Source organism: Nonomuraea sp. CA-218870 (genome assembly GCF_050936535.1).
Taxonomy (GTDB): domain Bacteria; phylum Actinomycetota; class Actinomycetes; order Streptosporangiales; family Streptosporangiaceae; genus Nonomuraea; species Nonomuraea corallina.
Window position 1 is genome coordinate 5,144,565 of the sequence record NZ_JBNJMN010000001.1, and the last position, 113,059, is coordinate 5,257,623.

Genomic DNA, 113,059 nt, shown 5'->3' on the forward strand with positions numbered 1-113,059 from the left:
CGGTCCCGGCGGTCCGGCGGACCTCTCCCGCGGTGATCGCCTCGCAGCGGCAGAGCGTGGCGGCGTCCGGCAGCGCGGGGCGCAGCAGCCCGGCCAGGTCGGCCGGGGTCGGGTAGAGCGCGTCGGTCAGGCTCTTGAACCGTTCCAGACGCCGGCCCTCGGCCGCCAGCCCGCGCAGCTCGCCGGGGCGCGGGCGGTGTCCCTCGCGGCCGAGGATGTCGAGCGCGGCGGACAGGCCCCTGACCGCCGCGGTGGGCGCGCCGCCGATGCCCGCCGCCTCGCCGATGACGTACACGTCGGCGCGCGAGGAACGGCCGGAGGCGGTGAGCACCGGTGTCGCGTCCCCGGTCGCGGGGTCGGTGCGCACCGCGCAGCCGAGCATCCTGGCCAGGTCGGCCTGGGGGCGGAAGCCGTACCCGACGCAGAGCGCGTCCACGGCGACCGTGCGCACCGGGCGCGTCGGGGCGGTGGCGGCGGCCAGCGTCACGGAGGTGACACGGTCCCGCCCGTCGGCGCGCACGACCACCGTGTCCTGCCAGATCGGCACCCGTGCCCGCGCCAGGCGCGCGGCGTACCCGGCCAGCTCACGCAGCCGGGCGGGATGCCGTACGGCGCCGAGCGCGCGCAGGCTGGGCCGGTACGGCCGACCGGCCTCGGCGATCCCGGCGACCGTGACACCGAGGGCCAGCAGCGAGCAGGCGACCGGCAGCAGGAACGGTCCAGAGCCGGCCAGCACGACGCGCTCGCCGACCGGCGTGTGGTCGGCGGCGGCCAGGTGCTGGGCGAAGCCGGGGGTGGTCACGCCGGGCAGCTGCCAGCCGGGGAAGGGGAAGGGCCGCTCGTACGCGCCGGTGGCGACGATCAGATAGCGGCCGCGCAGGCGCACGGGGCGCTCGGCGGGGTCGGAGACGAGCAGCGTGCGCCCGTCGTCGTCGACGCCCCAGACCAGGTGGCCGGTCCGGCACTCGACGCCCGCCGCCCGCACGGCGTCGATCAGGCGCCGGCCCTCCGGGCGGTGGTCGCCCCAGACGCGGGCGACCTCGGGGGCCGGGCGCCGGAAGTACTGGCCGCCCAGCTCCGGCTGCTCGTCGACGACGGTGACGCTCAGTCCGGCCGTCGCCAGCCGGCGCGCGGCGGCGAGGCCGGCGGGGCCGCCGCCGACGATCACGACGTCCCGCTCCTCCGGAAGGCTCATGGCCCCTCCCCCGCGCCGGCCGTGCGGACGCGCATGCCGGGACGGACGGGGGTCAGGCAGGCCCGCACGCCGGGGCGTCCGTCGACCGTGACCTCGCATTCGAGGCAGACCCCCATGCCGCAGAACGGGCCGCGCGGCTCTTCGCTGACCGGGTTGCGGCGGAAGGTCCAGGTACGGTCGCCGACGAGCGCGGCCGCCAGGCTGACGCCCTCGACGACGCTCACCTGCCGGCCGTTCACCTCGATCGTGACCGTGCGCGGCCGGCTCGCCGCGGTGACCGGGGCGCTCATCCCCGGGCTCCCTCTGCCTCGGGAGCTGCCTCGGGAGCTGCCTCGGGAGCCGCCTCGAGAGCCGCCTCGAGAGCCGCCTTGAGGCCGGACTCCGTCAGGACGGCGTCGATCGCCCGCAGCGTCGCCTCGTCCTCGATCGGCAGGAGCGGCGGCCGCACGTGCCCGCCTGGCTGGCCGAGCAGGCGCATGGCGGCCTTGAGCTGGGCGATGGGGGTGCCGAACACGCCGCTGTAGTCGGGGTTGATCAGCCGGGAGGACAGCGCGGTGTAGCGGTCGGCCCACGCGCGGGCGGTGTCGCTGTCGCGCCTGGCGACCGCCTCGTAGTAGGGGACGGCGAACGGGGCGCCCATGCCGCCGCCGTCGATGTTGCCGTCGCCGCCGATCTCCATGAGCACGGCCAGGCCGCGCCGGTGCAGGAAGCTGCCGAAGACCCGCACCCGGTCGCAGACGGCCTCGACGGTGCCGAGCATGCGCAGCCAGTCGCCGGTGCTGTCCTTGATGGCGACGACGTTGTCCAGCGCCGCCAGCCGTTCGGCAAGGCCCTGGTGGACGGAGATGTCCACGGCGACCCCGCGCGGCCAGTTGTAGACCATGAAGGGCAGCGGGGTGGCGGAGCTGATGCGGTCGTAGTAGTCGACGATCTCGTCCGGTCCCGGGTGCACGTACGGCGGGGGCGTGGCGAGCACTCCGTCGGCGCCGGCCGCGGCGGCGTGGCGGGCCAGGCCGATCGCCTCGCCGGGGGTGTAGGCGGTGATGCCGGCGATCACGGGGTAGCGCCCGGCCACCTCGTCCACCGCGATCTCGACGACCCGGCGGCGCTCGTCCGGGGTCTGGCTGAACCACTCGCCGGTGCTCCCGTTGACCAGGACCCCGTGCACCCCCTGCTCGGCGTAGAGGCGCAAGAGCGCGCGCCAGGCCTCCTCGTCGAGGAGCCCGTCTGCGGTGAACGGAGTGGGGGCGGCCGGCCAGTAGCCGTGCCAGGTGACGTCGTCGCGGTCCATGCGGTTCTCGACCTCTAGTGGGTTGGATTGGGATCGATTGCACAAGGTTGTAGCATTCCCACGATTCCGGTCAAGGGAAAAATCGGGTTTTTACCCATTTAATCTCCCTGTTACATCGACTGATCGGCGATCATCTGAGATGATCCCAGTGCATAATGGGATCGATCCCATAGATCCATGTCAGGCAGGGAGGACGATGCGGATCGGACTGAAGGAGGTCGCCGCGGAGGCCGGAGTGTCCCGCAGCACCGCCTCACGCGCCCTCAGCGGCTCCCCGCTGATCTCCGCCGAGACCCGAGCGGCCGTCGAGCAGGCGGCGGCCCGGCTCAACTACCAGCCCAACCGGCTGGCCGGCGCGCTGCGCTCGCGGCACTCCCACCTGGTGGGCCTGGTGCTCAACAACCTCATCAACGCGTCCTTCCACACCATCGCCGAGGTGGTCCAGCGCCGCGCCGCCGACGAGGGCTACCAGGTGCTGCTGGGCATCACCGGCGCAGATCCGGCGCGGGAGAAGACGTTCCTGCGCACCCTGGCCGAGCACGGCGTGGACGGCCTCATCGTGATCGGCACCGGCAAGAACGGCGCGACCACCAACGCCCTGCTCGCCGAAGGCACGGGCGTGGTCAACGTGATACGACGGCCGGCCGACAGCGCCGCCCCCTCCGTGCTCGCCGCCGACCGGGAGGGCGCCCACGCCGCCACCGCCCACCTGCTCGACCTCGGCCACCAGCGCATCGGCTTCATCGGCGGCGAGCTGACGGCCGACTCGGGCCGCGAACGCTTCGCCGGGTACGAGCAGGCGCTGCGCGAGCGCGGCCTGGAGGCGGACGAGTCGCTGATCGAGCGCGGCCCCTTCGCCCCCGACTTCGGCACCGAGGCCATCGCCCGGCTGCTGCGGCGCGAGCCGCGCATGACGGCGCTGTTCGCCGCCAACCACGAGGCCGTGTTCGGCATCCTGCCCACGCTGGCGAGCACGGGGGTCTCCGTCCCCGGCGACCTGTCGCTGGTGTGCCACGAGGACATCTCGTGGCTGCGCCACTGGTCCCCCGCGATCACGGTGGTCGACAACGGCGCCAGAGAGCTGGGCGAGCTGGCCATGAACCTCCTGCTGCAGCAGATGAAGCACGCCGGCGGGTCCCAGGACGGCGCGCAAGAGACGCGCAACGGCCGGGCCTACCGGGTGGGCGCCCAGCTCGTCATCCGCGACTCCACCGCTCCCCCGCGCGGGCGGTGACCGCCTCGGTGATCACGACGCGTCCTCGGTGATCCATCGCCACAGCTCGTCGGGTCCGCGCTCGATGAAGGCGCGGCCCAGCCGCCCGGCCCACCAGCGGGCGGTGCCGAACTCGTCGCGCCACGCCCACAGCCGCCGGGTGGCCAGGTGCAGGGGGTGCTCGCGGGTGATCCCCATCGCCGCGTGCGCCTGGTGGGCCACGCGCGCGCCCTCGGTGGCGGCCCGGCCGGTGACGACGCGCGCCGCGGCGACCCTGGCCCAGGCGTCGGCGTGCCCTGCGGCCAGCGCCCCGGTGGCGCGCCGCACGGCGACGCGGGCGGACTCCGCCTCGGAGGCCAGGGCCGCCACCAGGCTCGCCACGGCCTGGAACGCGATCAGCGGCCTGCCGAACTGCTCGCGCACCGTCACGTGCGCGACGGTCCGGTCGAGGGCGGTGAGCAGGGCGCCGGTCACGGCGGCGGCCCGCAGCAGCGCGGCCTCGGCGAGCAGGTCGCCCGGCCCGCCGAGCGGGGTGGCGGGGGTCCCGTCCAGGCGCAGGGTGTCACGCGGCTCGCCCGCCAGGTTCGTTCCCCCGTCCCAGCTCAGCCCCGCCGCGCCGGCGCGGACCTCGGCGAGCTCCTGAACGCCCGAGTCCAGGATGGCCGGCACCACCACCCGCCCGGCGTGCCTGCCCCAGGGCACCTTCGTGACGGTCCCGTACAGCCGGCCGTCGGCTGAGAGACGGACGCTCTCGCCGCGCCGGGGCAGAGCCACGGTGACGACCCCGCTCCCCGCGTCGTGTCCGGTGTCGTGTCCGGTGTCGTGTCCGGTGTCGTGTCCGGTGTCGTGTCCGGCCGCGGCCATGGCGCGCCGGGCCAGGACGGTCTCGGCGACCGGGACGGACACGTGATGCCGGCCGAGCCCTGCGACGATCGTCACCACGTCGCGCAGGTCGCCGCCCTCGCCGCCGTGCGCCTCGTCGACGCCGACGGCCGTCCAGCCGAGCTCCCGCACGGTGTCCCAGATCCCGGGCAGGTCGTCGCCCGGCTCGCCGCCGTGGCCGGCGAGGACCTGGTCGACCACCGCGCCCAGGTCGGACTCGTCCTGCCGTCCGCCCCCGGCGACGGCGCCGCGCGAGATGACGGTGCGCAGCACCTCGGTGGTGCCGCCGCGGACGGTGAACCCGGGCGCGGCCAGGATGCCCTCGGCCAGGAGTCCTTCGGCGCCCGCCGCGCCGGGGTCGACCTCGGTGTCGAGCAGGGTCCTGGCCAGCTCGTTGACGTCGCGTTCGAGCGTGGTGCCGAGGTCCTTCAGCATGGCCGCCTCGTGGACCGGTGCCCGGCCCGCGTCCATCGCGCCGGCCACGTCGAACGCCATCGCGCGCAGCGTCGCCAGCCTGGCCAGCACCTCGCCGGTCCGTTCAGCCGCCCCGTCGTCGGCCCCGCCGCCCGCCGCCACCGCCTCGATCGTGGCGGTGAGCAGCGGGTAGGTGCTCAGCACCCGCTCGATGCCGCCGCGCTCCAGCGCGAGCTGCTCGGTGACCTGCTTCCACCCGTCGCCGACGGCTCCGAGCACGTGCTCGTCGGGGACGAAGACGGCGTCGAAGGTGACCTCGTTGAAGTGGTGCTCACCGGCCAGGTCGTGGATCGGCCGCACGTCGACGCCGGGGGCGGCCATGTCGACGATGAACTCGGTGAGCCCTTCGTGCTTCCTGTCCCCCCTGCCGGTGCGGGCGAGCACGTAGGCGTGCGTCGACCGGTGCGCGTGGCTGGTCCAGATCTTCCTGCCGGTGACGAGCCAGCCGCCCTCGGCCCGGGTCGCCGCGGTGCGGACCGAGGCCAGGTCGGAGCCCGAGTCCGGTTCGCTCATGCCGAGGCAGAAGGTGACCTCGCCGGACGCGATGGCGGGCAGGAACCTCGCCTTGGCGGCGGCGCTGCCGTGCCGCACGATGGACGGCCCGATCTGGCGGTCCGCGATCCAGTGGGCGGCGACGGGCGCGCCCGCCCGCAGCAGTTCCTCCGTCACGACGAGCCGGGTCAGCGCCGAGCCGCCGCCACCGCCGTACTCGGCCGGCCAGGAGATCCCGATCAGGCCGCGCGCGGCCATGGCCCGGGTGAAGTCCAGGTCGTAGCCGCGCAGCCAGGCGTCACAGGAGGGCGAGAACCTGCCCTCCCGCGCCCACGCGCCGACGAGCTCACGGGTGGTCCTTCGCGCTTCGGCGAGTTCCCTGCTGTCCATGTCGGTAACCCCCACGTCTCGGCGAGCACTCGGCCCGCCACCTGATGCGGCCCGGCCGGGCCGCGGTCAGTCCTCGGCCGAAGTGGTCACCTTGTCGGCGGGCGGCGCCTTGATGGACACCTTGGCGCCCCACCCGGTGAAGCGGCTGTCGATCGTGATGGTCTTGCCTTCGTGCTGGTTGGTGTCGAACACGCCCGTGGCCGCGTACGACGACGTCACCCTGCTCACCAGCCCGGCGGAGTTCAGGGTGAGCGTGTAGGAGACCTTCGTGTCGTCGTGCATGCGCAGCGGGATCGAGGCGTCGAACCAGGGTGACACCTTCTCCAGCTCCTTGAAGGTGATCTTCCCGGTGAGCTTGCCGCTCCGTAGCTTGCCCTTCTTCACCAGCGCCGCCAGGGTTTTCGGCTCGACCGGGTTGATGACCTGGCCGTAGAAGCCGCCGCCGCCGAACAGGCCCCTGCTCTTGAGCCAGGACTTGCCCGCCGGCAGGCGTTCCGCCAACATGCCGCCCGAGGTGTAGCCGACCTTGCCGATGCTGATCGTGCGCTCGGAGGGGCGGTGCCTGGCCGTTGCGGTGATGTCGGAGGCCGCCACACCCTTGGCGTTGAACTGGAACGTGCCCTTGCGGCTCTGGATCTTCGTCTTCCCGTCGCCCACCAGCGTGGTCGTCTCGGTGAACCGCACGCCGTGGCCGGGGGTGAGCTTGCTCTTGAGCGCTCGTACGGGGTCCTTGAGCGCGGCCTGGGCGGGCACGGCTCCCGCCAGCAGGCAACCGCAGGCCACCAGCGCCGTGATCATGACTTTCCTCATGGACCGCGAGCCTGCAGCATCGTGATCACGATCAGGGCACGGCCGGGGATCGGGTCGGGTCAGCAGGTGGCGCGTCCGTCAGCTCACCGCCTGCTTCACCAGCGCCCCGATCCTGGCCTCCACCTCGGGCGTCACCTCGGTCAGGGCGAACGCGGCCGGCCACCTCGCCCCCTCGTCCAGGTTCGCCCGGTCGCTGAACCCGAGGGTCGCGTGACGCGTCTTGAACTTCTCCGCGGGCTGGAAGTGACAGACGCGCCCACGCCCGCCCGGGGATAGCCACCGGTCCGGCTCACGGGTTCACGCCGCCTCCCGGGCCATGCTCGCCACCGGGCGGGGACCGGCGGTGCGCATGCGCAGGCGCAGCCGGGCGGCGCCGCGGACCCGTTCCACGCTGACCTCGTCACACAGGGTGCGGACCAGGAGCAACCCGGCGCCGCCCCCGTGCTCGAGGTCCGGCACGGTGGCCAGGTGCGCCTCGGTCAGGGCCCCGGCCGCGTCGACGACCTCCAGGCTCACCCCGGAGGCGTCGCGTGAGGCGATCAGGGTGCCCCGGCCGCCGCCGTGACGCAGCACGTTGGTGGCCGCCTCATGGGCGGCGATCGCCAGGTCCTGGAGCCTCTGCCCGCGCAGGCCGGCTCCGGCGCCGAAGGCGTGGACCCGCGCCCGCAGCACGGCGAGATCTGTGGTGATCGGCCACTGCGACCGGAACCCGGGAAACATGAGCTTCACTGCCTTCCGCCACCGGCTGGATCAGCCGTCCAACGCGAACCTTCCAGGGACCGACCGGCTGAGGATCAACCGGCTGGGGATAAGAGGTACTGCCCGGAATACGCGGCTCTACGCCCCCGCCCGCCGCGCGGACCAACGGCGGTGCGGCTCAGGGACTTCCGGCCCTATGGCGCGCCTTCTCCACGAGGTCCGATGAAGGTAACCGATAAGGAGAACCGCTGATGCGTATGACCGTCGCGGACGTGATGACGACCGAGGTCGTCTCCGTCACCGCACCTACCCCGTTCAAGGACATCGCCGAGGCGCTCATCACCGGCGGCATCAGCGCCGTCCCCGTCGTGGACGACGACAGGCGCGTGATCGGCATGGTGTCCGAGGCCGATCTCCTCCGCAAGGAGGAGTTCCGTGAGCAGTTCTACCGCGAGGGCTACCGCCCGCCGCTGCGCGCCCGGTTGCGGCACCCCAAGAGCAGGCAGAAGGCCGAGGGCGACACCGCCGCCGAGCTCATGACCAGCCCCGCCGTCGTCGTGTCCCCCCAGGCGTCGGCGGTCGAGGCCGCCCGACTGATGGACGCCCACGACGTCAAGCGGCTGGCCGTCGTCGACCCCGAAGGCCGGCTGGTGGGCATCGTCAGCCGCCGCGACCTGGTCAAGCTGTTCCTGCGCGGCGACGCGGAGATCACCGCCGAGGTCCGCGACGACATCCTCGACCGCGCGCTGTGGGTGGAGACCTCCGGCGTGCGGGTGGAGGTCGACCAGGGCGTCGTGACCCTGTCCGGCTGGATGGAGCGCCGCTCCGAGGCCGCCATCGCCGTCCGCATGACGCGCCGGGTCAACGGCGTGGTCGACGTGGTCGACAAGCTCACCTGGAAGACCGACGACTCGACCTGGGAAGGCGCCTAGCCATGCTCGTGCGCGAGGTCATGAGCAGTCCGGCGGTCACCGTCCGCCGCACCGATCCGGTGCGGCGGGCCGTCCGGATCCTGCACGGCCACGACATCACCGCCGCCCCCGTCGTCGACGAGGCGGGCCGCCTCGTCGGCGTCGTCAGCGAACTCGACCTGCTGCGCGGGGAGTTCGGGCCGGACCCCCGCGCCACCGTGACCCCCGTCCCGGAACCGGGCGGGCCGCCGCCGCACCGGGTGATGGAGGTCATGAGCGGTGACGTCGTCACCGTCACCGAGACCACCGACGTCACCACCGCCATCGACCTCATGGTCGGCAAGCGGGTCAAGAGCCTGCCCGTGCTGCGCGGCGCCGAGATCGTCGGCATGGTGAGCCGCCGCGACCTCATGGCCATGCTCGCCCGTCCCGACGACGAACTGCGCGCGGCGGTGCTGGACGCCCTGCGCGAGCAGTATCCCTCCGGCCCGAGCTGGGACGTCGCCGTCCACGACGGCGTGGCCGAGCTCAGCGGGCCGCCCCAGGAGCACGCCGACCACATCGCCGGCCTGCTCGCCCGTACCGTGCCCGGCGTCGTCCGGGTCAAGCACACCAGGAGAGCGCCATGACCATCCTCGTCGAGAACGTCATGACCACCGACGTGGCCGCCGTCAACCAGAAGGCCTCCTTCCACACGGTGGCCGAGCTGCTCATCAGCAGGGGCGTCAGCGGCGTGCCGGTCGTGGACGACGACGACCATGTGCTGGGCGTCGTCTCCGAGGCCGACCTGCTGGCCAAGGAGGAGTTCAAGCAGCGCTACTACGGCGACGCCTACCGGCCGCCGCTGCGCGCCCGCATCCGGCACAGCGCCGGCAGCGAGGGCAGCGGCTACCGCAAGTCACTCGGCGAGACCGCCGGGGACCTGATGACTGGCCCCGCCCACGTCACCACCCCGGAGACGCCGGTGGTGTCCGCCGCACGCCTGATGGACCGTCACGGCGTCAAGCGCCTGCCGGTGACCGACTCCGCCGGACGCCTGGTGGGCATCGTCAGCCGCCGCGACCTGATCAAGGTGTTCCTGCGCGCGGACCAGGACATCGAGCAGCACGTACGCGAGACCATCCGGGCCGAGGCCCGCGGCGTGGACGTCGCCGTCGCCGACGGCGTGGTCACCCTGACCGGCACCGTGCCCGAGCACAGCCAGGCCATCATCGCCGTCCGCCTGGCCGAGAACCTCGACGGCGTCGTCGCCGTGCACGACGAGCTCGAATGGAAGCGCGACGACATCGCCGACGTGCCCATCTGGGGCGGCGCGTGACCGCGCACAGCGGGCCTTCGGGGCTCACCTGCCGCCGGAGCCGTCCGGCGGAGCCAGGTGGTCCTGCAGCTCCCGGTGCCGGAACTGGTACGTGGCGCCGCTGACGCGCAGCAGCCGCGCCTCGCAGGCCCAGTCGAGGAAGGCCCACAACCGCAGCGGCAGCAGCCCGCGCGCCGCCGCGACGCCCAGGCCGATCATGGTACGGGCCCAGGCGGTCGCGCCGAAGGCCAGGCCGAAGGTCACCCCGCCGACCAGCGCGCACAGCAGCGACCTGACGACGCCGTGGTGCAGGACGAACACCAGGAAGGCGGCGACCGCGCCGATGAGGCCGAAGGCCAGCCCGATCACGGCGTTGCGGTGCAGGGCCTCCCGCGGGTGGGCCAGCTCCGCGTCCTTGCTCCAGCCCCCGGTGGCGATCGTGAAGGCCACCCCCAGCGCGAAGGCGAGGGCGAACGCCCCGGCGAACCCCACGGCCAGCGGCAGCGGCCCGGCGCCGGCCAGCCGCAGCGGCGGCAGCCCGGTGAGCGCGCCGCACAGGCCGAAGCCCAGCAGGGAGAGCGGTTCGGTGCGGATCGCCTCGGCCACGGTCATCCGCTCGGCGCCGTACCGGCCGGCCGCCGTCAGCCCGATGACCGCGCCCAGCACCAGCCCGCCGGTGCCCCCGGCGGCGACCGCGAAGCCGGGGCCGAAGACCCGCCCCCCGGTCAGCGCCAGCCCTGCCAGGCCGCCCAGCACGCCGACGGGCGCCCCCGCCAGCGCGCCCAGCAGGCCTCCGGCGACCCGCCGCCGGCGAGGCACCCGGGTCCGCCCACCGGCGGCGGCCGGCCAGCGCGCCAGCGACAACGTGGTGGCCAGGGCCACCCAGCCCGCCACGAGCACCAGGGCGAGCGGTTCTTCCGGGCCGCCGGTCGCCGACCCCGTACGGAAGGCCAGCATCGCGACGACCGCGAAGAGCACACCGCCGAGGCCGTGCAGGGCCCGGACCCGGCGCCGGCCGCCGATCGGCCACAGCAGGTGGGGGACGAGGTCGATCGCCGTCAGGCCGGGCGGCCGGTCCGTCCCGCCGCCGGTCTGCTCCCGCAGGTAGGCCGCCAGGCACACGAGCCACGCCCGCACCTGAGCCGGTTCGTACGGCGTGCCGTGGGAGCGGTCGGCGCTGGACCGGGGGGCGAGGTCCGTCGCCGCCGGCACGTACGCCTCCAGCAACCTCCCCGCGATCAGCGCCGCCCCCGCACCGGCACCGTCCTCCGCCTCCACCCCGGACGCCCCGGCCGAACCACCCCCGGACCGCCCCCCGCCGAACGCCCCGGCCGAACCACCCCCGGACCGGTCCTCACCGTGCGACGCGGCCGGGTCGCCGCCGGGTCGATCCACGTGGAGCAGTTCGGCCGGGTCGCCGCCGGACTCCACCGCGGTCACCAGCAGCAGCAGCCGCCACGGTGTGCCGAGCGCGGCGTGCACGGCCCTGCCTGACGGGCCGGACAGCGCCGCGTGGACGGCGTCGCGGCACGCGGCGCGGGGATGGCCGTCCGGCCAGCGGGCGCGCAGGTAGGCGGCGATCTGCTGGGCGTCCAGGTTGTGCAGCCGGATGAGGGCGGCTTCGTCCAGCCCCGCGGCGGCCTCGCGCAGCTCGGCGTGGCGGTCGGCGCGGCAGGTCACGACGACCGCCCCGGGCCGCCGCCCGGTGTGGTCGCTGTAACGGTTGAGCTCGGTCAGCAGTCCGATCGCCCGGCGCGGCGGGCCCGTCGACGGCTCGGGGTCCAGCTCGTCCAGCCCGTCCACCACCGGCAGCACCCGGCGGTCGCGCACCAGCCGCTGCGCGTCCCCGGCCGTGAGCCCGAACTCCCGGGTGAGCTGCTCGGCCAGCCAGGGTTCGAACGGCCTGCCGAGGGTCCATCGGGCCGCGTTGAGGCGTACCGGCACCGGCTGGTCACGGCCGGACGCTCCACCGGCGGCCAGGACCGGCTCCAGCAGTTGCAGCACCAGCTCGATCGCGAGCACGGTCTTGCCCGCCCCCGACTCCCCCACGACCAGCAGGCGGCGCGGGCGCAGGCCGCCGAAGAACCTGCCGATCTCGTGCAGGTCGTGCTCGGCCCGGCCGGCACCGTACGGGCCGAAACTCACGGGCGCGAGGGTGTAGCCGCCGAGCAGCCCCTTGCGCGACCTGTCCTCCTCCCGGAGCACACGGCGGGCGAGCAGCGCGGCGGCCGGATCGGGCGGCGGAGCGCCGGCCGACGCCTCCCCCGAGGCCCGCTCCCCGAAGCGCTGATCCCCGGGAGTCTGCTCCCCTAAGGCCTGCTCCCCGGCGATCTGACCCTGGGCGGCCTGACCTCCGGTGGTCTGACTCCCGGTGGTCTGACTCCCGGTGGTCTGACTCCCGGTGGTCTGACTCCCGGTGGTCTGACTCCCGGTGGCCTGACCCCCGGGGGGCGCCGGTGGCTCGGGGGCGGTGCGCTCGGCCAGGGCGGCTCGGGCGGCCCGCCAGCGTTCGAGCTCGCCCGCGACCAACTCGGGCGGATGGTCGCAGTAGTGGAAGCACGCGGTGACGAAGGCCCGGACGAAATCCCACCGGGGCAGCCTGTCGGCCTGGCGCAGCACGTGCGAGGTGGTGCTTCGGGGCAGCGCGTCGACCTTGGCCCCGTCCGGGGTCGCCGTCTGGCCGCCGAGGGCGCGCAGCCTGCTCAGCGACGGCTCGCCCGCCCACTGCCGGAGCCGGACGAGCGCGCGCACGAAGTCCGCCGCGTCCGCGGCTTCGGCGGGGTCGGGCGGACGGGGACGGTCACCGGTCATCCGGGCCCCACCGTCGACCAGGTGAAGCGCGCGTCGCCACGCCGGGGCCACCGGCGGTCCACGTGGCGGCCCTCCAAGGTCTGGACGTGGCGCGACTCCATCAGGAAGTTGCGCGCCTCGTCGGCCTCGACGAGGTCGCGGCCGACCGCGATGGGCACGAACCCGTGCCGCGGGATGTAGACCCAACGGCCGCGGTCCCAGTCGTAGGGGTCGAACCAGCGGTGCCGTACGGTGCCGGACATCCGCACGCTCGCTCCGTCCCTGGTCAGGACGAACGACCCGTGTGAGCGCAGCAGGCTCATCCTGCTGACGTAGAACAGCTCCGTGCCGACGAACGCGTTGATGCGCGCGTCCCAGTGGTCGCGCAGCCAGCTCGACCCGCCGTCGCGCAGGTCCTTCGCCTCCCGGATAAGCCGGCGTTCGAACCGGCGCTGGTTCCTGCGCTCGGCTTTCTCGATCACCTTGAACGAGCGCAGCCAGCGCAGGGACATCTTCCTGGAGGCGCCCGCGCCGTCCATGAAGTGCTCCAGGAAGTCGGACGCGATCGGGTGGACGTCGCGCCCGCCGTCGATGATCGACCGGAAAAGCGCGACCAGGTCGGGGACGGGCTCCCCCGTCCTGCGGCGCAGACCTCGCAGGAACATGCGCGCTCTCCCGCTCTTGAGGGACGACCGCGTGCCCGGGGTCATGGGCACGTCCGGCGGTATTCTTCCTCCTGCACGTGGATCTCCCATTCGTCGCGGGTCAGGCCGCGGCCCGCGTTGGCGCACGCCGCGGCGACCAGGTCGGCGGGGGTGCGGACGTCCCAGAGCCGGGCGGTCCCGTCGGCGCCCACCGTGGCGACGGACTTCCCGTCGGGGCTGAAGGCGACGTCGGTGACGCCGCCGGTGTGGCCGGTCATCGGACCTCCGAGCCCTCGGTGGACGCGCAGGTCCCACAGCTGTACGGCGCCGCCCGAGTAGCCGATGGCGAGGACCTGGCCGTCCGGGCTGAACGTGAGCGCGCCGGGCGCCCCCTCCTCGCTGATCAAGGCGACGCCCGCCGGGCGGCGGCGGCGTACGTCCCACAGCCGGACGGCGTCGTCGGCGGCCGTGTGGGCGAGCGTCGCGCCGTCCGGGCTGAACGCCAGGTCGTTGACGAGCCCGCCTGAGGACGCGGGCGGCGAGCCGGGGATCTCGCGGCGGGTGGCGACGTCGAAGAGCCGCACCCGGTTGTCGAAGCCCGCGAGGGCCAGCGTCGTGCCGTCGGCGCTGATCGCGATCGCGGTGACGACGTCGGTGTGGCCGGGGACGCGCAGCCGCGGCCCGGTCTCCGCGCGCCGCGCGACGTCCCAGAACGCGATGGCCGTGTCCACCTGGACGGCGGCGAACCCGCCGCCGGGGCTGAGCCTGGCCACGCCGTCGAGGCCGGGCTCGTGGGCGAGCTCGCGGCGGCCCGCGACGTCCCAGAGCCGCAGCCCGTCCGGCCCGCTCGTCAGGATCGTCCGCCCGTCCGGGGTGAGCTCGGCCGTGGCCACGGGGCCGCGGGCTCCCCGGGGTCTCAGCGGCGGCCCGGCGGGCCGCTGGGTGGCCGGGTCCCACAGCTGGACCCCCGGCTCCCGCTCGCCGGCCGCGCCGGTGACCAGCGTCCGCCCGCCGGGGCCGAGCGCGACGGCCGAGCGCGCGGGCATGTGGGTGCCGATCTGCAGTCGGACCTGGGTGTCTGCCAAGCGCACCACTCCGTCGTAGCCGGCCGCGGCGAGCAGCTTGCCGTCCGGGCTGAACGCCACGCACTCGACCATACCGACGCCGTCCGACAACGCGAGGAGCCGACGGCGGCCGGCGGCGTCCCACAGGACGGTACGGCCGCCGGCTCCCGCCGTGGCGAGCCGGGTGCCGTCAGGGCTGAAGGCGATGGCGGTGAACCCGGCGCCGCGGTCGCTCAGCGCGCCCTTCCGCTCGCCGGTGGCCACGTCCCACAGCAGGGCCGTCCTGCCGTGGCCGACGGTCGCCACGGTGCCGCCGTCCGGGCTGAACGCGACGTCGAGGACGGGTCCGGCCTGCCGGGTGACGGGCGCGCCGCGCGGCCGGGCGGTGGCGGGGTCCCACAGCCGTACGGTCCCGCCCCGGGCGACCGCCATGGCCGTGCCGTCCCGGTTGAACGTCACCCGGTGGACGATGCTCGCCCGTTCGCGCCCGTGGTCGGGGCGGCCCATGGCGGGACCGCGCGGCCGGTGGGTGACCGCGTCCCACTGCCGCACGACCCCTCTGAAGTCACCGGTGACGAGCGTGCGCCCGTCGGGGCGGTACGCGAGCGCCGACACGACCGCCTCGTGCTCCAGCGCGGGGCCGAGCTCGCGGCGGGTCCGCACGTCGTAGAAGCGGACGACGCCGGCGCACGCCGTGGCCAGCGTCCGGCCGTCCGGGCTGAAGGCCGGCCGGACGTCCGGGCAGTCGTACGCGCGACGGCTGATCGGCGCGCCGAGTTGCCGTCGCGACGCCGTGTCCCACAGCCGCGCCGTGCCGTCGTCGCTGCCCGTCACGATCGTCGAGCCGTCGGGGCTGAACGCGAGCGCCATGACGCCGCGCGTGTGCCCGGTGAGCGTGCCCCTGCCGGTGCGGGTCGCCGCGTGCAGGACCCGGTTGCGGGCCTCGGCGGTCTCGGCGATGTTCCACGCGGCCACGGCCAGCATCGAGGACAGCGCGGAGTCTCCGGTGACCTCGCTCCGCACGGCGAGTTCGCGCGAGACGGCCAGGGCGCGCTGCCGTACGGCCTCGTCGGCCGCGGCGACGGCGGCGCCGGCCGCGCAGAGGGCGAGCACCGTCAGCGCCGACAGCCCTCCACGCACGAGACGGCGGCGGCGGAGCACGCGCCGGGCCTCCCGTTCGGAGGCGGCGACGAAGCTCCGCGCGGTGGGGCCGGGCGGGGGGAAGCTGCCGGGGTCGCGTTCCCAGCGGGGCCGGCTGTCCTGGACGGCCAGGAGCCTGGCGCCACGGTAGAGGAAGGCGGGGTCGCGGTGGTTGCCGGCCCACTGCTCGGCGGCGTCCAGGAGCCGGTCGTACACCGCCTGGGCGGCGAGGTCGGGTTCGAACCACTGCCGCAGGGTGGGCCAGGCCGTCAGGAGCGCGTCGTGGGCGATCTCGACGGTGTCCTCGTGCAGGGTGAGCAGGCGGCGGCCGGCGAACGCGGACAGCAGCGCCTCGGTCCGCTCCCTGCCCTCCCTCTCGTGCGCGGACGCCGCCGCGTGCAGTTCGGCCAGCGTCGCCCCGCGCCGCGCCAGTGCGCCTCCCTGCGTGATCACCGTCATCCGGCGGAAGATCCTGAGCGCGGCCTTGCGGTCCTGCGCGGGCAGCTCCGCCAGCGCCTCGTCGGCCGTGCGCCGTACGGAGTCGCGGACCCGGCCGGACTCCTCGTAGCCCCGGACGGTGAGAGTGCCGCCCTCGCGCCTCTCCCAGGTGTTGCGCAGCGCCTGGGAGAGCAGGGGCAGGGCCGCGGCCCCGTAGCGGTCGGCGGCGGCCCGGCCGGCGCGCAGCTCGGCCAGGATGATCTCCACCAGGCCGGGTTCGAGCGTCAGGCCCGCCGCGGCGGCGGGGCCGGTGATGGCCAGCCGGAGGTCCGGCTCCGTCATCGGCTCGACGATGACCTGGCCGTCCTGGATGGCCTCGGCGAAGCGCGGGTAGGCGGCGCAGCGGTCCCAGTGGTCGGCGCGCACCCCGATGACCACGACGGCGCCCCGGGGGCCGGCCGCCAGGCCGTGCAGGGTCTCGACGAACGCCTGGCGCTCCCGTTCGTCGGCCACCAGCGTGAACAGCTCCTCGAACTGGTCGACCACCAGGACCAGCCGGCCGGCCGGCGGGGTGATCGCCCCGGAGGCGTCGCGTAACCGTTCCTCGAACTTCCGGGCGTCCCCGCCGAAGACCCGCGCCCAGGCGTCGGCGAGCGCGCGGAACGGCTCCGCCGTCGGGGTGACGAGCAGGCGCGGCCAGTCCCGCGATCCGGGGAGCGGCGGCGTCCCGTCGGCGAGCGCCGGCAGCAGCCCCGCCCTCAGCAGCGACGACTTGCCCACGCCGGAGGCGCCCGTGACCAGCAGGATGGTGCCGTGACCGGTCAGCCGCCGTGACAGCCGCTCCAGGAGGTCGCGGGTCGCCCGGGAACGCCCGAAGAACAGCTCGGCCCTCCCGCTCTCGAAGGGCGCGAGCCCTTGATAGGGGCACGCCCCGTGGACCACGCCGTCCTCCCGCTCGCCCATGGCGCTCATTCTGGCCACCCGTCAGCGAGCACTTCAATCGCATAAAGCGGTGGGGGCCGGCGCGTCCGATTCCGTCCGATGTCGTCCCACCGGTGGCTTGGACAGTGTGGACGCGGTTTCGATGGTCCTGTCCGTCCGGACCGACCAGGAGGACGAGATCGAACGGGGGTGTCGGGATCGTGGGGGATCCCTGTGCCGGGCCTTCCTTGGGGGCGTTGCTGAGGGGATGGCGCACGCGTGCGCTGCTGACCCAGGAGCAGCTCGCCGAACGGTCCGGGCTCAACGTCAGAACCGTGCGCCGGATGGAGGGCGACGCGCTCTCGCGGCCGCGGGCCGCGTCCGTCGTGCTTCTGGCGGAGGCGCTGGAGCTGAGCGACGCGGAGCGGGCGAGGCTGAGCTCCGCCGCCCGCGGCCTGCCCGCGCCCGCCGGGGCCGGCGACCCGGCGGCGGGCGACGTGCCCCGCCGGCCGCCCGCCGGGGCCGGCGGCCTGGAGGCGGTGACCGTGCCCCGGCAACTGCCCGCCGACGTCGCCGCGCTGGTGGGCCGGGATCGCGAGCTGGGGATCCTGGCGGACCGGCCAGCGTCGCCCTCCGCGCCGGTCGCCTGCGTCAGCGGCATGGCCGGGGTCGGCAAGACGGCGCTGGCCGTGCACGCCGCCCACCGGCTGGCGCCGCTGTTCCCCGACGGCCAGCTCTTCGTGGACCTGCACGGCCACGCGCGGGCGACGGCGCCGGTCGAGCCGGGCACGGCCCTCGCCCGCATGTTGCGCGCGCTGGGCGTCCCCGGCGAGCGCATCCCGTGGCATCCCGACGACCGCGCCGCGCTCTACCGCAGCGTGCTGGCCGGACGCCGGGTCCTGATCGTCCTCGACGACGCCGCCGACGAACGCCGCCTCCATCCTCTGCTGCCCGCCGGCCCCGGATGCCACGTGATCGTCACCAGCCGTCGCCGCCTGACCTGGGACGGCGACGCCCGCGGCGTGCCGCTGGACGTCCTGCCGGTCCCCGACGCGGTCGCCCTGTTCTCCCGGCTGGCCCAGCTGGACGCCGGCGCTCCGGAGGGCGACCTGGCGGAGGTCGTACGGCGTTGCGGGCTGCTCCCCCTCGCCATCCGGATCGCCGCCGCCCGGCTCCTGGCCAGGCCCGCGTGGGATGTGCGGCACCTGCTCGACCGGCTGGCCTGGGACCGGCTGACCGAACTGGCCGACGGGCAGCACAGCGTCGCCGCCGCCCTGGACCGCTCGTACGAGCGGCTGCCCGCCGACCAGCGGCGGGCGTACCGGCTGCTGGGCACGGGCTGCCACGCGGACTTCGGTCCCGGCGCCGCGGCCGCCCTGCTGGACACGAGCACGCCGCTGGCGGGACGGCTGCTGGACCAGCTGCTGGACGCCCATCTCCTGCAGGAGACGGCCCCCTGCCGGTACCGGATGCACGACCTGGTGCACGAGCACGCGGCGGCGCTGCGGCCCGCGGACGCCGGTCCCGGCGGCCACGCCCGCCGGCCGGGGCTCAGGAGCAGAACTCCGCGATGGCAGCGGTGAGCACGGCGGTGAGGCGGTCCAGCGAGTCCAGGTCGGCGTACTCGGAGGCGGCGTGCGCGCCCTCACCGCCGGCGCCGAACAGCAGGCAGGGGATGCCCGCACGGTCCAGGAGCGCGGCGTCCGTCCAGAAGGGCTCGCCGCGCACCACCGGCGGACGCCCGAGTGCCGCCTCCGCGTGCCGGATCACCGTACGGACGATCTCCGCCTCCGGGTCGGCCTGGAACGGATCGCGGTGCAGGCCCGGCGTCAGGCGGTAGCGGAAATCGGGAACGGCGCCGGCCAGGCGGTCCAGCACGGCGGTCAGCTCCTCCTCGACCGTGACGGCGTCCTCTCCCGGGACGGTGCGGCGCTCGAGGGTGACGTGGCAGCGCGCCGGGTAGGTGGAGGCCTCCTGACCGCCCCGGATGACGGAGGCGTGCACGGACCCGGCGCCGAGCAGCGGATGGGCCTGGCCCCGCGCGAGGCGGGCGCCCAGCTCCTCCAGCGCTACCAGGAAGTGGCCGGCCTTGGCGATGGCGTCGACGCCCAGCTCGGGGCGCGAGCCGTGCGCCGCCCGGCCCTCGACCTCCACGTCGAACCAGGCGAAGCCCTTGTGGGCGAGGGTGACGTCGAGGTGGGACGGCTCGGTGACGATCGCCGCGTCGGCGGTGAAGGACTCCAGCACCTCCTCGGTGCCGGAGCTGCCGTGCTCCTCGTCGGCGACCAGGGCCAGGATGACGTCGCCGCGCGGCGGCCCGGCGGCGGTGGCGCGGACGGCGGCGACCATCATGGCCGCGAGACCGCCCTTCATGTCGAAGGCTCCGCGCCCGTACATCCTGCCCTCGTGGACACGCGGCTCCAGCGGGTCCCCGTCGTACCCGGCCAGGCCCACGGTGTCGAGGTGGCCGTTGAGCATCAGCGACCGGCCGCCGCCGGAGCCGCGGGCGACCGCGACGACCGAGGGCCGGCCGCCGCGCCGGTCCAGCACGTGGACCTCGAAACCGCGACCGGCCAGCCATCCGGTGCAGAACCGGGCGATGGCGGTCTCTCCGGCGCCGCCTGCCACGAGGTCGGGGTTGACGGAGTCGATGGCGATCAGCCGGGCCAGCAGGCGGGCGGGATCGGTGCCGGGGTCCGCCGGGATGAGGGGATCTTCAGGATGCATAGCGACATTCCACCGGTTCCACGTCCCGCTCGAACAGGTGAGGCGTGCCGCCGCCGAGTCGGGCGTGCCACAGGCGTCAACGTGGGCGGCGCGAGTCCGTCGTGCCGGCGCGCCAGGCGTCGTGCGGAACCGGCGGCGGTGTGAGTGCGACGGCGAGGTCGGCGAAGGCGGCGGCCGAAGGGCGGGGGTCCGCGGGCAGGGCCAGGAGGACGGCGCGCTCGGCGGCCGGGTCCAGCGGGACCACGTGCACGCCCTCCCGGTGGACGGGCAGGGACAGCTCGGGGACGACGCTCACGCCCAGCCCTTCGGCGACCATGGCGAGGATGCTGTTGACGTCGCGTACCCGGTAGTGGCATCGCAGGCTCGCTCCGGCCGCCTGCGCGAGCGCGGTGATCAGCGGCTCGCAGCCGCCGGTGGACATGATGAACGGCTGCTTGGCCAGCTCGGTCACCGGCGCCGAGAGGCGCAGGCCCAGCTCGTGCCCGCCGGGCAGGACGGCCAGCATGCGGTCGACGGCCAGCGTCCTGACCACCGACCCCGCGGGCAGCCCCGCGACCGCGGGCGTGCCCCCAGGCACGGCCGGGGATGCCGGGGCCGACACGGTCACGAGGTCGGCCGCGCCCGTTTCGAGCCACTCCAGCACCTCGTCGTCCGAGCCCTCCATCACCGTGAGCCGCACCTTCGGATGGGCGTCCGCGAACCGCCGCAGGATCGGCGGGAGCAGCCTGGCGTTGGCGCTGGGGATGACGCCGACGCGCAGGCTGCCGCGCTCGTGCTCACGGGCCGCGGCCGCCTCCCGCTCCAGCGCCTCCACCTGGGCGAGGACGAGCGCGGCGCGGCGGGAGACGGCACGCCCCGCCGCCGTCAGGCTGACCCCGTGGTTGCCCCGGATCAGCAGCGCGACGCCGAGTTCGCGTTCCAGGGCGCGCAGCGCGTGGCTCACGGCGGACTGCGTGGTGCCCAGGTCCTCGGCGGCCCGGGTCATGGTGCCGGCCCGCGCGACCGCCCGCAGGATCCTCAGCTGGGTCAGGGTCACAGCGCCGCCCGCAACAGGCCGACGACCAGCGGGTGCGGCGCCTCGGGACGCGAGCGGGCCTGCGGCACGAACAGCGTCGCCACATAGTACGGATGCCCGGGGATCTCCAGCACCCGGGCCTCGCCGTCGCCGTCCACGCCGGTGACCGCGAAGCCGCCTTCGTGCAGGGTCGCCTGCCGGCCGGGGTCGATGCCGAAGTTGCAGTAGTACTCCTCCTCCACCTCGGTCCGCCCGTACCAGGCCGCCACCCGGGAACCGCCGGTGAGGGTGACGGGCATCGTCCTGCCCGCCAGGGAGCAGGTCAGCTCCGACACGAACAGCGTGGAGGCGTACGGGTCGTACTCGGCGTGCTGGGCGTCCTCATAGCCGAGGACGTGCCGGGCGTACTCGATGACCATGTGCTGGCAGCCGCCGCACGTGCCGAGGGTGGGCACGTGCCGCTCACGGCCGTGCCGGAGCGCCGCGAGGGCGCCGCGCAGGCTGCGGTACGGGCTGCCGGGCGCGCACCACAGCACGTCGGCGGCCCTGACCTCGGTCAGGTCGGATTCGAGCGGTTCGGTGGCCAGCCAGCGCACGACGACCTCGACGCCGAGGTGGGCCGCGGCGTGCCGCAGGGCGTCGTCGGTGGCCGGGTGCGGGGGGAATGCCGGGTCGCGGTCGCCGATGACCGCGACGCGCAGAGATCGTTCCATGGGGCCTCACTATGCGGCGGTCCGGGCAGGGGCGCCATGCCGGATCCCGCGTACGGCATGAGTGATCGCTCAGGTCGGCTCACTCCCCGTACGAGGCCGTACGGCGCGGCGCCCGGCGAAGGCGGGTCTCACGCGCCGGCCCAGCGGCGGTAGGCGTCCATGTCGACGTTGCCGCCGCAGATGACGGTGGCCACGTGGCGTCCGGCGAACCGGTCGCGGTCCTCCAGGACGGCGGCGACGCCGAGGGCGGCCGAGGGCTCCGCGACGAGCCCCGCGTGCTCCAGGAGCAGCCGCATGCCCGCGACGATCGACTCCTCCCGGACCAGGACGGCGTCGTCGGCGACCTGCAGGAGGTCGTCCAGGACCGCGGCGATGGGATACCGGCCGGCCACGCCGTCGGCGATGGTGTCGGCGGTCTCGGTGGTGACGACCCGGCGCTCGTGCCAGGAGCGGGTCATCGCGGGCGCGCCGAGGGGCTGCACGCAGATCACCTCGGCCTCGGGCAGCAGGCTCTTCACGACATAGCCGACGCCGGTGGCCATCGCGCCGCCGCCCAGGGCGATCAGGACGGCGTCGAACGCGGGCGACCCGCTCGCCAGCTCCAGGCCGATGGTCGCCGCGCCCTCGCAGGTCTCGATGTCCAGGCTGTCCTCGACCAGCCGGACGTCGCGCCGGCGCGCGAGGCTCACCGCCCGCTCCCTGGCCGTCTCGAAGTCGCCCTCCACCAGCTCCAGCTCGGCGCCCAGCGCGCGGATCCGCTCCAGCTTGGCGGCGGGCGCCCGGCGCGGGGCCACCACCGTCACGTCGAGGCCTCGGCGGCGGCCCGACCAGGCGAGCGCCTGGCCGAGGTTGCCGGCGCTGGCGCACACCACCTCCGCCCGGCCCTCGCCGGCCAGCAGGCTCGTGACGAGCTCGGTCCCCCTGCCCTTGAAGCTGCGGACCGGGTTCGCCGTCTCCAGCTTGACGGTGACCGGGCAGCCCAGCCGACGTCCCAGCGCGTCGCACTCGTACTGAGGCGTGTCCAGGAACCGCCGATCGATCACGGCGCGAGCGGCGCGGATCCGGTCGAGGTCGAGGCGGGTGTCGGGGATGACCGGACGCATGGTCCCCATTCCACCACCGCCCCGCGCAGTCCCACCACCCGGGACGCGCCACCTGTTTCCGGGATGACGTCTTCCTGCGATGACGTCGCCGGCCGCGCCTCGCCCGGCCGTGGAGCAACGAAACGTTGATCCACGGCGATGTCGAGCTGTCAGGTTCTCACCCTTTCGACGTGCGGGAGCGCAGCGATGGTGGATCTCGGTTTCGTCGGCCCCAGCCGCCCGGCCAATGACTACCGCTTCTTCGAGGTGATCGACGGCGACACCCCGAAGATCGAGATGTCGATCCGGATGGTGTCGATCGACACCCCGGAGAGCGAGTTCGGCGGCGGCCCGGTCACCGCCCAGGCCACGCTGGACCGGACCAGGGAGCGGCTGCGCGACGGGACCTACGACGCGCTCCCTGCCGAACTGCGCGAGCACCTCGTCGCGCGCCTCACCCCGGACGCCGCGCGGCGGCACCTGAGCGCCGGCAAGCTGGCCGCGGAAGCGCACCGGAGCATGGTGAACACCCGGCTGAGGCGGCCGGACGGCTCGCAGCGCAAGCTGGCCGTCATCGCCACCGGCGAGCTCGTCGAGCAGAACGGCCGGCTGCTGGCCTACACCGCTCCCTGGTTCGCGGGCACGGCCTCCGACCCGCTGCCGCCGCGCGACCACCCCGACCGGCGCACCTTCAACCTCGACCTGGTGGCCCTCGGCTGGGCCGCCACCTTCGTCATCTACCCGTCCATCCCACGGCCCTCCGACCTGAACCTGCTGCTGTCGGAGGCCGACGACGCCTGGCGCGAGCGGCGCGGGGCCTGGGCCGAGTTCGGCGCGGACCTGCTGCTGGGGTACGAGTACCGGGCCTGCGTCAAACTCGGCGTCGCCGACCTGGAGGACCCGGCCGCCGCGATCGCGGGCGCGTACCAGCGGGTCTGCGTCGACCTGCGCACGCTCACCGAGGTGGGCCTGTTCGGTTATCACCGGGTGCCGCCCGCCCATCGGCTCTGGATCTGGGCCACAGACCTGGAGCGCGCCCGTACGGATCTGCCGCTCGTGAGCTGATCCCGGCATTTCCCTTTCTCGGCCGCTGGACATTCACCGTAAGGCAAAAGCCTCATAGGCGGAGGGGCCCGCGTTTCAAGCCCGTCGGGCTCCGGCACCATACCAGCGGAAATCCCTGCATCGCGGCCTCACGGCGCCACTTCACCGCAATGTCCACTTTGACCACTTTTAGACAAATATGAGGAGACTGTCGGGGCGCTCGCCGGGCGGGAGGAATAGAGTGGCTAGCTAGATGCATCCGAATCGGCCCGACCGCTGGTTTCCCGGAAGACAGCACACGAACTCAGCGCACAGGCGGAAAGGCGACCGCGGACCACCGCGGGCTCATGCCGCGAGACAACCGCCACGCGGAGGGAGACGGCCATGAATCAGCCACGTTCCGCACGACCGCAGGAGGCGTCGCGAGACCAGATTCCTCCTCAAGCCCGAACGGAATCGCCATCGTCGCAACCCCGGCCGGTGGCCGAGCGAGCCGAGCCGACCGGCTGGGTCGGATGGGTGATGCTCGCCGGCGTCGGGATGATCATCGTCGGCTGCTTCCAGGCGTTCATGGGCCTGGTGGGGATCTTCAACACCGACTTCTACGTCGTCACCGCCTCCGGCCTGGCGGTTCCCGTCAACTACACGATCTGGGGATGGTTCCACCTGATCATGGGTGTGATCGTCCTGCTCGCCGGGGCCGCCATCATGTCGGGCAAGACCTGGGGACGGGTGGTCGGCATCGTCCTCGCCTCCATCCAGGCGCTCGTCAACTTCGCGTGGCTGCCCGCCTATCCGTTCTGGTCGACGATCGTCATCGCGATCGACGTCCTCATCATCTACGCCCTGGCCGTCCACGGCAGGGAGATGAAAACGTTCGACAGGAGCGGGGCCATGTAGGCGCCGGACAGGCTCAGAACGAGCCTGAGGGCCGCGCGCGGCCGCTCGGGGAGACCGGCGCTACGGCGCCGGTCTCTTCCCGTCCTCGGGCGGGGGCGGCGCGGCGGCCGTGGCCGCCGCCGGCTCCCGCCGGGTGAGGAACGTGTCCACCAGCGAGAGCAGCATGGCGACCATGGGCACGGCCAGGAACGCGCCCATCGCGCCGAACAGCGACGCCCCGAGGATCACGGCCGCGAAGGAGACCCCGGGATGGATGTCCACGGCCCGCGCGCTGATCCTCGGCTCCAGGGTGAGGTTCTCCACCTGCTGGTAGAGCACCCCCCAGGCCAGCGCCACCAGGCCGATCCAGGGCCGGGCCGAGACCAGCCCCACCACCACCGGCAGCGCGATGGAGATGTAGGTGCCGATGGTCGGCACGAGCTGGGCGACCAGCCCCGTCCAGGCCCCGAGCGCGAGCCAGGACGGCATGCCGATGGCCAGGAACACCAGGGCCGAGGCGGTGCCGTTGATCGCGGCCAGGACGAGCCGGGAGGACACGTACCCGCCGGTCTTGACCGTCGACACGTCCCAGATGCTGATGAACACCTCGCGGGACCGGTCGGGCAGCAACTGGGCGACCCACCTGCGCAGCCTCGGCCCGTCGGCCGAGAGGTAGAACGTCAGCAGCAGCAGGGTGAACAGGTTGAACACCACCCCCGTCACCGTCCCCAGCAGGCCCAGCACGCCGCTGAGCGCCCCTTGCGCGTACTCGGCCGCCTGCTGCGGGGTCAGGTTGATCGAGGCGAGGATGTCGGCGATCTCGTACCGGGTGCCGAGCAGGGCGTTGACCCGGTCGACGGCGCCGGTGATGACGTCCGGCAACGCCCTGAGCAGCAGCGCGACCTGCTGCAGGAACAGCCCGCCGAACAGGGCGAGGAAGATCACCACGGCCACGATGGACACCGTCATCACCAGCAGCGCCGCCCTGCCGCGGCGCGTCCGCCGCGACAGGCGGCGCACGGCGGGCTCCATGGCCAGGGAGAGGAACCACGCCGCGACGAGCATGGTGATCAGCGACCCCGCGTCGATGAGGACGAAGCGTACGAAGAGCACCAGGGCCACGACGGCCGCCACGACGAGCCCGGCACGCCAGATGTTCGCGGGCGCGAGCAGCACCCGCACCGCGGGCGGCTCCTCCGGGCGCTGCATGCCCCTCCCAGGAACGTCTCGGCAGGCTGAGGGGACGCGCCCAAGATACAAGGGCAGCCGGGTTGAGCTGGGCATTCACCGGACGGTCGGCGGGTTCGCGCGGGCGAGGTCGGCCTCGATGGCGCCCGCCGCGCGGGAAAGGGTCTCGACCAGCGACGGCAGCCGGTGCCGGCGGTATCTCGCGCTCGGCATCGACACCGACAGGCCGGCCAGGGCGGCCCCGTCCGGGGCGCGGAGCGGCACGCCGAGCGCCACCACGCCGCGCTCCGAGCGGCCCTGGTTCAGCACGAAACCGTTGTGCCGCACCCGGGCCAGCTCGGCCCGCAGCCGGTCCAGGTCGGGCCGGTCGGCGGGGCGGTCGGCGTACCGGTCGGCCGGATAGACCGCCTCCAGCTCCTCGTCGGTGAGCCGGGCCAGCAGGAGCAGCCCTGCCGTGGTCCGGTGGGCCGGGAAGACCATGCCCTCACGGGAGCTCACCCGCAGGCTCTGGGAGCACTCGACGCTGGCGATGAACCGGACCGTGTCCCCGGTGCGCACCGCCAGGTTGACGGACTCGCCGAGCACGTCGACGAGCCGGTGCAGGTGCGGCAGGGTCGCCGCGCGCAGCCGGGAGGCGAGCGAGGGCGAGTGGGCGGCGAGCTCCAGGACCGGGCCGGCCCGGTAGAGGCGCCGGTCGTCCTGGACGGCGAAGTCGCGGTAGACCAGCATCGCGAGCAGCCGGTGGGCGGTGGAGCGGGCCACGCCCAGCCGCTCGGCGACCTCCGAGACGGACAGCTCGCCCTCCAGTTGCAGCATCGTGGCGATCCGCAACGCGTGGTCGACACTGTTGATCATGTAGGTCGGAGGATTCTTGAGCGGCTTGTCCATGGACCTCACGATTCCGCAGGGCAGAATTTGCGTTTCTGAAGAGTGCGGCAGCAGCAAGAATAGCTGTATGAGCAGCCCTGTGACCACGCGAAAGTCCCCGGTCCGGCTCCGCGCGAGCGACGCGCCGGGCCAGCCCGACGTCACTCCCGCGCTGGAGGACCTCTACCGCGGCTTCGAGCAGGAGCTGCTGGTGCCGCTGTGGACGGAGATCGGCGACCTGATGCCGGCCCATCCCCGCTCGCGCGCGGTGCCGCACCTGTGGCACTGGGAGAACCTGCGCAAGCTCGCCGAGCAGGCCGGAACCCTCGTCCCGGTCGGCCGCGGCGGGGAACGGCGGGCGATCGCGCTGGCCAATCCGGGCCTGGGCGGCCGCCCCTTCGCCACCCCCACGCTGTGGGCCGCGATCCAGTACCTGATGCCCGGCGAGGACGCCCCCGAGCACCGCCACACCCAGCACGCCTTCCGCTTCGTCGTCGAGGGCGAGGGCGTGTGGACGGTCGTGAACGGCGACGCCGTCCCGATGCGCCGCGGCGACTTCCTGCCGCAGGCCGGCTGGAACTGGCACGCCCACCACAACGCGACCAGCGAGCCGATGGCCTGGATCGACGGCCTCGACATCCCGTTCCAGTACGCCTCCGACGCCCAGTTCTTCGAGTTCGGCCGCGACGAGATCGGCGAGGCCGAGCGGATCACGCCGGAGCGCTCCCGGTCCGAGCGGCTGTGGGCCCACCCAGGGCTGCGCCCGCTGTCCGCCGGTCAGCTCGCCCCGGGCAGCCCGCTGCTGTCCTACAAGTGGGAGTTCACCGACCGGGCCCTGACCGACCAGCTCGCGCTGGAGTCCGAGGGCTCCGGCGGCACGGTCGAGCCCGGCCACGCCGCCGTCCGCTACACGAACCCGGCCTCCGGCGCCGACGTCCTGCCCACCATCCGGGTCGAGATGCACCGCGTCGTCCGCGGCGCGGAGACCGCCCCGGTCCGCGAGACCGGGTCGTCGGTCTACCAGGTGTTCGACGGCTCCGGCAGCGTCACCGTCGGCGACCGGACCTGGTCGGTGACCCGCGGCGACCTGTTCGTCGTGCCGTCCTGGGAGCCCTTCTCCGCCCGGTCCGAGGCCGGCTCCACCGACTCCGACTCGGGCGCGCTCGACCTGTTCCGGTTCAGCGACTCTCCGATCTTCGAGGCGCTCCGGCTCGACCGCGCCCAGCGCGGCACCCGTACCGAAGGGACCACCCGATGAAGCTCGCCACCCTCCGCGTCGACGGCTCGACCCGCGCCGTGCGGGCCGACGGCGACCGGCTGGTCGACCTGGGCGCCGCCGACCTCGGCGCGTTCCTCGCCCGGGACGACTGGGCCGCCGCGGCCGCGGCCGTCGACGCGGACGCCGCGACGACGTACCCCGCGCTGGGCGCGGACTTCGCGCCGGTCGTGCCGCGCCCCTCGAAGGTCGTCTGCGTGGGGCTCAACTACCGCACCCACATCCAGGAGATGGGGCGCGACCTGCCGCGGCACCCCACGCTGTTCGCGAAGTTCGCCGACAGCCTCATCGGCGCCGCCGACGACATCGTGCTGCCGCCGGAGACCGCCGAGTTCGACTGGGAGGTCGAGCTCGCCGTGGTGATCGGCGCGCCGGTCCGCCGCGCCAGGGGCGCCGCGGCCGAGGCCGCGATCGCCGGGTTCACCGTGCTCAACGACATCACCTGCCGTGACTGGCAGTTCCGCACCCGCGAGTGGCTGCAGGGCAAGACGTGGGACTCCTCCACCCCGGTCGGCCCGTACGTGGTCACTCCTGACGAGCTGCCCGGCGGCGTCCGCCCCCGGGTGGAGGTGAAGCTCACCGTCGACGGCGAGGTCATGCAGCACGACAACACCGCCGACCTGCTCTTCGACCCGGTCGCCCTGGTGGAGTACGTCTCGACGGTGGTGCGTCTCAACCCCGGCGACCTCATCGCCACCGGCACCCCCGGCGGGGTCGGCCACGCCCGCGACCCCAAGCGCTACCTGACCGGCGGCGAGCGCGTCGTCACCGAGATCCAGGGCATCGGCCGGCTGGAGAACACCGTGGCCGAGGAGGAGGCGTCCTGATGCGCCGCACCTTCGAGGACGCCCGGAGCTGGAGCGCGGCCGGCACCGAGCTGTTCCTCGGCGCCGTCGCCGGCTGGGACGAGGAGCAGTACCTCGCCCCCTGCGCTCTTCCCGGCTGGACCCGCAAGCACCTGGTGGCGCACGTGGCGGCGAACGCCGACGCGCTGGGCAACCTGGTGCGCTGGGCCGCCACCGGCGAGAGGACCCCGATGTACTCCTCCAAGGAGCGGCGCGACGCCGACATCGAGGCCGGCTCCGCCAGGCCGGCCGGTGAGCTGTCGGCCTGGCTGCGGGAGTCCGCGGCCCGGCTCGCCGCCGGCGCCGCAGCCCTGAGCGCCGAACAGTGGAACGCCGGCGTGGTCACCGCGCAGGGCCGCACGGTCCCGGCGACCGAGATCCCGTGGATGCGCGCGCGCGAGGTCTACGTGCACGCCGTCGACCTGGCCGCCGGCGTCGCCTTCGCCGACCTGCCCACCGGGTTCCTGACCGCGCTGGCCGACGACGTCGCCGGCAAACGGGGCAACGCGCCCGGGCCCGCGGTCGTCCTCACCGCCACCGACACCGGCGACCACTGGGAACTGCCCGGCGACGGCGCCCCCGCCGCGGTCTCCGGCCCGCTCGCCGAGGTCGTGGCGTACCTCGCGGGCCGCCCGCATCACCTGACCGCGACCGACGGCTCCCCCGCTCCGACCCTGCCGGCGTGGCTGTGAGCGTTCCCGGCACCGAGGAGAGCATGAGATGACACCCCCGCCCGCGAACCCCGCCGACGTCCTGATCGTCGGAGGCGGCATCGGCGGCCTGAGCGCCGCCTACGCCCTGGCCCGCGAGGGCCTGCGGGTGCGCGTGCTGGAGCGGGCCGGCGCGTTCGGCGAGGTCGGCGCCGGCCTCCAGATCGCGCCCAACTGCACCCGGATCCTGCACGACTACGGCCTGCTCGACGAGGCCAAGAGCCTCGGCGTGCTGCCGAGGAGCATGGTGATGCGCGACGCCGTGGACGGCGGCGAGCTGACCCGCCTGGACCTGACCGACCTGGAACGCGTGTACGGCTTCCCGTACCTGGTCATCCACCGCAGCGACCTGCACGGCGTCTTCCTGCGCGCCTGCCGTCGCGAGGGAGTGGACCTGGTCACCGACGCCCGCGTCACCGGCTACGAGAACACCCCGTCCGGGGCCCGGGTGCTGCTGGCGGACGGCCGCGCCGACGAGGGGCGGATCGTCATCGCCGCCGACGGCCTGCACTCCGTCGCCCGCCGGCTCCTGACCGACGACGAGCCGGTCAGCTCCTCCTACGTCGCCTACCGCGCCGCCCTGCCCATCGGGCAGGCCGGGCGCGACGTCGACCTCAGCGAGGTCTCGGTCCACGTCGGACCGCGCTGCCACTTCGTGCGGTACGGGCTGCGCGGCGGCGAGATGCTCAACCAGGTCGCGGTCTTCCAGTCGCCCAAGGCCGTCGCCGGCGAGGAGGACTGGGGCACCCCCGACGAGCTCGACAGCGCCTTCGCCGCGACCTGCCCGGACGTGCGGGCCGGCATCCCGCTGATGTGGCGCGACCGCTGGTGGCGGATGTACGACCGCGATCCCCTCATGACCTGGGTCCACGGCAACGTCGCGCTGCTCGGCGACGCCGCGCATCCGCCGCTGCAGTACATGGCGCAGGGCGCGATCATGGCCATCGAGGACGGCTGGGTGCTCGCCAGGCACGTCGCCGCCCGCCGCGCCGAGGACGGCGCGATCGACTGGCAGGGCGCGCTCGCGGCCTACGAGGCCGTCCGCCCCGAGCACTGCCGGCGCGTGCTGACCACGGCCCGAGCCTGGGGCGAGCTGTGGCACCTGGACGGCCTGCCCCGCCTCCAGCGCAACGCGCTGCTGCGGGCCCGCGACCCCTACGACTACTCGTTCACCGACTGGATCTACGGCCCCACGGCGCTGACGCCGGAGGAGGAGCCGCCCATGTTCACGCCGATCCCGCTGGACACGGCGAACCCGGCGGGGAGGCTCCGGTCATCGCAACCGGTACGTTGATGACGTGGTACGTCGGCAAGACCTACGCCATGCTCAGCGAAGGCCGCCGCGCCGCGAACGCGTCGCCGTCGCCCTGACCGAGGCCATGGGCGGCGCTCGAGGAGACCCCGGGAGGCGGCCTCACCATGATCGTCAGCATGTCCGTCCACACCGCCGCCACGACGCCATGACCAAGATCCTCATCGTCGACGACGAACCGCAGATCCTGCGCGCCCTGCGCATCAACCTGACCGCCCGCCACTACGACGTCGCCCTCGCCGCCGACGGCGCCTCCGCCCTGCGCCAGGCCGCCGAATGGCACCCCGACCTGATCGTGCTCGACCTCGGCCTGCCCGACCTCGACGGCGTGGACGTCATCCACGGCCTGCGCGGCTGGACCCGCACCCCCATCGTCGTGCTGTCCGGCCGCGCCGACAGCCACGACAAGATCGAAGCCCTGGACGCCGGCGCCGACGACTACGTGACGAAACCGTTCGCCATCGACGAGTTCCTGGCCCGGGTCCGCGCCGTCGCCCGCCGCGCCACCACCCCCGAGACCGAACTCGCGAGCATCGAGATCGGCGGGCACACCATCGACCTGACCCGCAAGACCGTCTCCGGCGGGCCCCGGCTCACCCCCACCGAATGGCACATCCTGGAGATCCTGCTGCGCAACCCGGGCAAGCTCGTCCCCCAGCGCCACCTGCTGACGGAAGTGTGGGGCAGCCAGTACGTCAAGGAGACCCACTACCTGCGCCAGTACATGGCCCAGCTGCGCAAGAAGCTCGAACGCGACCCCGCCCACCCCCGGCACCTGATCACCGAACCCGGCATGGGCTACCGCTACACCCCCTGACGCCGGCCGCCGTCCCGGCGGGGTCAGCGGACCGCGTGGTGGTCGTGGTGCGCGACGGTCATCCGGTGCCGTGCCAGTTCGTCGAGGAACGGTCCGGCGGGCAGGAGCCGGTCGAGGTGCACCACCCCGGGCGGAGCCGGCTCGGTGAACAGGAGGCGGGCCACCTCCGCCGTCACGACAGCGGTGGCCTGGCAGGTGTCGCGGCCCGTGACGGTGCTCGACACCGTTTCTCCCACGGCGCCGGACGCGGCCACGTGCACGACGAACCGGTCGGAGCCGAGGTGGACGCGGGTGAGAGCGGAGACGAGCAGCGGTTCGGCACGCAGCCGGTGCGCCAGGTCGAAGAACCGGGCCGCCCGCAGGCCGAAGAGCGCCGAGGTGACGAAGGCCGAGTCGAAACAGATCCGCGTCGTGGCCGGCACCCGCAACGTCTCGCTGATCACGTACTGGTCGGAGAAGGGGAACGGGTGGACGGTGCGGAGCTCGCGCTCCCCCAGCCGCACCCGCGCGCGCCGCCCGGCGGGACCGCGCGGCCGGTCCGGGGCCGTGAGCTGCTCGACGATCCAGCGCACCGAATCCGGTCCGTGGTCGCCGCCCATCCCGAGCAGCAGGCTGATGTCCACCGCCTCGGCCGAGGGCAGGCGTTCGGCGCAGTGACGGGCCAGCAGGTTGGTGAGTCCCGGAGCCACGCCGACGCTGAGCACGGCTGTAGCGCCCGTGCGCAGCGCGAGCGGGTCCAGCGCGGTGATCGCCCGGATCAGCCGGGCGGACGCGGTGATGTCGACGTAGTGCACCCCGCGGCTGAGACATGCCCGGGCCACCGCCGCGTTGGCGCGCTCCACGCACATCACCACGACCGCCGCGTCGTCGAGCAGCCGGTCCACCTCCACCGGATCGCGGACGTCGACCCGGGCCGCCCGGACCGCGCCCCCGGTGGACGCGGTCAGGTCCGCCGCCTTCGCCGGGTCACGTCCCGCGGCCACGACGCGGCCGGGGAACCACGTCCCGAGCGCGGTGGCGGTCGGACCGCCGACGGCGCCGTAGCCGCCGATGACGACGATGGACGTGCCGGTGCCGTGCGCGCCGTCGCTCCTGTGCATGGTCCGCCTCCGGGGTTCCGCTGAGAGAAGTGCCGTCGTCAGCAGTCTCAGGCCGAAGTTGTTATGTGCACAAATATGGATATTTCATGGCAGCCATGCATTGGGCGCATAGCGTCGCGGGCTGATCGTCTCTTTGACGGATAAATGCGCATTTTCTCGTCAAAGCGGCTATATGACCATGACGCATATCTGAGGGATATTCCTATGATGGAGGCGTGATAGATCCGTGGACCTTACAGGTCACGGCCGAAGTGGCGGAGCGCGGGTCGTTCTCAGCCGCGGCCGAGGCGCTGTCCATGACCCAGCCCGCCGTGTCCCGGCAGGTCAGCGGCCTGGAGCGCCGGCTCCGCGTGAGCCTGTTCCGGCGTACGTCCCGGGGCGTCAGACCGACCGCCGCCGGCGAGATCGTCGTGCGGCAGGCGAAGGACATCCTGGCCCGGCTGCGCGACCTGGAACTGCGGCTCGGGGCCTTCACCGACATGGAGACCGGGGACCTGCGGATGTCGGCGTTCTCCAGCGCCAACACCTTTTTCACGCCCGAGGTCATCCGGCGTTTCGACCTGGCCCATCCCGGGATCACCCTCAGCCTCATGCGCGACGATCCCGCCGGGCCGCTGACCGCGCTCAAGGAAGGGAAGGTCGACCTCGCGCTGATCACCGCCTGGAGCCTGTACGCCGACCCGGCCGAGGCCAAGAACGATCCGGCGGCCAAATCGCTCGGCCCGGAGGCCCTCACCGCGCTCGACCTGGTGCCGCTGCTGGACGAGGAGTTCGAGGTCGCCCTGCCTGCGGACCATCCGCTGGCCCGGCACCGCCGGGTGCGGCTGTCCGACCTGCACGGCGAGCGATGGGTCGAAGGCGGCCATCCCGACTGTCTCGGCCCGATCCCCCAGCTGGCCAAGGCCCTGGGCGCGGCCCCCAGGACGGCGTTCTTCTGCGAGGACTGGAACGGCAAGCAGGCCCTGGTCGCGGGCGGCTCCGCCATCATGCTGGTGCCGACGCTCGCGCGGCGGGCCGTGCGCCCCGACGTGGCCCTGCGCCCGACCGTCCCCGCGCTGCCCGCCCGGCGGCTGTACGCGGCGTCGATGGCGCCGCCCTTCCGCCTGCCGTCCGTGACGGCCCTGCTGGCCGTCCTCGCCGGCGTGGGCCGGGAGCAGGCGCCGGGCGCCTGACCCGCCCGGCCGGTCCGGGTGCGTCGCCGGTCTTTCCGGGCAGTCGCCGGGGACCGTACGACGACGGCCCGCACGACAACCGGACACGACCACGCGAAGGCGGCAGCACGATGACCACGATCCACGTCGAGGTGGTGGAGACCTCCTCCCTGGGCGACCGCAGCTACCTTGCCCATGACGGCCGGGTGGCGCTGGTGGTCGACCCGCAGCGCGACGTCGACCGCGTCCTGGCTCTGGCCGGCCGGCTCGGCGTGCGCGTCACCCACGTGGCCGAGACGCACCTGCACAACGACTACGTCTCCGGCGGGCTGGCGCTGGCCCGGCTGACCGGCGCGGCCTATCTGGTGGCGGGCGCCGACACCGTCGCCTTCGAGCGGCTGCCGGTCGCCGACGGCGACGAGATAGCCGTCTCCGACGCCATGCGCGTCGCGGTGGTGGCCACCCCTGGCCACACCTTCCACCACCTGTCGTACGTCCTGTACGGCTCCCGGGGCGCGGAGAGCGTCTTCACCGGCGGGTCGCTGCTGTTCGGCACCACCGGCCGCACCGACCTGCTGGGCGAGCGGCACGCCCGCGCGCTGGCCCACCGCCAGCACGCCTCGGTGCGCCGCCTGGCCGACCTGCTGCCCGACGGCGCGCAGGTCTGGCCCACCCACGGCTTCGGCAGCTTCTGCGCCGCGACGCAGTCCGACGCCGCGTCCTCCACCATCGGCCGCGAGCGGCGGGTGAACGCGGCGCTGCGGCTGGAGGCCGACGACTTCGTCGCCCGTACCTTGGCGGGCCTGGACGCCTTCCCGGCCTACTACGCCCATCTGGGCGCGCGCAACAGCGCGGGCCCGGAGCCGATCGACCTGACCCCGGTCGAGACGGCCGACCCCGGACGGCTGCGCGAGCGGATCGAGGCCGGCGAGTGGGTGGTGGACCTGCGCTCCCGCAAGGCCTTCGCCACCCGGCACCTGGCCGGCACCCTGAGCTTCGGCCTGGACGGCCCGATGGCGACCTGGCTGGGCTGGCTGGTCCCGTGGGGTGCGCCCATCACCCTGCTGGGCGAGAGCGCCGATCAGGTCGCCGCCGCCCAGCGCGAGCTGGCCCGCATCGGCGTCGACCGCCCGGCCGCCGCCGCCGCCGGCGCCCCGGAGGGGTGGGCGGGCGGCGACGAGACCCGGCTGGCCGGGCTGCCGGTCGCCACGTTCGCCGACCTGGCCGCGGCCCGCGCCGGACGGGTCCCGCCCGGCCTGCCCGCCCCCGACCTGGTGCTCGATGTGCGGCTGGGCGGGGAGTGGCGTGCCGGTCACGTCGAGGGCGCCGTCCACCTCCCGCTGCCCGAACTGCCCGAACGGCTGGCCGAGGTGCCGGAGGGGACGGTGTGGGTGCACTGCGGCACGGGCTACCGGGCCGCGGTGGCGGCCGCCCTGCTGGCCCGCGCCGGGCGGCAGGCGGTGCACGTCGACGACGCCTTCGACGACGCCGCCGGGGCGGGGCTGGTCGTCACCGCCCCCGAAGACTGAGCGCCGGAAGGGCCCTCGGGCCGCCCGCTCAGGGACGGGTCGTACGGCCTTCGTCAGGGTTGAGGTGAGATACCGACTACAACCGTCATATGTCCTTTTTCCTGCTTATTGCCTGGGAAAGTGCCTCCCTTTGACGGTTGATGCCGGGCGATCGGCTAGCGTTCTGGCGGCGTATGCGGGCGGGGCCTGCTCGCATACGCCGTTCCACCGGCGGCATGTCGGGTGAGCCTGGAAGGAAGGGAAAAGATGGTGGTGCCGGTGCCGGCGGACCTGGACAGGCGAGCGCGCCGAGGTGCGTTCCCGGGCCCGGGGGTCGCGCGATGAGCGTGGCGCTGGGCCTGGTGGCCATCTTCGTGCTCACCCTCGCCACCGGTTACTTCGTCGCCCAGGAGTTCGCCTACGTCAGCGCCGACCGGCTCGCGCTCACGCAGCAGGCGGCGGCGGGCGACAAGAAGGCGGCCAAGGCCGTCAAGGTGATGGAGCGGCTGTCGTTCATGCTGTCGGGCGCGCAGCTCGGCATCACCGTCACCGCGCTCGTGGTCGGCTTCATCGCCCGCCCGGCACTCGCCGAGCTGATCGCGCCCGCGCTGACCGGGCTCGGCATGCCCCCCGCCGCTGTGGGGGCGGTGGCGCTGGCGATCGGGTTCGCGCTGGCGACGATCATCCAGATGATCCTCGGCGAGCTCGCCCCGAAGAACCTGGCGCTGGCCAGGCCGGAGCCGCTGGCCCGCGCGCTGGCCACGTCCACGCTGGTCTACCTGGCCGTGGCCGGGCCGATCATCAGGCTGTTCGACTCGGCCGCCAACCGGCTGCTGCGCGCGGTGGGGATCGAGCCGGTCGAGGAGCTGCACCACGGCGCCACCCTGGAGGAGCTGGGCCACATCATCGGCGAGTCCGAGGCGCACGGCCATCTGCCCGGGAGCCACGCCGACGTGCTGGAGCGGGCGCTGGCGTTCTCCGACCACACGGCCGGAGAGGTCATGATCCCGCGGGCCGACGTGGTGGCCGTGCCCGTGTCGGCGACCGTCGCGGAGCTGGACGAGCTCATCGCCGCCAACGGCCACACGCACTACCCGGTGCTCACCGCCACGATGGACGACGTGGTGGGGCTGGTCAGCCTGCGTGACGTCGCCGCGGTGCCGGTCGGCGCCTCGGCCACCACCCGGGTGGGCGAGCTGGCCCGGGACGTGCTGGTCGTGCCGTTCTCGCAGCCGCTGCCCGACCTCGCCGCCGCACTGCACGCGCGGGGCGAGGAGGTGGCCTGCGTGGTGGACGAGCACGGCGGCCTGGCCGGGCTGGTGACCTGGGAGGACGTAGCCGAGGAGCTGGTCGGTGAGATCGCCGACGAGAACGACGCCGCGGCGCCGTCCGCGGTGCGGCGCGGCGACGGCTGGGAGCTGGACGCGGGCCTGCGCATCGACGAGATCGCCCTGGCCACGGATCTGAACCTGCCGGACAAGGACGACTACGACACCCTGGCCGGGCTGATCCTGCACCGGCTGGGCCGTTTCGCCGTCCCCGGCGACGTCATCACCGCCGACCTGCCGGCCACCCTCGACCAGGACGCGCCCACACACGTCCGCGTCGAGGTGCTGACCCTCCACCGGCACGTCCCCGGACGCGTCCGCATGACCCCGTACCGGCACGAAGGCGAGCAGCAGCAGTGAACCTGACCCTGGGCCTGGCCCTCACCCTGTTCCTGCTGGTCGGCAACGGCTTCTTCGTCGCCGCCGAGTTCGCCCTGGTCGCCGCCAAGCGCCACCGTCTGGAGAAGGCGGCCGCGCAGGGCAGCCGGGCCGCCGCGGCCGCCGTGGCCGGGATCAAGGAGCTCTCGCTCATGCTCGCCGGCGCGCAGCTCGGCATCACGCTGTGCTCGCTCGGCCTCGGCGTGGTCTCCGAGCCGCTCATCGCCGGCACGCTCACCCCGCTGTTCCACGCCATGGGGCTGCCGGAGGCCGCCGCGCACGCGGTCGCCTTCGTCATCGCGCTGGCCATCGTGACCTTCCTGCACATGGTGCTCGGCGAGATGGCGCCCAAGTCCTGGGCGATCGCCCATCCCGAGCGCTCGGCCACCGCCCTGGCGCTGCCGTTCCGCGCCTTCACGCTGGTGGTTCGCCCTCTGATCAGCGTGCTGAACACGATCAGCGACGGCCTGCTGCGGCTGTTCAAGGTGCGGCCGCGGGAGGGGGACGCCAACCCGCGCACCCCCGAGCAGCTCAGGCACCTGGTGGAGGAGTCGCGCAGGCTCGGCCTCATCGAGGCCGAGGACCACGCGGTGCTCAGCCAGGCCCTGCACGCCCCGAACGCGGGCATCGCCGAGCTGATCACCCCGATGGACCGGGTGGTCGGCGTGCCCGCCGCCGCCTCGGCCCAGGAGGTGATCGACGCCTGCCTGGCCGCCCGGCGCTCGCGCCTGCTCGTCGGCCCCGCCTCGGCGCCGCTGGGCGTGGTCCACCTCCGCGACGCCTACCTGGCCCGCCGCAGCGGCCGCGAGGTCACGGCGGAGCAGCTCGCCTACCGCGTCCCGGCCCTGCCGGCCGGCTCGTCGGTGGCGGAGGCGGTGGCGACGCTCCGGGCCGGCCACAGCCAGCTCGCGCTGGTCCGCGACGACGACGGCGGCGACGGCGGCGCGGCGGGCATCGTCAGCCTCGACGACCTGCTCACCACCTTGCTGGTGCGGGCCTGACCGGGGCAAGCGGTCCCGCCAGTCCGGAACTATGGCGATATTTCGTCCGTTATTCGCCGTAACGACCGCTGTCAGGCGAAGAGCGGAGAGCTGTGGAGGAGTGCAGTACCGAGCCGGGTCCCGGCCCGGCGCACTACCTTGACCGGCAGCTCCGCAAGCCGCCGGCGCGCTCGCGCAGGTCGCCCCGTGGCGGGCGGAGGCTGCCTCGTCAGCCCCGGCCCGCGCGCGGCCGGCTGACGCACATCCCCTCACCGGCCGCCGTGCCGGATCTCGTCAAGGAGTTCTTCTGCCGTGGACGGCTATTGGTTTCAGCTCGCCCTCGTCGTGGTCCTGATCGTCATCAACGCGATCTTCGCGGGCAGCGAGCTCGCGCTGATCTCGCTGCGTGAGGGCCAGCTGCGACGGCTGGAGCAGCGTGGCTCCGGCGGGCGGGCCCTGGTCCGCCTGGCTCGCGACCCCAACCAGTTCCTGGCCACCATCCAGCTGGTCATCACCCTGGCGGGCTTCCTGGCCTCGGCCACCGCCGCCGTGACGCTGTCCGAACCCCTGGTGCCGCTGCTCGGCTTCCTCGGCGGCGCGGCCGGCCCGGTGGCGATCGTGCTGGTGACGATCGTCCTGACGTTCCTCACCCTGGTCTTCGGCGAGCTCGCGCCCAAGCGGGTCGCCATGCAGCGCGCCGAGACCTGGGCCATGCTCGTCGCCCGGCCGCTGAGCTTCATCGCCGCGCTGTCCCGCCCCATCGTGTGGGCGCTGGCCAAGTCCACCGACATGGCGGTCCGCGTCATGGGCGGCGACCCCCGCATGCACCGCGAGGAGATCAGCCCGGAGGAGATCCGCGACCTCGTCGCCACCCACCGCGGCTTCACCCCCGAGCAGCGCCTGATCATCTCCGGCGCCGTCGAGATCAGCGAGCGCGTCCTGCGCGAGGTCCTCGTCTCCCGCCGCGAGGTCTTCACCCTGTACGCCGACACCGCCGTCGCCGAGGCACGCGGCCTGCTGGCCGCCTCCGGCCACTCGCGCGCTCCCGTGGTCCGCAACCGGGGCCTGGACGACACCGTCGGCATCGCCAACCTGCGCGACCTGCTGACCGACGAGAGCGCCGTCACCGCCGCCGACGTGGCCCGTCCCCCGCTGCTGCTGCCCGACAGCCTGGCCGTCTCCGACGCCCTGCGCCGCTTCAAGGCCGAACGCCAGCAGTTCGCCCTCGTCATCGACGAGCGCGGCTCCGTCGACGGCATCGTCACCCTGGAGGACCTCCTGGAGGAGGTCGTCGGCGAGATCTACGACGAGACCGACCGCGACGTGATCGAGATCCGCCGCGAGGCCGACGGCAGCATGCTGGTGCCCGGCACCTTCCCTGTCCACGACCTGCCCGATCTCGGCGTCCACCTGGAGGACCGCCCCGACGGCGACTACACCACCGTGGCCGGGCTCGTCCTGGCCCTGCTCGGCCACGTGCCCACCGCCCCCGGCGGCACCGTCGCCACCGGCGGCTGGCGGCTGCGCGTGCAGGACGTCGACGGCCACGCCATCACGCGGGTCCGCCTGAGCCCCGCCCCGGTCGCCGAGGCGGCTGAGCCGACCGCCTGACGCCCGTCGGCGAGAGGCGCGGACCGGCCAGGTGTGCACGCCTCCGCGGAGCCGGCGCGGAGGCCCGGTCTGTTCACCGACATAGGATCGTTTGACCGATTGTTTGCCAGAATTTCGGAAGGCGGCCATGACTCACCCCCTCAGCCGGCGATCCGCCCTGCTGGGCGCCGGAGCCGTGGCCGGCCTCGCCCTCTGGGACGGGCCGGCGGAGGCGGCCGGCCGCGCCGCGTTCGACGCCGCGCGCGAGCGGTGGGTGAGCCTGTTGTCCGGTGGGTCGTCCACCGTCGTCCACACCGCCAAGACGCAGGCGGTCGAGGGCTCGGCCCACGCGGTGCTGCGCAAGCTGCGGCCCGCCCCCGACCGCCCCGGCCTGTGGCCCGACCTGCCGCTGGACGACCCCCGGACGGGCAACTTCAACCGCTCCTACAACCGCATGCGCACCCTGGCGCTGGGCTGGGCCACGCCCGGCACCGCGATGCACCGCGACGAGCAGGTGGCCGAGACCGCGGCCAGGGCGCTGGACTTCCTGTACGAGCACGCCTACCACGAGGACCTGGACCCGCGGGGCAGCAACTGGTTCTGGTGGGAGATCAGCGTCCCCCGCGCGCTGACCGACACCTGCGCGCTGCTGTACGACGGCCTGCCCCAGGACCGGCTCAGGCGCTGGCTTCGCCCGTTACGCCGGTGGTGCCCCGACCCGGAGCGCCGCGTCAGTCACCCCGGCGTCGTCGAGACCGGCGCCAACCGGGCGGGCAAGGCCACGGCGGTGGCGATGCGCGGGCTGCTCACCCACGACGCCCGGCTCGTCGAACGGGCCAAGGACGCGATCTCCGACCTGCTGCGGACCACCAAGGGCCCGGGTGACGGCTTCTACCGCGACGGGTCGTTCATCCAGCACGACGTGTACCCCTACACCGGCAGCTACGGCGTCGACTACCTGGAGAACGTGGCGAAGCTGATCGCCATGCTGTCGGACTCGCCCTGGGAGATCCGCGACAGCGGGAAGGTCTACGACATCGTGGACCGCTCCTTCGTGCCCTTCGTCTACGACGGGCTGATGATGGACTGCGTGCGCGGCCGGGCCATCTCCCGTCAGGGCCACCGCGACCTCCACGCCGGGCAGAAGACGGTCGAGGCCGTCCTCACCCTGCTGGAGGCGGCGCCGGAGCGCCACGCCCGGCGCTGGCGGCCCCTGGTGAAGGGCTGGCTCACCCGCAACCAGTCCATCCCGTACGACACGCTCGCGCCGCTGGCGACCATCGCGCGGGCCAGGGCCCTGCTGGAGGACCCGTCGGTGCCGGTGGGGCCGCGCACGACCGGCACGTACGTCTTCGCCGACATGGACCGGGTCGTCCACCGCCGCCCCACCTGGGCCTTCGCGATCGCGATGAGCTCGGAGCGGATCGGCGCGGCCGAGGCCATGAACCGCGAGAACCTGCACGGCTGGTACACCGGCGACGGCATGACCTACCTCTACACCGGCGACCTCTCCCACTGGAACGACGACCTGTGGCCCACGATCGACCCGTACCGGCTGCCGGGCACGACGGTGGACACCCGCAGGCGCGCCGACCTCCGGCACGGCGAGCCGCGCCTGCCCCCCACCCCGTGGGCGGGCGGCGTGACGCTCGACGGCGAGTACGGGGCGGCGGCGATGAGGCTGGTCGCCGGCGGCTCCTCGCTGCGGGCCAAGAAGGTGTGGTTCCTGCTCGACGACGCGGTGGTCGCGCTGGGTGCCGGCATCACCGCCTCCGACGGCCGCCGCGTCGAGACCGTCGTGGAGAACCGCAACACCCACGACGAGCATCCGCCGCTGTCCCGGGGCGACGGCTGGATCCACCTGGCCGGGGTGGCCGGCTACGCGCTGCTCGACGGGGCCGAGGCGAAGGTGATCCGCGAGAGGCGCACCGGCCGCTGGCGCGACATCGACAAGGGCGCGACCACGGGCGGCGACGGGACCCCGGTCACCCGGCACTACACGACGATCGTCGTCGACCACGGGGTCGATCCGCGCAGGGCGCGTTACGCCTACGCCGTGCTGCCCGGCGTCTCCCCCGCGCGGACGGCGGCCTACGGCGAGCGGATCGAGATCCTGGCCAACTCCGCGGCGGTGCAGGCCATCGCCCGCGACGACCTGCTCGCCGCCGTGTTCTGGCGGGCGGGGAGCGTCGAGACCGCACACGGCCGGCTCGCCGCCTCCGGCCCGTGCGCGCTGCTGCTGCGCCGCGACGGCGAGCGGGTACGGGTCGCGGTCTCGGACCCGTCCAGGACCTCCGGCGAGGTGCGGCTAACGCTGCCGTGGGCGGTGAGGTCGATCGAGAAGGGTGACCGCGGCGTGCGCAGGGCCAAGCGGGCGGTCGAGGTGGATCTGGGCGGCAGCCGTGGCCGGACGCGTACCGCGGTGGCGCGGATCTGACCTCCGGCAGTCCCCGGACGCGGTGCGGCCCACCCCCGTGGTGGGGGTGGGCCGCGTCGGGGCCGGCTACTGGAGCCAGGGGGTGCGCCGGACGATGGGCAGGTTGCCCAGTCCGAGGGTGGTGCCGGCGCCCGCCAGGGCGAGGCCGATCAGGACGATCGAGTAGATCAGGTGGTCGTCCATGAACGGGTTGGTGGTCAGGGGCAGCGCGGCCGCCCACATCAGCACCAGCATCACGGTGCCCGCCGCGGCGGCGATCCGCAGGCCCACCCCCAAGATCAGCGCGGCGCCCACACCCAGCAGACCGGCCATGAACAACCAGTCCACCCACGCCTGACCGGCCAGGGCCGCGAAGAAGCCGCCCAGCGCGTTCTCGCCCGTGCCCTTGAGGAACCCGGTCGTCGGGCTGCCGCCCGCCACCCAGGCCCGCTCGGCCGGAGTGGCGAACCCCAAGCCGAAGGTCTTGTCCAGGAACGCCCAGAGGAAGATCCACCCGAGCGAGATCCGGGCGATCGCCCACACGTAGTCCACAGGACGACGGGGGCGGGTCGCGGTGTCCTGGGCGGTCGGGTGTGTGGTGATCATGATGTCCCTCCAGGGGATCTGACAAATTCTTAGCTGACTTCATGACATCCGATCTCATCGGATGTATGCAGAGCCGTACGTCCCCTGATCATCGGACCTTATGCCGTACGCGCGACGGTGACCGGAAGGACTTCCGGCCCTACCGGCGCGGCCCGCCCCACAGAGCCGGCCCGCGTTCCCTGACGGCCAGGACCGCCGCGACGGCGAGCGTCCAGCCGGCCACCACGGCGAGGTCCGCCCAGGGCCACCTCCCGCCCGCCGGTCCCAGCACGGCGAGGAACGCGTGGGCCAGGTGCTTCAGCGGGAACGCGTCGCCGACCGCGCGCAGCACGCCGGGGAGCTCGCCGCCGATGACGAAGACGTCGGAGACGAACGCGAGCGGCAGGAACGTCCCGAGGGTGATCGCGTTCACCGTCTGCTGCCTGCTCGCGAACGCCACCACGAGGGCGCCGAGGAGCGTGAAGCACGCGCTGCCGACGACGATCGCCGCGAGCAGCCCGGGGACCATGGCCGGTTCGATCCCGACCCCGTACCCGAGCGCGGCCACCGCCGCCAGCACGCCGGTGGTCGCCACGATGACCAGCAGCGCCGTGGTCAGGTTGCCGGCGTGATAGGCCCAGCGGGGCAGCGGGGTGCCGGCCAGCCGCTTGAGCACGCCGCGCTCGCGGTCGCCGCTGATCGTCTCGGCGAGGTTGACGTACGAGGCCACGCCCACCGTGTACGTGATCATCGCGGCGAGCATGAACACCGGCAGCCGCACGCCCGAGGCCCGCGCCTCGCCGAAGATCAGCGAGACCAGCGCGAGGAGCAGCACCGGCAGGACCACGGTGAAGAACGCCGTGGACAGGTCACGGCGTAACCGGGTCGCCGCGTGCGCCGCCTGCGCGGTGATCAGCCGCCACGGGGTGGGGAGGCCCGGCCGCCGCGCCGCCCGCCGGCGCGTCACGGCACCGGCCCCGGCCTGGGCCGGTTCCCAGCGGAAGCGCCGGACGGCCACCGCCGCCCCGCCGATCCCCCAGGCCGCCACCACCGCGAGATGGCCGGCGGCGAAGCCGGAGCCGGTCAGGAACGGGTTCATGGCGTCCCTGACGGCGTTGGCCAGGTGCCGCAGCGGGAAGACCCAGCCCAGCGCGTCCAGCCAGGCGGGCAGCCGGGCGCCGACGAGGATGACGTCGGAGATGAACGCCAGCGCCAGCACCAGCCCGGTGCCGGCCAGTTGCACCGCCGCCGCGCCGCGCACCAGCGCGACCACGGCGAAGCCGAGCGCGGTGAAGCAGACCGTCCCCGCCAGCAGGGTGACCAGCAGCGCGGGCAGGGTCCGCCAGACGATCCGCACGTCGTAGAAGACCACCCCGGCCGTGAGCAGCAGCGTGACCGTCACCGCGGCGATCACCAGCGACGCGCCGGCCAGCCCGGCCAGGACCGCCGGAGCGGGCACCGGGGCGCCGCGCAGCCGCTTGAGCCAGCCGCGATCGCGCAGGTCGGCCAGCCGCATGGCGAGCACGCCGAAACAGCCCTGGGCGACGCCGAACACGGCCATGGCCGGCGCCACGAACTGCATCACCCGTACGCCGGAGCCGGGCACGACGACCGCGTTGCCCACCGCCGCGCCGACGATCACCATCATCAGCAGCGGTATCGCCAGGGTGAGGACGGCCGCCATCGGGGTGCGGAAGAAGGAGACGGTCTCGTGCCGGACCAGCCGGATGATCATGACGACACCTCGTTCACCAGATCGAGATAGACGTCCTCCAGCGACGGTCTGGCCAGGGTCAGCGAGGTCAGCTCGGTGCCGCGGTCCAGCGCCCAGCCGGTCAGCGTGTGCAGGTCGCGAGCGGGCTCGGCGGTCTCCAGCGACACGGCGGACCCGTGCGACTCCGGGCGGCCGGTGAGGGCCGGCAGGTCGGCCGGGAGCGTCCCCTCGGGCAAGCGGAAGGACAGCACGCTCGTACGCTCGGCGCCGATGAGGGCATCAGGGGCGCCGATGGCCACCAGGCGGCCCTCGCGCAGCACCGCCACCCGGTCGGCCAACTGCTGGGCCTCGTCCATGTAGTGGGTGGTGAGCAGGATCGTCGTGCCCGATGAGCGCAGGCCGTCTATCAGGTCCCAGGCGTGGTGCCGGGCCGACGGGTCGAACCCGGTGGTCGGCTCGTCCAGGAACAGCAGCTCCGGCCCGCCGACCAGCCCGAGGGCCAGGTCCAGGCGGCGCCGCTGCCCGCCGGACAACGTCCGGACGCGGGCGTCGCGCTTGTCCTTGAGCCCGACCTGCTCGACCACCTCGTCCGGGTCGCGGGACTCCGGGTAGAAGCCGGCGTACAGCCGGACCAGTTCGGAGACGGAGAACTCCTCCTCGAACCCGGCCTCCTGCAGCACGATCCCGATGCGCTCGCGGTAGCGGCGGCCGCCGGTGGCCGGGTCGAAGCCGAGCACCGACACCTCGCCGCCGTCCCGGTCCCGATGGCCCTCCAGGATCTCCACCGTCGTGGTCTTGCCCGCGCCGTTCGGGCCGAGCAGGGCGAACACCTCGCCGCGCTCGACGGTGAAGCTCACGTCGTCGACGGCCTTCACCGTCCCGTAGGTCTTGCGCAGTCCTCGTACGTTCACCGCTGACATGACCGGCTCCTTCCACCGACCACTTCACGCTCGCCCCCGCCCGCCGCGCGGGAACAGAGGCTTACGGCACCGCGAAAGACCCTGAAAGCTCAGGCCCGCTCGTCGCGGGGGCGGACCACCGCGATCGGGCAGGTCACGTGATGCAGCACCGCGTGGCTGACCGAGCCGAGCAGGGCGGAGGCGAGGCCGCCCCGGCCGCGCGAGCCCACGACCAGCAGGTCGGCCGTCGTGCCCGCCTGGATCAGGACGCTCGCGGGGTGGCCGATCTCCTGCTCGTCGACGATCCGCACGTCGGGGTTCTTCTCCCGCCAGGGCGCCACCCGCTCGGCCGCCGCCCGCATCTCCTGCTCGTGGACGTCCTCCGCCAGACCGCCGTAGGCGGCGGCGTACGGGGAGACGGCCGGCGTCTGCCAGGCGTAGACGACGCGCAGCGTGCCTCCCCGGGCGCGGGCCTGCTCGATGGCGTAGCGCAGCGCGGCCTCGGAGTGCGCCGAACCGTCGTACCCGGCGACCACCTCACCGGGACCGGCCACCGAGGGCCCGCGGACGATCACCACCGGCCCGGCGGCGTGTCCGGCCACGCCCAGCCCGACGGAGCCGAGGAGCATCCCGGCGAACCCGCCGCGGCCTCGGCTGCCGAGCACCACGCTGTCGGCGTCCGCCGACTCCTCGATGAAGGTCTCGGCCACTTTCCCGGCCCGCAGCAGCGTGCTCGCCCCGACGCCCGGGGCCAGCTCCCGCGCCCGGTCGGCGGCGGCGGCGAGCGTCCCCTCGCAGTACTTGCGCACGTCGATGCCGTGGGGCGCGTGCTCGCACACGTGCACGAGCCGAAGGCCCAGCCCTCTGCGCCGGGCGTCGGCCGCGGCCCACTCCACCGCCGCCGCCGCGGGTGCGGATCCGTCCACGCCCACCACGATGTGCCTGTTCATCGTCCCCTCCACTCCGCCAGGCGCGGAGCGGGGATGCCTCCGCCCCACGCCGGGCCGGACGTCAGCGCTCGACGGTGATCCGCCGGCCCTCTTCCTTCTCTTCGGCCAGGCCCACGCTCACACCGTCCTTGTGGACGGCCTTGACGTCGTCGGTCCGCGCCGTCGCGGGCAGTGTCACGGTTCTGGACAGCCACCCGCAGGCGAACGGGAAGGGGAGCTTGCTCTCCCTCCGCTCAGGCAGGTTCATGACGGCCTCCTCCCACGAGCCGGGCCATGGGTCGGGATCGCACACCTCCAGCACACGCCCCGCGCCGGGACGCGGACAGAGCAGGAGGTCCCCCAACGGCAGGGACCATCGGCGTTCGCCGGGCCCCTCTCCCTGCCGTCCCCCACGCCTTGGCCCCTGCCCGGAATCCGGCGGCGCTATCGGGGCCCATCGGCCGCTCAAGCAGGACCTTCGCCCGCAGGCGGCAAGCGTGAGGCGGTGGTGCGCTGGACCCATGAGTGCATATCCCGTACGGGTGGAGGCCCGGCTCGAGGAGCCGCTGAACCGGGGCCTGTGGCTCGTCAAGTGGTTCCTGGCGATCCCCCACTACCTCGCGCTCGGCTTCCTGTGGATCGCCTTCGGCGTCCTCACCGTCATCGCGTTCTTCGCCATCCTGTTCACCGGCCGCTACCCGCGCACGATCTTCGCCTTCAACCTGGGCGTGCTGCGCTGGACCTGGCGGGTGGCCTACTACACCTACGGCGGGCTCGGCACCGACCGCTATCCGCCGTTCACCCTCGGGCCCGCCCCCGGCTACCCGGCCACGCTGGAGATCGACTACCCCGAACGGCTCTCGCGCGGCCTGGTGCTGGTCAAATGGTGGCTGCTGGCCCTTCCGCACTATCTCGTCGTGGGCCTGTTCACCAGCGGCAGCCTCCTCGCCTGGAGCGACGGGCTGCCCGACGGCGGCGGCGGCGTCCTCTACACGCTGGACCGGGGCGGCCTCATCGGCCTCCTGGTCCTCGTCGCCGCGGTCAGCCTGCTGTTCACCGGCCGCTACCCGTACGGCGTGCACGACCTGGTCGTCGGCATGAACCGCTGGGCGTTGCGGCTGGCCGCGTACGCCACCCTCATGACCGACGCCTACCCGCCGTTCCGTCTGGAGCAGGGCGGTCACGAGGTGCCGCGGCTGGAAGCCCCGCCCGACTCGGCCCGCACCCCGGTACGGCACCGCCCCGGCTCCGCCGTGGCCCTGGCCGCGGGCTCCCTGCTGGTCTTCGGCGGGATCGCCGCCGCGGTCACCGGCACCGGCACGGCCCTGCTCGGCCAGGCGCGCGACGACGGCGGGTTCGTCGGCGCCGGCGCGCGGCAGCTGACCACCTCCACCTACGCGCTCACCAGCGAGGAGATCTCCATCGCCGGGCAGGGTGTGGCGTACCTGCGCGAGAGCGTGGGCCGCGTCCGCGTCCAGGCGTCCGGCAGCCACACCCCGCTCTTCCTCGGCATCGCCCGCCAGGACGACGTGGCCGCCTACCTGAGGGGCGTCGCCCGCGAGCGGGCCGCCCACCTCGTCTTCCCGCCCGCGTCCGCCGACGCCGGCTACACCCGGTATCCGGGCGCGGCCCCCGCCTCACCGCCCGCCACCCAGACCTTCTGGGCGGCCACCGGCAGCCGGAGCCTGACCTGGGACGTCCGGCCCGGCGACTGGGCCGTCGTCGTCATGAACGCGAACGGCACGCCGGGGGTGACGGCCGACCTCCAGCCGGCCGCCACGCTCCCCTGGCTGGAACGGGCGACCACCGGGCTCCTCGTGGCCACGGCGGTTCTGCTGCTCGGCGGCGGCGCTCTCATCCTGTTCGGCGTCCGCCTGGCGGCCGCCCCGGCCCCGGCTCCCGCGCCCACCGCGCCCGCACGATGACCCGCCGGCCGGACCGGAGCCGAAGAGCGGGACGTTCGCCCCTACATACCCCCGCCCACCAGCGGGAACGTGGATAGAAAGGCACTAGGAGGTCGCCATGAAAGCGATGGTCTACAACGGACCCGGCAAGCGCGTCTGGGAAGAGGTCCCGGACCCGCGGCTCACCGCCCCGGCGGACGCGGTCGTGCGCGTGGACGCCGTCACGATCTGCGGCACCGACCTGCACATCCTCAAGGGAGACGTGCCCGCCGTGGAACCCGGCAGAATCCTCGGCCACGAAGCCGTCGGCACCGTCATGGCGACCGGCGACGCCGTCACCACCGTCAAGGAGGGCGACCGCGTCCTGGTCTCCTGCATCACCGCGTGCGGCCGGTGCCGTTACTGCCGCACCAGCGCGTACGGGCAGTGCCTGGGCGGCGGCGGCTGGATCCTCGGCCACCGCATCGACGGCACCCAGGCCGAGTACGTCCGCGTGCCGTTCGCCGACACCTCCACCCATCAGCTGCCCGAGGCGGTGAGCGACGAGGCGGCGCTCATGCTCGCCGACATCCTGCCCACCTCCTACGAGGTCGGCGTGCTCAACGGCCGGGTCCAGCCCGGCGACACCGTCGTCGTGGTCGGCGCGGGACCGATCGGCCTGGCCGCCATCACGACCGCGCGGCTGTTCACGCCCAGCCACATCGTCGCCGTCGACCCGGCCGCGACCCGGCTCGAGGCCGCCAAGAGACTCGGCGCGGACGTCCTCGTCGGCGCCGGCGACGACCCCGCCGCCGCGGTCGCCGAACTGACCGGCGGCCTCGGCGCCGACGTGACGATCGAAGCGGTCGGCATCCCGGAGACCTTCGAGCTCTGCACCCGGCTGGTCCGCCCCGGCGGTCACCTGGCCAACGTGGGCGTCCACGGCGCCCCGGCCACGCTGCACCTCGAAGACCTGTGGATCCGCAACCTGACCATCACCACCGGCCTGGTCGACACCTACTCGACCCCGGCCCTGCTGGACATGGTGGCGGCGGGCCGGCTCGATCCCACGACGTTCATCACCCACCGTTACGGCCTGATGGACATGGAGGCCGCCTACCGGACGTTCTCCGACGCGGCGGAGACCGGAGCCCTGAAGGTGGTGCTGTCCCGCACCGGAACCTGACGGCGCCCCCGCCACCCGGCCCCGCGCATCACCGGTTCGCGGTGCCGCCGATGGCTGTGTGTCCACGTACGGGCCCGCCCTCGGGGCGCGTCAGGCGAAGATCGCGTTCACCGCCTCGCTCACCTCTGCCAGGGGCAGCTTCTCGCGTTGGCGTTCGAAGGCGATCCACTCCTTGCCCTCCGCTGCGACGCCCTCCAGCACGTGCAGGGCGTTGCCGAGGCCGGCCGTGCCGAGAGTCACGAGTGACGCGCTTCGCGGATCCTCATCCTCGACTTCGGTGACCTCGGTGGGAGGGTCGGTCACCTTGACCTTGATCGGATCGCCGTTGGTCAGCGTCAGCTCGAAGACGTTCTCTCCGGTGTCGGTCTCGGCGACCTGGACCGAGGTGAAGGCGTCGTAGCGGTAGTTGGTGCGGGCCCGTCTGCTGGTGGTGGCCTTCTTGAAGTCGAGGTGAACGGTCAGTTGCCGTACGCCGTCCTTGGTGAGGAGAAAGAGCAAGATCTTGTACTTCGAATAGCGCCATGGCCCCTTTTCGACGCGCGCCCTGTCGTAGGAGGGCGTGGCGGGCGCCTCGATGAAGGCGTGGGCCAGCACGTCCTGCCGCTTCAAGCGGTAGAGGCCCATCGCCTCCTCCATCAGCGCCTTACGGTCGCACTCCAGCCAGCGGGCGATCTCGAGATCGCCCGGCCGGTCGGCGAGTTTGCGCTTCCACCGCTCCAGGGCCTCCCGGCGGCCGGCCAGCAGGCTCTCCCTCTCCGCCTCGTCGGCGGAGTGCCGCCTGTATTCCGCGTCGATGCCCAGCCAGAAACGGGCCGCGCCCCAGACCGAGATCACGGCGACGAGCGCGGCCGGCGTCACGAAGAGGAGGCTGACGTTCGCGCCGCTCCAGGTCAGGAAGGCACCCGCCGTGGCCGCCACCACCGCACCGAGCACGCACATCGCCTTCACGGCTAGGGGAACGCGCAGTTCCTTGCGGTAATCCCACAGCGTGCCCGCGCGCCAGCGCCGGGCGACCTCGGCGACCAGGTATCTGGTGAGCCAGGCGACTCGTTTGTCGTTGACGGTGCCTTCCCGGTAGATGGTGACGACCTCATCACGTAAGGCCCGGCGGACGCCCGCCGTCTCCGACAGCCAGCGGGCCCGGTCAGCGCCCCGCGGGGTATAGCGCGCGGAATAGTGGTCGAACTGCCGGTCGATCTTCCTCGCGAAGCCGTCGCCGCGTGCGGTGGCCGCCTGCCCGCGCAGATACTCGCGGTCCTTGGCCTGGCGGCGCTCCTTCCTGCACCGCCACTCCGCGCCGCTGCGCACGCCGGTGTAGCAGCCGACCGCTAGAGCCAGCAGGGCGGCCGCCGTCCCCGTGCCGGTGTGCTGCCATGCCACGGTGCCGATGAAGCCGACAGTGACCAGGGCCAGCACGGTGGCCGCCGTGGCTCCGGCCCAGGAGCCGAACCCGACCAGAACGGGATCAGCCGGCCGCACTCGCGCGCCGGCAGGCTCCGGCTGAAAGAACTTCCAGGCCCGCTTCAGCCGGTCGTTGGCGTGACGGTCGCTCCTGGCCGCGTCGAAGGCGCGCGCCCAGAGGGCGTCCTCCGCGGAGCTGTCCAGGAACATCTCCATGTGCTGGAGGAGGTCGTTGCGCTGCTCGTCGGTCAGCTTCCTGAGCTCCTCCGCCAGGTCGGCGGCACCGTTCTCAGCAGGACGGGGCGTCAGGAGGTGGTCGACCAGTCTGATCGCGTCGGCCCACGCGTCGTCGTCCTTGACGGCGCCGCGCACGCAGCGCAGCAAGGCGATCTCCGCCGGCGGCACCTGCTGCAGAGTGCGTCCGCTGAACAGGGCCAGCAGCAGGTAGAAGCACGAGCGGCCGTTGACGTAGTCGCCCAGCACCACGGCGTCGCGGATGTACTCGCGCGCCTTGGGAGCCATCCCGCCGCGCAGGAAGTTGAGCCCCACCTTGAAGAGTTCCTGCGGCGAGGGGGCGGCCTCGACTTGGTAGACGCTCACAGGTCCGTGAATGGCCTCCGCCTGGACGGCGACGTTCGCCGAGTCCGCGGCGAGGTTGACCGCACTGTACGGAGACCCGTTCACAGGACGCCCCGGACGGCTGCGATGACGGCCGACACGTGCGCCGCCAGCTCCGCCACCTCCGCCAGGAGCCCGCGGAGTTTCCTGAGCGCGATCATCGCCTTGCTCCTGCCCCTCTGGGTGCTCTCGGCCAGCGACTCGGCGGCGACGGCGATCTCCTCCTCCGCCGCGGTGAAGGTGTCCTCGTCCACCTCCTGAGCCTGGCGCGCCCTGACGAGCCGGTCGCGCAGCTCGGCGAGTTGGGCGGCCGGATCGGCCGTCCGGCCCAGGGGCGGGTGTCCGATGACGACGTCGCCCTGGATGTGCCCGGCCTGCACGCCTACCCGGGCGTTGTCACGGGCGACGTTCCGCACGCTCTGGCTCATGTCTCTCGCCTCTCTCCCCGGATGGTGCTCGTGCTCCACGGCCAGTTCTTGAGCCAGGGCCGCGGCGAAGGCGGCGGCGCTGGCCGCCGCCTTCGGCTGCCAGTTCAGGCCGTCGGTCACGGTCTTGGTGCCGTCGGCGCGGTCGCTGATGCCGCGCACCACGGCCATGGGCAGCGACCTGTTGTGGTGGGCGGCTTGTGCGACGCCGGCCGATTCCATCTCGATCGCGAGCGCGTCGTTGTAGGTCCGGCGCACCCACTGCGCGTGCGCCGAGATCGCGGAGTCCTGCACGACCTCTCCGGCCGCGATCGGGCCGAAGCGCACCACGGGCACGGCCGCGTCCACGGGCAGGTGACGGGTCCAGGACTGGGTGCGGCACAGGTGGCGAGCGAGCTGGTCGGTCTCATGGGTGACCTCCCAGACCCGCGGACGGGCCTTGAGCCCGTCGTCCTGGCTGGTGCCGCCGTGGTAGGCGTACACATGCGTGGCCACCACCACGTCACCGAGGCCGATGCCAGGCCACAGGGCTCCGGCGACCCCCACGAACAGCAGTGCCGTCGGCGAGAACTCCGCGATCGCCCGTTCGGTGATCACTGCCGCTGGGTGGTTGCCCTTGCCGACCAGGCCTAGCGCCACCCGGTGCCCGTCGCCTGCGAGGCGGCCGAGTTCGAAGAGGGTGCCGGCGGCGTGGCGGTGCACGCGCGGGTCGGTCAGGTGTCCGCGGACGGCCTGGTACTCCAGATCGAGCGCGGTGAGGATCACGATCATGACCATCGACCTCCTAAGGCCGAGTCATCGGGGGGTTGAGGACGTGGACCGGACCGGCCTTGAAGAGCCGCGCCGGTCGCCCGTTCTGGGCTTTGCGCATCGGGCCGTCGGCGACGATGAAGCCCTTGGCGCCCTGGACTTTGCGGTAGAAGTTGCGGGGGTCGAGGCGCACGCCCCAGACAGCCTCGTACACCTGCTGGAGTTCCGAGATGGTGAAGGTCTCGGCGCAGAACGCGGTGGCCAGAGCGGTGTGTTCCAGCTTGGCACGCGCGCGCTCGACCCCCTCGGCGAGGATGCGGTGATGGTCGAACGCCAGCCTCGCGCCCGGGGCCAGCGCGTCGTCCACCGGCGTCCAGGAGGCGTTGGCTGCGTCGGTGCCCGCGACGGGCTCCGGCAGGCGCGGGGCGACGGCCAGGTAGGCGACGGACACGACGCGCCCGCGTGGGTCGCGGCCCGGCTCCCCGTACACGGCCAGGGGTTCCAGGTGCACCTCCGACAGGCCGGCCTCCTCCGTCAACTCCCGGCGCGCCGCCGCCTCGATGTCCTCCCGCTCGTCGTGCAGGAAGCCGCCCGGCAGGGCGAGGGCTCCGCGGAACGGGTCGACGCCGCGCTCGACGAGCAGGACGTGCAGGCGCGTGTCGCGCAGGGTCAGGATCACCAGATCGACCGCGAGCAGGATGCGCGGCGGCTGCCAGAGGTCGTCGGCCATGACCACACTCTAGCTTTTTGTCAGATCGACAGGAATACCATCCCCGGAGCCCCGCTCCGCTCTCCGTAAGAGAGCAAAGGCGGTCAGGCCACAAAGGGGTGCGGGGCCGGAGAATTCCGGTCATGGACAACGTTCGGCCCGATCGCCTGCGGGCCCTGCTCGACCCGGTGCTGGACGCGCTCGACGAGCGTCTCGACGGCTGGCAGCTCGCCGGCCGGGCCCATCTCAGCCGGTTCCACTTCGATCGGCTGCTGTCGGCGGGGCTCGGTGAGGCGCCGGCAGCCTTCCGCCGCCGGCTGCTGCTGGAGCGGGCCGCGTGGCGGCTGTCGCGGGGGACGTCCGTCACGGAGGCGGGGTTCGAGGCCGCGTACGACTCGACCGAGGCGTTCTCGCGCGCCTTCCGCCGCGCCTACGGCACCGCCCCGAGCGGGTTCGCCGCCTCGGCCGGGGACTTCCGGCTGCCCGCGCCGAACGGCGTCCACTTCCACCCGCCCGCGGGACTGCTCGTCACCGGAGAAGCATCGGAGACCCCTATGGACCTGACCGACCGGCTGATAGACCACGACCACTGGCTGACCGGGCGGCTGCTCGACGACGCCGGGCGCCTCACCGACGGGCAGCTCGACCGGGAGGTGCGGCCGGGCCACGTCGTGCTCGCCTTCGACGGCTCCGAGCCGACCGCCCGCCACATGCTCGACCGGCTGATCTGGACCAAGGAGGTCTGGAGTGCGGCGATCGCGGGCCGTGACATGCCCGCCGAGGGCGAGCGCTCGCTCGACGGGCTGCGCACGCGCTGGGAGCGGTCGGGCGCGGAGTTCCGCGCGCTCGCGTACGACATCCGCAGGCGGGACGCCTGGGACGACGTCTTCGTCGACGCGCTGTGTCATCCACCGCAGAGCTTCACCCTGGGCGGCGTGATCGCGCACGTGCTCACGTTCGCCGCCCACCGGCGGCAGGTGCTCGCCGGGGTGCTGTCCGAGCTGGGCGTCGAGGACGTGGCGCCCACGTGCCCGATGGAGTGGGAGCGGGCCCGCCTCGCGGACCGGCCGCACCCGCCCACGCGGCTCCGGGGCGCGGAGGAGGCTCGATGACGGGCACGCCGCAGGACGCCGTCGCCGCGTGGTGGCTGGCGATGCGGGACCGGGACCCGGAGGCTCTCGCCGGGCTCGCGGTGCCGGACCTGCTGTCTTCCGGCGGCCCCTCCGGCCGCACCGTCGGGCTCGCCGGGCTGCTCGCCGAGGCGGCCGCGTTCTTCGCCGAGGCCAGGATCGACACGTGGTCGGTGGACGACCTCGTGGTGCGCCCGTACGGCTCCACCGCCGTCTGCTCCTACCGCTGGAGCGAGAGCGGCAGCCATCTCGGCGTGCCGTTCGCGATGCGGGGCCTGGCCACGGACGTGCTGGTCCACCGCGACGGCAGGTGGTGGCACGTGGCCCATCACGTCAGCGCCCTGCCCGGGCCCGCGGACGACGGCGTCGGCCGGTGAGCGGGCAGGTCGTCGTGCTGGGGAGCTGCGGCGCGTTCCCCGAGCCCGGCCGGGCGTCCAGCGGCTTCCTGGTGGAGCAGGACGGCTTCCGGCTCGTCCTCGACCTCGGCTACGCCACGTTCCCCCGCCTGCTCGCCCGCCGGCCGGACGCGGACGTGGACGCGGTCGTCATCACCCACGAGCATCCGGACCACTGCGTCGACCTGCACGCCCTGTTCCGCATGCGGCTCTACGGCGGGTCCGGCGGAGCGCGGCTGCCGCTGTACTGCCCGCCCGGCGTCCTGGACCGCCTCGGCGGGCTGGAACCCGACGTGGACCTGCGGGCCGTCTTCGACCCGCACCCGCTGCCCGGCGCTTACCGGGTGGGGCCGTTCGAGCTGACCGGGACGCTGCTGCCGCACCACGTCCCGAACGCCGGGGTCCGGCTCACGGCCGCGGACGCCGTCCTGGCCTACACCGGGGACACCGGCCCGACCCCGCTCCTGGCGGAACTGGGCCGCGACGCGGACCTGTTCATCGTCGAGGCCACCGACAGGGCCGGGGAGGCGGAACGCCCCGCGCGCAACCTGATGACCTCCGCCGAGGCCGGGCTCTGGGCCCGGAGGGCCGGCGCGCGCAGGCTCATGCTGACGCACTTCTGGCCCGGCGGCGACCGGCCGGCGGCGGTGGCGGCCGCCCGGTCGGCCTTCACCGGCGAGGTCCTGGCCGCGGAGGAGGACCTCGTCGTCGGGTTGAGCCGCCGCTGACGGCCCCGGTGAGGGGAAGCCGCCTGGCAGTGGGTAAGGTGGCGGGTGGTGCGCCGGGAAGTCTGGTCGGCAATGTCCGGTCTCGTACCCGAAAGCCTGGAGCGCCGTCATGACCAGCCCCGCGCCGTCCCGTCGTCCTGCCCTGCTCGGCCGCGGTTCCTGGAGCGAGACGCTCAGGATCGGCGCCATCCTCCGCAAGGAAACCGTCGGCGGAGCGTTGCTGCTGGTCGGAGCGGTAGTGGCGCTGATCTGGGCCAACTCCCCCTGGGCCGGCTTCTACGAGACGCTGCGCGACATCCGGTTCGGGCCCGAGGCTCTCCATCTGAACCTGAGCCTGGCGAGCTGGGCCGCTGACGGCCTGCTGGCGATCTTCTTCTTCGTCGCCGGGCTGGAGCTCAAGCGCGAGTTCGTCGCAGGTGACCTGCGCACCGTCCGGCGGGCCGCGGTGCCGATCGCGGCCGCGCTGGGCGGGGTGATCGTCCCGGCGCTGCTGTACCTGCTGCTCTCCCGGGGCGTGGAGGGCGCGGCCCGCGGGTGGGCGATCCCCACCGCCACCGACATCGCCTTCGCCCTGGCGGTGCTGGCGGTCATCGGCCGTTTCCTGCCCACGGCGCTGCGCACCTTCCTGCTCACGCTCGCCGTGGTCGACGACCTGGTGGCCATCGTCATCATCGCGCTGTTCTACACCGCGGACCTGTCGCCGCTCCCGCTGCTGGCGGCTCTGGTGCCGCTGGCGATCTTCACCGTGCTGGTGCAGCGCCGGGTGCGCTCATGGTGGCTGCTGCTCCCGCTGGCCGCCGCCACGTGGACGCTGGTGCATGCCTCCGGGGTGCACGCCACCGTCGCCGGCGTGCTGCTGGCCTTCGCCGTGCCCGTCCTGCGGAACGAGCGGAACGACGGCCCGGACACCGGGCCCGGCCTGGCCGAGCACTTCGAGCACCGTTTCCGTCCCATCTCGGCCGGAGTGGCGGTGCCGGTGTTCGCGTTCTTCTCGGCGGGAGTGGCCCTCGGCGGGCTGGACGGCCTGACGAGCGCCCTGCGTGATCCGATCGTGCTGGGCGTCGTGGCGGGCCTGGTGGTGGGCAAGCCGCTCGGGATCATGGCGGCGACCTGGCTCATGGCCCGTTTCACCCACGCCGACCTGGACGAGGACCTGGCCTGGGTGGACATGCTGGGACTGTCGATGCTGGCCGGGATCGGGTTCACCGTCTCGCTGCTGATCGGCGAGCTGGCCTTCCCGGGCGCCGACGACCACGTCAAGGTGGCGGTGCTCACGGGCTCGGTGACCGCGGCGCTCCTGGCGGCGGTGATCCTGCGCCTGCGCAACCGCGCCTACCGGCGCATCCACGAGCTGGAGACCGCCGACCTCGACCGGGACGGCGTGCCGGACGTCTATGAGCACCCCCGGACGGAACCGGCCGGCGGATGAGACCGCCGGTGGGCGGCGGCGCGTCTTCTCAGCGGCGCCGTCGTGGACACCGCTGAGAGGACTGTCACCTAAGCGCCGGTCAGGAGGGCACCGGATCCTCCTGCCTCGACCGGCCGGGCGTCACCAGGGCTGCGACGGCGACGCCGGCCGCCGCCGCCGCGGCGGCCACGGTGAACCCGCCGGCGAACCCGCTCAGCGTGTTCCCGGTCAGGCTCGCGGCGGCGACGCTGGAGACGACCGCGGCGCCCAGGGAGGCGCCGAACTCGTGGAAGGTGCTCACGATCCCGGAGGCGATGCCGGCCTCCTGCGGCGCCACCTGGCCCAGCGCGGTCGCCGAGGCGACGACGAACAGCGCACCGGTGCCCGCCGCCGCGATGGACACGCCGACCACGACGACGGCGGGACGCATCGACACGGCGGGCACGGCCAGGCCGAGCGCCGCCACCGCCAGGCCGGCGACGGCCGGAGCCCGGCCGCCCCAGCGGCCGATGACGCGGCCGGTCAGGTTGGCCCCGAGCATCGTTGCCACCGCCACGGGGAGGAACAGCAGGCCGGTGTGCAACGCGCCGTATCCCTGGGCCTGCTGGAAGTAGAAGGTGCCGAGGAAGAACACCGCGATCATCAGAGCCGTCGCCATCAGGATCAGGAACGCGCCCGTCGCCACGGGCCGCCGCACGAGCAGCCGGACGTCCATCAGAGGAGACCGCGCCCGCCGCTGCCACCCCACGAACAGGACGTAACCCACCACGGCGGCCAGGACGAGCCAGCCGGTGCGTGAGGTGAGCCAGCCTCCCTCTCCGGCGGCGATCAGGGCGTAGATCAACGACGCGGTGGAGGCCGTCACCAGGAACGCGCCGAGGAGGTCGACCCGCGGCCGTCCGGCCGCCCAGGGCAGCGGCTTCGGCACGATCACGGCGAGCACCGCGGCGATCGCCACCCCGATGGGCACGTTGACGTAGAAGACCCACGACCATCCGGGTCCCGCGGTCAGCAGGCCGCCGAGCAGCACGCCGAGAGCGGCTCCGCCGCCGCCGAGAGCGGACCAGACGCCCAGGGCCTTGTTCCGTTCCTCGCCGTCGAACAGGGCCACCACCAGCGAGAGCGCCGACGGTGACAGCAGGGCGGCGCCGACACCCTGCGCGATGCGGGCGCCCACGAGCATGGCCGCGGTCTCCGCCAGCCCGGCGGCCAGGGACGCCCCGGTGAAGACGAGGAGTCCGGTGAGCATGACGGGCTTGGCGCCCGCCAGGTCGGCGATCCGCCCGCCGAGCAGCATGAGCCCGCCGAAGGTGAGCGTGTAGGCGCTGACGGTCCAGGTCAGCGCTTCGCGGCTGAGCCCGAGGTCCGTCTCGATGTGGGGCAGGGCGATGGCGACGACGGTGACGTCGAGGATCAGCATGAGCTGCGCCACCCCGAGGAGGCCGAGGACGCGCCAGCGCGCGGGGTGGGCGGGTGGTGGGTTCATGAGGTCTCCATGCCGGTAACTCGTACGTCTATATACGAGCTTTGCCCTGACTATAACTCGTATACAGGCGTACGCGTTAGAGTTTCCGGCATGGTTGAGCCGCGCCCCAGGCGCCGGGCCGATGCCGAGCGCAGCATCGCCCGCATCGTGTCCGCCGCCCGCACCCTGCTGAGCTCCGATCCGCACGCCAAGACGGACGACATCGCCAAGGCCGCCGGCGTGGGACGGATGACGCTGTACGGGCACTTCGGCACCCGGGCCGAGCTCGTCGACGCGGCGCTCGTCGACGCGCTGAGAGCCGGTGACGAGACCCTGGCGGCCATCGACCTGGCCGGGGACGCGGACGAGGCGATGACGCGCCTGCTGGCGTCGAGCTGGCAGATCGTGGCCGAGTCCGCGGCCCTGCTCGCCGCGGCCGAGGAAGTGCTCCCGCCCGGCCGGATCCGGGACCTGCACGACAAGCCGGTGCGGCGCATGACCGAACTCGTCCGGCGCGGTCAGGACCAGGGCGTCTTCCGCGCCGACCTGCCCACCGGGTGGCTGGTCAGCGTGGTCCAGTACATCCTGCACGGCGCGGCGGCCGAGCTACGGGCCGGACGCCTGGCCCCGCACGAGGCCGCGGACGTGGTGACCAGGTCAGTGCGCTCGGTGCTGACCGGCTGAAGCGCACGCCGGCCGGGAGCGGGGGGAGGTCACCCCGCGCGGACGACGGCGACCGTGCAGCGCGCGCGGTGCAGCACGCCCCTGCTGACCGAGCCCAGCAGCGCCGAGCTCATCGCGCCGCGCCCGTGGGAGCCCACCACCAGCAGGTCGGTCTCCTCCGACACCGCGACGAGCGCCTCGACCGCTTCCTTGCGCGGGAAGTCCCGGATCACGGTCACGTCCGGATGCTTCTGGACGAAGGGCTTCAGCAGCGCCTGCACCATCTCCTCCCGGGCGGCCCGGTCCTCCTCCAGGTCCAGCGGGAACCCCGCCCCCAGCGCCTGGACGGGCGGCCGGCAGGCGTGCACCACCCGCAGCGTGCCGCCGCGCAGGGCCGCCTGCTCGAAGGCGTAGGCCAGCGCGGGCCGGCACTCTGCCGAGTCGTCCACGCCGACCACGACCTGCCCGTACGTGGGCCGCCGGGTTTCCTGCACCACCACGACCGGGGCCTCGGCGTGACCGGCGACCTGGTCGCTGACCGAGCCGAGGAGGGCGCCGCCGACGCTGCCCAGACCACGGCTGCCCACCACCACCTCCGCGGCCGTCCTGGCCTGCTCGCGAAGGACCACCGCGGGCGTCCCCTCCGCCAGCCTGGCCTTCACCTCGACCTCGGGCTGCCGTTCGTGGACCAGGGCCACCGCCTCGTCAAGAGCCTTCTGCCCGGCCCGCCGGAGCTGGTCCGGCCGATCCGGGTCGGGGAATCTCGCGATCTGGTACGGCTGCCGGTCCACCGCGTAGACCAGCGTCATGGGCTGGTGCGTACGAAAAGCGTCATTTGCGGCCCAGGCCACGGCGGCACGCGCCGGCAGGGAACCGTCGACCCCCACAACGATCATGGCGTCCTCCTTCGTTCCCTTCCATCACACCGGAGGCGCGGGGACATGTGCAGGGCCGGAAGTCCCGGCCGCCGGGAGCCGAACGGCCGTGAACTGCGGGTTCTCCAGCCGTCCCCCTGAGGACTTCCGTCGGTGCCGCCTGACCCGGATGCGGGAGAAGGACATGGCGAAAAAGACGACGGGCCGCCCGAGGCGGCCTCGGGCCCGTCGTCGCGGCACGGCGGGGACGGCTAGCGGTTCCCGCCCCGCCGGCCCCACAGCAGGTAGGCGACGGGGCCGACAGGCTGGACCAGGATGCCCAGCCACCACAGCCCCTTGCGCCCGCGAACCTCCCGCTCCGGCCGGTGGTAGAGGTCCACCGCGGCGGTCGCGGTCAGCGCGAGCTCCACCGACGCCAGCGCCATCACCATGCCCTGCTGCCTGCTCGTCATCTCGTTCCAGCGCATGTGCCGGCCCCTTTCCCCGCTCCCGGCCCGCACGGGCCTGCGCCCATCCCCGCTGGCGGGATGGGCGCTGTTCCTTCGTCCTACTTGAGCCAGCCGTTGCGCTGGACGATGGGCAGGTTGCCCAATCCGAGGGTGGTGCCGGCGCCCGCCAGGGCGAGGCCGATCAGGACGATCGAGTAGATCAGGTGGTCGTCCATGAACGGGTTGGTGGTCAGGGGCAGCGCGGCCGCCCACATCAGCACCAGCATCACGGTGCCCGCCGCGGCGGCGATCCGCAGGCCCACCCCCAAGATCAGCGCGGCGCCCACACCCAGCAGACCGGCCATGAACAACCAGTCCACCCACGCCTGACCGGCCAGGGCCGCGAAGAAGCCACCCAGCGCGTTCTCGCCCGTACCCTTGAGGAACCCGGTCGTCGGGCTGCCGCCCGCCACCCAGGCCCGCTCGGCCGGAGTGGCGAACCCCAAGCCGAAGGTCTTGTCCAGGAACGCCCAGAGGAAGATCCACCCGAGCGAGATGCGGGCGATCGCCCACACGTAGTCGACGGGGCGGCGCGGGTGCGCGGCAGCGGTCCCCGTGACGGCCTGGCTGGTGGTGGCGGCCATGTCGGCCCCCTTTCAGAAGGATTCGCCTTCTCTGTGTCGCCTCAAGCACATCGTGTCGGCGGTTCTGGCGGCAGTGCCGTACGGCCTCCGGCAGCGGGACCTTGGTCCCCGTGGACCACGGCGACGGGGCAGGGCGCGCGGTGCGCCATGGCCTGGCCGACGGAGCCGAGAAGCAGGCCGCGGACCTCGCCCAGCCCGCGCGCCCCGGACCACCAGCAGGCGGGCCTCGCGGGCGCCGCGTTCCTCGGCGTCTCCGCGCATCACGATCACCGGGCAGCGGGCGTGGGCGGCGACCTGGCCGCTCACCGAGCCGGCCGCCATGCCGCGCAGCGTGCCGTACCCCCTGGCGCCCACCACGATCGACGCCGCGGTCCCGGACAGCTCGACCAGGAGATCGGACGCAGAGCCGCGGTCGGTCAGCGAGTTCACGGGCAGATGGGGATGGCGGCGTGCGACCCAGGCGGCCGCGGCCTTGACCAGCCGCTGGGCGGGACGTTGGACGAGGCCGAGCGGCACCGGCTCGCCGGGCCACTCCTGGTGCGGCCACTCCCACGCATGGCACACGGTCAGCGGCAGCCCTCTGCTCTCCGCCTCGTCGGCGGCCCAGCGCAGGGCCTCCCGCGCCGACGGCGAACCGTCGTAACCGACCACCACGCCGAGCTCGTCCTCGTTCATCATCGCCTCCGGTTCCCGATCTCCTTTCACGTTCTCCCGGCGGGCCGAGGCCGTTCAGGGGCGTTCTCCTCGCGCTGCCGGGACTTTGGTCCGTTCAGGAGTCGAGGCCCGGACCTAACACGTCCGGTTTGGGGATATTTAGGTGCATAACGCCGCTCTGTGGGGAGTAGACCAGCCTGCGTGATTCTGATGAGCCGGAGGTGATGGCCGTGGAAGGGGACGGGGATGCGACCCGGTGGCGGCGTGCCGGAGCCGCGGCGCCCGCCACCCGGCCTCCCGCCGGCCCGGCCCGTTTCCTGAGGAGACCGTGATGTGTGGACTGAGCGGAGAGATGCGCTTCGACGGGGCCGAGGCGGACCTGGGAGCCGTCGGCCGGATGACCGACACGATGCACGAACGCGGCCCTGACGGGTCGGGGCTGTGGTCATCGGGGCCGGTCGCGCTGGGCCATCGCCGTCTGAAGATCATCGACCTGTCGGAGAAGGCCGCCCAGCCGATGGTGGACGACGAGCTGGGCCTGACGGTGGTGTTCAACGGCTGCCTGTACAACTACGGCGAGCTGCGGGAGGAACTGCGCGCCGCGGGCTACCGCTTCACCTCCACCTCTGACACCGAGGTCCTGGTGAAGGCCTTCCACCGGTGGGGTCCCGAGTGCGTCACCCGGTTCAAGGGCATGTTCGCCTTCGCCGTGTGCGAACACGACACGGGCCGGCTCGTCCTGGGACGCGACCGGCTCGGCATCAAGCCGCTGTACGTGGCCGAGGACGGCCGGCGGCTGCGGTTCGCCTCCACGCTCCCGGCCCTGCTGGCCGCGGGCGAGGTCGACACCGGCATCGACCCGGTGGCGCTGCACCACTACATGACCTTCCACTCGCTGGTCCCCGGTGAGCGCACGATCCTGGCGGGCGTGCGCAAGCTTCCCGCCGCCACGGTACGGGTGATCGAACCGGACGGCACGAGCACCGGGCACCGCTACTGGGATCCGCCGTACACCCGCGGCGCGCTGCCCGAGCACGCCGGCCTGAGCGCCGGGGAGTGGCGCGAGGCCGTCCTGGACGGGCTGCGCGCGGCGGTGCGCAGGAGGATGGTGGCCGACGTGCCGGTGGGCGTGCTGCTGTCCGGCGGCCTGGACTCCAGCCTCATCGTGGCGCTGCTGGCCGAGCAGGGGCAGGACGGGCTGGCCACGTTCAGCATCGGCTTCGAGCCGGCCGGCGGCGAGAAGGGCGACGAGTTCGTCTACTCCGACCGGATCGCCCAGCGGTTCGGCACCGACCACCACCGCATCCGCATCCCGGACGCGCGGCTGCTGGACGGGCTGGAGGACGCGGTGCGGGCCATGAGCGAGCCGATGGTCAGCCACGACTGCGTCGCCTTCTACCTGCTCTCGCAGGAGGTCGCCCGGCACGTCAAGGTCGTGCAGTCGGGTCAGGGGGCCGACGAGGTGTTCGCCGGCTATGGCTGGTTCCCGCCGCTGGCCGGGGTGGCGCGGGAGCGGGCCGCCGACGTCTACGCCCGCGAGTTCTTCGACCGGCCGCACGAGGAGCTGGCCGCGATCCTGCCGCCCGGCCGCGTGCCGGAGCACGACGTCAGCGGCGCGTTCGTGCGCGACCACCTGGCCAGGCCCGGCGCCGACACGGCGCTGGACGCCGTGCTGCGCCTGGAGACGACCGCCATGCTGGTGGACGATCCGGTCAAGCGGGTGGACAACATGACGATGGCTCACGGACTGGAGGCGCGCACCCCGTTCCTGGACCACGAACTGGTCGAGCTGGCCGCGGCCTGCCCCGCCGAGCTCAAGCTGGCCCACGGCGGCAAGGGCGTGCTCAAGGACGCCGCCCGGCGGCTGCTGCCGGCCGACGTCATCGACCGGCCCAAGGGCTACTTCCCCGTGCCGGCCATCCGCCACGTCGACGGGGCCCTGCTGGACCTCGTACGCGACGCGCTGACCAGCCGGGCGGCCCGTGAGCGCGCCCTGTTCCGGCAGGACTACGTGGACCGGCTGCTCGCCGACCCCGAGCGCGACCGGGCGACGACCGGGGTGAACACCCTGTGGCAGCTCGGGCTGCTGGAGCTGTGGCTGCAGACTCATCACCTGTGATGCCGCCGATCGCCGCCGACCCGCCGGGCCCGCCCGTGGCCGGACGCCTGCTGGGCGGTCCGTCGCACCTGCCGGCGACGGCGAGCCTGACCGCCTGGACGTGCCGGTCCCCCGCCCTGGCGCCCGACGACAGCGCGGTGGCCTTCGTCAGCGACCAGGACGGCTCGCCCCGGGTGTGGATCCAGCCGCTGCGGGGCGGCGGCGAGGCGTGGGCCGTCGACACCGGGCCGCAGCCGGTCGTGGACGTCAGCTGGGCGCCGACCGGGACGCACCTGGCCGTGCTCGTGGCGCCGGGCGGCGGCGAGCACACCCAGGTGTGGACCGTCCAGCCGCACGGCGGCGACCTGCGCCTGCTCGCCGCGCCCGCCAGCGGCTCGGCGTCACTGGTCCGCTGGACGGGCCGGGGTGAGACGCTCCTGGTCACCGAGACGTCGTCCGACGGCATGGCCAGGGCCGTGCTCATCGACGAGGCCACCGGCGCTCGGCAGGTCATCGCAGCCGGCCCGCTGCTGCGGCCGGTGGCCATCAGCCGCGACCACGCGCGGATGCTGCTGCGGCGGGGACCGCGGGGCCGGCGCCGCATGTACGCGGTCGACCTGGTCTCCGAGGCGCTCGGCGCGCACGAGCCCAGCGGCGAACGGCCGCTCCTGCCCGGACTGCCCGGATCCACCGAGGACGGGGCCCTGTCCCCCGACGGCTCCACCGCGTACCTGGTGTCGGACGCTGGCCGTAACCGGGCCGCGCTGCTGGCCGTACGGGGCGGCGCCGAGGCCGTCGTCCTGGCCGAGCGGCCGGACGCCGAGCTGGACCGGTTCGCGCTGAGCGCGGACGGACGCCGCGCGCTGCTGGTGTGGAACGCGCACGGCCGCTCCGAGCTGGACCTCCTGGAGACGCGGAACGGGGAGCTCCGCCCGCTGCCGCCGCCGCCCGCCGACGTGGTCACCTCGGCCCGGATCAGCTGGGACGGCACCCTGGCCGCGCTCGCCGCGGAGAGCCCGCAGGAGCCCTCGCACGTGCTGCTGTGCGAGCTGGACCAGGGCGGCTACCGGCGGGCCGCGGGCGCGGGCCGGCTGCCCACCGCGGCCGGGGCCGAACTGGTGCGCTTTCCCGCCCGCGACGGCCTGGAGCTGGCGGCCTGGCTCTACCGGCCGCCGCACGCGCAGGGCCCCGCGCCGTACGCGCTGTTCCTGCACGGCGGCCCTGAGGACCAGGAGCGGCCCGCCTTCAACCCGCTCTACCAGAACCTGCTCGCGGCCGGGATCGGCGTGCTGGCCCCGAACGTGCGCGGCTCCGGCGGGTACGGACGCGCCTTCCGCCAGGCCGACGACCGCGAGAACCGCTTCCTGGCGGTGGACGACGTGGCCGACTGCGCGGCCGAGCTGGTGCGCCTGGGCGCCGCGCACCCGTCCAGGCTGGCCTGCATGGGCTGGTCGTACGGCGGCTACCTCACCCTGGCCGCGCTCGTCACCTACCCGCTTCTCTTCCGCGCCGGCGTGGTCGTGAGCGGCATCGCCGACTTCGAGACCTTCTACGAGCGCACCGAGCCCTGGATCGCGGCGGCGGCGGTCAGCGAGTACGGCCACCCCGAGAGCGACCGTCAGCTGCTCCGCGCCCTGTCACCGCTGCGCGCCCTGGACCGGCTGGCCGCTCCCCTGCTGGTGGTGCACGGTGCGCGGGACACCAACGTGCCGCTGTACGAGGCCGAGCAGCTGATCAGCGCGGCCACGGCCCGCGGCCTGCCCTGTGACCACCTGCTCTTCGAGGACGAGGGTCACGAGTTCCGGCAGGTCGCCAACAGGATCACCTTCGTCACCAGGGTGGCGGGCTGGCTCGCGGACCGTCTCCACGCCTGAGCGCCCCCGGCTCACATGGTGCCGGGGAAGTGGGCGTAGTAGCCGCCCACCTCGTCGCGGCGCTCCTCGTCCAGGGGACCGGACGGGTGGAACCTCGGCGCGTCCTTGATCTCCTGCTTGGTACGGTTGATGAAGATCTTGTGCTGGTCGGAGTCGATGCGGGAGACCGTGCCGGCGGGCAGCAGGACCTCCTTGCCGAAGATCCACGGTCCGGTGTCGACGACGAGGTAGTTGTTGCCGACGTCGTTGTTCTCCGCGCTCACCGAGCCGACATGGCCGTCGGTCGCCTCCACCTTGTAGCCGACGAGTTCGATCGACTCGCTCACTCCGGCCTCTTCGCGGTACTCCCATACGTTCTCGATCGACATGGGTGGTCCCTCCTCCGGACGGGTACCCGCTTCCCGTACCCCGGCATCCGCGCAGGTCACACAGGTGGCCGGCGAGATGCGGGCGGGCCCGCCTTGCGGGCGGCTCGCCGGGCGTGCCTATGATCACCCATGCCTCCCCTCTCACTCCCCCGCCAGCATGCCCGTACGGCCCGGTTCAAGCTCGGCGTCCCCAGGGACTTCACGGTCTCCCCGGACGGCGCCCGGGTGGTGTTCCTGCGGTCCCCGGCCGGCGACGACCCGGTCAACCGGCTGTGGACGCTGTGCGTGGACACCGGCCGCGAGCGGCTGCTCGTGGACCCCGGCGCCCCGTCGGGCGGGACGCTGCCGCAGGCGGAGCGGGCGCGCAGGGAGCGCACCCGCGAACGGGCGGGCGGCATCGTCGCCTACGCCACAGACGCCGCCGTCACCAGGGCCGTCTACGCGCTCGACGGCGCGATCCACACCGTCGACCTGCTGACCGGCGAGGTCACCCCGCTCGGCACGACCGGCTCGGACCCTCGGCTCGACCCGGCCGGGGAGCACGTCGCCCACCTGTCCGGCGGCGCCCTGCACCTCGACGGCGAGCCGTTGCTGACGCCCGACGGCCCCGGCGTGACGTGGGGGCTGCCCGAACACGTGGCGGCCGAGTCGATGGGCCGGCACCGGGGCTACTGGTGGGCGCCCGACGGGACCCGCCTGCTGGTGGCGCGGGTGGACGACTCGCGGGTGAGCACCTGGCACCTGGCCGATCCCGCCGACCCGGGGAGGCCGCCCGCGACCATGGCCTATCCGGCGGCCGGCACCGACAACGCCGACGTGACGCTCTGGCTCGTCACCCCCGCGGGCGAGCGTACCGAGGTGATCTGGGACCGGGCGGCGTTCGAGTACGTCGCGGCGGTGTCGTGGACCGGGCCCCGGCCGCTGATCCTGGTGCAGAGCCGCGACCAGCGCACCACCCGCGTCCTGGAGGCCGACCCCGGCACGGGCGCGACCACGCCGCTGCGCGAGGACACTGACGACGCCTGGCTGGAGCTGGTGCCGGGCGTCCCCGCCCGCACGGCGGGCGGCGAGCTGGTCTGGACGGTGGACCGCGACGACACCCGCCGGCTGATGGTCGGCGACGACCTGGTCACGCCGCCGGGGCTGCAGGTGCTGCGGATCCTGGCGGTGGACGGCGACACCGTGCTCGCCCAGTGCTGCGCCGAGCCCACCGAACGCCACCTGTTCAGCTACTCCAGGGCCGAAGGGCTGGTCGAGGTCACCTCCGAGCCGGGGGTGCACACCGGGACGCGGGGCGGCGGCGTGACCGTGGTCGTCACCCGCACGCTGGACGAGCACGGGGTCCGCGTCACGGCCGGCGACGGGCGGGCCGCCGTCCCGATCGCCTCCAACGGCGCGACCCCGGTGGTGCGCCCCCGGGTGGAGCTGATGTCGCTGGGCGAACGGGAGCTGCGCGGCGCGATCATGTTCCCCTCCGGGCATGTGCCGGGCTCGCGGCGGCTGCCGGTCCTGCTCAGCCCGTACGCCGGGCCGGGCGGCGCGCTGGTGCTGCGCGGGCTCGACGACTACGCGGTGCACCAGTGGTTCGCCGACCAGGGCTTCGCCGTGCTGGTCGTCGACGGGCGCGGCACCCCGGGCCGCGGACCGGCCTGGGAACGCGCCATCCACCTCGACAAGCTGAGCGCGGCGCTGCGGGACCAGGCCGACGCGCTGCGCGCCGCCGCCGGCCGCTTCCCCGACCTGGACCTGGACCGGGTGGCGATCCGCGGCTGGTCGTACGGCGGCTATCTGGCGGCCGCGGCCGTCCTGCGCCACCCCGAGGTCTTCCACGCCGCCGTCGCGGGCGCGCCGGTCACCGACGCCCGCCTGTACGACACCCACTGGCAGGAAAGGTACCTCGGCCACCCCGGCGAGCACCCCGAGGCCTACGACCGCAGCTCCATCGTGGCCGACGCCCCGAACCTGCGCCGGCCGCTCATGCTCGTGCACGGCCTGGCGGACGACAACGTCTTCGCCGCCCACACGCTGAGGCTGTCCGCGGCACTGCTGGCCGCGGGCCGTGCCCACACCGTGCTGCCCCTGTCCGGCGTCACGCACATGACCTCGCGGGAGGAGGACGCCGAGAACCTGCTCCTGCTCGAACTGGACTTCCTGCGCCGCGCCCTCCTGTGATCAGGCCGGCCGGTCCCCGGACGCCGGCGCGGCGTCCGGGGACCGGCGGACGCTCAGGTACGGGCGGCGGGCAGCAGCTCCTCCAGCGGGACGTAGGGGTCGGTCAGGCCGAAGCCGGCGGGGCCGAAGCAGGCCAGCGCGTCCGGGGTGCGCATGATCGGCGGGGTGGAGATGGCGTACACGGTCAGGCGCTGGCCGTAGGCGAGCGACTCGGTGGGAACGGGCGCGCCCGTATCGGTGGCGAGGGTGCAGATGAGGTCGGGGACGATGGCGACCACCCGGCTGTCGCGGCGGGCGACGAGGTGCTCGTTCTGGAAGGTGAGCTCCAGGACGTCGTCGGAGTCGATCGCCCGCAGCAGGGCCCTGCCCCGGGCGAAGCCGTCGACGGTGCGGCGCTCGACGTCGGCGACCTTGCCGCGGAACAGCACCACGCCCAGGCTGTAGGGGGTGCCGGCGAGCATGGCGGTGAGCGCGTCGAAGGGGTCGGCGTGGGCGGCGCGGGCCTCGCGCAGGGTGCGGCCGATGTCGCGGCAGAGCGACAGCGTGCCGTGCACGGAGGTGCGCCGGACCTCGGCGGTGTCCATCGGGTAGTCGCTGATGTAGGAGGCGCCGCCCATCTGGATGGTCAGCGCGCGGGCGAGCTGTTCCATGCGTTTGTTGTCGCCGGCGGTGATGACGCAGACGTCGCCGTGGTCGGAGGCGATGGCCATGGGCGAGCCGGACACGCCGAGCACGCCGAAGGTCTGCATCTGCAGTTCGGGGAAGGCGCGGCCCATGCCGTCGGCGTCGACGACGGGCAGGCCGAGCTGGGCGCCGAGCATCAGCGGGATCATGCTGTTGAGCCCGCCGCACTCGGTCGGCATGACGGCGTGCGCCCGGCGGCCCAGGTGCTCCTCCAGGGCGCGGAAGGCGGCCACGTTGCCGCCGCCTGAGGGCAGCTTCTCCACGAACACCGTCGGGGCCCCCATCATCGAGGAGGGCAGCACGAGCGCGCCGCCGGGCAGCTCGCTCGCGCCGATGATGTGCACGCGGCGGCCGGCGGCCAGCTCCCGTTCGACCAGGAGCCGGCCGATGTACGGGTCGCCGCCGCCGCCGGTGCCCAGCACCGCGGCGCCCTCGGCCAGGTCGTGCAGGTCGCGCAGGGTCAGGTCGTAGCCCATTGCGGAGCCTCCTCCGGGGTGCGGGCGCGGCCGAGGTCCAGGTCGCCGACGGCGCGCACGATGACGCGGACGGCGTTGCCCGGCAGGTAGTTGACGTGGATCTCGTCGACGTGGACGATCTCGACGCTGGACGGCACCGCCCCCGCCGAGACGGCCAGGTCGGTCGCCTCGGCGCGGGCCTGGTCCAGGACGTCGTCGCGGCTCTGCTGGGAGCCGATGAGGAACAACCGGTCCACCTCGCCGCCGATCTGCCCGATGGCGGCGCCGATGGCGTTGGCGACGCCGTGGTGGCCGGGGATGCGGACCTCGGGCACGCCGGGCAGCTCGGCGGGCATGAGGATGCCGCCGCCGCCGACGATGACGACGGGCAGCGGGTCGGCGGTCAGCCGCATCTGGTCGACCAGGCCGGCCACCCGCTCGGCCATCCACTCCGTGCCCCTCCTGACGAGGTCGCGGTCGAGATGGCGGACCAGCGAGCGGTCGCCGAGGTCGGCCAGCCCGGCGGCGACGGCCAGGTCGGTGGCGGTCAGGGTCCGGCCGCCGAAGACCAGTGCCTCCTCGGTCAGCCGGTAGCCGACCGAGGACGGGCCGACCCGCACGTCCGGCCCCGGGGTGACGCGGCTGCCGCCGCCCAGGCCGATGGAGATCACGTCCGGCATGCGGAAGTTGGTGCGCACGCCCGCGAGGTCCACGTCGGTGCCGGCCTGGCGAGGGTAGCCGCCGGTCAGCACGCCGACGTCGGTGGTGGTGCCGCCGATGTCGACCACCGCGGCGTCGGCCAGCCCCGCCAGGAACGCCGCCCCGCGCATGCTGTTGGTGGGGCCGCTGGCGAACGTCCTGACGGGGTACCTGCGGGTGTACTCGGCGTCCATGAGGGTGCCGTCGTTCTGCGACAGGAACAGCGGGGCGCGGACCCCGACGGTGCGCAGCGCGGCGGCGAAGGCGTCGACGATCTCGTCTGCCAGGTCCAGCAGGCAGGCGTTGACGATGGTGGCGTTCTCCCGTTCCAGCATGCGGATGCGGCCGATCTGGTGGGAGAGGCTGACGCGCAGGTGGGGCAGTTCGGCGCGCAGGATGTCGGCGGCGGCCAGCTCGGCCTCGGCGGTGACCGGGGAGAAGACGGAGCTGATCGCCACGGTGGTGATGTCGTGGGCGGCCAGGTCGGCGGCGACCCGTCTGAGCTCGCCGGGGTCGAGCGGGGAGATGGGCCGGCCGTCGAACTCGTGGCCGCCGTGGCACATCCGCACCAGCGGGCGGACGGCGTCGACCAGCTCGGCGGGCCAGGCGGTGGTGGGCGGCAGCGCGGCGGCGGCGGGCAGGGCGAGCCGCACGACCCCGGTGCGGGCCAGGCGGCTGCGGGTGACGAGGGCGTTGGTGAAGTGGGTGGTGCCGATCATGACGGCCGACACCCGGCCGCGGTCGAGGCGGCTGCGCTCCAGCAGCGTCGACAGCGCGGTCACGATGCCGCCGGTGACGTCGGCCGTCGTCGCCGTCTTGATCTCGGCCACCACGTTCATGCCCTGGTCGAGGAGGACGGCGTCGGTGTGGGTGCCGCCCACGTCGATCCCGATGCGCACGGTCTGGTGCTCCTGTCCGGGGGTACGGGTCATGGCGTCGAGGGCCGGGCCGTACCGGTCAGGCCGAGCCTGCCGGCGACCGCGTACAGGACGAAGGCCGCCATCAGGGCGTTGAGCGCCGGGATGCCCCAGGTGACGAAGTGGCCGATGAGGGCGGCGGCGACCCAGACGACCAGCGCGGCCGGGATCCACGCGGGCGCGTGGGCGGGCAGTTCGCCGCGTTCGCGGGAGGCGTCGAGGTCGGCGCGCCAGGTGCGCACGACGTAGTACTCGGCGACCATGATGCCCGCGATGGGCGGGATGGCCACCCCGAGCAGGACCAGGAAGTCCACCAGGTGGTCGGCCATGCCGAGGGCGGCCAGCGCGGTGCCGACGACGCCGAGGACCACGGTCACGGCGGCGCGGCCGGCCCGCAGGCCGAAGGCGGTGTGCAGGGTGTTGGTGACGCCCAGGCTGGCGGCGTAGAGGTTCCAGTCGTTGACCTTCGCGGTGGCGGTGATCAGGACGAGCACGCCGAGGGTGCCGGAGGTGGTGGTGACGATGGTGACGACGTCGCCGGTGCGCAGGGCGTGCGCGAGCAGGACGCCGACCAGGGCCAGGACGTACTCGCCGAGGGAGATGCCGAGGACGGTCTGCTTGACCACGTCGGCGGCGTTGCGGTTGAACCGGCACATGTCGGGCGAGATCACGGCGCCGACGATGAACCCGCCGGCGACCAGGGTGGCGCCCTGGGCCAGGCTCATCGCCGGACCCGCCGGCTGGGAGGCGATCAGCTCGCCGAGCGGCCGCTGCGCCAGCTCCACGCCGATGGCCCAGCCCGCCAGCGCCAGGAAGGCCGGGACGGTGATCCAGGCGGTCCAGGCCATGCCGGCGAAGCCGTGCACGACGATCGCGGTGATCGCCAGGCCGCCGGCGATGGCCCAGATCCACGCCGGCGAGCCGCCGAGCAGGGAGGAGACGCCCTGGGCGAGCACGGCGGTCTGCACGCCGAACCAGCCCAGCAGGCAGATCGCGATCACCAGGCCGACCAGGCCGGAGCCGTACCGCCCGAACCCGGCCCAGCGGGCCAGCAGGCTGGTGGACAGGCCCTCGCGCATGCCGGCGATGCCCAGCGCGATGGCGACGACCTCGAGGATGGCGGCGCCCAGGGTGACGGCGAGGACTGCCTGCCAGAAGGTCATGCCCATGCCGAGGGTGGCGCCGAGCAGGAACTGCGACAGCGCCGACAGCAGGCCGAACCGCTGGACGGCGATGGTGGTCCAGCCGTAGCGGGCGGAGGTCGGGACGCGTTCGAGCGCGTAGTCGTCGCGAGCGAGTCCGGTGTCATCAGGTAAGCCGACGGAAGCGGGGGGTTGCGCCATCGTTCGTCCTTTTTCGCTGGTGATGATCTACCTGCGGACAAACGCGACGTTAAAGAACGGAAGGGCCCACATCAAGGTCATCCGGGGGGTTCCTGCGACGCCGTGACCCGCGGGCCGGATGCCGGCGGGTCACGGCCGGGGCCGTCAGCCGAGCGGGACGACCTCCTCCGAGGTGAGGGTGGCGTAGAAGCAGCCCGTGGTGGGCAGGCTGGTCGCCGCCGGCGGCGTCACGCCGTCATAGAGGGCCAGCAGGAAGTTCTGCGGGCACCTGCGGGTGCTGCCGGTGCGGATGCCGAAGTGCAGGTGCGGGCCGGTCGAGTTGCCGGTGTTGCCGGTCATCCCGATCAGCTGCCCGGCGCCGACCGCCGCGCCGTTGCCGACCGACCACGACGAGAAGTGGCAGTACGTGTAGACGGCCCCGTCGGTCCCCGTCAGGTTGATGCCGCGCCCGCACGAGCTGTCGTCGATGACCGTCACCGTGCCTGCGCGCACCGCGTACGCCGGGGTGCCGGTGCCGACCGGCAGGTCGATCGCGGGATAGTCGTGGTGCGGGTCGTCGTACTCGCTGCGCGGCAGCGCGGTCCGCGGCAGGGGCAGCGCGTACGAGACCGCCCCGGTCGAGGAGGTGATCCGGACCGCGTCGGCGACGACGTAGCCCGGCCGGCTGGTCCAGCGGCTGACGCCGACCACGTTGTAGTCGCCGGCGGCCAGGGTGAAGGTGCCGATGCCGACCCAGCGGCCCCCGTTGGCGCGCTGGTCGACGGCCACGCCGCGGACGCCTTCCGTGGTCGCCACCATGAACGGGGTGGCGCTGTTGTAGCCGGCGTCGGCCGGGTACCAGACCTCGACCAGGTGGGCACCGGCCTCGGCGATGGACGCCTTGAACCAGGCGGCGTCGCTCACGCTGGTGTTCGGGGTGGCGAACCGGTAGTCCGCGCCGTGCCGCTGCGTGGACCAGGCCGACGTGCCCCAGTCGGCGCTGGCGGTGAAGCGGCCGGCGGTCGCGTTGTCGACGGTGGTGGTCGCGGCCGCGGCGGGCTGCGCGGGCCCGGTCAGGACCAGGGAGGCCGCCACGACGGCGGATAACCAACGGTTGATGATCTTCACGGCTGTTCCCTTGGGGGGTTGAGGGAATGACGAGTGAAGGTATTCAACCAACAAGTAGCTGTCAATGAAAGATATCTACATCGATCGGTTCTCGCCGCCCAGGTCACCGGCGAGCCGGCGGACCGGGACCCGCTAGACGACGGCCGGGACGCGCCGCCGGGCCCGCGCCCGCCAGATCGGGTACGCGATCGCCGTCACCACGAAGAACAGCGGCGCCGGGTGGCCGAACACGAGCACGGCGAGCAGGACGTCGGCCACGGGCACCAGCAGCACGAAGACGGGCAGCCAGCCGGGAGGCGCGACCGTCCGGGGCCGCGCCTCCGCCCAGGGCGTGCGTTTCCAGGGTTTGGCCACCGACAGCCACGCCTGGAAGGCGACGGCCGAGGCCATCAGCAGCGTGGCGCCGAGCAGGACCGGGTCGGCGTGGCGGGTGCCGTCGGCCAGCGCCGACAGCCTGGGGCCGAGCAGGAAGATCCCCGCGTACAGCTGGGCCAGCGTGACGACCAGCTTGATCAGCACCCACCAGTAGCGGAAGTAGCCCCACTTGGTCATCGCGGACAGCATGAGCCCGGTGAAGGCCGAGGCGTTGGCGAAGTGCAGCAGCACCTGGTTGTCGAGCAGGTGCGCCATGCGATAGCCGGCGCCGTCCCCGGTGACGGCGCTGTAGGCGCCCAGGGCGAACAGGGCCAGCGCCTGGCTCATCCAGGACACGGAGGTCACCACATGCATCCACACGAGAAGGTGACGCGACCACGGCTTCACATGCACTCCTTACGTGTAGATCACCTACATGTAGGAAGTCTACTGATAAGTCGGCCATAAGTGATCACCTCGACCTGGACAGCACGTCCCCGATGAGCAGGAGTACCGCGCGCTGGTCGCCCGCGTCATGGGGCCGGCCGTGAGCCATCCGCAGCTGATGGCCGTCCACTGGAAGCACTACATCCTGCCCCGGCGTGAACTGGCGGCAGCGATGCTCCGGCGCGCCCAGCGGGACGGCGCCGTGGCCGCCGACGCCGACCTGGACGTGCCGATCGACATGATGGCGGGGGCGGTGACGTGCCGGGCCCTGCAGCCGGACCCGCCGGACGCCGCCGGGGATGCTGCGCTGCCTCACCGCCGTCCACCGGCTGGCCGGCCTGTACCCGTCCGAGCCGGACGGCTGACCCCGCAGCCCGTCCAACGGGAGACGGGGGTCCCCTTCACGTGCCGTCGACACGCTTTGCTACATTGAGTGATGAATCATGTACTCAGTGTCACGAACGTCGAGATGGCCACGCGCGCACGCGTGGTTCGTCGTGCTGCTCGGCTTCCTCACGATCGCACACCTGTGGTCCCACTCCGTGTACCCGCCCGGTGATCCGCACGCGATCGTGGAGGCGGTCGCCGACGGCGGACATCACGAGCACGAGGGGGACCACGGCGGGCAGGCCCACTCGCACCTCTTCGTGACCGCCTCCGTGACCACCGTCGCCGACGACCCGGCCGAGTGGCCCGCGGCCGTCGTCCCGCCCGCCGGCTCCGCGCACGGCCGCGTCCAGGCTCCGCGCGGACGCGCGCCCCCGGACGACTATCGCGGGCGCGCCGCGCTCACCCAGACACTCGAAGTGTGCCGCTGCTGAGGAGGACGTGTCCCCACGTCATCCACCGTCAGCGACCTGGCGCCGCGTGCGCCGAAATGAGTGATCAGCATGTCTTCGTCCATCAACACCATGACCCCCTCGGTGGGTCAGACCCCTCTGTGCCGGATAGGGGCGCCCTTCGCGCCGTCGGGCCGGGGCTTCTGGGCCAAGCTCGAAGGCGCCAACCCCGGCGGGCTCAAGGACCGGGCGGCCCTGCACATCGTGGAACGGGCCCGCGCGCGCGGCGACCTGCTCCCCGGCGCGACGATCGTCGAGTCCACCTCCGGCACCTTCGGGCTGGGCCTGGCCCTGGCCGGGATCACCTACGGCCACCCGGTCACCGTGGTCACCGACCCCGGCATGGAAGCGATCATCCAGACCCTGCTCGGCTCGTACGGCGTACGGGTCGAGATGGTCACCCGGGCCCACCCGAGCGGCGGCTGGCAGCAGGCGCGCCTGGACCGGGTGGCGCAGCTCCTGGCCGCCGAGCCCGGCTCGTACTGCCCCGGCCAGTACGACAACCCCGACAACGTCGAGGCCTACTCGGGCCTGGCCGACGAGCTGCACCGGCATCTCGGCCGCGTCGACGTGCTGGTGTGCAGCGTCGGCACCGGCGGCCATTCGGCCGGGGTCTCCCGGCGGCTGCGGCGGCGCAACCCGGCGCTGCGCCTGGTCGGCGTGGACGCGGTCGGTTCGGCCATCTTCGGCCAGCCGGCCCGGTCCCGGCTGATGCGCGGGCTGGGCAGCAGCATCCACCCGCGCAACGTCGACCACGACGCCTTCGACGAGGTGCACTGGGTGGCGCCGCACGAGGCGGTGTGGGCCAGCCGGATCCTGGCGCAGACGCACTACGCGACCGGTGGATGGAGCGTCGGCGCGGTCAGCGTCGTCGCGGCCTGGTGCGCCAGGACCACCCCGCCCGGCACCCGCGTCGTCGCGATCTTCCCGGACGGCCCCGCCCGCTACTACACGACCGTGTTCGACGACGCCTACTGCGCCGAGCACCGCCTGCTCGACCGGCCGCCGAACGACGAACCCGACGAGATCAAGGATCCGGGCGAGGCCGAGGTCACCCGATGGACGCGGATGGTGATGCGCTGATGTGGCGGCGCTTCGTGTCGTTCGACCGCGGCGTGCGGCTGCTCATGGTCAACCAGTTCGCCATCAACCTCGGCTTCTACATGCTGATGCCCTATCTCGCCGGGCACCTGTCCGGCGGGCTGCACCTCGCCGCCTGGGCGGTGGGGCTGGTGCTCGGCATGCGCAACCTCAGCCAGCAGGGGATGTTCCTGGTGGGCGGCACGCTCGCCGACCGGCTCGGCTACCGGCCCGTCATCATCGCGGGCTGCCTGCTCCGCACCGCGGGGTTCGGCCTGCTGGGGTTCGTGGACACGCTGCCCGCCCTGCTGGCCGCCTCCGCCATGACCGGCTTCGCCGGGGCGCTGTTCAACCCGGCGGTCCGCGCGTACGTCGCGCACGGCGCCCAGGAGCGCAGGGTCGAGGCGTTCGCCCTGTTCAACGTCTTCTACCAGGCCGGGATCCTGCTCGGGCCGGTGATCGGCATGGCCCTGCTCGCGGCCGACTTCCGGCTCGTCTGCGTGGTGGCCGCGGGCGTCTTCGCGGCCCTCACCCTGCTCCAGGCGGCCGCGCTGCCGCCGTGCCGCGACGAGACGCGGCGGCGGGAGGGCGTGCTGGCGGACTGGCGGGGCATCGCGGCGAACCGGCGGTTCACCGCCTTCTCGCTGGCGATGATCGGCTCGTACGTCCTGTCCTTCCAGATCTATCTGGCGCTGCCGCTGCACCTGGCCGACAGCCGGGCCGTCAGCATGCTGTTCGTGCTGTCCGCGCTGGTGGCCCTGCTCGGCCAGATGCGGGTGACCGACTGGGCGCGCCGCCGCTGGACGTCCGCGCAGGCCGTCGCCCGCGGCCTCGCGCTGATGGCCCTGGCGTTCGTGCCGCTGATCCCGTACGCGGTCGCGGGCGTGAAGGTGCCCACGGCGGTGGTGCTGGTCTGCGCGGTGCTGCTCTCACTGGGCACGGTGCTGACCTACCCGTTCGAGATGGACACCGTCGTCGCCCTGTCGGGCGGGCACCGGGTGGCCACGCACTACGGCTTCTACAACACGGTCGCCGGCATCGGCATCGCGGCGGGGAACCTGGCGGTGGGCCGGCTGCTCGACCTGGGGCCGGTCTGGGCCTGGACCGGGCTCGCCCTCACGGGGGCGGTGAGCACGCTGGCCGTCGTGAGGCTGGACCGGGGTCCGGGCGCGCACGGCCGGCGGTCCCGCGGCCGGACGCGCCGCACCGCGCCGGCCGGCACCCGGCCCTGAACCGGACGGTCCGCCGGACGCGCCGCATCGACCGGTGCCCGGCTCTGAACCGGACGGTCCGCCGGACGCGCGCCGGCGGACCGTCACGGCGGTCGGCCTACTCTAACTCTTCGTCCTCGAAGATCTCCTCGGCGGCCCGTGTGACCCCCTGGCGGCCGGCCGCCGTCTTCAGGCCGGCGCCGTCACCGGATCAGCGGCCCTCGTGGTCACTGATCACGGAAGCAGACGAGGTGGAAGGAGCGCGCGGACGGGGTTCCGTCCGGGGCGAAGGTGCGCACCTCCATCTTGTTCGGGTCGGAGTTCAGCCCGACCGTGACCAGCCCGGGCTCCACAGGCTCCTGCATGGCGCTGCCGACCGTGGCCGCGAAGTTGGTCTTGGCCTCGCCCTGCAGCGGCACCTTCCATCTGACGATGTACGTGTTCGTGCCGTCGAATTCACAACCGTCCACCAGATATCCGCGGACGACCGATCCCTCGGCGTCGACGACACAGGCCAATCGCTTTTCGAATGCCATTGCCATTCACCCCCGGACTCGACTTCCCGGCGGGCACATACCCCTCATAAAGGCCAGTCAACACCTATCTCACACAAAGGCGCTCTTGTCTCATCCTTGCCCACTACTTGGTCTTTCGGCTCGGCGGCCCGGGTAGACCGATAGTCGGATGGAAGCAAGGACCTAGTCCGAGAGGGGAGCTACCGATGTCGAAGATCCTCTACGAGTCGGTGCTGACAGCCGACCGTAATCTGGTTCCCGTAGAACACGAGGAATTCGATTCTCCGTACACGATCCCCAACGATCGCTATGCGGCTCTCACCACTATTCTTCACGATATCGGCGGCGAACCCGACTTCCCTCAGCCTCTCTACGGGAAAGGCGAGGAGGAGTGGGAAATGAACACCTACATCACCTGCGAGTGCCTCGGCTGGCGAGGGGCGTGGAACTCCGAGATGCGGCGTCGCTCCGAGAACGACCTCGGCAAGACCCAGTACTACGGCTTTCCGTACTACGGTCGCTGGATCACGGGGGCGGCCCGGGTGCTCGTCCACAAAGGGCTGATCACGACCGACGAACTCGGCGACAAGATCGACGAAATCAGAGCCCGGCTGGAGAAGAAGTAATGGCCACACCAAAGTTCCAGGTCGGCGACAAAGTCAGAATCAAGGATCGTACGACGCTCTTCCACACGCGCACCCAGAAGTACATCCGCAAGCGCGTCGGGACCATCGTGGAGCACCGCCCGGAGTGGGTGATCCCGGAAGACGAGGCGTGGGACCGGATGGAGACCGGCCGGAAGGAGCCGTTCTACGTCATCCGGTTCAAGCAGACCGACCTCTGGCCGGACTACACGGGCCTCGCACAGGACACCTTGGAGTCGGAGGCCTCCGAGAGCTGGCTCGAATTGGTGAAGGGTTAAGGGGGGTACATGGCTCAGCAGCATGGTGACCATCATCACGATGGCCGCAACGCCTTCGAGGTCTCGTCGAAGGTGAGCGAGTTCGAGATCCTCGAGCTCGCGGTCCGCGAACTGGCCATCGAGAAGGGCCTCTTCTCGGCCGAGGACCATCGCAGGTTCGCCGAGTGGGCCGAGGCCGTGGGCCCGCACGGCGGCTCGAAGCTCGTCGCCAAGGCGTGGTCGGACCCGGCCTTCAAGCAACGCCTGCTGGAGAACGGGACCGAGGCGTGCAAGGAGGTGGGGATCGACTGGTTGCAGCCCACAGGGGTGGGCACGCCGAGCGACTACACCTTCTTCTACGTCCTTGAGAACACCCCGCAGGTGCACAACGTGATCGTTTGCACGCTGTGCTCCTGCTACCCGCGTCCCGTCCTGGGCATGTCGCCTGACTGGTACCGGACGCCGAGCTACCGGCGCCGCATGGTGCGCCGCCCGCGCGAGGTACTCGCCGAGTTCGGGCTGCACCTCCCGGACGACGTCGAGGTGCGGGTGCACGACTCGAACCAGAAGTCCCGGTTCATGATCATGCCGATGCGTCCCGAAGGCACCGAGGGGTGGAGTGAGGAACAGCTCGCCCGGATCGTCACCCGGGACACCATGATCGGGGTCGCCCTGCCCAGGGCCGACCGCACCTCGGACGCGGGTTCGCTCGCGGAACAGGTGAGGTGACCGGCGGATGAGCGAGCAGGCCCGGCCGTACCCGGTCCTCATGGAAGCGCTGGACGACATCGGTGAGCGGACCGACACCACGCTGCGCTGCATCGACCACGAGCCGGAGGTCTGGGAATCCCGGATGCAGACTACCTGCGAGTGTCTGTCGAAGGCCGGTGTTCTCGACAACCTGGAACGGCGCCACGCCGAGGATCGGCTGGGAGAGTCCATCTATGTGCGCTTTCCGGTGCAGACGAGATCGGTGCTGACCGTCGCTCACACGTTGTTGGAGCGCGGCCTGTTCACCGAGCAGGCGTTGCGCGACAAGATGAGAAGTGTGCGGGCGCGCCTCGAAGAGGAATGATCTGATCGACTTTCCAGGAGAAGGCCGGGTCGGTTTCCACTGACCCGGCTGTTTCCGTTTTTGTGCCCCGGCTCCGTCCGGTGCCGGTCGAGCCTGGCGCCGGCGGGGGCGCCGACGAGTGACCTGCGTGAGCCCTCTGTAACCTCCCGTGCCATTGACAGTGCCGGAAAACCTCATTTACTTTCTGTCAGTAACGTACGGAATGATGAAGGAGGTAAGTCATGGCACAGGCTCCGCCCGTTCGATCCGCTTCGCTTCCGGCACAAATACCGCTGCGGGACATCCTGCCGTGGGCGGTGTTCGCACTCGTCATCGGCATGCTCTTGATCTATTTCGTCGGCGCCGAGCAGGGGGCGACCTCCCTCTTCGGGGGCAATATCATCCACGAGTTCACCCACGACGGCCGTCACCTGCTCGGATTCCCGTGTCATTGACGAAAAGACGCCGCAGCTGATGCGCCATTTACTGATCCGGGGCATGCTCCTCGGGCTGGCCTCCGCCGTACCCGCGTACATATGCGCCTGGTTTCTCGGTGAGGGACCGCTGGGGGCCGCGATCGCCTTCGAGGAACAGGGGTCCCAAGCCGCTGAGGGAGTCCACGAGCACGGAGTAGAGGTCGTATCAAGACTGACTCAGCAGACCGCCGGACTCGCGATCGCCCTCGCCGCCGTCGGCGTCGCGGTCGGCGGGCTGTTCGCCATCGCGTTCGCCCTCGCTCACCACAGGATCGGACGACTGACCGCCCGGGCGACCTCGGTGGTGGTGGCCGCCGCCGGCTTCGTGGTCATCACCCTGGTTCCTTTCCTGAAATATCCGCCTAATCCGCCTGCCGTGGGCGATCCCGAGACGATCCAACAGCGAAGCATGTTGTATTTCTTGACGATCGTCATCGGCATATTCGCCACGATCACCGCAGTTCAGACCAGTCGGCGCCTGGCTCCGAGACAGGGCGGATGGAACGCCTCTCTGCTCGGAGGCGGGGTGTTCGTCGCCCTGGTGGCCATCGCCTACGTCGTTCTCCCCGGAGGAACCGTCACGGCACCCGGCTTCCCGCCCGATGTTCTCTGGGACTTCCGGATCGCCTCGCTCGCCACCCAGGCCGTCATGTGGGCCGCCTTGGGGCTCGGGTTCGGGGCGCTCACCGAACGGGCCGCCACCGGGACGCGGCGGGAGCGCACTGCGCGGGCCCAGCCCTCGGACGTCTGAGCAGAAAAATGGAGGGCAGGCCGGGAAAGCCTGCCCTCCATTTTCACGCAAAATTCAGCTGGGCCGCGAAACCGGTTCCTCGAGCTCGACCGGCTCCTCGATGACGGCGACGAGGTCGGACTCGGACGTCGCCGCAGGGGCTGCTGCGTGGTTGCAGTCAGGCGTGTGGCACATGTCGTCCATCCTTCTTTTCGATGATTCGACATGGCGATGGTAACAAGATCTTGACGTATTGTAAAGCGTCACTCCGGGCATTAAGCCCTGGTGATCGACAAGCAGGCATCCGGTCAAATAGCAGCAGCACGCGCCGACGAACGATGCACCGTGATTCTCTGCAAAGGATGCTGTTGCGGCAACGCGCGAAAACACCCTGACGTCTCCCAGAAAGATCAGATGGCACGCCTGCGGCTCATCAAAGAAATCACGGTGCGCACCAGTGACGACTGTCTGGGCGTGTGCTCGTATTCCAATGTGGTCGTCGTCCGGCCCTGTCCCGCGGCTCGGCGCAGAGGCGCCAGACCCACCTGGCTGGGATTCGTCCTGGACGACACGGCCGTCGACGCCATCGGCGCCTGGGCGTCTCAAGGAGGACCGGGAACGGTGCCGCCACCGGACCTTCTCGCTCTGCATGAGATCCAACCGCCGCGGCGTCCGCACCCGGCGGCCGAGCGTCGCGCCTGAAGACCATCGAAGAAGAGGCCGGTGACCATGAGACTTGTCCTGATCGCCCACGCCTCCACGTCCGCGACCCGCAGGGCGGCTTTCGCCGCCGATGAGTCGCTGTCGCATGCGGGACGGTCCTCCGCGAAGGCCGCCCTGGGCGCCTTACGCCGGATCCGTCAGGCATCGCGAGGTCCGGAGGCCCGTTGCGAGCAGACGAGCACCGCGCTGGGGTTGACGGCCCAGTTGGATCTGCGGCTACGTGACCTGGATTGCGGGAGCTGGCGGGGCCGGAGCCTGGAAGAGGTCCAGGCCGAGGATCCCGGGGGGCTGGTCGCCTGGCTGACCGATCCCGGAGCGGCCCCGCACGGGGGCGAGACGATCGACGAACTGCTGGAGCGGGTCTCCGCGTGGAGGGACGCGCTGCCGCACGAACCCGGCAGGGTCGCCGCGATCACTCATCCTGCGGTGATCAGAGCGGTGGTGCTGCACACCCTCGGCGCGCCGGCGACAGCGTTCTGGAACCTCGACGTCCCACCGCTGTCACAGACGTGGCTGTCGTGGAACGGCGGGAAGTGGCGGTTGCGGGAGACGGGTCACCCGCTCACCGGGCGAGGGGCCGATCCGGGAGTGCGTTGATCTTTACCTGATCTCTCTTCTTTTCGGAAACATGGCACGGACCCCACAAGTCGTGGAGCGACGAGGGAATTTCCCACCGTGAGAATGAACACCTCTGTCGGCAACCATCGGACAGCCGTTGCCGGCTCCACGAGTTGTCTTTGCCTGGCACGGCGCCGGGACAGGTTTCGCAGACACTCCGAAGGCGCATCTCCAGGATGCGACCACACGATATGGAGGTGCGGAAATGCCTCACGGCCTGAATACCGGCGATTCCGCTTGGATGCTCGTCAGTTTTGCCATGGTATTGCTCATGACGCCCGGGCTCGCGTTCTTCTACGGCGGCATGGCCCGCGCCAAGAACCTGATCAGCGTTCTGTATATGAGCTTCGTCTCCATTCCTGTGGTGAGCGTGGTCTGGTTCGTCTATGGGTACGGGGTGGCGTTCGGCCCGGATGTCGGCGGGGTCGGCCTGCTGGGCTGGGGCGACTGGCAACTCTTCGGGGCCATCACCAGGCTTCTCCGTGGGGAGATCCCCCTCTTCGTCTTTTCGCTCTTCCAGCTCACTTTCGCGATCATCACCGTGGCGCTGATCAGCGGAGCCGTCGCCAACCGCGTCAGGATCGGACCTTGGATGATCTTCGGCGTGGCATGGGTGACCCTGGTGTACCTGCCGGTCGCGCATTGGGTCTTCTCCGACGGCGGCTGGCTCAAGAAGTGGGGAGTCCTCGACTTCGCCGGAGGCCTGGTCGTCGAGATCAACAGTGGGATCGCGGGCCTGGCACTCGCGATCGCGCTCGGTCCCAGCATCAGCTTCCGTAAGGAGGAACCCCCGCGGCCGAAGAACGTGCCGTTCGTCCTGCTCGGACTCGGCCTGCTGTGGTTCGGGTGGTTCGGGTTCAACGGCGGATCGGCGCTGACAGACGGTCCGCTCGCGGCGAACGCCGTGGCCAACACCATGATGTGCGGCTCCGCGGCCATGATCACATGGATGCTCATGGAGCGGTTGCGCTCCGGCCACTTCTCCCGATTGGGCGGCGCCACGGGCGCGGTGGCCGGCCTGGTCGCCATCACGCCATCGTGCGCCTTCGTCAATCTCTTCGGTGCGCTCATCATCGGTGTCATCGTGGCGATCGTCTGCACCTACGCGGTGGAGGTCAAGACGGTGCTCGGCTACGACGACACCCTGGACGTGGTCGGCATCCACGCCGTGGGCGGCATGGTGGGAATCGCGGCTCTGGGATTCCTCGCCACCGGCCGGTTCGGCAGCCCGACAGCGGGACTGTTCTACGGCGGCTCCGTCGCGCTGCTCGGCAAGCAGATCGTCGCGATCATCGCGGTCACCTTCTACTGCTTCGTGGTCACGTTCATCCTCGGCAAGGTCGTCGACAGACTCTTCGCACTGCGGCCCACTTCCGAAGGGGAGATCGCGGGCCTCGACACGGAACTGCGCATTGATTGAACCGGACCGAAGCCTCCGACCGGAGCCGATCAGAGGGACCGCTGCCGAAGCTGCTCCTGCTGATCACTGTCAGCAGCGGCATGCTCGACACCGTCAGCTTCTTCGACCTCGGCAACGTCTTCGTCGCGGCCATGACCGGGAACCTGGTCTTCCTGGGAATCGGCATGATCGGACTGGGCGCGTTCTCACCCGCCGCGCTGTCGTTGTCAAGCTACGCGGTGGGGGCGATCTGCGGTGGACGACTCGCCTTCCTCAAGGTCACGGACCGCGGCCTCCTGCTGTTGCTGGGCACGACCGCGCATGCGGTCGTGGTGATGATCGCGGCGCTGCTCGTCACCTGTTATGGCATGGAAGAGGCCCTGGTGCGGAACGTGGTGCTGGTGTTGCTCGCCCTCTCCATGGGGTGGCAGTACTCCCTCGTCCTGCGGCTGAAGGTGCCCGATCTGACCACGACGGTCGTCACGACCACGATCACCAGGTTGTTCGGCCAGCCCTCCCCGTACGACACGCAGAGACGGCGGGTGCTCATGATCGGCTCGCTGCTGTGCGGGGTGCTGATCGCGGCCCTGCTGCGGCGGCTGTTCGGGCCGCCGGCCCCGCTGTGGGCCGCGGGGTTCATTCTCGCGACGTGCGCGTCGCTCGTCTACTTCGCCCTCAGGCGACCCGACGCGCGGGAGTGGCGCTGAGCTTCATGACCGGCGCGGCGGCGGCGCGCCCGTCGGGTCGTCGACCTTGAGCCTGTCCCCCGTGTCGGAGATGAAGACGACCAGCAGCTTCGCCGGTCGCGTCGGGCTGGTGTTCTCCGTGAGCACGTGGTGGGCGCCCGGCTGCTCCACCCAGTTCTCACCCTGACGGTACGTCCGCGCCGGCTCGCCGCCGAGCCGGCTGCGCACCGTGCCTTCGAGGACGTAGGCGTAGACGAAGGCGTCGCCGTGCCGATGCGGCGCCGCGCGGGCGCGCACGCGACGGACGCGGCCAGAAGGCCGCCGAGCCGTACGCGGACCATGGCGTTCTCCTCTGTTCGGGTGCGGCCGGGGCCGATCAGTCGTCCTCCACGACCTGGATGATCGTCTTGCCGGGGGTGCGGTGGGCGGGGGCGAAGGCGGAGGGCGCCTCGGCGAGCGTGCGCACGGCCCCGACACCTCGTGCCCGGGCACACTGGGCGTCCGGTCGCGGGCCGCGCTATCCGTCCAGGTCGCCGGCCAGTCGAGCTCTCCCCGGGTGAACCCCGCGGCGTGCACCCGGACGACGACGTCGTTCTCGGCGGCGTGCGGGTACGGCTCCTCCGTCAGGGCAAGCCCGGCCGGGCCGGCGGCCCGGTCTCGAACGGTGACGGCTCGCATGCGGGTCCTCGCTCTGGGTGAACACATCGGACAGCACGACCGTACAGGCGATCTCCCGCAGGAGGTGTACCGGCACGACGTGACGCGCCCGGATCACTTCAGCGGCCCCGGCGAGAAGATCTGCCGGCCCTTGGCGAACGGCAGAGGCCGGCGCGGGCCGGGCCTTTCTACGTTGGGACAGACCGGGACGGACAGGGAGGAAGGGCGCTCATGACTGCTGGAGAACCCGGTCGCTCAGGCGACTCCCGTTACCTGCCGATCGGAGACCACGGTCTCATCGGCGACCTGCGCACGGTCGCGCTCGTGGGCACCAACGGCACCGTCGACTGGTACTGCTGCCCGCGCTTCGACGCGCCCAGCGTGTTCGCCTCGATCCTCGACGCCGACCGGGGCGGCTCGTTCGACCTGGCCGCCGACACCCCGGCCAGGACCAAGCAGTTCTACTTCCCGGACACCAACGTCCTCATCACCCGCTTCTTCGCCGACGACGGGGTGGGCGAGATCCAGGACTTCATGCCCATCGCGGACGACTCGCGCGAGGCCGACCGGCACCGGATGATCCGCCGGGTGTCCTGCGTCCGCGGCTCGCTCCCGTTCCGCGCCCGGGTGGCGCCCCGCTTCGACTACGCCAGGCAGCCGCACCTCGTGCGGCCGGAGGCGGACGGCGTGCTGTTCGAGTCGGCGTCGCTGTCGCTGTACCTGACCGCCAGCGTGCCGATGCAGACCGACGGGCAGGACGCGTGGGCCAAGTTCGAGCTCGCCGAGGGCGAGCAGGCGGTGTTCGCGCTCGACCGGGTCGGCTCCGGCCTCGTGGCGCGCGGCTGCCCGATCGCGGAGGCCGAGGACGAGTTCACCGCCACGGTCCGCTACTGGCGGCGCTGGCTGTCGGCCTCGCGCTACCGCGGCCGGTGGCGCGAGGTGGTGCACCGCTCGGCGCTCACGCTGAAGCTGCTCACCTACGCCCCGACCGGCGGGATCGTCGCCGCCCCGACGACCAGCCTGCCCGAGCAGCTCGGCGGCGAGCGCAACTGGGATTACCGCTACGTGTGGATCCGCGACGCCGCGTTCTGCGTCTACGCGCTGCTCAGGCTGGGTTTCACCGACGAGGCTGAGGCATTCATCGGCTTCCTGTCCACGCACGTGCCGCTCGGCGACGACGGCGGCGCCGGCCCGCTGCAGATCATGTACGGGATCGACGGCCGCAGGGACCTGCCCGAGCAGGAGCTCGGCCATCTGGAGGGCTACCGGGGCTCCGCCCCCGTGCGGATCGGCAACGCCGCCGCCGATCAGCTCCAGCTCGACATCTACGGGGCGCTCATCGACTCCATCTACCTCTACAACAAGTGGGGCGACCCGATCGCCAGCGACCGCTGGGACGAGCTCTGCACCCTGGTCGACTGGGTGTGCCTGCACTGGGACCAGCCCGACGAGGGCATCTGGGAGACCCGTGGCGGCCGTAAGAACTTCGTCTACTCGCGGCTGATGTGCTGGGTGGCCATCGAACGCGCCATGCGGGTGGCGATCCAGCGCGGGCTGCCCGCCGACATCCCGCGCTGGCGCGAGACCCGCGACGCGATCTACCGGGAGATCATGCGGCACGGCTGGTCGGCGAAGCTGCGGGCGTTCGTCCAGCATTTCGACGAGGAGGTGCTGGACGCCTCCCTGCTGATGATGCCGCTGGCCAAGTTCGTCTCCCCGACCGACCCCAGGTGGCTGTCCACGCTCGACGCGCTCGGCGACGGCCTGGTCTCCGACTCGCTGGTCTACCGCTACGACCCGGGGGCCAGCCCGGACGGGTTGCGGGGTTCGGAGGGCACGTTCTCCATCTGCTCCTTCTGGTACGTCGAGGCCCTGGCCCGGGCCGGCCGCGTCGACGAGGCGCGCCTGGCGTTCGAGAAGATGCTGACGTACGCCAACCACCTGGGCCTGTACGCCGAGGAGATCGGCCGCACCGGCGAGCAGCTCGGCAACTTCCCTCAGGCGATCACCCATCTCGCGCTCATCAGCGCCGCCTTCAACCTCGACCAGGCCCTCGGCTGACCGGCTCGGGTCCGGATCGCCCGTGCGACTCCTTGCAACTTGCTGTTAGTTGCAACAAGTGTGCAGAATGAGGTGCTTTGCACTACGTATTGTTCTAGCACCACCGGAGACCACCGCATGAGGCGCCCGCCCCGTAACGCTCCAGCTCTCCCCCACCTGCGCGCCGGAGGTCGTCACCGGATCCAGGCGAAGCTGGCCGCCCTCGCCGCGGCTCTGACCCTGACCGCCTGCGGACAGGCTCCCGCCCCCGAGGAGACCGCCCCGGCCGCGGCGCCCCAGGCAGGCTTCCCCGTCACGATCGAGAACTGCGGGCGTCAGCTCACCTTCGACCGGCCGCCGGCCAAGGTGGTGACCGGCTACCACCCCTCCCTGGAGACCCTCCTCGCCCTCGGCCTGGGTGACCGGATCGCCGGGCGGACGAACTTCTCCGAGAGCGCCTTCCTGCCCGGACAGAAGGAGCAGTACGACCGGATCCCGGAGATCTCCGACACGATCATGCTGCCGCAGAAGGAGATCATGCTCTCCCAGGGCGCGGACTTCGTCCTCGACAACGCGATGGCCGGTTTCGACGCCGCCGGCGGTTACGCGACCGTGGAGGAGCTGAACGCGGCCGGCACCCCCGTGTACATCCTGGGCGGCTGGTGCAGCCCCGAGGAGGTGCTCGAGTTCACCATCGACGACACCTTCGACGACCTGCTCAACCTCGGCAAGATCTTCGGCGTCTCCGACCGGGCCGAGGCCCTGGCCGGCGAGCTGCGGGGCCGGCTGGCCGACGTGGAGAAGCGCGTCGAGGGCCGTACCCCGGTCAAGGTGCTGGCCACCGACGGCGGCAAGGGGCCGGTCAACGCCTACGGCGGCTCCGGGATCACCCATCAGATGATCACCCTGGCCGGCGGCGTCAACGTGCTGGCCGACGTCAAGGGCGACTACACCGAGGTCAGCGCCGAGAGGATCAGCGCCTCGCAGCCCGAGGCCCTCCTCGTCAGCGACTACGCCACGCTGCGCGGCGAGGACATGCCGGCCTCGCCGGCCAAGGCCGCCGAGGCCTTCGCCATCGCCAGGAACAGCCCGGCCGCCAAGGAGCAGCGCTACCTCGCGGTTCCCGTGGCCGCCCAGCACCCGGGATACCGCAACATCCTCGCCGTCACGGACCTCGCCCGGTTCCTGCACCCGGACGCCTTCGCCCAGTGACCAGCGAAACCCGGCGGCAGCCGGCCCCCGCCGCGCTCGCGGGCGCCCGGCCGCCCCTCCGGCGCGGCGGCCGGTTCGCGGGGCTCGTCGTCGCGCTGTCCGTGGCCGTCGTCGCCTCGACCTGGCTGGCGGTGAGCATCGGCGCGGTGCCCGTCGCGCTGTCCCAGGCGTGGGGCATCGTCGCCGACCGTGTCGTCCCCGGCGCGGTGCCGCACACGTGGACGCCGGTGCAGGAGCAGATCGTGTGGGAGTTCCGGCTGCCGCGCGCGCTGCTGGCGCTCCTCGTCGGCGCCGGGCTGGCGGTGGTCGGAGCGGTGCTGCAGGCCCTGGTGCGCAACCCGCTGGCGGACCCGTTCCTGCTCGGGGTCTCCTCCGGGGCCTCGTTCGGGGCGGTGCTCGTGCTCATCCTGGGCGCCTCCGCGCTCGGCGGGCTGTCGCTGTCGGCCGCCGCCTTCGCCGGCTCCCTGCTCGCACTCGTGCTGGTGTACGTGCTGGCGCAGCGCTCGGGCCGGATCACGCCGTCGCGGCTGGTGCTGGCCGGGGTGGCGCTGGCGTACCTGTTCCAGGCCGCCTACAGCTTCGTGCTGCAACTGGCGCAGAGCGGGCGGGCGGCCCAGCAGGTGCTGTTCTGGCTGATGGGCAGTCTCGGCGGCGCCCGCTGGGACGTGCTGCCACTGCCGGCCGTCGTGCTGGCCGCCGGGGTGGCGTACCTGCTGCTGCAGTACCGGCCGCTGAACGCGCTGGCCGCCGGGGAGGAGACCGCGATCTCCCTGGGGGTGAACGTCAACCGCTTCCGCCTCAGCCTGTTCGTGCTGACCTCGCTGCTGGTGGGCGTGATGGTGGCCACCAGCGGCGCGATCGCGTTCGTCGGGCTGATCGTGCCGCACGCCGCCCGGCTGCTCGTCGGCGCCGACCACCGCCGGGTGCTGCCCGTCACCGCCCTGCTCGGGGCCGTGTTCCTCCAGCTCGTGGACATCGCCGCGCGCACCGTCAACGCGCCGCAGGAGCTGGCGCTCAGCATCGTCACCGCGCTGTTCGGCGTGCCGTTCTTCCTCTGGCTGCTGCGCCGCCGCTCCGCGGACCGGGCGGTGAACGTCTCGTGAAGCTCGACCTGCGCGGCGTGTCCGTCGCGGCCGACGGCACGCCGATCGTGCACGAAGCCGACCTGCTGGTGGCCGACGGCGAGTTCGTGACCCTGGTGGGGCCGAACGGCTGCGGCAAGTCCACCCTGCTGCGCGCGATCTACCGGGCGCTGCGCCCCACCGCGGGACTCATCACCGTGGACGGCGACGACGTGCACCGGCTGCCCGCCCGCCAGGCCGCCCAGCGGACCGCGGTCGTCGCCCAGGAAACCCCCGCCGACCTGGACTTCACGGTGGCCGAGATCGTCCGTATGGGCCGTACCCCGTACCGGCCCGACGCCCGCGCCGACGAGGAGCTGTGCGCGCGGGCGCTGGACCGCGTCGGCCTGGCCGGCGCCGCAGGCCGGATCTTCGCCACCCTGTCCGGCGGCGAGAAGCAGCGCGTCCTGCTCGCCCGCGCCCTGGCCCAGCAGACGCGCCTGCTCCTGCTGGACGAGCCCACCTCCCACCTCGACATCCGCCACCAGCTGGAGATCCTGCACCTGGTGCGCGAGCTCGGCATCGCCACCCTGGCCGTGCTGCACGACCTCAACCAGGCCACCGCCTTCAGCGACCGCCTGTACGTGATGAGCGCCGGCCGCATCGTCGCCGGCGGACCGCCCGGACAGGTCCTCACCCCCGACCTGATCTCCCAGGTGTACGGCGTGCGCGCCGTCCACCGCACCCAGCTCGTCTTCGAGCGGCTCAAGGAGGAGCAGTGATCCGCCGACTGCTGGCCCTGTCACCGTCCATCCGGTGGCGCCTGGCGGGGCTCGTGCTGTTGTCGCTGTCCATCACGGCTTCCTACGTCGGGCAGGGCGTGCTCATCGCCCAGGCCCTGGCCGGCGTCTTCGCCGGTCAGGGCGCGGACTCGCTCGTCCGGCCCGTCGCGGCGGTCGTCGCGCTGCAACTCGTGCGCAGCGCCGCGCTGGCGGTCCGCGAGCCCGTCGCCCTGCGCGCCTCGGCCGCCGTCAAGGCGGAGCTGCGCCGGCGCCTGACCAGCAAGCTGCTGCTGCTCGGCCCCGCCCACGCCCAGCGGGCGCGCACCGGGGCGTCGCAGACCACGCTCGTGGACGGCATCGAGACCGCCGACGCCTACATCGGCAGGTTCCTGCCCCAGGTGGCCGCCTCCGTGATCGCCGCCGTCGCCGTGACCGCGTACCTGTTCACCCTGGACCCGCTGGTCGGCGGCGTCGTCCTGGCCTGCGCGCTGCTGCTGCCCGTCGTGCCGCTGATCTCGGACCGCGTCCTGCGGGACCGCAACGCCGCCTGGCTGCGCGGTTACAAGGGCCTGTACGCCGAGAACCTCGACGCGTTGCAGGGCATGGCCACGCTCAAGGCGTTCAACGCCAGCGGGCGGCGCGGCGCCGAGCTGGCCCGCCTGGCCGAGCGGTTCTGCCGCGACTCCATCAGGCTGATGGCCGTCGTCGTCGGCTACGTCGGCGGCGTCGCGTTCGTCGTCGGCCTGGGCACCGCCGTCGCCCTCGGCGCCGGCGCGCTCCGGCTGGCGGCCGGCGAGCTGACCGTCACCGAGCTGCTGATCATCCTGCTGCTCACGGCCGAGTGCTTCCGCCCGCTGAAGGAGCTGGAGTCCGCCTACCACTCCAGTCACAGCGCCGTGCCGTCACTCAAGGCCGTCTTCGAGGTCCTCGACGCCCCCGGACCGTCGCAGGGCGAGGCCCGGATCGACCTGGACGGCCCGCCGTCGGTGGCTTTCGAGGAGGTGACGTTCACCTACCGCGAGCGCGACCGGCCCGCCCTCGACCGCTTCTCCCTCGACCTCGCGCCGGGCGAGCGCGTCGCCCTCGTCGGCCGTTCCGGCGCGGGCAAGACCACGGTCGCCTCGCTGCTGCTGCGCTTCTTCGACCCCGACGCCGGCCGGGTCACCGTCAACGGCGTCGACGTCCGCGACCTGCCTCTCGACCGGCTGCGCGCCCTCGTCGCCATCGTCTCCCAGGACACCTACCTCTTCCACGGCACCGTCCGCCGCAACCTGGCGCTCGCCCGCCCCGACGCCACCGGCGACCAGCTCGAAGCCGCCGCCCGCGCCGCCCAGGCGCACGACTTCATCGCGGCGCTGCCCGACGGTTACGACACCGTCGTCGGCGAACGCGGCCTGAAACTCTCCGGCGGCGAACGCCAGCGCATCGCCATCGCCCGCGCCCTGCTCAAGGACGCCCCGATCCTCGTCCTGGACGAGGCCACCTCCAGCGTCGACGCCGCCAACGAATCCGCCATCCAGCACGCCCTGGACACCCTGTCCGGCGGCCGTACCACGCTGATGATCGCCCACCGGCTGTCCACCGTCCGGGCCGCCGACCGGGTCATCGTCATGGCCGACGGCCGCATCGCCGAAGCCGGGCCGCCCGCCGAGCTCCTGGCCGGCCAGGGTGCCTACGCCCGGCTGGTCGCCGCCCAGAACGGAGCCGCCCGATGACCGCCACGACCATCGCCCCGGCGGCCCGTCCCCGCGGGTCCCGGTTCGGCCCGCTGCTGGCCCTGCTCGGCCCGCACCGGCCGCTGCTGCTGATCGCGACCGCCAGCGGCATCGCCCACCACCTGGTCGTCCTCGCCTCCGCCGGGGCCGGCGCCTGGGTGGTCAGCAGCGCCATCACCGGGGCCACCGCCGACGACCTGCGGCCCGGCCTGGTCCTCCTGGGCCTCCTCCTGCCGCTGCTCGCCCTCACGCCGTGGCTGGAGTCGTATCTGGCCCACATGGCCGCCTTCCGCGTGCTGGCCGACGTGCGCGGCCGCGTCTACGCCGCCTTCGAACGGCTCGCCCCCGGCTATCTGCTCCAGCGCCGCTCCGGCGACCTCGGCAGCACCGCCATCTCCGACGTCGAGCAGCTGGAGCTGTGGTTCGCCCACACCCTCAGCCCGCTGATCAGCGCCGTCACCGTGCCCGTCGCGGCGCTGACGGCCCTGGGCGTCTTCCACCCCGCCCTGGCCGCGGCGCTGGCGCCCGCGCTGATCCTGCTCGCCCTCCTGCCCGCCCGGCTCCGCCGGCGCGCAGCCGCCCAGGGCGCGCGGCTGCGCACCGAGCTCGGTGAGCTCAACGCCGAAGCCGTGGACACCCTGCAGGGACTGCGCGAGCTTCTCACCTCAGGCGCCGGGCCGCGCCAGCTCGACCGGCTGCGTGAGCGGGACGACCGGCTGCTGCGGGCCAGGCTCGCGCACGGGCGCCGCTCCGGCCTCGAACACGCCGTCACCAACGCCGCCACCACCCTCGGCCTGCTCGCCGTCCTGGTCACCGCCGCCCTGCTCGTGGCGGCGGGCAGCCTGGAGCCGGCGTTCTTCCCCGTCGCCGTGGTGCTGGCCGCCGCCACCTTCGCCCCGGTCGTCGCCGTCACCGACGTGGCGCGGGACATCAACCTCGTCACCGCGGCCGGCGACCGCATCATGACCATCCTGAACACCCCGGCCCCGGTCACCGACCAGGTCACCGCGCCGCCGCCCGGCCCCGTCGAGGCTCGGGTCCGCTTCGACGAGGTCCGCTTCCGCTACGCCCCCGGCCTGCCCGAGGCGCTCGCGGGCGTCACCTTCGAGCTCGCCCCCGGCGAGACCGTCGCCCTCGTCGGCCGTTCAGGAGCGGGCAAGTCCACCTGCGCGAGCCTCCTCATGCGCATGTGGGACGTCACCGCCGGCGCCGTCACCGTCGGCGGGCACGACGTGCGCGCCTTCCCGCAGGAGGACCTGCGCCGCCTGATCACCCTGGTCCCCCAGGACGTCCACCTGTTCGACGTCTCCCTGCGCGACAACATCCGGCTCGGCCGCCCCGAGGCTACGCACGACGACGTCGAGGCCGCCGCCCGCGCGGCCCACGCGCACGACTTCATCACCGCCCTGCCCGACGGCTACGACACCCTGCCCGGCGAGCTCGGCGCCCGCCTGTCCGGCGGCCAGCGCCAGCGCATCGCCATCGCCCGCGCCCTGCTCAAGGACGCCCCCATCCTGGTCATGGACGAGGCCGTCTCGAACCTCGACGCCGAGAGCGAGCAGGAGGTCGCCGCCGCCATGGCCGCCGCCCGTCACGACCGCACGACCCTGGTCATCGCCCACCGCCTGTCCACCATCCGCACCGCCGACCGCGTCGTCGTGCTGGAGGACGGCCGCGTCGCCGAGAGCGGCGCCCACGCCGAGCTCCTCGCCCGGTCCGGCCCCTACACCCGGCTCCTCGCCACCCAGCTCGGCGGACCGGTGAGCGGCGCGGCGCCGTCCGCGCCGTAGCGGTCAGCCGACGCGGACGAGCTGCCACTGCTGGTTGGCGCCGTTCCAGTCGTCGTACTGGACGATGCCGGCGCCGTCGGCGGTGGAGGCGCCCTGGACCTCCAGGGCCTTGCCGCTGTGCCGGCTGATGAGGCGGACGTGGCCGCCGCCGTCGACGACACGCCACTGCTGGTTGGCGCCGTTGTGGTCGGTCCACTGGACGATCGCGGCGCCGTTGGCGGTCGACCAGTTGTGCACGTCGAGCACCTTGCCGGAGTGACGGGACCTGAGCCGGTAGTGACCGCCGCCGGAGTCGGCGAACTGCCACTGCTGCTGGGCGCCGTCGTTGCGCGACCACTGGGTGATCCGGCCGCCGTCGGCGGTGGACAGGTTGTAGACGTCCAGCGCCTTGCCGCTGTTGCGGTTGACCAGGACGTACCACGCGCTGGTGTCGACCCCTCCGGGCGTGGCAGTCACCCCGGTCACGAAGGTCGTCACGCTCCGGGCGGGGAGTGTGACGGTGAAGGAGCCGTTCGACACGGCGGCGCTGCCCTGGGGCGCGACGTTCCTGCTCGCGTCCGTCAGCCAGGACGAGACGCTGTCCGCGGTGCCGCCGGTCAGGGTGAACTGCTGGCTCACCGCGGAGGCCCCCTTGTTGACGGCGACCACGACAACCGTGGAGTCGCCGCCCAGGTAGGCCGAGACGTAGACGTTCGACGCCGGGTTCGCCGTCGCGTCGATCCGCACGTAACCGGGCCGGACGAACCTGGCGAAGTGCGCCATGTTGGCGCCGCGCTTGCTGATCTGGCCGTCCTCCCGCATGGGTCCGTAACCACGCCGGATGTACCACCAGACGTACGCCTGGAACTCCCCGTCCACCATGGCGCGGTGGATGTGCTCCCCCACGTCGAGCGCCTGGGGCCAGAGGTCCGCAGAGTCACTGCTGTTGGGGTGGTAGACCTCCGTCATCCAGAGTTCCTTGCCCGCGCCCCTCTGCTTGAAGAGGGGGTAGGCGAAGTCGGCGTACGGGGTGCCGTAGAGGTGAGCCCCGATGATGTCCACGTTGGCCAGCGCCGCGGAGTCGTTGAGTATCGGGTCCGACAGGTTCTTGAGGTACTGGAAGGACTCGGGCGCGATCACCCTGGTGCTGATGGAGCCGGCGTTCTCCCGGAGGAACCGCACCATCTCGGTGGCGGTCCACCAGGTCCACTCGTGCGCGTAGTCGGGCTCGTTCTGCACGGATATGCCGTACAGGTTCACCCCGTTGTTCCGCATGTGGGCGGTGAAGTCGTTGAGATGCTGGGCGTAGGCGCCGTACATGGTGGACCGGAGGCGCCGGGCGTTGGTCTGACCGCCCCGGACGAACGTCTCGACCATGTGCGCGGGGGGATTCCAGGGCGAGGCGATGACGGCCGCCCCGAGCTCGGCCGCACGCCTGGCCGTCGCCAGGTCGCGGCTCCAGTCCGCCTGGTTCTCGGGGACGGGGATCCGCAGCACGGAGAACCCCAGCCGCCCCTCCCCCGTGCCGAACGCCGTGTCGCGCTGGGCCGCCGTCAGGTCGCCGATCCAGGCCGCATGGGTCATGCCACCGAAGCCGCGGATCGTCTGCCGCCGGGCCGCCGGATTGATGAACGCCGTCGCGGCGGCGCCGGCGGCGACGGCGGCCGACGGCATGGCCGTGAGGACGGGCAGGGCGCCCATGGCGGCCAGCGCGCTTCTCCGGCTGAACGACCTTCGCTCCCTGTTCACGGGCTCGTTCCGGCCCTGCGTCATGTCTCCTCCTGCGGGTGTCGGGGTGGTGAGCGCCCTTTGGGAGCGCTCCCACACGCATGGGCCGGCCCGGCTCTCCGTAGCCGGAACGGGAGTCCGTGTTTGCGCTAACACTGGTCGGGAGGACGGTAAAGGCCCCTGGCGCGGCCCGTCAATCGCGGCGCCTCACCCCTCCCGGCCCCGCCCCAGCCCGCGTCGCGGCCCGCCGGCGCCCGGGGCACGGAACACCGTGAGCACAGGCCGGGGCGGGCGCCTCCGGACCCGCCCGGGCCGTCCGCCGTGACGCGCGTGAAACTTTCACCTGCACGGACGGCGCCGCGCGGCCCGCGAGGGAGACGAAACTCCAGGCGGCGCGGCGCTCCGGGGACGTCGCCCGGGACCGGCCGGAGCCTCCCTCGTTGACGCCGGACCGGACCTCGGATGTACTCCGCACCGACACCTTCGTCGGAGCAGGCCCCCGCGAGACCGATTGTTAGCGCTAACACCACACTCACGCGTCCCGGAAAGGAACCCCGTGTCCCCAATCCGCAGGCAGTCCGGTCCGGCCACGACCGCGCCGCCCACCGCCGACACGACCGGCTCTCGCCGGCGCGACGTCCGGGGTGACGCCGGGCCAAAAATGTTATCGCTAACACAAGCTGAGGAGTCCCCATGCCCCTGAGCCGCCGCCAGCTCCTCCAGGGCGCGGCCGTCGCCCTCACCGCCGCCGGCCGGTCCGCCGGCGGCTCCCAGGCCGCGGCCGCGATCCCCTGGGCCAGAGCCGACCTCGGCGTCTCGGCCCACGCGTTCGACCTCGGCCAGGTTCGGCTCACCTCCGGCCGCTGGCTGGACAACCAGAACCGCACGCTGGCCTATCTGCGCTTCGCCGACGTCGACCGGCTGCTGTACGTCTTCCGGGCCAACCACCGCCTGTCCACCAACGGCGCGCCGGCCAACGGCGGCTGGGACGCGCCCGGCTTCCCGTTCCGGTCCCACGTGCAGGGCCACTTCCTGACCGCGTGGGCGCAGGCCCACGCCGCGCTCGGCGACACCACCTGCCGGGACAAGGCGAACCACATGGTCGCCGAACTGGCCCGGTGCCAGGCCAACAACGGCGCGGCCGGATTCGGCGCCGGCTACCTGTCCGGCTTCCCCGAGTCGGACATCACCGCCGTGGAGAACCGCACCCTGACCAACGGCAACGTCCCGTACTACTGCATCCACAAGACCCTCGCCGGGCTGCTGGACGTGTGGCGGCTGATCGGCAACACCCAGGCCAGGACCGTGCTGCTGGCCCTGGCCGGATGGGTGGACGCCCGCACGTCGCGGCTCAGCCCGAGCCGAATGCAGGCCATGCTCGGCACCGAGTTCGGCGGCATGAACGCCGTGCTGACGGACCTGTACCAGATGACCGGCGACGCGCGCTGGCTGACCACGGCCCAGCGGTTCGACCACGCCGCCGTGTTCGACCCGCTGGCCTCCGGCCAGGACCGGCTCAACGGTCTGCACGCCAACACCCAGGTGCCCAAGTGGATCGGCGCGGCGCGCGAGTACAAGGCGACGGGCACCGGCAGGTACCGCGACATCGCCGCCAACGCCTGGTCCATCACCGTCGGCGCGCACACGTACGTGAACGGCTCCAACAGCCAGGCCGAGCACTTCCGCGCGCCCGGCGCGATCGCCGCCCACCTGACCCGTGACACCGGCGAGGCGTGCAACACCTACAACATGCTCAAGCTGACCCGGGAGCTGTGGCTGCTGTCCCCGGCCCGGGCCGACTACGTCGACTACTACGAGAACGCCCTGCTCAACCATCTGATCGGGCAGCAGGACCCGGCCGACGCGCACGGGCGCCTCACCTACTTCACCCCGCTCAACCCGGGCGGGCGGCGCGGCGTCGGCCCGGCCTGGGGCGGCGGCACCTGGAGCACCGACTACAGCTCCTTCTGGTGCTGCCAGGGCACCGGCATCGAGACCAACACCAAGCTGATGGACTCGATCTACTTCCACGACGGCACCACCCTGTTCGTGAACCTGTTCGTGCCCTCCACGCTCGACTGGAGCCAGCGGGGCCTCACGGTCACGCAGACCACCGACTACCCGGTGGGCGACACCACGACGCTGCGGGTGACCGGCGAGGCAGGCGGGTCGTGGACGATGCGCGTCCGCATCCCGGCCTGGACGCAGGGCGCCACCGTCAGCGTCAACGGCGTGCCGCAGGACGTCGCCGTCACGCCCGGCTCCTACGCCGGCCTCACCCGCTCGTGGACGTCGGGCGACACCGTGACCGTGCGGCTGCCCATGCGGGTGGTCCTGCGGCCCGCCCCGGACAACCCGAACATCCAGGCCGTCACGTACGGCCCGGTCGTGCTGTCGGGCGAGTACGGCGACACCGCCCTGTCGTCGGCCCCGGCTCTGACCCCCTCGTCGATCACCAGGACCGGCGCCTCGTCCCTGGCCTTCACCGCCACCGCCGACGGGGCGCAGGTGCGGCTGAGGCCGTTCTACGACGCCCACCACCACAACTACGTCGTCTACTGGAACACCGGCGGTCCGGGCCAGGCCACCTTCCGGCTGCTCAACGCGGCCAGCGGGCTGGCCCTCGGCATCCAGGGCATGTCCACCGCCGACGGCGGCCTGGCCCTGCAGTGGACCGACAACGGCACCGCCGACCACGACTGGGTGCCGATCGTCGACGGCGACGCCGTGCGCTGGCGCAACGCGCACAGCGGCAAGGTGCTCGGCGTCGAGAACATGTCGACCGCCGACGACGCCCGGGTGCTGCAGTGGGGTGACACGGGCACCGCCGACCACCGCTGGACGGTCACGGACGCGGGCGACGGCTCGGTCAAGATCCGCAACGTCCACAGCTCCAAGCTGCTCGGCATCAGGAACGGTTCGACCGCCAACGGCGCGCAGGCGGTCCAGGACTCCGACAACGGCAGCGCGGACAACCAGTGGCGGCTGGTGCCGAACGGTGCGCGGCGGATCCAGAACGTGGGCACCGGGATGGTGCTCGGCGTGAGCGCCATGTCCACGGCCGACGGCGCGCTCGTCATCCAATGGGGTGACACCGGCACCGCCGATCATCTGTGGACGGCGGTCGTCGACACCGGCGGCTACCTGCGCCTGCGCAACTCCCACAGCCAGAAGGTGCTGGGCGTGGAGAACATGGGCACCGCCTCCGGGTCGCGTGCCGTGCAGTGGGCCGACAACGGCACCGCCGACCATCGCTGGCGGCTCCGCTACCGGTCGGCGGCCGCCTTCCGGATCCAGTGCGGCAACGGCGGCCGGGTTCTCGGCCTCGCGGGCGCCGCCCAGGGCGCGCAGGTGGTGCTCGCCGACGACGACGGTTCCAACAGCACTCTCTGGAGGTTCCTGTGAGCCGCGACGCCCACGGCCCGGCGAGATCCGCCCTGCGCACGGTCCTGTGCGCCGTGGCCGTGCTGCTCTCGGCCATGCTGTTCCCGTCGGCGGCCGGAGCCGATAACCCGATCGTGCAGACCATCTACACGGCCGACCCCGCGCCGCTGGTCCACAACGGCCGCGTCTACGTCTACACCGGCCACGACGAGGACGGCTCCACGTACTTCACCATGCGGGACTGGCGCGTCTACTCCTCCTCCGACATGGCCAACTGGACCGACCACGGCTCGCCCATGAGCCTGGCCACCTTCGCCTGGGCCGACGCCAACGCCTGGGCCGGCCACGTCATCCAGCGCAACGGCCGGTTCTACTGGTACGTGCCGATCCGCGACCGCGCCACCGGCTCGATGGCCATCGGCGTCGCGGTCGGCGACAGCCCGACCGGGCCCTTCCGGGACGCCATCGGACGCCCGCTGGTCAACAACGGCGAGATCGACCCCAACGTCTTCATCGACGACAACGGCCAGGCCTACCTGTACTGGGGCAACCCTCGCCTCTGGTACGTCCGGCTGAACACGGACATGATCTCCTACTCCGGCAGCCCGACCCAGATCCCCCTCACCACGGCCGGCTACGGCACGCGCACCGGCAACGCCGCCCGTCCCACCCTGTACGAGGAAGCCCCCTGGGTCTTCAAGCGCAACGGCCTGTACTACAACGTCTTCGCCGCCGAATGCTGCTCGGAGTTCATCGCGTACTCGACGGCCCCCAGCGCCACCGGGCCGTGGACGTACCGGGGAACGATCATGCCCAGGCAGGGCGGCAGCTTCACCAACCACGCCGGGATCATCGACTTCAACGGCGGGTCGTACTTCTTCTACCACAACGGCGCCCTGCCCGGCGGGGGCGGTTACACCAGGTCGGTGGCCGTGGAGAAGTTCACCTACAACGCCGACGGCACCATCCCCACGATCAACATGACCACCGGTGGGCCGCCCCAGATCGGCACGCTCGACCCGTACACCCGCCAGGAGGCCGAGACGGTCGCCTGGGCGTCCGGAGTCGAGACGGAGGTCTCCGGCGAAGGCGGCATGAACGTGGGCTTCATCGACAACGGCGACCACCTCAAGGTCAAGGGGGTCGCCTTCGGCGACGGCGCCTCCTCCTTCACCGCCCGGGTGGCCTCGGCCACCAGCGGCGGCCGGATCGAGCTGCGGCTCGGCAGCCCCACCGGCACGCTCGTGGGCACCTGCGCCGTCAACGGCACCGGCGGGTGGCAGACCTGGGCCTCGGTCACCTGTCCGGTGTCCGGCGCGACCGGCACCCGTGACCTCTACCTCCGCTTCGCCGGCGGCAGCGGCTACCTGTTCAACCTGAACTGGTGGCAGTTCACCCGGAGCGGCGGCGGCGGCGCCGAGCTGCTGACGAACGGCGCCATGGAGAACGGCACGACGGGCTGGACCGCCTCCGGCGGCACCCTGTCCTCCGTCACCGACGTCGCCCACGCGGGCAGCCGGTCCCTGCTCAACTCCGGACGCACCGCCTCCTGGAACGGCCCCCACCAGAACGTGACCGCACGGCTCGCCAACGGCAGGACCTACACCACGAGTGTCTGGGTCCGGTCGCAGAGCGGCACCCCCGGCGCGAAGGCGACGCTGGCGCTCACGGCGGACGGCGCCACGAGCTACCACCAGCTCACCCCGGTCCGTACGGTCGGCCCGGACGGCTGGACCCAGCTCACCGGCACCGCGTCCGTCTCCTGGACCGGCACGCTGACCAACGCCTCGTTCTACGTCGAGACGGCCGCGGGCACCGACGGCCTCTACGTCGACGACGCCTCCTTCCAGTAACCCGGCAGAAGCCGCCACCTCGACCCGTGAGGAGACATCGATGAGAAACCGAATCCGCGGCCCCCTCGCCTTCGCCGCCGCCGTGGCGCTGACCCTGGCGACGGGCGCCGCGGCGTCCGGCTCGGCCCTCCCGGCGCAGGCGCTGGAGAACGGCGTGGCCCGCACCCCGCCGATGGGCTGGAACACCTGGAACACCTTCGGCTGCAACATCGACGAGACGCTGATCAAGCAGACGGCCGACGCGCTGGTCAGCTCCGGCATGCGCGACCTGGGATACCAGTACGTCGTGGTCGACGACTGCTGGTTCGACCCCAACCGCGACCAGGCCGGGAACATCCAGGCCAACCCGTCCCGGTTCCCCGGCGGGATGAAGGCCCTCGGCGACTACCTGCACGCCAGGGGCCTGAAGTTCGGCCTCTACCAGGCGCCGCTGGACCGGACCTGCGCCCAGTACTTCGGCGCCTACCCGGGCGCGACCGGCAGCCAGGGACACGAGGTCCAGGACGCCCGGCAGTTCGCCGCCTGGGGCGTCGACTACCTCAAGTACGACTGGTGCTCGCCCACCGGCACCATCGACGACCAGGTGCGCACCTTCGCCAAGATGCGGGACGCGCTCGCGGCGACCGGGCGGCCGATCCTCTACAGCATCAACCCCAACAGCATCCACGAGAAGACCGGGCCGCGGCGCGACTGGGGCGACGTCGCCAACATCTGGCGCACCACCGAGGACATCACCAACGCCTGGAACACCGGCCAGACCAACGGCTACCCGATGGGCATCCAGAACATCGTCGACGTCAACGTGCCGCTCGCGGGGTACGCCAGGCCGGGGCAGTTCAACGACCCCGACATGATGGTCGTCGGCCGGGGCGGCATGAACGACACCGAGATGCGCAGCCACTTCGCCCTGTGGGCCGTCATGGCCGCCCCCCTGATCGCCGGGAACGACATCAGGAACATGAACAGCGCCACCTCGACGATCATGAAGAACCAGAACCTGATCGCCATCAACCAGGACCCGCTCGGCCTCCAGGCCGTCCAGGTCGGCAACGACGGGACCCGCCGCGTCCTGGCCAAGCGGCTGAGCAACGGCGACGTCGCGGTCGCGCTGTTCAACCAGGGCGGCGGCACCACCACGATCAGCACCACCGCCTCCGCCGTCGGCCTGAACGGGAACTCGTTCACCCTCCGCGACGCCTGGACCAACGCCGTCACCACGACGACGGGAACCATCTCGGCGAGCGTCCCGTCCCACGGCACCGTGGTGTTCCGGGTCAGCGGCGGCACCCCCGCGCCGCCGGCCACCAGGATCCAGGGCGCCGGCTCCGGCCGGTGTCTCGACGTGACCGGCGCCTCCCAGGCCAACGGCACCCAGGTGGTGATCTGGGACTGCCACCAGCAGAGCAACCAGCAGTGGACCTCCACCACGGCCGGCGAGCTGCGCGTCTACGGCGGCAAGTGCCTGGACGTCAACAACGCCGCCACCGCCGACGGCACCGGCGTCATCATCTGGGACTGCAACGGCCAGAACAACCAGAAGTGGCGCTTCAACGCCGACGGAAGCATCACCGCCGTCGGCGCGAACAAGTGCCTGGACGTGGCCGGCAACGCCACGGCCAACGGCACCAGGCTCCAGATCTGGACCTGCACCGGCGCGTCCAACCAACGGTGGTCCCGCCTGTGAGGAGACGTCCCCGGCCGGCCCGCGCCGGCCCCGGAGGAGAGCAGCCGTGACGCACCCGGCGCGGGCTACGCCCTGGTCAGCCAGGTGACCTGGCCGCCGTTGTCGAAGGTCTCGCGCCGGGTGGGGGTGAACAGGGTGGGGCTGAACCCCCCGGAGAACAGGGAGACGCCCGCGCCCGCCACGACGGGGTAGGTCTTGAGGATGGTCGTCGATGGTCAGCGTGCTGGAGACGACATGTTGGCGCAGATGGGAGTACGGGCTGGTGGTGGGGACGTCCAGGGCCGGCTCGTACGTGCCGCGGCCCATCACCAGGGTGTCGAAGACCTTGTCGGGCACGCCGTCGAGGCCGATGAGCGTGCGGAGGTGGGTGGGGACCGACGACGAGACCCGCTACGCCGAGCTCATGCGCGAACTCGTGGCCCGGGTCTCCGCCTTCGACATCGACGCCAACATCGGCTTCCACGCCGCCTCGGGCCTGCCCGGCGACTCGACCTCGGTGCTCCTTCTCCACCTCACGCTGAACTGGCTCATCGTGGAGCGGCTGACCCTGCCCGACATCTTCACCGAACAGGAGATCCACGACCTCGTGGACGCCGCCGTGCAAAGATCGCTGAACGCCTGACCCATGCCGGTCGAGTACGGATTCGACCTGACGGCACTCCCGACGGACTCAGAGCCCCGCAGAGAGATTGACGCCGGCGCCAACGGACCGCTGGGTGGTCACGCCGGTGACGGCATTTCCCGCGGACGTGACAGTCAGCTGGTTGCCGCCGCGCTGGTAGGAGAGACCGATGCCGGACCCGTTGCCACGGACGGCGTTGCCGGTGACGGCCACGTGGCCGGTGCCGTAGTTGACCTGTTTGATAGCCAGGTAGGTGGTTCCAGCCCCGCTGAACTGGAAGACGCGGTTGCCGACGATGGTGCTCGCGGCGTCGCCCTGGACGGTGACGCCGATGCCGTGGGTGGCGAAGTCCTCGACGTAGTTGTCGCTGATGCTGGTCGCGAAGAGGCGGCTCGCGTTGATGCCGGAACCGCCGACACCGTAGACGTGATTGCGTTCGACCGTCCAGCCGGCGGAGTTCTCCAGCTTGATCGCGTCGCCCCCGCTGGACGCGATCCAGTTGTCGGTGAGGTTCCAGTCGGTCACCGCATTGCCGCTGTCCTGGACGTAGATGCCATGCTGTCCGGAGTCCTCCACGAAGAGGTTGCGAACGTTGCCGTTGACCATCGTGTTCGTCAGCGTGGTCCCGTTACGCGAGGCGTTGGTGATGCGCAGCCCGTGAGCCCTGGCGTTCCTGATGGCAAGACCCTCGACGGTGGTGCGCCAGGAACGGATCACGACCGCGTCCCCGCTCGTGGGGTTGTTCGCCGCGTTCGCGTCGATCGTGAGATCACGTAAGGCGATCGGCTCGCCGGTGAAAGCGTCGTTGTCGACCCACGAGTCGGAGGCCAGCACGGCATCGAGGTTGCGACCGTTGCCCTGCTTGAGGAGGGTGGACGGGCTGTCGCCGCGGTATGACCGGTTGCCGCGCAAGGTGATGGTGCTGTTGATCATGCAGGGGCCGTCGATGACGATCTCGTCACCGTCGGCCGAACCGTTGATCACCGACTGGATGAGGGCGGCGTCGCCATTGCTGTTCGTGCAGGTCGCCGTGGCACGGGCGGCGCCCGCGGGGCCCGCCGCCGCGAACATCCCGACGGTGGCGCCGGCCACGAGCACCATCGCGGACGTGGCCGTGATGGTGCGGCGACCGGTCCTTCTCCGTTGTGTCATGGGGTCTCCTGTCCTCCTGTGGGCGCCCGTGCGCCGGGCGATTCCCCCGTAGGGAACAGCGAGACCCCGCCGGCCCGGTAGTGCGCCCCCGCACTGGCGGACTCGAGCCGGACGGTTCTCAGTCGGGCGGAGGGCCGGGGCATTCGTTGGGTTTCCCGCTGGCGACCCGGCGTACCTGGACGTCGGCCAGCGAGGTGCCGGACCTCACCAGGTCCTGAATCTCCTCGATCGACATTTCCACGTCGTGGAAATGTCTGGCGCGTTCAAGGCTCACCGCCACCAGCTCTATGCGGTAAACCTGCCCGACGCCCCCTTCGTTCTCCCCGCCGAAATACTGGGCGCCTCTCCAGGCTGTGAGCGTGCTGGCTTTCTCGTAGTTGAAGACGAGTTCGACATACTTTTGGGGGTCGCCGTTGACCATGTTCTGCTTTGCCAACATCAATGTGGCGCCGGGCGGAAGCGAAGCGGTGCCGGAGAAGTAGGAGCAATATTTGACCTTGGCGCCGTCGGCCGGCGTGTCGATGGTCCCGACGGGCTTGACCGCATCGCCGGTGGCGTGGCTCGGCGTAGGGTCCTTCGAGGTCACTCCCGCGCTGCGGGTGACCGAGGGGAGAGCGGTCCGGCTCTGGTCACCGCCGCCGGACACACGTTCCAGCAGCCCTGGCGCGAACGCGCCGCCCCCGGCGACGGCGAGGCTCGCCGCGACGATCACGTACAGGAGTCGCCGGGGCGGCCGGGCCGAGGAAGGCGAGTGGCCTGTCGCCGGCTCCCCGCCGCCGGCTTCCAGCAGGCCGCGGCTCCAGTTGCGCAGGTCGGTGGGGCGGCGGGAGGGATCGCCGTCGAGGGCGGCCAGGATGTGCGACGTGAGGCGGCCGGGGTCGCCCACCCCGCACGCCCGGGCCACGGCTGCGACCTCGGCCTCGATGTGGGCCGGGGCGCCGGGAGCGTCCGGGGCGGGCGGGTCCTGTCCCGTGAGGCAGAAGTACGCGAGTGCCCCGAGCGCGTAGACGTCCGCCGCCACGGCGCGCGGCAGGTGCGGCGCGGCCAGGACCTCGGGCGAGGTGTAGGCGGGCGTGTGCCATCCGGCGAGGTCGTACCCGTCGTCGATGAGACGCATCGTGCTCACGTCGATCAGCACGAGACCGCGTTTCGGGTGCACGATGCAGTTGGTCGGCTTGACATCCCGGTGCAGGCTCGGGTTGCCGCCGGATCGCGTCACGGACGCCAGGCTGGCGAGCGCCTCGCCCGCCTGGGCCACGTATGCGAGCCGTCGGCGGATCGTGTCCGCGCGCGCCGGGTCGCCTGCCAGCAGCGCGTGCAGCGTCGGGCCTTCGACCCACTCCATGACCAGGTACGCCATGGTCTGCGGCGAGGCACCGGTACCCTCTCGGACGCTGCCCGGAGGGTGCGGAGGCGCGCCGAGGAACACCTCGTCAAGCCGAACCACATGGTCCAGTTTCAGGTGCCGCAGGAGCACGGCATGGTCGCGCCAGCGTTGCTGCTCACGCGCCGAGGGCCATCCCGGCCCGGCGTCGCGCGGCGGACTGAGGAGTTTGATCGCCAGAGGCAGCGGGGAGGTGAGCTCGCCCTGATAACGAGCCTTCCAGGTGATGCCCTCCCCGCCGGCTATCCCCTCGCCCAGCAGTTCGTGGCGGTCTGGCGCCTCCGGCGGGCCGACGAACAGCCCGTTCGGCTCGTCGTCCGACACGCCACCCCTGACACCGGATGTGGATGCCGGCCGCGGTGAAACCGGCGCGCCACGCGTGACCGGCTCGTCGTCCGCGCGGGCATCGTGATCGTCAGTGTCCATGGTCCTCGCCGTCCTCCGGCTCGGGCAGCTCGTGGAGATCCTCGACGCCGACCACACCGGCGCGTACGGCCCAGCGTGCCAGCGCCCATCGGAAGTCGTCGTGTGAGAACGCCTCGTCGTCCCTGGTGAGCCCCGGAATACCGTGGCCGGACAGGCTCTCCCGCAGCGACTTGACGACATTGCGGACGTACTGCGGCTGCCGGCCAAGCCGCCGTCCGATCTGCGTGTAAGTCGCGGGAACCGCCTGCGGTCCTGCCCTGACCAGCAAGGGCTCGCACAGTGCGGCGAGCACGAGCCGCTGTCTCCTGGTCAGCTCCATCGGCGACGTGACGGTCGCGGGCGTGCGGGTCGCCGCCTCTCCCCCGCTCCGGCCCGGGCCTGGCGTCAGTGACCGTGCGTCCACGCGCACGGTCACCGTCGAACCGACGCGACCCGCGAAGACGACGCTGAAGACGGAGAACGGGAGCGAGGTGATCGCCGCACCCGGCTCCACGACCCGGTCCTCACCGGCCGGTGGCCGGACGACGAGCGGTTTGCTACCCGAGTCATTGCGTATCAGGACGCAGTCATTGAGGACGATCAGCGAACCCGCCCGCCGCGACAGGTGTTCGTCGTCGGGCAGGCGCACTTCGCACGCGCGGCTTCGCCCCAGCGTCAGCGACTGCCCGCGCGCCACACGCCACTGTTCGCCGCCGAACGCCACGAATATCGCCTCGTCGCGCGCCGGTGACCCACCGGCCTGAGCGTCGTTCATGATGCAGGGCCGCCTTTCGGGGGTGGTTCGGCCATTCCCCGACTTACAGCGAGTACGCGGAGCACATGGCTCATTGTCGATTCTCCGTCACCGCCGATAATAGCGGCCTCGTATGCGCCGACAAGATGCGGCGGGTGAAATGTCTCGGCGATATAGGCGGGGCCGGGAGAAAACGTTCTTGCGCTTATCACGCGGTCGGACGCCTTTCAAGACGGCTATTCGGCATGCGCCGGAGATGATCGTCGCCCCTGGGCCGCGAAGGTGCGGGGCTGCACTGTCGAGCCCGCCGCGATCGTCCTTCACTGCCGCTGAGACCACGTGCCAGGACCAGCCGAGCAGAGGAGCGATCATGACAATCCCGACACGCGATCCGTACAGCAGGGCAAGCCTGCCGCCGGACGGCGCCTTCTCCCGGCTCCGCGGCGTATCCGCGCTGCTCGCCGCCTTCATCGCGATCGCGCTGGTGCTCGGCGCGGCACCGGCCTACGCCCAGCCAAGGGGTGACCGCATCGGAGTGGCCGACCTGGCCTCGGGCGACTGGATCGAATCCCCCAGCCATGCCTACCGGCTCGTCATGCAGGGCGACGGCAACCTGGTCCTCTACGGTCCGGCCGGCGCCCTCTGGGCGACCTACACCAGCGCCCCCGGGAACAGCGGCGCCTACCTCGCCAACCAGGGCGACGGCAATCTCGTGATCTACCGGCCGGATCGCAGCGTGGTCTGGGCCAGCCGGAGCCACGCCGCCGGCGGCGGGACGCTGATCATGCAGAACGACGGGAACGTGGTGAACTACGGAGCGGCGGGCCCCTTCTGGAGTACCTACACGAACGGAGGAGTCAGCAAGATGGCGGCCTCGGGCGCGGTCGCCTTCGCCCGCCGGCAGGTCGGCAAGCCCTACGTGTGGGGCGGGAACGGACCTGGCGCCTACGACTGCTCCGGTCTCACCTCCAGCGCCTACGCCAGCGTCGGCGTAAGCCTGCACCGTACGAGCCAGAGCCAGTACCTGCAGGGCCAGGCCGTCGCCAGAGCAGCCCTGCAGCCGGGAGACCTGGTGTTCTACTCCGGCGCCCAGCCTGGCCATGTGGGCATCTACGTCGGCAACGACGAGATCATCAATGCTCGCAACACCCAGCTGGGGATCATCTACAACCACATCACGGCGCCGGGCTCCATCACCGGTTACCGGCGCTACGCCTGAGCCTCGCGTCCTCGTGTCCCTGCCGGCCAGGCCGGGGCACGAGGCACGGGCTGCTCCAGCCGGTTGCAAGGCGGCAGCCGCAGCGTCGCGGTGAATGCCGGGGACCGCCTGCTCCCCCGCGGCCGTCGTGACGCTTGACCGTGCGCGTCACGGGCAGCGGACAGTCCGGCACCGAGGAGAGGAATCGTCATCATGAGCCACGACGAGGGCCGGCCGCGCGCGCTGGTGACCGGGGCGTCCAGCGGCATCGGGTACGAGCTGGCCAGGCAGTTCGCCGGGCACGGCTTCGACCTGGTCGTCAACGCCGAGGACACGGGCATCGACGACGCGGCGCGCGAGCTGCGCAAGCTCGGGGCGTCGGTCGAGGCCGTGCGGGCCGACCTCACCGCCGAGGACGGCGTCGAGCTCCTCTACGCTCGGGCCACGGCCGACGGCCGGCCCCTGGAGGCGGTGGCGATCAACGCGGGCGTCGGCGCCGGTGGCCCCTTCACCGAGACGGACCTGGCGGGCGACCTGCGGGTCGTGGATCTGAACGTGCGCTCCTCCGTACACCTGGCCAAGCTCTGCGTGCGCGACATGGCGGCGCGCCGGCGCGGGCGGGTGCTGTTCACCTCGTCCATCGCCGCCACGCAGCCGGGGCCCTTCGAGGCCACGTACGCCGCGTCGAAGGCGTTCCTGCTCTCGTTCTCCGAGGCGCTGCGCGAGGAGCTCAAGGACAGCGGTGTGACGGTGACCGCGCTGATGCCGGGGCCGACCGACACCGGCTTCTTCGGACGGGCGGGGATGGAGGACACCCGGGTCGGCAGCGGGAAGAAGGACGACCCGGCGCGGGTGGCCGAGCAGGCGTACGAGGCGCTCATGAACGGGAAGGACCACGTGGTCGCCGGGTCGGTCAAGAACAGGGCGATGGCGGGAGCCGCCAAGGTGATGCCCGAGAAGGCCAAGGCCCAGGCGCACCGGCGGATGGCCGAGCCGGGATCCGGCGACGACTGAGCGGCCCGCTCGCGGTCACCCGTTCGCGCGAACGGTGGATAGCGTGACCGTGTCGATCCGCGGGCCGCCCGTTCGACCTGCGGGTGCGAGGGACGAGAGACGACCCCGCCGGACGAGGAGAACGCCATGCCGAAGTACCTGCTGATCATGCGGGGCACCGACGAATCGAACGCGGCCATGATGGCCGAGATCGACGAGATGATGGCCACGACCCGGCAGTTCATCGAGGAGACGGTCAAAGCCGGCGTCCTCCTCGCGGCGGAAGGGCTGGACGATCCGCGCCAGGGCGTCGTGGTCGACTTCAGCGGCGAGGCCCCGGTGGTCACGGACGGACCGTACGGCGAGACCAAGGAGCTGTTCGGGGGCTTCTTCCTGCTCGACGTCGCCTCCAAGCAGGAGGCGGTCGAGTGGGCCAAGCGGGTGCCGGCGGCCCCCGGTTCCAAGATCGAGGTCCGGCGGGTGCCCGGGAGCGACGAGGTCCCGCAGGTCGGCGCGTGATCACCGAGGACGGGGCCGGGCGCGAGAGCAACGGCCGGATCTGATGGGCACGGCCGAGGTCGAGGCCGTCTGGCGGATCGAGTCGGCGAGGATCGTCGCCACGCTGACCAGGTTCACCGGCGATTTCGGGCTGGCCGAGGACGCCGCCCAGGAGGCGGTGGCCGAGGCGCTGGTGTCGTGGCCGCTCGCCCCTCCGGCGGATCCCGTCGGCTGGCTGATGGCCACGGCGCGGCGGCGGGCGATCGACGCGATCCGCCGCCGGGCCGCCCTCCAGGACCGATACGCCCGGCTCGCCGCCGATCCGGCGACCGGCCTGGCGGTCGGCTCGGCGCTTGACGAAGAACTCGATCCCGACAGGATCGATGACGACGTGCTGGCCCTGATGTTCATCAGCTGCCACCCGGTGCTCTCCCCCGAGGCCCGGGTGGCGCTGACCCTGCGCGTGGTCGGCGGCCTGTCCACCAAGGAGATCGCCCGCGCGTTCCTCGTACCCGTGCCGACCGTGCAGGCTCGCATCACCCGGGGCAAGAGAACGATCGCGGCGGCCGGGGTGCCGTTCGAGCCGCCACCGGCCGCCGAACGCCGGGAGCGGCTGGGCGACGTGCTCAGCGTCATCTACGTGATCTTCACCGAGGGGTCGACGGCCACGTCGGGTGACCACCTGCTGCGTCCCGACCTCGCGTACGAGGCGATCCGGCTGGCCCGCACCCTGGCCGCGCTGCAGCCGGACGAGCCGGAGGTGCACGGCCTGCTGGCGTTGTGCGAGCTGACGGCCGCGCGGTTCCCGGCCAGGACCGGCCCGGACGGTTCGCCGGTCCTGCTCGACGAGCAGGACCGGCGGCGGTGGGACTTCTCGGCGATCCGCCGTGGCCTGGCCGCGCTGGCCAGGGCATCGACTCGCGGCCTCGGCCCGTACGGCCTGCAGGCCGCGATCGCCGCCGCCCACGCGTCGGCGCCCTCGGTCGAGGCGACCGACTGGGACCGGATCGTGGTGCTCTACGAGGCGCTCGGCCGGGTCGCGCCCTCGCCGGTGGCCGAACTCAACCGGGCCGTCGCCGTCGCCATGGCCTCGGGACCGGAGCGAGCCCTCGCCATCGTGGACGAGTTGGTCGTCTCGGACCGGCTCCCCGGCTCCCATCTGCTCCCGACCGTACGCGGTGAGCTCCTGGCCCGGCTCGGACGGCGCGCGGAAGCGCGCGCCGAGCTGGAGCTGGCGGCCCGGCTGTGCGCCAACGAGCGGGAACGCTCCGTGCTCCTGCGCAAGGCGGCCGCGCTGAGCTGACGTCTCCGGCCTGATCAGCCGGGGCTCAAGCGCGACCGGGATGCCGCAGCCGGAGCCGGTGGTGAAACTTTCACCGGCACCACCGCGCGGACGGCCGTGAGAACACCACCGCGACGACCACATCACCCCCCGTCACGAGGCCCACGACCGGGCCGTTGATCCGCCGGGCAGATCGTCCGGCCGATACGGGCCACCCGGAAACGGTGATATATCAACTCAGTCGGACTCAGGTGTCAAACACTGCGCAAAATGGGCCTATCCGGACTTGCGGCCGTCGTGTGACTCTCCCCCAAGGACCCCGCCCCGGGCAGTAAGGAGAGGTGACTTCTTGAAACGACACCGTACGATGCGCATTCTCACACTCGTCGGCGCGGCGGCCCTGGCACTCGGCGTGTCACCCGCCCAGGCGGCGAGCACGACCAGTGCCGCGGCCCTGAACTGCGCCATCACCATCACCAACCCGACCCAGCTGTATACGACCTCCGTCTATGCCTACGTCGAGGTCTCGTGCAACCAGAAAGTCTCGTTCATCGGCGGCTACCTCTCCCTGTACCGGGACGGCACCTTCCTGAATTACGCCGAGATTTACCAGTACAACCTCGCCTACGTTTATAAGCTCAACATGGTGTCCTGCGTGCCGGGGAATTACCACGTCATGGGTTACGGCTTCGCCAACCTGGACGGCGGGGCGCCCGACTTCTCCCAGCGAGTCGCCACCACGCCGATCGCCATCACCTGCACCTGAAGCACCTGAAGCCATCGAGGGCGGTTCTGATCCGGTCAGGGCGCGCAGACCGTAGCGTGCCCGCACAGGACCGCCCTCGCCTGTTGCCGGCTCCGGGTGTGCCAGAAACCGTACGCGCCCGGTCCGCGAAGTGCCGGGGACAGGGGGTGTTCCCCGGCGAGAGCGTCGCCGGGGCGTGCCGTGCAGCCGTCGGGGTGCGAAGACGCGCTGGAGCGTCGCGACGGGGCTGTGGCGGCTCGACAACTCGCCGCCTTCTGAGCCGGGATTCACGAGGGGACGCAAGTCGGCTCGAGATCGTCGCCCTGGTCTGCGAACCGCTCCCCTTTGCGCGGCACCGACGCCCGCCCATACGAGCCCGTACGCCCGCGCCGGGCAACCCCTCCTTCAGCCGGACCTTTCGCCGTGAGCCGGCTTATGCGCCTCGTAGATGCGCCGTCTCACTATATGAAATGCCGCACATTCGATCTTCGCGTCATTTCAAGAAAGCCCGCATACTAGTCGTCAAGGATATTGTCAAGCCTCGATCGAAACCGAGGGAGATTCTGAGGCTCTGACTCGAACGCCGCCTCATCACAATTCTGTGGCATCGGACGAATCCATGGTTTATAGTCATCGTCTTGTCCGACCAAAGGGTGAATAAGGATCAATAGGATGGCGTTGTGACATGCTGTGCCCCCGCCGCAGCCCTTGCGTGACGACCCGCAGGCCGGGTGACACGCCGAGTGTGAGCAGGGGCTGAGGCCGACGTCGCGCCACCCGAGAACGTGCTTGTGCCGTGCGCCCCGGGCACCTCCACTCCGGCGAACTTCGCCCTGGTCACCCGTGGTGTGTCACCGCCATGGCCACGGCGCTCAGATCAGCGACGAGCACCCGCCTATCCGTAGGGAAGGAAGGTCATGAGACCTTGCTCCAAGGGCACGCTGAGGATCGTTTTCACCTCAGAAGACCTCGCGCTCACCCGCCCGGCGACCCGCGCCGACCTCCTGTGGGAGATGGTCTGCAGCCTGCATCGCCTGCAGTCCCGCGACCGCGACAAGGTCACGTCCGCCTGGCTGCGGCCGGCCCACAGCCGGCTGGCCGAGGGCGGCCTGCTCGCCCCCGTACAGACCCTTCTGCTTCCCCTCGCCCCCCGAGGCCCGTACTTTCCCGATTTCCTCACACCGATCGAGGCCCAAGCGGGCGACGAGCAGGCGCTCCAGGTGCTCGCCGAGACCCCCGGCAGGCGTGTCCGGGACGAGGTGGAGTTGCTGCGCCGGAGTGTCGGCCTGCCCTCCGCCGCCTTGGAGGATCTCGCACGCGGCAACCCGCAGGCCGTCCGGCGTCTCGGGCAGCTTGCGGCCGCCTACTGCCGGGCCGTGCTCATCCCGCATTGGGCCACGGTCGACCGCGTTCTCGCCGCGGAGCGCGCCGTCCTGCTCCGTCATCTCCTCGTCGGCGGTCCTGAGCAGATGCTGGCCCACCTGCCACCGACGATGCGCTGGCGGCCTCCGGTCCTCGAGGTCGACTATCCGCCAGGCGCCGACCGGGAAGTTCAGCTTCGCGGACGCGGTCTGACCCTCATCCCGTCCTATTTCTGCCGGACCAACCCGGTCTCGCTGATGGACCCGGCCCTGCCTCCGGTGCTGGCCTACCCGGTTCCTCGCAGGGTCGCGCAGGACGCCGGTGGCGGCGACGCGCTGGTCGCGCTCCTCGGCCGGACCCGAGCGGAGATCCTCAGTTGCATCGGCCAGTCACCGGGCTGCACCACCAGCGAGCTGGCTCGTTACACGGGAGTCTCGCTGTCCACGGCGAGTGAGCATGCCAACGTGCTGCGCCAGACCAAACTGATCGCCAGCGTCCGGCAGGCCAACCTGGTCCTTCACCACACGACGGATCTCGGCAGCGGGCTCATCGCCGGAGCGCTGCCCCCAGGGCTGGGAGATCTCGAACATTCCCCGCGGTAGCCCGCCGGGCCGGGCCTGCGGTCTTTCCGAGCCGGTCGACGGCAGCGTCCGCGGAACGGACGCCGGACAGGCGGTGTCCTGGGTCTTTCGGTCCTCAACGAAACACTCTTACCGAGCCACCGGCTTTCGCTGATGCTGACTGTGAAAAGAAGGCCCCCTACGGCCGCACGGGATTCACAGCGCATCCGGACCACAACCGGCTCCAGCCGTTCACGGTCAAGGAAATCGCGCCGCCCGTGACGGTTTCCGGGGTTCGGGTGGCGTCGATCAACCGGATCTCCTCCCGAGGCGTGCTCCAGGTCTGCGGGTCGGACAATCCCTGTCCGGGCTCGCTGCTCTTGGCATGCGCATGAAAGGAGGC

The 113,059-nt window shown here is 72.5% G+C and carries 99 protein-coding genes (1 of these 99 running past the window's edge); 58 read left to right on the forward strand and 41 right to left on the reverse strand.

The genetic code is table 11. The features are described 5' to 3' along the window. The 3 genes in view from ACQEUU_RS24765 to ACQEUU_RS24775 are tightly spaced (each overlapping or abutting the next) and all read right to left on the reverse strand, a layout consistent with a single transcriptional unit that may run on beyond the window. A protein-coding gene (locus ACQEUU_RS24765) for an NAD(P)/FAD-dependent oxidoreductase (protein WP_433069957.1) crosses the window boundary here: on the reverse strand, positions 1-1,195 show its 5' portion. Its footprint begins 191 nt before the window's first position; only the first 1,195 of its 1,386 coding nucleotides appear in the window; the start codon lies at positions 1,193-1,195; the stop codon falls past the left edge of the window. Beyond that, the gene (locus tag ACQEUU_RS24770; RefSeq protein WP_433069960.1) at positions 1,192-1,485 is read right to left on the reverse strand and encodes a (2Fe-2S)-binding protein; all 294 of its coding nucleotides are present in this window, start codon (positions 1,483-1,485) and stop codon (positions 1,192-1,194) included. Before ACQEUU_RS24770 ends, ACQEUU_RS24765 begins: the two co-directional genes overlap by 4 nt. Further along, complete coding sequence (locus ACQEUU_RS24775; RefSeq protein ID WP_433069963.1) at positions 1,482-2,486, reverse strand: dihydrodipicolinate synthase family protein; 1,005 nt, start codon at positions 2,484-2,486, stop codon at positions 1,482-1,484. The genes ACQEUU_RS24770 and ACQEUU_RS24775 overlap by 4 nt, the downstream gene beginning before the upstream one ends. A 196-nt stretch (positions 2,487-2,682) precedes the next feature. Here ACQEUU_RS24775 and ACQEUU_RS24780 point away from each other — a divergent pair, with 196 nt between their 5' ends. Beyond that, positions 2,683-3,720: a LacI family DNA-binding transcriptional regulator gene (locus tag ACQEUU_RS24780; protein WP_433069966.1), complete on the forward strand. Its 1,038-nt coding sequence runs from the start codon at positions 2,683-2,685 to the stop codon at positions 3,718-3,720. Between the two features lie 12 nt (positions 3,721-3,732). On the opposite strand, the gene ACQEUU_RS24785 is transcribed toward ACQEUU_RS24780, so the two are convergent. The 3 genes from ACQEUU_RS24785 to ACQEUU_RS24795 all read right to left on the reverse strand — a co-directional run bounded on the left by ACQEUU_RS24785 (position 3,733) and on the right by ACQEUU_RS24795 (position 7,467). Beyond that, entirely contained in the window at positions 3,733-5,937 is a 2,205-nt protein-coding gene (locus ACQEUU_RS24785) for an acyl-CoA dehydrogenase family protein (protein WP_433069969.1), read from the reverse strand. A gap of 66 nt (positions 5,938-6,003) precedes the next feature. Beyond that, complete coding sequence (locus ACQEUU_RS24790) at positions 6,004-6,747, reverse strand: hypothetical protein (protein WP_433069972.1); 744 nt, start codon at positions 6,745-6,747, stop codon at positions 6,004-6,006. Between the two features lie 297 nt (positions 6,748-7,044). Continuing rightward, a complete protein-coding gene (locus ACQEUU_RS24795) occupies positions 7,045-7,467 on the reverse strand; it encodes an ATP-binding protein (RefSeq protein WP_433069975.1) in 423 nt (140 codons plus the stop codon). A gap of 230 nt (positions 7,468-7,697) precedes the next feature. Here ACQEUU_RS24795 and ACQEUU_RS24800 point away from each other — a divergent pair, with 230 nt between their 5' ends. From ACQEUU_RS24800 to ACQEUU_RS24810, 3 genes are read left to right on the forward strand one after another with little or no spacing between them, the layout of a single operon-like run. Next, positions 7,698-8,378 carry a CBS domain-containing protein gene (locus ACQEUU_RS24800; RefSeq protein WP_433069978.1) on the forward strand — a complete coding sequence of 227 codons (681 nt, stop codon included), beginning with the start codon at positions 7,698-7,700 and terminating at the stop codon, positions 8,376-8,378. Between the two features lie 2 nt (positions 8,379-8,380). Next, positions 8,381-8,986: a CBS domain-containing protein gene (locus ACQEUU_RS24805; RefSeq protein WP_433069981.1), complete on the forward strand. Its 606-nt coding sequence runs from the start codon at positions 8,381-8,383 to the stop codon at positions 8,984-8,986. Further along, complete coding sequence (locus ACQEUU_RS24810) at positions 8,983-9,675, forward strand: CBS domain-containing protein (protein ID WP_433069983.1); 693 nt, start codon at positions 8,983-8,985, stop codon at positions 9,673-9,675. Before ACQEUU_RS24805 ends, ACQEUU_RS24810 begins: the two co-directional genes overlap by 4 nt. A gap of 24 nt (positions 9,676-9,699) precedes the next feature. On the opposite strand, the gene ACQEUU_RS24815 is transcribed toward ACQEUU_RS24810, so the two are convergent. The 3 genes from ACQEUU_RS24815 to ACQEUU_RS24825 are packed head-to-tail and all read right to left on the reverse strand — an operon-like array spanning position 9,700 to position 16,693. Next, entirely contained in the window at positions 9,700-12,465 is a 2,766-nt protein-coding gene (locus ACQEUU_RS24815) for an NACHT domain-containing protein (protein ID WP_433069986.1), read from the reverse strand. Further along, on the reverse strand, positions 12,462-13,109 hold the full coding sequence (locus ACQEUU_RS24820; protein ID WP_433069989.1) for a hypothetical protein: 648 nt from the start codon (positions 13,107-13,109) through the stop codon (positions 12,462-12,464). Before ACQEUU_RS24820 ends, ACQEUU_RS24815 begins: the two co-directional genes overlap by 4 nt. Positions 13,110-13,150: 41 nt before the next feature. Then, complete coding sequence (locus tag ACQEUU_RS24825; RefSeq protein WP_433069991.1) at positions 13,151-16,693, reverse strand: NACHT and WD repeat domain-containing protein; 3,543 nt, start codon at positions 16,691-16,693, stop codon at positions 13,151-13,153. A gap of 215 nt (positions 16,694-16,908) precedes the next feature. Between ACQEUU_RS24825 and ACQEUU_RS24830 the strand changes: the two genes are divergently transcribed. Continuing rightward, entirely contained in the window at positions 16,909-18,234 is a 1,326-nt protein-coding gene (locus ACQEUU_RS24830; protein WP_433069993.1) for an ATP-binding protein, read from the forward strand. On the opposite strand, the gene ACQEUU_RS24835 is transcribed toward ACQEUU_RS24830, so the two are convergent. The 4 genes from ACQEUU_RS24835 to ACQEUU_RS24850 form a co-directional block, all read right to left on the reverse strand. Next, entirely contained in the window at positions 18,203-19,378 is a 1,176-nt protein-coding gene (locus tag ACQEUU_RS24835) for an ArgE/DapE family deacylase (RefSeq protein ID WP_433069996.1), read from the reverse strand. The two genes, ACQEUU_RS24830 and ACQEUU_RS24835, sit on opposite strands and share 32 nt — an antisense overlap. A 76-nt stretch (positions 19,379-19,454) precedes the next feature. Continuing rightward, a complete protein-coding gene (locus ACQEUU_RS24840) occupies positions 19,455-20,414 on the reverse strand; it encodes a LysR family transcriptional regulator (protein WP_433069999.1) in 960 nt (319 codons plus the stop codon). Next, the gene (locus tag ACQEUU_RS24845) at positions 20,411-21,106 is read right to left on the reverse strand and encodes a CTP synthase C-terminal region-related (seleno)protein (RefSeq protein ID WP_433070002.1); all 696 of its coding nucleotides are present in this window, start codon (positions 21,104-21,106) and stop codon (positions 20,411-20,413) included. Before ACQEUU_RS24845 ends, ACQEUU_RS24840 begins: the two co-directional genes overlap by 4 nt. A gap of 128 nt (positions 21,107-21,234) precedes the next feature. Further along, positions 21,235-22,209, reverse strand: a complete 975-nt coding sequence (locus ACQEUU_RS24850) for a threonine ammonia-lyase (RefSeq protein ID WP_433070005.1) — start codon at positions 22,207-22,209, stop codon at positions 21,235-21,237. A gap of 186 nt (positions 22,210-22,395) precedes the next feature. On the opposite strand from ACQEUU_RS24850, the gene ACQEUU_RS24855 reads away from it, so the two are divergent. Both ACQEUU_RS24855 and ACQEUU_RS24860 read left to right on the forward strand, forming a co-directional pair. Further along, entirely contained in the window at positions 22,396-23,253 is an 858-nt protein-coding gene (locus ACQEUU_RS24855; RefSeq protein ID WP_433070008.1) for a hypothetical protein, read from the forward strand. 459 nt (positions 23,254-23,712) lie between these two features. Further along, positions 23,713-24,132, forward strand: coding sequence for a DUF7144 family membrane protein (locus tag ACQEUU_RS24860; protein ID WP_433070011.1), 420 nt, complete (start codon positions 23,713-23,715; stop codon positions 24,130-24,132). Positions 24,133-24,192: 60 nt separating this feature from the next. Here the strand turns inward: ACQEUU_RS24860 and ACQEUU_RS24865 are convergent, their stop codons facing one another. Next, positions 24,193-25,320: an AI-2E family transporter gene (locus ACQEUU_RS24865; protein WP_433070014.1), complete on the reverse strand. Its 1,128-nt coding sequence runs from the start codon at positions 25,318-25,320 to the stop codon at positions 24,193-24,195. 75 nt (positions 25,321-25,395) lie between these two features. After that, on the reverse strand, positions 25,396-26,187 hold the full coding sequence (locus tag ACQEUU_RS24870; protein ID WP_433070017.1) for an IclR family transcriptional regulator: 792 nt from the start codon (positions 26,185-26,187) through the stop codon (positions 25,396-25,398). Between the two features lie 67 nt (positions 26,188-26,254). On the opposite strand from ACQEUU_RS24870, the gene ACQEUU_RS24875 reads away from it, so the two are divergent. The 5 genes from ACQEUU_RS24875 to ACQEUU_RS24895 all read left to right on the forward strand — a co-directional run bounded on the left by ACQEUU_RS24875 (position 26,255) and on the right by ACQEUU_RS24895 (position 31,126). Beyond that, positions 26,255-27,424, forward strand: a complete 1,170-nt coding sequence (locus tag ACQEUU_RS24875; protein ID WP_433070020.1) for a cupin domain-containing protein — start codon at positions 26,255-26,257, stop codon at positions 27,422-27,424. Next, positions 27,421-28,269 (forward strand): fumarylacetoacetate hydrolase family protein, encoded by an 849-nt coding sequence (locus ACQEUU_RS24880; RefSeq protein WP_433070023.1) that lies wholly within the window; start codon positions 27,421-27,423, stop codon positions 28,267-28,269. Before ACQEUU_RS24875 ends, ACQEUU_RS24880 begins: the two co-directional genes overlap by 4 nt. Then, positions 28,269-28,979, forward strand: coding sequence for a maleylpyruvate isomerase family mycothiol-dependent enzyme (locus tag ACQEUU_RS24885; protein ID WP_433070026.1), 711 nt, complete (start codon positions 28,269-28,271; stop codon positions 28,977-28,979). The genes ACQEUU_RS24880 and ACQEUU_RS24885 overlap by 1 nt, the downstream gene beginning before the upstream one ends. Positions 28,980-29,007: 28 nt before the next feature. Next, entirely contained in the window at positions 29,008-30,291 is a 1,284-nt protein-coding gene (locus tag ACQEUU_RS24890) for an FAD-dependent oxidoreductase (RefSeq protein WP_433070029.1), read from the forward strand. Between the two features lie 166 nt (positions 30,292-30,457). Continuing rightward, positions 30,458-31,126 carry a response regulator gene (locus tag ACQEUU_RS24895; RefSeq protein ID WP_433070031.1) on the forward strand — a complete coding sequence of 223 codons (669 nt, stop codon included), beginning with the start codon at positions 30,458-30,460 and terminating at the stop codon, positions 31,124-31,126. A 23-nt stretch (positions 31,127-31,149) separates the two neighbouring features. On the opposite strand, the gene ACQEUU_RS24900 is transcribed toward ACQEUU_RS24895, so the two are convergent. After that, complete coding sequence (locus tag ACQEUU_RS24900; RefSeq protein WP_433070033.1) at positions 31,150-32,226, reverse strand: saccharopine dehydrogenase family protein; 1,077 nt, start codon at positions 32,224-32,226, stop codon at positions 31,150-31,152. A gap of 215 nt (positions 32,227-32,441) precedes the next feature. On the opposite strand from ACQEUU_RS24900, the gene ACQEUU_RS24905 reads away from it, so the two are divergent. From ACQEUU_RS24905 to ACQEUU_RS24930, 6 genes are all read left to right on the forward strand, one after another. Further along, on the forward strand, positions 32,442-33,398 hold the full coding sequence (locus ACQEUU_RS24905; RefSeq protein WP_433070036.1) for a LysR family transcriptional regulator: 957 nt from the start codon (positions 32,442-32,444) through the stop codon (positions 33,396-33,398). A 110-nt stretch (positions 33,399-33,508) separates the two neighbouring features. Next, positions 33,509-34,906 (forward strand): MBL fold metallo-hydrolase, encoded by a 1,398-nt coding sequence (locus ACQEUU_RS24910; RefSeq protein ID WP_433070039.1) that lies wholly within the window; start codon positions 33,509-33,511, stop codon positions 34,904-34,906. Between the two features lie 320 nt (positions 34,907-35,226). Then, positions 35,227-36,573 (forward strand): hemolysin family protein, encoded by a 1,347-nt coding sequence (locus ACQEUU_RS24915; RefSeq protein WP_433070042.1) that lies wholly within the window; start codon positions 35,227-35,229, stop codon positions 36,571-36,573. After that, a complete protein-coding gene (locus ACQEUU_RS24920) occupies positions 36,570-37,592 on the forward strand; it encodes a hemolysin family protein (RefSeq protein WP_433070045.1) in 1,023 nt (340 codons plus the stop codon). The genes ACQEUU_RS24915 and ACQEUU_RS24920 overlap by 4 nt, the downstream gene beginning before the upstream one ends. A 291-nt stretch (positions 37,593-37,883) precedes the next feature. Continuing rightward, positions 37,884-39,182, forward strand: coding sequence for a hemolysin family protein (locus tag ACQEUU_RS24925; RefSeq protein WP_433070048.1), 1,299 nt, complete (start codon positions 37,884-37,886; stop codon positions 39,180-39,182). A gap of 127 nt (positions 39,183-39,309) precedes the next feature. Beyond that, complete coding sequence (locus tag ACQEUU_RS24930) at positions 39,310-41,598, forward strand: polysaccharide lyase 8 family protein (RefSeq protein ID WP_433070051.1); 2,289 nt, start codon at positions 39,310-39,312, stop codon at positions 41,596-41,598. 66 nt (positions 41,599-41,664) lie between these two features. Here ACQEUU_RS24930 and ACQEUU_RS24935 read toward each other — a convergent pair whose 3' ends face one another. The 5 genes from ACQEUU_RS24935 to ACQEUU_RS24955 all read right to left on the reverse strand — a co-directional run bounded on the left by ACQEUU_RS24935 (position 41,665) and on the right by ACQEUU_RS24955 (position 45,972). Next, complete coding sequence (locus tag ACQEUU_RS24935; RefSeq protein WP_433070054.1) at positions 41,665-42,183, reverse strand: hypothetical protein; 519 nt, start codon at positions 42,181-42,183, stop codon at positions 41,665-41,667. Between the two features lie 139 nt (positions 42,184-42,322). Then, entirely contained in the window at positions 42,323-43,897 is a 1,575-nt protein-coding gene (locus ACQEUU_RS24940; RefSeq protein WP_433070057.1) for an ABC transporter permease, read from the reverse strand. Then, positions 43,894-44,796, reverse strand: a complete 903-nt coding sequence (locus tag ACQEUU_RS24945) for an ABC transporter ATP-binding protein (protein WP_433070060.1) — start codon at positions 44,794-44,796, stop codon at positions 43,894-43,896. Before ACQEUU_RS24945 ends, ACQEUU_RS24940 begins: the two co-directional genes overlap by 4 nt. Positions 44,797-44,885: 89 nt before the next feature. Beyond that, positions 44,886-45,725 (reverse strand): universal stress protein, encoded by an 840-nt coding sequence (locus ACQEUU_RS24950; protein WP_433070063.1) that lies wholly within the window; start codon positions 45,723-45,725, stop codon positions 44,886-44,888. Positions 45,726-45,786: 61 nt separating this feature from the next. After that, positions 45,787-45,972, reverse strand: a complete 186-nt coding sequence (locus ACQEUU_RS24955; RefSeq protein ID WP_433070066.1) for a hypothetical protein — start codon at positions 45,970-45,972, stop codon at positions 45,787-45,789. A 253-nt stretch (positions 45,973-46,225) separates the two neighbouring features. Here ACQEUU_RS24955 and ACQEUU_RS24960 point away from each other — a divergent pair, with 253 nt between their 5' ends. Together ACQEUU_RS24960 and ACQEUU_RS24965 are read left to right on the forward strand one after the other, a co-directional pair. Next, positions 46,226-47,629 carry a DUF4389 domain-containing protein gene (locus tag ACQEUU_RS24960; protein ID WP_433070069.1) on the forward strand — a complete coding sequence of 468 codons (1,404 nt, stop codon included), beginning with the start codon at positions 46,226-46,228 and terminating at the stop codon, positions 47,627-47,629. Positions 47,630-47,726: 97 nt separating this feature from the next. Continuing rightward, positions 47,727-48,773 carry a zinc-dependent alcohol dehydrogenase family protein gene (locus ACQEUU_RS24965; RefSeq protein WP_433070072.1) on the forward strand — a complete coding sequence of 349 codons (1,047 nt, stop codon included), beginning with the start codon at positions 47,727-47,729 and terminating at the stop codon, positions 48,771-48,773. 90 nt (positions 48,774-48,863) lie between these two features. On the opposite strand, the gene ACQEUU_RS24970 is transcribed toward ACQEUU_RS24965, so the two are convergent. From ACQEUU_RS24970 to ACQEUU_RS24980, 3 genes are all read right to left on the reverse strand, one after another. Then, positions 48,864-50,774: a hypothetical protein gene (locus tag ACQEUU_RS24970; RefSeq protein WP_433070075.1), complete on the reverse strand. Its 1,911-nt coding sequence runs from the start codon at positions 50,772-50,774 to the stop codon at positions 48,864-48,866. 80 nt (positions 50,775-50,854) lie between these two features. Next, complete coding sequence (locus ACQEUU_RS24975) at positions 50,855-51,994, reverse strand: purine phosphorylase (protein ID WP_433070077.1); 1,140 nt, start codon at positions 51,992-51,994, stop codon at positions 50,855-50,857. Between the two features lie 7 nt (positions 51,995-52,001). Then, positions 52,002-52,697, reverse strand: a complete 696-nt coding sequence (locus ACQEUU_RS24980) for an NUDIX hydrolase (RefSeq protein WP_433070079.1) — start codon at positions 52,695-52,697, stop codon at positions 52,002-52,004. 122 nt (positions 52,698-52,819) lie between these two features. On the opposite strand from ACQEUU_RS24980, the gene ACQEUU_RS24985 reads away from it, so the two are divergent. From ACQEUU_RS24985 to nhaA, 4 genes are all read left to right on the forward strand, one after another. Further along, complete coding sequence (locus tag ACQEUU_RS24985) at positions 52,820-53,788, forward strand: helix-turn-helix domain-containing protein (protein ID WP_433070082.1); 969 nt, start codon at positions 52,820-52,822, stop codon at positions 53,786-53,788. After that, entirely contained in the window at positions 53,785-54,183 is a 399-nt protein-coding gene (locus ACQEUU_RS24990; protein ID WP_433070085.1) for a nuclear transport factor 2 family protein, read from the forward strand. Before ACQEUU_RS24985 ends, ACQEUU_RS24990 begins: the two co-directional genes overlap by 4 nt. Next, the gene (locus ACQEUU_RS24995; protein ID WP_433070088.1) at positions 54,180-54,929 is read left to right on the forward strand and encodes an MBL fold metallo-hydrolase; all 750 of its coding nucleotides are present in this window, start codon (positions 54,180-54,182) and stop codon (positions 54,927-54,929) included. Before ACQEUU_RS24990 ends, ACQEUU_RS24995 begins: the two co-directional genes overlap by 4 nt. A 109-nt stretch (positions 54,930-55,038) precedes the next feature. Beyond that, complete coding sequence (nhaA, locus tag ACQEUU_RS25000) at positions 55,039-56,358, forward strand: Na+/H+ antiporter NhaA (protein WP_433070091.1); 1,320 nt, start codon at positions 55,039-55,041, stop codon at positions 56,356-56,358. Positions 56,359-56,437: 79 nt separating this feature from the next. Here nhaA and ACQEUU_RS25005 read toward each other — a convergent pair whose 3' ends face one another. Continuing rightward, positions 56,438-57,823, reverse strand: coding sequence for an MFS transporter (locus ACQEUU_RS25005; RefSeq protein ID WP_433070094.1), 1,386 nt, complete (start codon positions 57,821-57,823; stop codon positions 56,438-56,440). Between the two features lie 90 nt (positions 57,824-57,913). Between ACQEUU_RS25005 and ACQEUU_RS25010 the strand changes: the two genes are divergently transcribed. Further along, positions 57,914-58,486, forward strand: coding sequence for a TetR/AcrR family transcriptional regulator (locus tag ACQEUU_RS25010; RefSeq protein ID WP_433070097.1), 573 nt, complete (start codon positions 57,914-57,916; stop codon positions 58,484-58,486). Between the two features lie 29 nt (positions 58,487-58,515). Here ACQEUU_RS25010 and ACQEUU_RS25015 read toward each other — a convergent pair whose 3' ends face one another. From ACQEUU_RS25015 to ACQEUU_RS25030, 4 genes are all read right to left on the reverse strand, one after another. After that, positions 58,516-59,361, reverse strand: coding sequence for a universal stress protein (locus ACQEUU_RS25015; RefSeq protein ID WP_433070100.1), 846 nt, complete (start codon positions 59,359-59,361; stop codon positions 58,516-58,518). A 230-nt stretch (positions 59,362-59,591) separates the two neighbouring features. Next, positions 59,592-59,807, reverse strand: coding sequence for a PLD nuclease N-terminal domain-containing protein (locus ACQEUU_RS25020; RefSeq protein ID WP_433070102.1), 216 nt, complete (start codon positions 59,805-59,807; stop codon positions 59,592-59,594). A gap of 80 nt (positions 59,808-59,887) precedes the next feature. Further along, on the reverse strand, positions 59,888-60,412 hold the full coding sequence (locus ACQEUU_RS25025; protein WP_433070104.1) for a hypothetical protein: 525 nt from the start codon (positions 60,410-60,412) through the stop codon (positions 59,888-59,890). A 12-nt stretch (positions 60,413-60,424) separates the two neighbouring features. Beyond that, entirely contained in the window at positions 60,425-61,087 is a 663-nt protein-coding gene (locus tag ACQEUU_RS25030; RefSeq protein ID WP_433070106.1) for a universal stress protein, read from the reverse strand. 310 nt (positions 61,088-61,397) lie between these two features. On the opposite strand from ACQEUU_RS25030, the gene ACQEUU_RS25035 reads away from it, so the two are divergent. Beyond that, positions 61,398-63,185 carry an N-acetylglutaminylglutamine amidotransferase gene (locus ACQEUU_RS25035; protein WP_433070108.1) on the forward strand — a complete coding sequence of 596 codons (1,788 nt, stop codon included), beginning with the start codon at positions 61,398-61,400 and terminating at the stop codon, positions 63,183-63,185. Beyond that, complete coding sequence (locus ACQEUU_RS25040) at positions 63,185-65,038, forward strand: S9 family peptidase (RefSeq protein WP_433071978.1); 1,854 nt, start codon at positions 63,185-63,187, stop codon at positions 65,036-65,038. The genes ACQEUU_RS25035 and ACQEUU_RS25040 overlap by 1 nt, the downstream gene beginning before the upstream one ends. 11 nt (positions 65,039-65,049) lie before the next feature. Here the strand turns inward: ACQEUU_RS25040 and ACQEUU_RS25045 are convergent, their stop codons facing one another. Beyond that, the gene (locus tag ACQEUU_RS25045; protein ID WP_433070111.1) at positions 65,050-65,406 is read right to left on the reverse strand and encodes a PRC-barrel domain-containing protein; all 357 of its coding nucleotides are present in this window, start codon (positions 65,404-65,406) and stop codon (positions 65,050-65,052) included. A 129-nt stretch (positions 65,407-65,535) separates the two neighbouring features. On the opposite strand from ACQEUU_RS25045, the gene ACQEUU_RS25050 reads away from it, so the two are divergent. Continuing rightward, positions 65,536-67,578, forward strand: a complete 2,043-nt coding sequence (locus ACQEUU_RS25050; RefSeq protein ID WP_433070114.1) for a prolyl oligopeptidase family serine peptidase — start codon at positions 65,536-65,538, stop codon at positions 67,576-67,578. A 53-nt stretch (positions 67,579-67,631) separates the two neighbouring features. Here ACQEUU_RS25050 and ACQEUU_RS25055 read toward each other — a convergent pair whose 3' ends face one another. From ACQEUU_RS25055 to ACQEUU_RS25075, 5 genes are all read right to left on the reverse strand, one after another. Then, the gene (locus ACQEUU_RS25055; RefSeq protein ID WP_433070116.1) at positions 67,632-68,738 is read right to left on the reverse strand and encodes a DUF917 domain-containing protein; all 1,107 of its coding nucleotides are present in this window, start codon (positions 68,736-68,738) and stop codon (positions 67,632-67,634) included. Beyond that, entirely contained in the window at positions 68,723-70,348 is a 1,626-nt protein-coding gene (locus ACQEUU_RS25060) for a hydantoinase/oxoprolinase N-terminal domain-containing protein (protein WP_433070118.1), read from the reverse strand. The genes ACQEUU_RS25055 and ACQEUU_RS25060 overlap by 16 nt, the downstream gene beginning before the upstream one ends. Further along, the gene (locus ACQEUU_RS25065; protein ID WP_433070121.1) at positions 70,345-71,676 is read right to left on the reverse strand and encodes a purine-cytosine permease family protein; all 1,332 of its coding nucleotides are present in this window, start codon (positions 71,674-71,676) and stop codon (positions 70,345-70,347) included. Before ACQEUU_RS25065 ends, ACQEUU_RS25060 begins: the two co-directional genes overlap by 4 nt. Positions 71,677-71,820: 144 nt before the next feature. Further along, a complete protein-coding gene (locus tag ACQEUU_RS25070; RefSeq protein ID WP_433070124.1) occupies positions 71,821-72,783 on the reverse strand; it encodes a peptidoglycan DD-metalloendopeptidase family protein in 963 nt (320 codons plus the stop codon). A gap of 132 nt (positions 72,784-72,915) precedes the next feature. Beyond that, a complete protein-coding gene (locus ACQEUU_RS25075; RefSeq protein ID WP_433070127.1) occupies positions 72,916-73,494 on the reverse strand; it encodes a hypothetical protein in 579 nt (192 codons plus the stop codon). A 208-nt stretch (positions 73,495-73,702) separates the two neighbouring features. On the opposite strand from ACQEUU_RS25075, the gene ACQEUU_RS25080 reads away from it, so the two are divergent. From ACQEUU_RS25080 to ACQEUU_RS25095, 4 genes are all read left to right on the forward strand, one after another. Further along, positions 73,703-74,017, forward strand: coding sequence for a TetR/AcrR family transcriptional regulator C-terminal ligand-binding domain-containing protein (locus ACQEUU_RS25080; protein ID WP_433071980.1), 315 nt, complete (start codon positions 73,703-73,705; stop codon positions 74,015-74,017). A gap of 19 nt (positions 74,018-74,036) precedes the next feature. Continuing rightward, entirely contained in the window at positions 74,037-74,405 is a 369-nt protein-coding gene (locus ACQEUU_RS25085; RefSeq protein ID WP_433070130.1) for a hypothetical protein, read from the forward strand. 69 nt (positions 74,406-74,474) lie between these two features. Continuing rightward, positions 74,475-75,506, forward strand: a complete 1,032-nt coding sequence (locus ACQEUU_RS25090; protein ID WP_433070133.1) for a PLP-dependent cysteine synthase family protein — start codon at positions 74,475-74,477, stop codon at positions 75,504-75,506. Further along, on the forward strand, positions 75,506-76,735 hold the full coding sequence (locus ACQEUU_RS25095; RefSeq protein ID WP_433070136.1) for an MDR family MFS transporter: 1,230 nt from the start codon (positions 75,506-75,508) through the stop codon (positions 76,733-76,735). Before ACQEUU_RS25090 ends, ACQEUU_RS25095 begins: the two co-directional genes overlap by 1 nt. A gap of 206 nt (positions 76,736-76,941) precedes the next feature. On the opposite strand, the gene ACQEUU_RS25100 is transcribed toward ACQEUU_RS25095, so the two are convergent. Then, a complete protein-coding gene (locus tag ACQEUU_RS25100; protein WP_433070139.1) occupies positions 76,942-77,184 on the reverse strand; it encodes a hypothetical protein in 243 nt (80 codons plus the stop codon). Positions 77,185-77,435: 251 nt separating this feature from the next. On the opposite strand from ACQEUU_RS25100, the gene ACQEUU_RS25105 reads away from it, so the two are divergent. The 10 genes from ACQEUU_RS25105 to ACQEUU_RS25150 all read left to right on the forward strand — a co-directional run bounded on the left by ACQEUU_RS25105 (position 77,436) and on the right by ACQEUU_RS25150 (position 83,837). Beyond that, positions 77,436-77,855, forward strand: coding sequence for a hypothetical protein (locus ACQEUU_RS25105; protein ID WP_433070142.1), 420 nt, complete (start codon positions 77,436-77,438; stop codon positions 77,853-77,855). Beyond that, complete coding sequence (locus ACQEUU_RS25110; RefSeq protein ID WP_433070145.1) at positions 77,855-78,151, forward strand: SH3-like domain-containing protein; 297 nt, start codon at positions 77,855-77,857, stop codon at positions 78,149-78,151. The genes ACQEUU_RS25105 and ACQEUU_RS25110 overlap by 1 nt, the downstream gene beginning before the upstream one ends. Before the next feature lie 9 nt (positions 78,152-78,160). Beyond that, complete coding sequence (gene scnC / locus ACQEUU_RS25115; RefSeq protein WP_433070148.1) at positions 78,161-78,859, forward strand: thiocyanate hydrolase subunit gamma; 699 nt, start codon at positions 78,161-78,163, stop codon at positions 78,857-78,859. A 7-nt stretch (positions 78,860-78,866) separates the two neighbouring features. After that, the gene (locus ACQEUU_RS25120; RefSeq protein ID WP_433070150.1) at positions 78,867-79,205 is read left to right on the forward strand and encodes a ScnB; all 339 of its coding nucleotides are present in this window, start codon (positions 78,867-78,869) and stop codon (positions 79,203-79,205) included. A 221-nt stretch (positions 79,206-79,426) separates the two neighbouring features. Further along, positions 79,427-79,639: a CbtB domain-containing protein gene (locus tag ACQEUU_RS25125; protein ID WP_433070153.1), complete on the forward strand. Its 213-nt coding sequence runs from the start codon at positions 79,427-79,429 to the stop codon at positions 79,637-79,639. 19 nt (positions 79,640-79,658) lie between these two features. After that, the gene (locus ACQEUU_RS25130; protein ID WP_433070156.1) at positions 79,659-80,411 is read left to right on the forward strand and encodes a CbtA family protein; all 753 of its coding nucleotides are present in this window, start codon (positions 79,659-79,661) and stop codon (positions 80,409-80,411) included. A 264-nt stretch (positions 80,412-80,675) separates the two neighbouring features. Beyond that, entirely contained in the window at positions 80,676-81,092 is a 417-nt protein-coding gene (locus ACQEUU_RS25135; protein ID WP_433070159.1) for a hypothetical protein, read from the forward strand. 27 nt (positions 81,093-81,119) lie between these two features. After that, a complete protein-coding gene (locus tag ACQEUU_RS25140) occupies positions 81,120-81,710 on the forward strand; it encodes a histidine phosphatase family protein (RefSeq protein WP_433071982.1) in 591 nt (196 codons plus the stop codon). Between the two features lie 226 nt (positions 81,711-81,936). Further along, positions 81,937-83,151 carry an ammonium transporter gene (locus tag ACQEUU_RS25145; protein ID WP_433070162.1) on the forward strand — a complete coding sequence of 405 codons (1,215 nt, stop codon included), beginning with the start codon at positions 81,937-81,939 and terminating at the stop codon, positions 83,149-83,151. Next, complete coding sequence (locus tag ACQEUU_RS25150) at positions 83,148-83,837, forward strand: YoaK family protein (protein WP_433070165.1); 690 nt, start codon at positions 83,148-83,150, stop codon at positions 83,835-83,837. The genes ACQEUU_RS25145 and ACQEUU_RS25150 overlap by 4 nt, the downstream gene beginning before the upstream one ends. A gap of 3 nt (positions 83,838-83,840) precedes the next feature. On the opposite strand, the gene ACQEUU_RS25155 is transcribed toward ACQEUU_RS25150, so the two are convergent. Beyond that, a complete protein-coding gene (locus tag ACQEUU_RS25155; protein ID WP_433070168.1) occupies positions 83,841-84,113 on the reverse strand; it encodes a cupin domain-containing protein in 273 nt (90 codons plus the stop codon). Positions 84,114-84,704: 591 nt separating this feature from the next. On the opposite strand from ACQEUU_RS25155, the gene ACQEUU_RS25160 reads away from it, so the two are divergent. From ACQEUU_RS25160 to cydC, 6 genes are all read left to right on the forward strand, one after another. Next, positions 84,705-86,534: a glycoside hydrolase family 15 protein gene (locus tag ACQEUU_RS25160; protein WP_433070171.1), complete on the forward strand. Its 1,830-nt coding sequence runs from the start codon at positions 84,705-84,707 to the stop codon at positions 86,532-86,534. A 117-nt stretch (positions 86,535-86,651) separates the two neighbouring features. Beyond that, a complete protein-coding gene (locus ACQEUU_RS25165) occupies positions 86,652-87,725 on the forward strand; it encodes an ABC transporter substrate-binding protein (protein ID WP_433070173.1) in 1,074 nt (357 codons plus the stop codon). Next, on the forward strand, positions 87,722-88,828 hold the full coding sequence (locus ACQEUU_RS25170; RefSeq protein ID WP_433070176.1) for a FecCD family ABC transporter permease: 1,107 nt from the start codon (positions 87,722-87,724) through the stop codon (positions 88,826-88,828). Before ACQEUU_RS25165 ends, ACQEUU_RS25170 begins: the two co-directional genes overlap by 4 nt. After that, the gene (locus ACQEUU_RS25175) at positions 88,825-89,568 is read left to right on the forward strand and encodes an ABC transporter ATP-binding protein (RefSeq protein WP_433070179.1); all 744 of its coding nucleotides are present in this window, start codon (positions 88,825-88,827) and stop codon (positions 89,566-89,568) included. Before ACQEUU_RS25170 ends, ACQEUU_RS25175 begins: the two co-directional genes overlap by 4 nt. After that, a complete protein-coding gene (locus ACQEUU_RS25180) occupies positions 89,565-91,283 on the forward strand; it encodes an ABC transporter ATP-binding protein/permease (RefSeq protein WP_433070182.1) in 1,719 nt (572 codons plus the stop codon). Before ACQEUU_RS25175 ends, ACQEUU_RS25180 begins: the two co-directional genes overlap by 4 nt. Then, positions 91,280-93,073, forward strand: a complete 1,794-nt coding sequence (cydC, locus tag ACQEUU_RS25185) for a thiol reductant ABC exporter subunit CydC (RefSeq protein ID WP_433070185.1) — start codon at positions 91,280-91,282, stop codon at positions 93,071-93,073. The genes ACQEUU_RS25180 and cydC overlap by 4 nt, the downstream gene beginning before the upstream one ends. A gap of 3 nt (positions 93,074-93,076) precedes the next feature. On the opposite strand, the gene ACQEUU_RS25190 is transcribed toward cydC, so the two are convergent. Then, positions 93,077-94,825: an RICIN domain-containing protein gene (locus ACQEUU_RS25190; protein ID WP_433070188.1), complete on the reverse strand. Its 1,749-nt coding sequence runs from the start codon at positions 94,823-94,825 to the stop codon at positions 93,077-93,079. A gap of 648 nt (positions 94,826-95,473) precedes the next feature. On the opposite strand from ACQEUU_RS25190, the gene ACQEUU_RS25195 reads away from it, so the two are divergent. The 4 genes from ACQEUU_RS25195 (at position 95,474) to ACQEUU_RS25210 (ending at position 102,323) form a co-directional block, all read left to right on the forward strand. Beyond that, positions 95,474-98,185, forward strand: coding sequence for a beta-L-arabinofuranosidase domain-containing protein (locus ACQEUU_RS25195; RefSeq protein ID WP_433070191.1), 2,712 nt, complete (start codon positions 95,474-95,476; stop codon positions 98,183-98,185). Then, complete coding sequence (locus ACQEUU_RS25200) at positions 98,182-100,017, forward strand: family 43 glycosylhydrolase (protein ID WP_433070194.1); 1,836 nt, start codon at positions 98,182-98,184, stop codon at positions 100,015-100,017. The genes ACQEUU_RS25195 and ACQEUU_RS25200 overlap by 4 nt, the downstream gene beginning before the upstream one ends. Before the next feature lie 40 nt (positions 100,018-100,057). Continuing rightward, positions 100,058-101,701: a glycoside hydrolase family 27 protein gene (locus tag ACQEUU_RS25205; RefSeq protein ID WP_433070197.1), complete on the forward strand. Its 1,644-nt coding sequence runs from the start codon at positions 100,058-100,060 to the stop codon at positions 101,699-101,701. Between the two features lie 211 nt (positions 101,702-101,912). After that, complete coding sequence (locus ACQEUU_RS25210) at positions 101,913-102,323, forward strand: hypothetical protein (RefSeq protein ID WP_433070200.1); 411 nt, start codon at positions 101,913-101,915, stop codon at positions 102,321-102,323. 48 nt (positions 102,324-102,371) lie between these two features. Here ACQEUU_RS25210 and ACQEUU_RS25215 read toward each other — a convergent pair whose 3' ends face one another. From ACQEUU_RS25215 to ACQEUU_RS25225, 3 genes are all read right to left on the reverse strand, one after another. Further along, positions 102,372-103,424 (reverse strand): right-handed parallel beta-helix repeat-containing protein, encoded by a 1,053-nt coding sequence (locus ACQEUU_RS25215; RefSeq protein WP_433070202.1) that lies wholly within the window; start codon positions 103,422-103,424, stop codon positions 102,372-102,374. A gap of 169 nt (positions 103,425-103,593) precedes the next feature. Beyond that, entirely contained in the window at positions 103,594-105,285 is a 1,692-nt protein-coding gene (locus ACQEUU_RS25220; RefSeq protein ID WP_433070205.1) for a serine/threonine protein kinase, read from the reverse strand. After that, positions 105,275-106,039, reverse strand: coding sequence for a hypothetical protein (locus tag ACQEUU_RS25225; RefSeq protein ID WP_433070208.1), 765 nt, complete (start codon positions 106,037-106,039; stop codon positions 105,275-105,277). Before ACQEUU_RS25225 ends, ACQEUU_RS25220 begins: the two co-directional genes overlap by 11 nt. 349 nt (positions 106,040-106,388) lie before the next feature. Between ACQEUU_RS25225 and ACQEUU_RS25230 the strand changes: the two genes are divergently transcribed. The 6 genes from ACQEUU_RS25230 to ACQEUU_RS25255 all read left to right on the forward strand — a co-directional run bounded on the left by ACQEUU_RS25230 (position 106,389) and on the right by ACQEUU_RS25255 (position 112,698). Beyond that, positions 106,389-107,237 (forward strand): C40 family peptidase, encoded by an 849-nt coding sequence (locus ACQEUU_RS25230; protein ID WP_433070211.1) that lies wholly within the window; start codon positions 106,389-106,391, stop codon positions 107,235-107,237. A gap of 192 nt (positions 107,238-107,429) precedes the next feature. Further along, entirely contained in the window at positions 107,430-108,230 is an 801-nt protein-coding gene (locus ACQEUU_RS25235; protein WP_270154763.1) for an SDR family NAD(P)-dependent oxidoreductase, read from the forward strand. A 126-nt stretch (positions 108,231-108,356) separates the two neighbouring features. Beyond that, positions 108,357-108,728, forward strand: coding sequence for a YciI family protein (locus ACQEUU_RS25240; RefSeq protein WP_270154764.1), 372 nt, complete (start codon positions 108,357-108,359; stop codon positions 108,726-108,728). A 43-nt stretch (positions 108,729-108,771) separates the two neighbouring features. Continuing rightward, the gene (locus ACQEUU_RS25245; protein ID WP_433070215.1) at positions 108,772-110,010 is read left to right on the forward strand and encodes an RNA polymerase sigma factor; all 1,239 of its coding nucleotides are present in this window, start codon (positions 108,772-108,774) and stop codon (positions 110,008-110,010) included. Between the two features lie 346 nt (positions 110,011-110,356). Then, the gene (locus tag ACQEUU_RS25250; protein WP_433070218.1) at positions 110,357-110,755 is read left to right on the forward strand and encodes a hypothetical protein; all 399 of its coding nucleotides are present in this window, start codon (positions 110,357-110,359) and stop codon (positions 110,753-110,755) included. An 896-nt stretch (positions 110,756-111,651) separates the two neighbouring features. After that, positions 111,652-112,698, forward strand: coding sequence for a winged helix-turn-helix domain-containing protein (locus ACQEUU_RS25255; protein ID WP_433070220.1), 1,047 nt, complete (start codon positions 111,652-111,654; stop codon positions 112,696-112,698). Positions 112,699-113,059 lie beyond the last annotated feature (361 nt).

Excerpts from the sequence above, each read along its gene's own strand:
- ACQEUU_RS24770 (WP_433069960.1), bottom strand. The coding sequence starts at position 1,485 with ATGAGCGCCCCGGTCACCGCGGCGAGCCGGCCGCGCACGGTCACGATC.
- ACQEUU_RS24775 (WP_433069963.1), bottom strand. The coding sequence starts at position 2,486 with ATGGACCGCGACGACGTCACCTGGCACGGCTACTGGCCGGCCGCCCCC.
- ACQEUU_RS24780 (WP_433069966.1), top strand. The coding sequence starts at position 2,683 with ATGCGGATCGGACTGAAGGAGGTCGCCGCGGAGGCCGGAGTGTCCCGC.
- ACQEUU_RS24785 (WP_433069969.1), bottom strand. The coding sequence starts at position 5,937 with ATGGACAGCAGGGAACTCGCCGAAGCGCGAAGGACCACCCGTGAGCTC.
- ACQEUU_RS24790 (WP_433069972.1), bottom strand. The coding sequence starts at position 6,747 with ATGAGGAAAGTCATGATCACGGCGCTGGTGGCCTGCGGTTGCCTGCTG.
- ACQEUU_RS24795 (WP_433069975.1), bottom strand. The coding sequence starts at position 7,467 with ATGTTTCCCGGGTTCCGGTCGCAGTGGCCGATCACCACAGATCTCGCC.
- ACQEUU_RS24800 (WP_433069978.1), top strand. The coding sequence starts at position 7,698 with ATGCGTATGACCGTCGCGGACGTGATGACGACCGAGGTCGTCTCCGTC.
- ACQEUU_RS24805 (WP_433069981.1), top strand. The coding sequence starts at position 8,381 with ATGCTCGTGCGCGAGGTCATGAGCAGTCCGGCGGTCACCGTCCGCCGC.
- ACQEUU_RS24810 (WP_433069983.1), top strand. The coding sequence starts at position 8,983 with ATGACCATCCTCGTCGAGAACGTCATGACCACCGACGTGGCCGCCGTC.
- ACQEUU_RS24815 (WP_433069986.1), bottom strand. The coding sequence starts at position 12,465 with ATGACCGGTGACCGTCCCCGTCCGCCCGACCCCGCCGAAGCCGCGGAC.
- ACQEUU_RS24820 (WP_433069989.1), bottom strand. The coding sequence starts at position 13,109 with ATGTTCCTGCGAGGTCTGCGCCGCAGGACGGGGGAGCCCGTCCCCGAC.
- ACQEUU_RS24825 (WP_433069991.1), bottom strand. The coding sequence starts at position 16,693 with ATGGGCGAGCGGGAGGACGGCGTGGTCCACGGGGCGTGCCCCTATCAA.
- ACQEUU_RS24835 (WP_433069996.1), bottom strand. The coding sequence starts at position 19,378 with ATGCATCCTGAAGATCCCCTCATCCCGGCGGACCCCGGCACCGATCCC.
- ACQEUU_RS24845 (WP_433070002.1), bottom strand. The coding sequence starts at position 21,106 with ATGGAACGATCTCTGCGCGTCGCGGTCATCGGCGACCGCGACCCGGCA.
- ACQEUU_RS24850 (WP_433070005.1), bottom strand. The coding sequence starts at position 22,209 with ATGCGTCCGGTCATCCCCGACACCCGCCTCGACCTCGACCGGATCCGC.
- ACQEUU_RS24855 (WP_433070008.1), top strand. The coding sequence starts at position 22,396 with ATGGTGGATCTCGGTTTCGTCGGCCCCAGCCGCCCGGCCAATGACTAC.
- ACQEUU_RS24865 (WP_433070014.1), bottom strand. The coding sequence starts at position 25,320 with ATGCAGCGCCCGGAGGAGCCGCCCGCGGTGCGGGTGCTGCTCGCGCCC.
- ACQEUU_RS24870 (WP_433070017.1), bottom strand. The coding sequence starts at position 26,187 with ATGGACAAGCCGCTCAAGAATCCTCCGACCTACATGATCAACAGTGTC.
- ACQEUU_RS24875 (WP_433070020.1), top strand. The coding sequence starts at position 26,255 with ATGAGCAGCCCTGTGACCACGCGAAAGTCCCCGGTCCGGCTCCGCGCG.
- ACQEUU_RS24880 (WP_433070023.1), top strand. The coding sequence starts at position 27,421 with ATGAAGCTCGCCACCCTCCGCGTCGACGGCTCGACCCGCGCCGTGCGG.
- ACQEUU_RS24885 (WP_433070026.1), top strand. The coding sequence starts at position 28,269 with ATGCGCCGCACCTTCGAGGACGCCCGGAGCTGGAGCGCGGCCGGCACC.
- ACQEUU_RS24890 (WP_433070029.1), top strand. The coding sequence starts at position 29,008 with ATGACACCCCCGCCCGCGAACCCCGCCGACGTCCTGATCGTCGGAGGC.
- ACQEUU_RS24895 (WP_433070031.1), top strand. The coding sequence starts at position 30,458 with ATGACCAAGATCCTCATCGTCGACGACGAACCGCAGATCCTGCGCGCC.
- ACQEUU_RS24900 (WP_433070033.1), bottom strand. The coding sequence starts at position 32,226 with ATGCACAGGAGCGACGGCGCGCACGGCACCGGCACGTCCATCGTCGTC.
- ACQEUU_RS24910 (WP_433070039.1), top strand. The coding sequence starts at position 33,509 with ATGACCACGATCCACGTCGAGGTGGTGGAGACCTCCTCCCTGGGCGAC.
- ACQEUU_RS24915 (WP_433070042.1), top strand. The coding sequence starts at position 35,227 with ATGAGCGTGGCGCTGGGCCTGGTGGCCATCTTCGTGCTCACCCTCGCC.
- ACQEUU_RS24930 (WP_433070051.1), top strand. The coding sequence starts at position 39,310 with ATGACTCACCCCCTCAGCCGGCGATCCGCCCTGCTGGGCGCCGGAGCC.
- ACQEUU_RS24935 (WP_433070054.1), bottom strand. The coding sequence starts at position 42,183 with ATGATCACCACACACCCGACCGCCCAGGACACCGCGACCCGCCCCCGT.
- ACQEUU_RS24940 (WP_433070057.1), bottom strand. The coding sequence starts at position 43,897 with ATGATCATCCGGCTGGTCCGGCACGAGACCGTCTCCTTCTTCCGCACC.
- ACQEUU_RS24945 (WP_433070060.1), bottom strand. The coding sequence starts at position 44,796 with ATGTCAGCGGTGAACGTACGAGGACTGCGCAAGACCTACGGGACGGTG.
- ACQEUU_RS24950 (WP_433070063.1), bottom strand. The coding sequence starts at position 45,725 with ATGAACAGGCACATCGTGGTGGGCGTGGACGGATCCGCACCCGCGGCG.
- ACQEUU_RS24955 (WP_433070066.1), bottom strand. The coding sequence starts at position 45,972 with ATGAACCTGCCTGAGCGGAGGGAGAGCAAGCTCCCCTTCCCGTTCGCC.
- ACQEUU_RS24960 (WP_433070069.1), top strand. The coding sequence starts at position 46,226 with ATGAGTGCATATCCCGTACGGGTGGAGGCCCGGCTCGAGGAGCCGCTG.
- ACQEUU_RS24965 (WP_433070072.1), top strand. The coding sequence starts at position 47,727 with ATGAAAGCGATGGTCTACAACGGACCCGGCAAGCGCGTCTGGGAAGAG.
- ACQEUU_RS24975 (WP_433070077.1), bottom strand. The coding sequence starts at position 51,994 with ATGGTCATGATCGTGATCCTCACCGCGCTCGATCTGGAGTACCAGGCC.
- ACQEUU_RS24980 (WP_433070079.1), bottom strand. The coding sequence starts at position 52,697 with ATGGCCGACGACCTCTGGCAGCCGCCGCGCATCCTGCTCGCGGTCGAT.
- ACQEUU_RS24985 (WP_433070082.1), top strand. The coding sequence starts at position 52,820 with ATGGACAACGTTCGGCCCGATCGCCTGCGGGCCCTGCTCGACCCGGTG.
- ACQEUU_RS24990 (WP_433070085.1), top strand. The coding sequence starts at position 53,785 with ATGACGGGCACGCCGCAGGACGCCGTCGCCGCGTGGTGGCTGGCGATG.
- nhaA (WP_433070091.1), top strand. The coding sequence starts at position 55,039 with ATGACCAGCCCCGCGCCGTCCCGTCGTCCTGCCCTGCTCGGCCGCGGT.
- ACQEUU_RS25005 (WP_433070094.1), bottom strand. The coding sequence starts at position 57,823 with ATGAACCCACCACCCGCCCACCCCGCGCGCTGGCGCGTCCTCGGCCTC.
- ACQEUU_RS25010 (WP_433070097.1), top strand. The coding sequence starts at position 57,914 with ATGGTTGAGCCGCGCCCCAGGCGCCGGGCCGATGCCGAGCGCAGCATC.
- ACQEUU_RS25015 (WP_433070100.1), bottom strand. The coding sequence starts at position 59,361 with ATGATCGTTGTGGGGGTCGACGGTTCCCTGCCGGCGCGTGCCGCCGTG.
- ACQEUU_RS25020 (WP_433070102.1), bottom strand. The coding sequence starts at position 59,807 with ATGCGCTGGAACGAGATGACGAGCAGGCAGCAGGGCATGGTGATGGCG.
- ACQEUU_RS25025 (WP_433070104.1), bottom strand. The coding sequence starts at position 60,412 with ATGGCCGCCACCACCAGCCAGGCCGTCACGGGGACCGCTGCCGCGCAC.
- ACQEUU_RS25030 (WP_433070106.1), bottom strand. The coding sequence starts at position 61,087 with ATGAACGAGGACGAGCTCGGCGTGGTGGTCGGTTACGACGGTTCGCCG.
- ACQEUU_RS25035 (WP_433070108.1), top strand. The coding sequence starts at position 61,398 with ATGTGTGGACTGAGCGGAGAGATGCGCTTCGACGGGGCCGAGGCGGAC.
- ACQEUU_RS25040 (WP_433071978.1), top strand. The coding sequence starts at position 63,185 with ATGCCGCCGATCGCCGCCGACCCGCCGGGCCCGCCCGTGGCCGGACGC.
- ACQEUU_RS25045 (WP_433070111.1), bottom strand. The coding sequence starts at position 65,406 with ATGTCGATCGAGAACGTATGGGAGTACCGCGAAGAGGCCGGAGTGAGC.
- ACQEUU_RS25050 (WP_433070114.1), top strand. The coding sequence starts at position 65,536 with ATGCCTCCCCTCTCACTCCCCCGCCAGCATGCCCGTACGGCCCGGTTC.
- ACQEUU_RS25055 (WP_433070116.1), bottom strand. The coding sequence starts at position 68,738 with ATGGGCTACGACCTGACCCTGCGCGACCTGCACGACCTGGCCGAGGGC.
- ACQEUU_RS25060 (WP_433070118.1), bottom strand. The coding sequence starts at position 70,348 with ATGACCCGTACCCCCGGACAGGAGCACCAGACCGTGCGCATCGGGATC.
- ACQEUU_RS25065 (WP_433070121.1), bottom strand. The coding sequence starts at position 71,676 with ATGGCGCAACCCCCCGCTTCCGTCGGCTTACCTGATGACACCGGACTC.
- ACQEUU_RS25080 (WP_433071980.1), top strand. The coding sequence starts at position 73,703 with ATGGCCGTCCACTGGAAGCACTACATCCTGCCCCGGCGTGAACTGGCG.
- ACQEUU_RS25090 (WP_433070133.1), top strand. The coding sequence starts at position 74,475 with ATGTCTTCGTCCATCAACACCATGACCCCCTCGGTGGGTCAGACCCCT.
- ACQEUU_RS25095 (WP_433070136.1), top strand. The coding sequence starts at position 75,506 with ATGTGGCGGCGCTTCGTGTCGTTCGACCGCGGCGTGCGGCTGCTCATG.
- ACQEUU_RS25105 (WP_433070142.1), top strand. The coding sequence starts at position 77,436 with ATGTCGAAGATCCTCTACGAGTCGGTGCTGACAGCCGACCGTAATCTG.
- ACQEUU_RS25110 (WP_433070145.1), top strand. The coding sequence starts at position 77,855 with ATGGCCACACCAAAGTTCCAGGTCGGCGACAAAGTCAGAATCAAGGAT.
- scnC (WP_433070148.1), top strand. The coding sequence starts at position 78,161 with ATGGCTCAGCAGCATGGTGACCATCATCACGATGGCCGCAACGCCTTC.
- ACQEUU_RS25120 (WP_433070150.1), top strand. The coding sequence starts at position 78,867 with ATGAGCGAGCAGGCCCGGCCGTACCCGGTCCTCATGGAAGCGCTGGAC.
- ACQEUU_RS25125 (WP_433070153.1), top strand. The coding sequence starts at position 79,427 with ATGGCACAGGCTCCGCCCGTTCGATCCGCTTCGCTTCCGGCACAAATA.
- ACQEUU_RS25130 (WP_433070156.1), top strand. The coding sequence starts at position 79,659 with ATGCGCCATTTACTGATCCGGGGCATGCTCCTCGGGCTGGCCTCCGCC.
- ACQEUU_RS25140 (WP_433071982.1), top strand. The coding sequence starts at position 81,120 with ATGAGACTTGTCCTGATCGCCCACGCCTCCACGTCCGCGACCCGCAGG.
- ACQEUU_RS25145 (WP_433070162.1), top strand. The coding sequence starts at position 81,937 with ATGCCTCACGGCCTGAATACCGGCGATTCCGCTTGGATGCTCGTCAGT.
- ACQEUU_RS25160 (WP_433070171.1), top strand. The coding sequence starts at position 84,705 with ATGACTGCTGGAGAACCCGGTCGCTCAGGCGACTCCCGTTACCTGCCG.
- ACQEUU_RS25165 (WP_433070173.1), top strand. The coding sequence starts at position 86,652 with ATGAGGCGCCCGCCCCGTAACGCTCCAGCTCTCCCCCACCTGCGCGCC.
- cydC (WP_433070185.1), top strand. The coding sequence starts at position 91,280 with ATGACCGCCACGACCATCGCCCCGGCGGCCCGTCCCCGCGGGTCCCGG.
- ACQEUU_RS25190 (WP_433070188.1), bottom strand. The coding sequence starts at position 94,825 with ATGACGCAGGGCCGGAACGAGCCCGTGAACAGGGAGCGAAGGTCGTTC.
- ACQEUU_RS25195 (WP_433070191.1), top strand. The coding sequence starts at position 95,474 with ATGCCCCTGAGCCGCCGCCAGCTCCTCCAGGGCGCGGCCGTCGCCCTC.
- ACQEUU_RS25205 (WP_433070197.1), top strand. The coding sequence starts at position 100,058 with ATGAGAAACCGAATCCGCGGCCCCCTCGCCTTCGCCGCCGCCGTGGCG.
- ACQEUU_RS25210 (WP_433070200.1), top strand. The coding sequence starts at position 101,913 with ATGGTCAGCGTGCTGGAGACGACATGTTGGCGCAGATGGGAGTACGGG.
- ACQEUU_RS25215 (WP_433070202.1), bottom strand. The coding sequence starts at position 103,424 with ATGGTGCTCGTGGCCGGCGCCACCGTCGGGATGTTCGCGGCGGCGGGC.
- ACQEUU_RS25220 (WP_433070205.1), bottom strand. The coding sequence starts at position 105,285 with ATGGACACTGACGATCACGATGCCCGCGCGGACGACGAGCCGGTCACG.
- ACQEUU_RS25225 (WP_433070208.1), bottom strand. The coding sequence starts at position 106,039 with ATGAACGACGCTCAGGCCGGTGGGTCACCGGCGCGCGACGAGGCGATA.
- ACQEUU_RS25230 (WP_433070211.1), top strand. The coding sequence starts at position 106,389 with ATGACAATCCCGACACGCGATCCGTACAGCAGGGCAAGCCTGCCGCCG.
- ACQEUU_RS25235 (WP_270154763.1), top strand. The coding sequence starts at position 107,430 with ATGAGCCACGACGAGGGCCGGCCGCGCGCGCTGGTGACCGGGGCGTCC.
- ACQEUU_RS25240 (WP_270154764.1), top strand. The coding sequence starts at position 108,357 with ATGCCGAAGTACCTGCTGATCATGCGGGGCACCGACGAATCGAACGCG.
- ACQEUU_RS25245 (WP_433070215.1), top strand. The coding sequence starts at position 108,772 with ATGGGCACGGCCGAGGTCGAGGCCGTCTGGCGGATCGAGTCGGCGAGG.
- ACQEUU_RS25250 (WP_433070218.1), top strand. The coding sequence starts at position 110,357 with ATGCGCATTCTCACACTCGTCGGCGCGGCGGCCCTGGCACTCGGCGTG.
- ACQEUU_RS25255 (WP_433070220.1), top strand. The coding sequence starts at position 111,652 with ATGAGACCTTGCTCCAAGGGCACGCTGAGGATCGTTTTCACCTCAGAA.